This window comes from Rhodococcus sp. IEGM 1366 (genome assembly GCF_033142425.1).
Taxonomy (GTDB): Bacteria; Actinomycetota; Actinomycetes; order Mycobacteriales; family Mycobacteriaceae; genus Rhodococcus_F; species Rhodococcus_F globerula.
Genome location: NZ_JAWLRZ010000005.1, coordinates 461,372 through 575,280 on the forward strand (window position 1 = coordinate 461,372; position 113,909 = coordinate 575,280).

Sequence of the window (113,909 nt, forward strand, 5' to 3'; positions counted from 1 at the left end):
GCATGACCGAGAATCACCGGAGACACGTAATAGGGATTGATCGTGTCCCAGATAAGTTCCTGCGGAAAGAACGTCGACGCACGGTTGAAGTCGACAATGGAGACGCCAGGCTCCGAGGAAGCGGCCGTCTTCGCCACCACCAGGTACGTGCACCCGGCGCCATACGGGGTTGTCGGGCCGCCACCGAGCCCAGGAACTACCGTGACGTCGACGACCTCGGCTGAAGCAGTCGGGGCAAACCACGCGGCGACCGCTGCGCAAACAACCACGGCAAGCGAGGAAACTCGGGTAGCACGGGAAGCTCTCATACCAAAAGGTCGGTTTAATGCGCCGGAGTGTTACTGCGCACCGAAGCCGACTCGCCCGCGAAGTCGTCGTGCGATGCACCACGTCACCACAATTCAAGGCGCGCAACTGAACTGGACTTCATCACATGGTCCGTCAAACCCTCGAGGTTGAGGGTCAGGCCGGAGCGTCGCGCGCGCGCTCAACGACCCAGGCAGCAATCTGAGCTCGTGAGGTAAAGCCGAGTTTGACGAGAATATGCTCGACATGCCCCTGAGCGGTTCGCTGCGAAATCACGAGTTGGGCGGCAATCGCCTTGTTGGTCAGTCCTTGGGCCACAAGGCGGGCAACCTGCCGTTCGCGTTTTGTCAGGACGGCGTCCACGGAGGTCGTTGCAACCGGCGACTGCTCTCGGAGGGCGTAAGCGACCGCGTCGCTGAAACTCAGAGCCCTCCCCTTGCGGTGATCCGTCTCGAACGCTCGCTTCCCCAGCGCACGACGGGCAAGCTGCTCACACTGCTCATGGTGAGCAAGGAGTTGGAGGTACAGGACGGTGGAGCTACCCACTGCCCGCCGCAACGACTCGGCGGCTCCCAATAGGACGGCAGCGCGCGCTGCTTCGCGCCGCTCGCTCGCGATCCACGCCAGTGCCTCGAGGTCAGCGGCAGCTATGAGCGGGTCATCAACCAGCCACGTCAGCCGAAGGCCCTGCTCCAAGAGCCGAGCGGCACGTGCGCCGTCGCCCTGTCGCCACACGGCGACTCCGGTTGCCCACAACGAGTACGACCGATACACAGATTCCCGACGCGACTCGGTTATCGCGAGCACCTGTTCATGGCAGGCCGTGGCCCAAGTCGCGTCGCCCTGCAATTCGAAGGTCCATCCCAGCGCCTGCAGGACCGCAATGCCTACTCGCGATACCTCGGCTCGAGCGTCGTACCACTCGCGGGCGTCGCTCAGCCGTGCTCGTGCTGTGGACAGATCACCGCCGTAGAGCGCCAGCATTCCGCCTGCCGCAGCGATGAGCGCGTCCGTCGCGGGGTCTGCTAGTTGTTCAGCCAACGCCAGACCCTCGTCGACCAGCGCGTTCCCCACCGGCAAATCGCCTTGCATGCCGGCGAGCAGAGCATTGGCGTACAGGGCTCTGATTCGTTCCAGGGCCGGAACGCGCGACTGGTCAGCCAGCACGCGGTCGAGCCAGTGCCGTCCTTCACTGTGGCGACCGCGCGAAACCCAGAAAGGGAATAGGGCGACCGCAATTCGCACCTCGGCCACGATCCCGTCGTCACCAGATTCAGTCGCACTGAACTCCATTGCCTCACGCAGGTTCGGTTGCTCTCGGTCCAGTCGCTCGATCAGTTCCAACTGCCGCGGACCGATCCAGTCGGCCTCCGCATCCAGCACCATCTTCAGGTACCAGTCACGATGACGGCGCCGCAACGCCGTGTACTCATCGGCCGGCCCGATCTTCTCCCTACCGTAGGCACGTAACGTCTCGAGAATCCTGTACCTCACCACTTCCCCAACCTGCTCACGCGCAAGGATGGATTTGTCGATCAGGGAAGTCACTGTGTCGATCACTTCTGCCGAATCCCGATCGTCTGCGCAGATTTCTTGCACGGCGTCGAGTTCGAAGCTGCCCGCGAACACTGACAGGCGCGCCCACAGCCGTTGTTCCTGCGCGGTGCACAGCTCGTAACTCCAGTCGATCGACAGCCGCAACGTCTGCTGGCGTGGTGGCACACCGCGGGGACCGCGAGTCAGTAACGAGTACCGGTCGGTCAGCCGCTCCACAATCTGGTCGATCGACATTGCCCGCAGTCGCGCTGCCGCCAGCTCGATCGACAGTGGCAAGCCGTCGAGATGATGGCAGATCCTGGCCACCGCGACTCTATTGTCTTCGGTGACTTCGAATCCCGGCACTGCTGCGGCCGCCCGATCCTCGAACAAGCTCACCGCATCGAAGCGGGCCATCGCCCGCAGGGAAGGATTGCCCTCCCAGGAAGGAACCGTCAACGGTGGAACCTGGAGCACCGATTCCCCGCCGATACTGAGCGGCTCGCGACTCGTGGCCAATATTCGTAGATCCGAGCAGGTGCGCAGCAACGTGCCGACCAGCGCGGCGGCCTCGTCGACCACCTGCTCGCAATTGTCCAGTACCAGCAGGAGATTCCGCGAGGCGAGAAACTCCACCAGCACGTCTTCGAGCGGGCGCGCAGACGGATTTCGTACTCCCAACGCGGTGGCCACCACGTCCACCAGCAACGACCCGTCGCGCAACTCTCCAAGCTCGACCAGACACATTCCATCACTGAATCCGCCGCGCATTTCCGCTGCCACGTGCAACGCGAGACGTGTCTTACCCACGCCGCCTATTCCGGTCAAGGTCAACAAACGCGAGACCGACAGCCTCGCCCTGGTCTCGATCAACTCACGGCGACGCCCGACGAAACTAGTGAGCTCGAGAGGTAACTCCCCAGTCGAACTCCGCACGGCCCGCCCCGCGTGGTTATGCGGTCGAGCCGACGAAAACTCTCCGCTGATCGAAGGTGCGTGAGGCGAATCCCCTTCTTGCCGTGGATAATCCGGTGCAGACAACAAAGCCATATCGTCAACAGCAAAGCCCTTGGCAGCCTGGACCTGTCGCAGTTCGTCGCCGAAACTCGCAGCAGATGCGGGGCGTTCTTGCGAATCGCGGGACATCGCCCGCTCGATGACCGCGCTCACGTCCTCATCGATGCCTTGCTCACGCAGATTCGGGACGGGCTCTGTGGTGATCCGAAGAAACTGCGCCACCACCTGCTCGCCGCTGCGACGTTCGAAAGCGGCATGACCGGTGACGGCGCAGAACAGGGTGGCGCCGAGACCGTAGATGTCGGAGGCAGCGCTCGGTGGGTCACCTCCGAGCACTTCGGGGGCAGTGAACGCCGGAGATCCGGTGACCGTGCCGGTGGTGGTCTTGAATCCTCCCGAGATGTGGGCGATGCCGAAGTCGGTGAGCGCCGGCTCGCCGTAATCGGTGAGCAGGATGTTTGCGGGTTTGACGTCGCGGTGAATGATGCCATGGCGGTGTGCGCTCTCGAGAGCACCGGCCATCTTCACGCCGAGGCGAAGCGCCTCGGCTGGTTCGAGCGGGCCATCGCGCCGAATTCGGGTTTCCAACGAGTCACGCGGGTGGTACTGCATCACAATGTAGGGGCGATTTCTTTCGGTAACGCCCGCCTCCAGCACTCCCACGATGTTCGGGTGCCCCGTCAGGCGTCCCATCGCCCGCTGTTCACGAACGAAGCGCGCCTGCACTTCGTCATCGAGGTCGGCGGTGAGGACCTTCACGGCCACATTACGGTCGAGCGAGGACTGCACGCATCGGTAGACCACACCGAACCCGCCGCGCCCGATCTCCTGCGCCTCGTCGAATCCGGCCGCGCTCAACTCCTCGGTAATCGTCGGGACCGCGGCACGTTGAGTCGCGAGCGGATCGGAGTCGGCCATCGGGTCGTCCATCTCACCACACCGCCCTCGCGACTTCGGTCAGGGAGAAGGCGCACGACGCTTGCACTCATCTCGAAATGACTTACCTAGGATATGCCCGACGGGCGCGACGATGTCCTATTGCTCACGGGCCTCACCTAGCAATCCAGCCACGTTCAAACGACACTCTCAGCTCGAAAGTCGGTGAAACCGAGGTCTTTGTTCACACCGTGCCGGACATTGTCGCCGTCGAATTGATATGTGTGAAAACCTTGGGCGTGGAGCATCCCGGCGCCGAGCGTGGCGTCGGCCAATCGGTCCATCAAGATGAAGCTGCCCATGTCCCGGTTCGCAGAGAGCGTGCAGCAGCGGACGTTTCGATTCACCGGCACCTCTGCCGGTTCGAGGACCCCCACCCGTCGCGGGCCCTCACGATCAGCGAGCTCGCGCAGCACCTCGGAAGTCGACCCGTTACGTGTCGACAGACCAGATCCCGATGATCCGAACTTCATGCTCCGGTCCCCTCAAAAACGCTGCAGGCGAACTGATGCCGTACTTGCACCAGGCGTGGGCCACGAGCGATTCCAGCCGCGCGAGGAGAGCGTTGTAGTCAACCACGTAGGCGTGTGGTCCCATGTGGAACTCGAAGTCCGGCGCATCAGAGTGATCAATGCCAATGACGGGAAGGAAGAAGTTGCGCGGGCCACCTGCCTGACTTGGTCAGGCGCGCCACTTCTTCATGGAAGATCTCTCCGATCTTGATCCCGAACCCGCGCGGCACCTTCAACTGTGCTGTTGCGGCCATGCCCAGCTTGTGACTCAGTGTCGGTTCACATATCGGCGCCCACCGCACTCGCCCGGCCTCGATCTCGATACCGCATGCAGATAGCGGTAGGACGGTGTACGCAAGACCCGCTTCGATGAGATCCTTCGCAACTTGGAGTGAGTCGGTCGCAAATCGAGAGCTGAACTTAACGTCAAGCCGCAGAGCTGTGTTCTCGAGGGTATTGCCTATGCCAGTTCGAGAGCTTGGCAGTACAAGTGGAAAGCCCGCGAGTTCAGCGAACCTGATTGCACGATTCGGTCGTAAATCCGATCCTTGCCCACCGACGAGGACAAGATCCTCAACCAGAAGGTCGCTGTAGAACAGACGCTCGTCCGGCACCGAATTGATAATCGCACTGTCGAGAGTATCTTTGAGCAACTCTTCGACAAGTTTGTCTGTAGGCGCAACTGTCACAGAGAAATTCACGTTCGGAAATGTCGCAGACAGGCTCCCCAGCAGTGGAGCGGCCAAGATGCCCGCAGCCGTCTCCGGCAGTCCGAGACGGTAGCCTCGCTCGACTCGTGCCAAGGGAGACCCGGCGTATTGGATCGCGAGTTCTAATTGACGCAATGGTGCGGAAGTGCTCGCGCGCAACCGTTCGCCCTCTTCGGTCAACTGCATCCCGCGAGCGGTCCGGACAAAGAGCGTCACACCGAGATCATCTTCGAGACGACGCACCTGACGACTCAATGCCGGCTGAGCGATCCCGAGCACGCTCGCGGCCCGAGTCATCGAGCCTTCGTCGGCGATACACAGAAAGTACTTGAGTCGATGCGTGTCCATTGTCGATCCGATTCTGCCAGCCATAGCAGTTTGATATGACTCAATGCCCGAAATCGGTATTGGCATTGATTGTGACTGCTGTCATAGCCTCGCTACCACGGAGTCCCAACGGAATGTATTCGGCTTCCACCACCGAAGCGATGAGAGGAGACCTCAATGGAGGTACAGGAGCGGGACTGGTCTGATGTCATGGGTTTCGATCGGTTGCCCACCCATATTGTCGGGAAGCGTGTGACCGAACTAATGGACCTGACCGGCAAGAAGGCGATTGTGATCGGCGCCGGTGGCGATGGCTTGGGTCAGGCCATCGCAAATCGCCTTGCTGGACTCGGCGCAGATATCTCGTTGGTCGGCCGGACTTTCGAGAAAGTGGAGCGGCGGGCGAAGGAGATCGAACAGCGTTGGGGTGTGAACACTGTGCCGATCGCTGCTGACATGTCGGATTGGGATCAGGTTCATCGAGCGGTAAGGGATAGTCATGCCGCACTCGGCGGACTCGACATCATGGTCAACAACCCCGTCATGGTTGTTGCCGGCCCCTTCGAGCAACATACGAAGGAAGATATCGACCACACGATGCTGGGCAGCCTGACAATGATGATGTACGGCGCGCACGCAGCGCTTGAATATCTGCTGCCGCAAGGATCGGGCAAGATCATCAACATCGGGGCCGTCGGAGGGCGAATGCAGCACCGCGGTCTGGTTGTCTACAACGCCGCTAAAGCCGGCGTGATCGGGTTTACCCGTAACCTCGCGCATGAAATGGCGCCTCGCGGTGTCAACGTGTTGGGTGTAGCTCCGGGCATCATGATCAAACCAGACATGAGGGAGTACCTCCTCGATCCTCAGAACGACAGGGAACGCGCTGCACGTGGCGCCGTCGTGGAGGCGATAGACAATTACGTGCAACTCGGCAGGGTAGGTCTGCCCGAGGAGATTGCCAACATGGTTGCGTACTTGGCTACGGAAGCTGCCGATTACATGTGCGGCCAGACCATTGATGTGGCCGGCGGGCAGTTCATGAACTGAGTCGCGCTCGTGCGGCCCCAAAGCCGGCATGCAAACCCTATCTTAAATTGATTGCACACCAACACTTTCGAATGAAATCATATCGCTGCCAGCGGTCTTCGCGGTGTTGATTCAAATGTCTCGAGCGGTTGACTCGACTCCGGTCGCAGGTCCCGCATCAACCGACGACTGTCGTCGGACCGCACAACCCCATTCAACAGACAACTCAATGGAGAGGTCATTCATGTCTCATGTCAACGACGTGTTGGACACCGCCGTTACACAAACCGGGCTCGACGATTTCGGTGACGACTCGTTCCGGGAAGGCCTCGAGATCCTCCTTACCGCTCTCCGCGATGAAGCGAAGTTGAATGCCGTGGGTGAATCGTTCTTGCGCGACCGCATCATCTTGCACCTGACGCAACGACTTCAGGTCGAGGACTGGTATCGGCGCCACCCCGAGATTGACGACGGTTCCATCAAAGCTCCACTGATTGGTATCGGCCTGCCTCGCACCGGATCAACAGCACTGTCGCTGCTGTTGGCTCAAGATCCCTCGGCGCGTTACATCAAGCGGTGGGAATCGTCACAACCGTGTCCACCTCCGTCAACGGTGCATGGGGTCGACCCGCGCATCCCGCCGGACCTGGGCGAGATGGTCGGTTCGAGGCATCATGTCCCCGTCGACACTCACGGGCCGATGGAGTGTCATGATCTGATGGCGCTGGACTTCAAGTCGCATATGTTCCATTCATTCGCTCAGATACCTTCCTATTCAACGTGGTTGATCGAAAAGGCAGACCTCACTCCGACATACGAGTATCAACGTCGAGTAATGAAGCTTCTTCAATGGGGCGAGCCGACCCGACAGTGGCGGCTCAAATGTCCGTCGCACGTGATGTCACTCGAGCACCTCGATCGAGCTTTTCCCGATGCACGATACGTCATGACACATCGTGATCCGACCGATGTCATTCTCTCCGTGGCTGACCTGTTCGCCGACATCATCGCGGCGTTCACCGACGATGTCGACAAGCACTACATAGGCCAACTCAACGTCGAACATTTGTCACTGGGTATGGAACGAACATTGAAATTCCGCGCCGACGGTGCTGATGAACGGTTCTACGACATCGACTTTCGCGCCATGCAAGCCGATCCCATTGGTCAGGTCGAAGGCCTGTACGGATGGCTGAGAGAGCCGGTCAGCGCGCAGTTCGAAGATCAGATGCGTCAGTGGTGGACACGGGCCGCCGCTGAGCGTGAGCCCAGCATGCGCGCAGAACCGGCGGAATACGGGATCGATTTCGACCAGGTACGGCCACTGTTCACGCAGTACATGGACAGCGCCCACCGTTGGACCAATCGTCAAACCACTGAACAGTAAGGAAGATTGATGTCTGTAGATCTGACCGGCGGTATCGATCGCTCACGTGAGTACGTCTTTTCCGAACGCCCCGAGGATCCGGAGATGCGGGACTCGGTGAGTTTCTGGGTGCTCGACGATCGCGGCGAAGTTGGGCTGCCACGCATCGGGATCGAGGCCATCTCCAAGAACTGGGATGCGCACGACATCCAGGTCAATATTGCTTTTCCGGATGGACGAGTATTCCGGTTGCGCGAAACTGCCCCATCTGTGCCGGCCGCCGGTGTCGATGGACAGCCTACGGTGTTGGGCGCCGGTGGGTTAGAGTTCCGCTGCCTCGAGCCGTTCGATACCTGGACGATGACATACGACGGGAAAGCAGTCCAGACCTCCTCTTCGGACCTGGTAGACGGCAACACGGATGGCCCACTGGTCAATGTCAGCTTCCACGTCGAAGCGAAAATGGCCGTTCCACCGTGGGTGCAGGGAGCGCTGCTCAGCGAGGCAAGTGCTCAGCTGACATCGTCGGTAGAAGGCGGCCTCATGGGCGGCCCCCGCTACGAACAGTTGTTCCGCGCTACCGGTCGCGTGGCAGTAGATGACGGCGAGGAGCACCGTTTCACCGGAACCGGTCTGCGGATCCGCCGCCAAGGCATCCGCAAGCTCGAGGGATTTTGGGGGCACTGCTGGCAGTCGGCAGTATTTCCCAGCGGTCGCGCGTTCGGCTACATCGCGTATCCGCCACGCGACGACGGACAACCCACTTTCAACGAAGGCTACATCTTCAATGGTGAAGGCAAACTGATCCCGGCGCGAGTCGTGCAGGCTCCGTGGCTGACTCGGTTGAGGCCGGCAGGCGAGGACGTCTCGCTTGTCCTCGAGACTGCTGACGAGACATTCAGCATCGAGGGCGAAACGATGTTCGGCGCACACGACGTTCATCACAACGACAAGACGTATTCGGCGCAAGGACTCCAAACCAATTTCCCGTCGGTACACCAGGCCGGGGTGCGCTACAGGTGGGACGGCGAGCAAGCCTACGGAATGCTCGAACGCTCCAACCCTCTGAACAAAATCTCCGTGGACTGACTCCGCGCCGCTGTCGAGCTCTGGTCGCCGAGATCTCGAATTTCACTCGGCTGAGCCGCTGTCGGTGTGACCGCTGCCGGCCGTACCCGCTTCGAATAGTGCGACATCGCTGAATATATCGACGGTCAAGCGAAGGCCAAACTGCACCCTCTCACGCAAGCAACCCGGCGGTGACAGCGGCGAGGTCACTAGGCACTCGCCCCTGACCAGACGACTGAGCCACGAAAGACACTCTGTCCGTTATGTATACACGATCTCACCCATCTGTCTGGGAATACTCCACGAGAAGGCAAGCCCATATGAAACAACTGACACATCTCGAGCGCCTAGAAGCGGAAAGCATTCAGATATTCCGAGAGTCGTTGTCCGAGAGCGAAAATCCGGTGATGTTGTACTCGGTCGGCAAGGACAGCGCGGTGATGCTTCATCTGGCGATGAAAGCATTTCATCCCTCGAAACTGCCGTTTCCGTTGCTTCATGTCGATACAACCTGGAAGTTCCGGGCCATGTACAAGTTTCGCGACACGATCACAGAAAAGCTCGGCGTTGATCTGATCGTTTACAAGAACCCCGAGTGTGTCGAGAAGGGCATCAATCCGTTCGATCACGGCTCCGCCACTCACACCGACATGTGGAAAACGGAGGGGCTCAAGCAGGCGATCGACCTCCACGGCTTCGACCTGGCCTTCGGAGGTGCCCGCCGAGACGAAGAAAAGTCTCGCGCCAAGGAGCGAGTGTTCTCGATTCGCACTGCCCAACATCGGTGGGATCCGAAACAACAGCGCCCCGAGCTGTGGAGTCTCTTCAACGCGCGCAAGGCGCCGGGTGAGAGTGTCCGGGTCTTCCCCTTATCGAACTGGACCGAACTGGACATCTGGCAGTACATCCACCGGGAAGACATTCCTATTGTCCCGCTGTACTTTTCATCTCCACATCCAGTCATCGAGCGCGACGGAACACTCATCATGGTCGACGACGATCGAATGCCCCTGTCGCCGGGCGAGGTACCGGTGACCAAGAACGTCCGGTTCCGAACGCTCGGCTGTTACCCACTCACCGGTGCTGTCGAGAGCAACGCGTCGACGCTCACCGAAATCATTCAGGAAATGCTCCTTACAACGAGCTCGGAACGGCAAGGTCGTGTGATCGACCACGATGCGAGCGGATCCATGGAGCGCAAGAAGCAGGAAGGCTACTTCTGATGGCGCACTCAGTCAACGACCTTGTCGCAAACGGCATCGACACGTATCTCCAACTGCACGAGTCCAAAACGATGCTGCGGTTCATCACGTGCGGCAGCGTCGACGACGGCAAGAGCACACTCATCGGGCGGCTCCTGTACGACTCGAAACTTGTTTTCGCAGACCAACTTGCAGCCCTCGAGAACGACTCGAGGAAGGTGGGCACCCAGGGAGACGAACTCGACTTCGCGCTGCTGCTCGACGGGCTGACCGCCGAACGGGAACAAGGCATCACGATCGACGTCGCCTACCGTTATTTCTCGACCGAGCGCCGCAAATTTATCGTGGCCGACACTCCGGGTCACGAGCAGTACACCCGGAACATGGTGACCGGTGCATCGATGGCAGGCGTTGCCGTGATCCTCGTCGACGCGCGGAAAGGAATCCTGACCCAGACCCGACGGCACGGCTACCTCGTGTCGCTACTCGGCATACGAAATGTCGTTCTCGCGGTCAACAAGCTCGATCTCGTCGACTTCTCCCAAGAAGTATTCGACGATATCGAAACGCAGTACCGGGCCTTTGCGACGGAGGTCGGTCTCGACGACATCGTCTGCATTCCGATGTCCGCCCTGCGTGGTGACAACATCACGGAGGCCAGCCCGAACACCCCCTGGTACTCGGGACCGTCCCTGATGGAACATCTCGAAACAGTCGAGATCGCCGATGACATTCAGACGCGCCCTTTCCGCCTACCCGTGCAGTGGGTCAACCGGCCTAATCTCGACTTTCGCGGTTTCGCCGGTCAGATAGTGGGCGGCACAGTGAATTCGGGCGATCGTATTCGCATCCTTCCCTCGGGCGCAGAAAGCACCGTCGCCCGGATTCACACAGCCGACGGCGACCTCGATCAAGCGGTCGCAGGCCAATCCGTCACTATTGTTCTCGCCGACGAAGTCGACGTGAGCAGGGGCGACGTAATTGCTGCAGCGTCGTCTCCACCAGCCGTGTCGGATCAGTTCGAGTGTCACCTCGTCTGGATGAGCGAGGAGCCAATGCTTCCCGGCCGGCAATACCTGATGAAGATCGGGACCCGTACCGTCGGCGCGAGTGCAGCTCAGCCCAAGTACAAGGTCAATGTCAACACTCTCGAGCAGACAGCTACACGCACTCTCGAACTGAACGAGATCGGAGTGTGCAATCTCAACCTCGACCGACAGATTCCATTCGACCCGTACACCGAGAACCGGGAAATGGGTGGCTTCATCCTGATCGATCGTTTCACCAACGCGACAGTGGCAGCAGGGATGCTCCACTTCGCGCTGAGGCGAGCCGACAACGTCCACTGGCAGGCCGTCGAAGTGAATCAGCAGGCCCGTGCTCGACTGAAAGGCCAACGCGCGGCACTTGTCTGGTTCACCGGCTTGTCCGGTGTAGGAAAGTCGACCATCGCCAACCTTGTGGAACAGCGACTGTTCGACCTCGGCTTTCACACGTATCTCCTCGACGGTGACAACGTCAGGCACGGACTGAACAAAGATCTCGGTTTCACCGATGCCGACCGTGTGGAGAACATCCGCCGCATCGCGGAAGTCTCCCGGTTGATGGTCGATGCGGGAACCATCGTCCTGGCGTCGTTTATCTCTCCCTTCCACGCGGAACGTCAGTTGGCACGTGATCTGATCGGCGATGGCGATTTCGTCGAGGTCCACGTTGACGCGTCTCTCGAGGTGGTGGAGGCCCGAGACCGAAAGGGACTGTACGCGAAGGCAAGGCGGGGCGAACTGTTGCACTTCACCGGGATCGACTCACCGTACGAACCGCCTGAGGCACCGGATATTCGACTTGACGCAAGTGGCGATATCTCAGCCGAGGCATCGGCTGAGCTCGTAGTTGCCCATCTGCGCGCGGCGGGCATCCTTGCACCGGAAATGGATGTGTGAACTCATGGACGATCACACACTCGCCGCAACGCTGGCTGCAGAAGCCGGCGAACTGTTGCTCGAGATCCGCGCCGAAGGTGGCGCGGTGGGAGACAAACGAGCCAACGAACTCCTGCTTCGCAGGTTGGCGGAACTGCGTCCTGATGACGCAGTGCTGTCAGAAGAAAGCGCGGACAATCCGATTCGACTCGAACGTGATCGCGTCTGGATCATCGACCCCCTCGACGGAACACGGGAATACGGCGAGCCCCCACGAAGCGACTGGGCGGTGCATGTCGCGCTCGCCGTCAACGGGACGGCATCGGTCGGAGCCGTTGCACTGCCCGGGGCTGATCTTGTGTTGCACACAGGAGATCCGCGCGGTGTTCCGCCCGCACGGACGGGGCCACTGCGCCTTGCGGTCTCCCGGACCCGCCCGCCGGCATGTGTCGATCACCTCGCAGAGCACTTGGGCTCGACCCTGGTTCCGATGGGTTCGGCCGGAGCCAAGGCGATGGCGGTGCTGCGGGGCGAGGTGGACATCTATGCGCACTCCGGCGGTCAGTACGAGTGGGACTCCTGCGCACCGGCCGCCGTCGCCGCAGCATCGGGCTTGCACGTCTCTCGACTCGACGGCGCACCATTGCGGTACAACATGCCCGATCCTTACCTGCCGGACTTGCTTATCTGCCGTGCAGAAGTCGCCGAGATGGTACTCGAAGTGCTACGTAGCCAAACGATTTCAGACGTCCGACCATAATCTGGCGCATACCAGCTTGCCATTCGAGGGCTCCCGAGGTTCACCAACAGATGTCAGAGGCAATGATGGCTCGATCCAGATCCTTCCTGACCGCAACAGTCGCTGCGACCATTTCCGCCACGCTCATCCTGAGTGGATGTAGTGGCTCAGCCTCTGATAGCGGTGACCGGAACGCAACCACTGCTGGCGAGCCGGTGCTCGGTGGCATCGCTCGCATCTTGCAACCGGCTGAGCCTCGGTCGCTCGATCCGGCCGCACTGACCAACAGTTGGGCACACCAGCCCGTGATCGGCAATGCCCTGTACGGGACACTGATGATCAACGACACCGTCACCCTCGAGATCGAATACACGATGGCCACGGACTTCTCCACCACCGACGACGGGACCAATTTTGTCTTGACGCTGCAACCAGGCTTGACGTTCACTGACGGCAACCCGCTCGACGCCGCAGCGGTCAAGTTCAATTGGGACCGCCTACGCGACCCTGCCCTGGGATCGACCTCGATCCGCCAGGCCGCACAGGTCACCTCGACCGAGGTCATCGATGCAACCACGCTGAAGGTCACGCTTGTGTCCGCCAATCCGAACTTCGCCCAGGGGCTGATCAACACCGGCATGAACTGGATCGCCTCCCCGACCGCCTTACAGAAGGGACAAGGCGAGTTCGACAAGGCACCGATCGGTGCGGGCCCGTTCACCCTGGCCAAGTGGACCCGCCAGGACACGATCGAACTCGAGAAGAACCCGCGGTACTGGGATGCGCCGAAGCCTTATCTCGACGGCATCACGATTCGAATTCCGGCCGATAGTACTCAACGGGTCAACACGATCACGACCGACGGTGCGGACCTGTCCTCGGAAGCTAGTTGGATGACCTTGTCCAAGGCCGAGGAGGCGGGGTTCTCGACCGAGGTCGTGCCGACTGGGGGTGGACAGTTCATAGCAATGAATATTCGCCGGGCGCCTTTCAACGACGAACGGGCCCGTCAGGCAGTCGTTCTGGCTGCCGACACCGACGCTCTCAACTCGTCCGTCTATAGCGGCAAAGGCCAAATCGCACAGACACTGTTCCCTGAGTCCTCACCGTTTTACACGGACATCTCGTTGCACACTCAAAACAAGGAGAAGGCACAGAAACTGTTCGACGAGTTGGCCGCGGAAGGTAAGCCGGTCACTTTCACCTTTCTGTCCTACCCGACCACGGAGAGCAAGTCGCTCGGCGAGAGCCTGCAGGCGCAGCTGAGCGCATTCAAGAACGTTCAGGTCCAGGTCGAGGTCGCGGACTATGCCGCCGTCACAGCACGAGCAGGTTCTCGCGACTTCGACACGATGATCTCGACCGCCGTCATCGCTGACCCTGACTACGCATTGTGGACCGCATTCCACGGCCTGTCCCCCGGTAACTTCACCGGCATCAACGACCCGGAACTCAATGCCGCACTTGACGCCGGTCGCACCAGTACGACAGTAGAAGGACGCAAGACAGCGTACGAAACCGTGCAGGATCGACTCGTCGCTCTGACTCCGGTCCTGTGGACCATCCGACCCGCACCTTCGGTCATGGCGGGCAAGAACCTGCGTGGTATCGAGATGTACGCCTTGGGTTCACCACTGCCCGAGGAGCTTTGGTTGCAGAAATAGCCAACTATCGGCCACCGCATGACTGACGTTCTTGTTCCCAACGCAGCACACATGCACTCCGATTGGCACTACATCGCGATAAACGGTCTGTACACGTCGTGTTCATTGACGACATCACGAGCCTTGACGGCCTGGAACCCTACCTCGGGTTCGGCGAGTCGCAATCGACGCGGACTTGGCCAACCGACGACCGAGATGCCGAATGCGGTCGACACGCACCGGCTGCTCGGAGCCGGTGATACTGAGAGAGAGCAGAACTCGGCCGATCGGATCGAAGATCGGTGCGGCAAGGGCTTTGAATGCAATCTCATCCGAGTCCGACAGCTCATCGAACGAGATGAGAACCTCGTCGACCTTCTGGAGCATCTCGGCGAGGTTCTGCTCCGCATCGTTGTCCGTCGGCTCACTCCGCAGCCGTTGAAATGCACCAGTCACGTCCGGAGAGGGTATCGCGGGCATGACGCTGAAGCCCCGTGTGCGCACCTCCAGGAGGAAGCTGCGGTAGCGGTCGGCACGGTCGGCAGTGACGTCGCCGCGTTCGAGCCACGCAGAGACGTCGTCGTCCCAGGCCACGAACACGGCGCCGATCGGTGCGAGCAGCGGTGAGCGGTCGCCGACGTAGGCGATGCTCGAGGTGAGTGGCTCCGGGCCGCGACGGGCGAGGAAGATGACGTCTGTGCCAGCGATACCGGAGAGCCCGACCTCGACATCGAGCTCGAGCGACAAGACCTCGGCCTGTTCAATTGCCGCTTCGATCGCCGGGTGTTGTTCGAGCGCGGCGAACCCAGTTGCCGCCAGCGCAGGTCCCAGCACGTAGGTGCGATGAACGGGGTCGCGGATGAGGAACCCGGAATCACACAGCACGGCCAGCGTGGCGTGGGCCGAGGCGATATTCATTCCGAGATGCTGCGCGAGCTCGCTGATCGTGAAGCCCCGCGACGGGTGGGCAGTGAGGAACGAAACGATATTCACAGCACGGACGGACGCGGGTGCAGCTCGGGCCATGCGGTAAACATATCGGACGTCTATCTCGAAAACTACTTTTCACTGAAAATGATTTTGTTATAACAAGGTCGGCATTGAACCCAGCGCGCTTGCCGAAGCATTCCCGCAGTTTGCGTCAATATAGCGGCCTGGCGAAACCCCACTCGGCCTTCATGTCCGCTCTTCGAGGTCCGCGTCGTGAGCCGCTGCCTCACCTCGGTCCAGACTGGTCAGTTCATCGATCTCCGCGGGCTCGAGCGCGAAACCGAACACATCCAGGTTCTGCGCTTGCCGTTTCGGATCCACTGATCTCGGCACGGCGACGATATCTTGCTGCACATGCCAACGCAGAGCGATCTGAGCTGGTGTCCTGCCATACTTTTCGGCCAGAGCGACAACGATGGGTTCGCGCAGCAGCGTACCGTCACTACCGAGCGGACTCCAGGCCCCAGTCACGATTCCGTGGCGCGCGTGACACTCCCGCGTCTGCAGACGCGCCAGCGTGGTGTTGAGTTGAATCTGATTGATCGCCGGTACCTGTCCGGTCTCCGAGATGAGACGTTCGAGGTGCGCGGGTTTGAAGTTGGATACGCCTACCGTCCGTATCAATCCCTCGCCAACGAGATCGCGCATGGCCGTGAAGGTTTCGACGTAGCGGCCCAAGCGAGGCCGCGGCCAGTGAATGAGGTACAAATCGAGATACTCGAGGTCGAGCTCCGTAAGTGACCGCTCGAGCCCGCCCCGAACGTCCCTCGAATCCTCGTCTTTACCCTGGATTTTCGACGTGACGAACATTTCCGACCGCGCAACACCGCTGCGATTGACGGCCGCGCCGACTGCCTTCTCGTTGCCGTACGCGGCAGCGGTGTCGAGGTGGCGGTAGCCAACCTCGATCCCCGACGCGACGGCACGCTCGGCGTCGGCACCGGTCAGTGGCCAGGTGCCCAGTCCGATTCGAGGGAGAACGGCCCCGGAGTTCAGGGTGATAGTGCCGGGGGTCAAAGTCATGGGGCTACTTTCCGCAATCGGCGACGTAGGTGTGTGGATAGTGGCGCATTTCAATCAGACACTCTTCAGGATGTCTCGTAGCGGCGCCCTGAGTTGGCGGACACAGACGAGCGCAATACGGTGCAGGGAACGCCAAGCCCGGGCGCACCGATGGCACGGAAGATCAACACCCCACGTCGACGGCCGAGTGTGTCTACCCGGTTGGGCAGGTCGGGCGGCACTGCGGGCCCGATGCGAATGCGGATACGCCCATCGGGGTCCGTTGCGGCACTGAGGTCGTGGACTCCGGCGCCGGGCAGCGCTTCGAGCCAGTGGCTGTACGCGTGCAACGACCAATAGCCGGGCGGCCCGGAGGGCGCGAGAGCCTCCAGCCATTCACCTTCGCCGAGTTCGTAGTATCCGAAGAAATACTCGGTATCGGCATCGCCGCGAGCAGCCTCGGCAATGCTCGGGTGGGGCGGGGCGAAGTGATTGGGCGTCGTACCGATCAGTCGCGCCCATTCGATGTACTGGCGGACGGTGCGAAGCGTTCGTTGTGCGGCCTGTTCCAGAGCGCCGGCGGAAGCTCCCGCCTGGAGTCCGTGATCGGAGTGCCCTGCGCCACCCGTGAGAGTCAGGCTGACCGGCCGACCCTCAGGACTCCGATGCAGAGTGCGCACCAGCAGGACTCGGCAATCGGGTTGGATCGGCAGGCGTCCGTTGCCCTGAGCGCCCGCCGCCAGATCGAGCGCGAAGCACCCGTCCGGACCCAGTTGCGCGCGCTCGAAGCTCGCCTGTCCCGCCGCCAGGAGCGCCCCGCCCACGCCGATCGAATAGAGGCCAACCGCCACCCGCTCCGAGTCGTGCAAGCGGCCTTCCAATCGGTAGCGCCGCGCCGGATCAATAGGGGCACTGCACAGTAGATAATCCGGATTGGGCCCGCCCATAGTGGGCACCGACCGCGTCAGACCCCCGGCGGTCAGTTGGTGGCGGAGAAAGTTGTCAGTGAGACTACTGGTCACAACGCGGGCCAGGCAGCCTTCACTCTCGACACCGGTGACCGAATCGGGTGCGGCGGCAGACAACTCGGATCGAGCCGTCGCTACGGCAGCATCGAGTACCATCCACCCTGCCTGGCCGTCAGACATTCGAGCGATCCGTTCCCAGTCCGACCTGCTCACGTGGAATACCGAATCGACACATATAGTCGCCGAACTGCTCCGCCACCATGTCACCGTCTAGACCGAAATCCTCCAGGGCATAGGGATTGGAGCCACGTGAGCCCTTCGGATTTCTCGAGTACCAGTCGGCCACTGCCTCGCGTACCGCCGGTGGAGAATCGAGATCGAGTGCGCTATGCACCTCCGCCATCACTGTGATTGGGTCGTCGACCAAACGGTAGTAGTCGACATGCGTCGCCCGCGTGCCATCAGGAGAATCGCTGAACGTCATGATCCGGTCGACGTGACGCTGGATGAAGTCGAGCATTTGTCGGCCGACAAGATGTGGGTCGACCGGAGAGTTCGAACGGGACTCACGGAGTTTGAGGGTCATCTTCGAGATGGACGCCAGAATTTGTACCGGATCCCGATGGGTGATCACGAAGCGCGCGTCCGGATAGACCTCGAGGATTGCATCCGTCGCGATGACATGGTTCGGATGTTTAAGGGCCCAGCGGGGCAGCGGGGTGCGCCATTGCAGGAGCTGCAATTGCCTCTTGTGCACGCGGTATGCCGGGGTGAGATCCGTTGACATCAGGTAATCGAAGTACTCCGGCACGTTCATGAGATTGTGAAAACCGGCCGACGAGTAGCTCTGTTCGAGGAAGGCGTGACATTCCTCGGGCCCGTCGGCATCCGAGAGGTGCATTGCATCGAACCCCGCAATTCGGTGTGTCTTGCGTCGTTCGGCTTCGGCCGCCTTGCGGCGACGTACGGACCCCGGATCAGCACCGGGGGGCGGTGAGGGCTCGCTGACCTCCCATGTACGGATGAGGCGGAACCTCTCGTCCCGGTCGAACAGATACTGGAAGAACGTTGTACCCGAACGGGGCAGGCCGCACAGGAACACCGGATCCGCGATGACTTCATCGGCGATCTCGGGATGCTTGCCCAGCCATTTGAGACCCTCCAGCCGGTCGGCCGTCCTGGCCACCAGCGAGCTACCGACAGAGGCCTCGGACCCGAACGTCAGGTCGGCGGTCGCGTTGATTGCCGCCACCAGGTGATCGAGATTGGGGCTCAGCAAATCGGCCTCGGGGTCCGAAATCCCAACGCGCGTTTCCGCTTCGGTTGTGATGGCACCGGCATTCAGCATCTACATTCCCCTCGTTGGCCAATTGAGAACTCGAATTGTGAACTACACAAACGTTATTGACAGGTAGAAGCGAAGGCGGAAAATGATTGCGCAGCGCGCGGGCGAGTGACGCTCCGCATACGTAAGCCTGTCACGAGTTATGAATGCAACCATATTGACGTAATACTAGAATTGCAATAGCAAAATTCAGATACGCAGTTCGAGGCCGGATTGACCAGACATAGCACTCAAGAAGAATCGGCTGTTTGCTGAGCATCGATGACGACCTGCAGGACTCCTAGGTCACCTCCGACATCGGCGACTGTACTTTTCACGACGGCCACGTCCTTGTCGAGAAAATGGCTGACAGCGCTGGTGAACGCCGAGACCGAGCCTCTCGCAGCGATATTCCCCATGACATGACAGGCAGCGGATCCATAGGGTAACGCTTTCAGCAGTGTCGCTTCGTTGATACCGAGCTGCCGTCCGAGGTCGGCCGCTTCGGCGAGCAACCCGATCTGCGCCGCGAACAATGCATTGTTGACCAGCTTCACACGCTGCCCTGCGCCCACCGAGCCAACATGGAGCACCGGATCGCCATAGCTCCGCAAAACTGGACTGACTCGCGCTACTGCGTCATCGGCCCCTCCCACAAACAGGGTTAATCGACCGTCCGCAATATCGTGCGGTCCGCCACAGACCGCAGCATCGAGCACATCGATGCCAAGGAACTCGACCCTGGCGGCGATGGCCTCGACCGTGTGTGGACTACCCGTGGTGTGTACGACCAAGACGGATCCCCGCGGCATCCCGGTCAGAAGTGTGCCGTCGAGACAGATCTCCCGAACTTGCTCGTCGGTGTACACGCACATGACAACCACGCCGGCGCCCTCACCGATCTCGGCGATACCGGAGACAGCAATTGCAATAGATACGAGGGCATCGGGGTGAGTTACTCACTCGAGAGGCAGCGCTCGTGCTCCTCCCCCACGGATCCGCCGCAGCAGAATCTTCGTGGACGCACTTTCGTTGGGTGCGGCCGGTGAACTCATCGCGGGTTCGACGATTCAACGCCCGTCGAGAGCGCCTGGCGGTTCGCGGGCCTGGTAACGGATAGCGCGAAGCAATCAGCGGTTGTATCGCACCCCCGCGATGGCGCCGCCGTCGACGAGCAAGTCCGTGCCGCTAATGAAACTCGCGGTGGGGCCGAGCAGAAATGCGACTGCGTCAGCGATGTCGTCGGGCGTACCGACGCGTCGTGTGGCAGACCCGGCAACCATGGCACGCATCCCTGCTCCACTGTCACCGGCGAGTTCCGCCTGCCCCATCGGGGTCGAGATGACACCGGGGCTGATCGAATTGATGCGTGCACCCCGCGCACCCCAGGACGCACTTGCTGCCTGCACGCGGAAGTGGTTGCCGCGCTTGGCCAGGCTGTAACTGCGCCCGGGATCAGCATCGGCATCGACAAACGGAAGGTCGAGCAGATCACCCGATGATGTCGTCGCCAGTGCCCGCTCCTGCTCCGCATCAAGTGGCGCGGCGAAGTATCCGGCCATACTCGATATGACTACGCCCGCTCCACCCGAGGCGATGACACGCCCGAATTCCTCCAGCACCAACGCAACACCCAGTAGGTCGACGTTCAAGACGGCTGATGTCGATGCATGAACCGGCGACACACCCGCAGTGTGGACAACATCGGTGACCGCTCCGAGATCGGCTGCGGCGCCTGCGAGTGCAGCCACCGATGGACCGGACGAGACGTCGACTTGCTGAATAACCACGTTGTGACCCTCGCCGGTCAATTGCGCTGCAACAGATTTCAATACAGCCTCGTTGAAGTCAGCGAGCAGCACGGTCTTTCCGGCTCCCTGCCGGCGAGCGATTGCTTGCCCCATCCCACCAACACCGATTACTACCAACACATTCGAACCCACGACAGCCTCCTTTTGATCAGGACTATTCAGTTACTTCGTGATCCACAACTCTTCAGGCAACTGTGATCCAATTCCATACAGTTCGATGCCGTGCACGTTCTTTCCTGTGACCACCGACGTTGCCGCTCGCACGTACCAGAGTCCGGGTGTCAGAGCGACGATCCGTTTCTGCACGATCTCGTACGCCTCCTTACGCTCGTCCACCGATTCGGCTATGCGACCGGCGTAGAGTGCGTCGTTGAGTTCCGGGTCGTTGATACCTGTGAGATTGCGCTGCGAACTGCCGTGAAAGTTGGACCACAGCTCTGCGTCCGGATCCTGAATCATCGCCCCTGTGGCAATCATGTCGTAGTCGTGCGAGCCGTAAATAGCCAGGCCTGCAGCAAAGTCGACGACATCAACCTTGACATCGACATTGTCGAAGGCGCTGAGTTGGGCCTGCAATCCTTCCGCCCCAGCCTTGTTCTCCACTGTCGAAAAAGATGTGTAGGTGAAGGACACCGGCTTACCCTCCGCGGCCAGCTCGTCGAACAGTTTCTGTGCTTGTTCCTTGTCTGTCTTCTTCAGCGGGATATCCGCGTGGAACGGTGATGTCTCCGGGAACAGCGTCTCCGGAACCTGCCCTTTGCCGTCGTTGACGGCGAGATCCAAGGCATCGAGATCCGTTGCCAGTGCGACCGCTCGGCGCGCACGCTCGTCGTTGAACGGGGCTCGCCGGAAATTCATTGCCATGTATTGACCGCCGCCCGTCGGCGCCGTCGTGACGGGGAATCCGGCAGCTCTTGCCATCGCCAGGTTTCGCCAACTGATTTCCGAGGTCAAGTCGGCACCACCGGTCATTACCGTGTTGGTTCGCTGGCTGCTGTCGTTCGCTGTGCGGAGAACAATGTTGTCCAAGTATGGTTTTGGAGAATCCCAGTAGGTGGGGTTCTTCGCAAATTCCATTCTGTCCTGACGCGACCACGCTGTCAGAATGAATGGACCGGCACCGATCGGGGCCGCATCGAACGCAGTCTGCCCCCTCTGAAGTGCTGTCGGGGACGCAATCCAGTTCATCGCGTTTGTCATCAACGTCTGCGCAAAGTGCGGGTTAGGCGCATCCATCCGCACAGTCAAGGTCGTGGAATCGGCGACCTCCGTCGCATTGACCTGGGCCGCCATGGCGAGCGAACTCGATCCCAACGCAGGATCTGCCAACCGATCCCAGTTGAACTTCACGGCCGCGGCATCGAGTGGTGTTCCGTCCGAAAACTGTAAGCCCGGACGGAGTTTCAGAGTGAACGTGCTTCCACCATCGGTGGTGGTGAAGTCCTCGGCCAGCTTGTACTCGATGTCGAAAGACTCGACATCGTTGGTCATCAGGGTCCCGTACAACGCATTCCCCATGAATGCGTGATTCGCCCAGTTGTTCGTCAGCCCTGCCGGGTCGAGAGTCCGCGGCTCATTGACCTGGATAACACGTGCGTCGCCGCCCGGCACAGGCTCTCCAACGGTGGATAACTCGCCCTGGCTGTCGGCACCGGAGCTGCTACAAGCGGTCAGCACGAGTGCCGTCGAACAGGCAGCGGCGAGTGCCGCGGTCAGGAAGCGGGTGCGTCGAATCATCATCGACCTCTCTGGTGTAGTCAGAGCAAGGGAAACTTATCGGGCCGCAGTCGAGCGCGTCCAGGGCGCCACGGGCGTGGAGAGACCACGATCCGGCGACGTCATGTCGACCCGCAATCGCGTCAACTCCATACGCTTGATCTGCCATCGGCCGTCGATATCGAGCTCATACTCTTCGTGATAATGTCCCCAGCCTTTGAGCGACAGCCCGCGGTGAACATCTTCGACCCAGTCGTACATGGCCCAGATGCCCGTCGCCGTTCCGTCGCAACTCACAACAATTTCGGGAGTGTGCCCCTGGTGCACAGTGATTGCCGACGCCAGGCTGCGTGATATGTACTCGACGAACTCGTCAGCGCCGACGATTGTCGGTGTTCGGTAGCTTCCCGCGGGGCTGATGACCGACGACGGACTGTCGGCAGGTGATGTCTGCAACAATTGCCGGACGCTCTCATGCGATTGCTCGTCGACGAAAAACTGCAGGTTGTCGGCAAATAGCGAACGAAAATCGTCCCATTGCTTTGTGTCCAGGGTGCGAAAGTAGCGCGCCTTCAGGCTCATCAACTCGAGGATGTCTTCGGATGCAGTAATGGCTGTGCCTTTCCTTGTGCACTTGCTCGCGGTCGATTTCCGCAAAGCTCTAACGCAGAAGGGAACCTGGCCGCACCAAGCCGCGCGGACGAACCACGCCGAGTTCGAGATGCGTGATCACTCCCGGTGGCGCATCGCAGACATCGGGGATGGCGTTGGCGCCGATGTATCCGGTCCACGGCAGAGCGCCGTTGTCATCTTGGTCGTTGTTGATGCCACCTCGGGAAATGTTCAGTTCCAGTCCCGGATCGCCCTCGATGACCACGCGGTACCCGGTGTCGTCCCCGCAATCCCACCGAGGCTCGATGGCATCACCCATGATCCAGAAACCGTGGAAGGTGATCAGTGGCGCACCGTCGGCCCACGCGGTCCATTCGTAATGCTGCCCGGCTACTGTTCCAGCCTCGACGAGACCCCCGGGGTAGGCGATGTCCGCTGTGGCGGTGGCCAATTCCAGTGTTGTTGTGATGTCGGTGATCGTCGCGCCGAGGGTGTGGGCGATCATTTCCATCGACTGTGCGTAGATGTGATGGGTGTCTGCCGAACGACTCGGGTTGGCAAGAACATCGTCGGGTGCGCGCCCGAACCCCATGGCTGGGATGTAGTTGGATGGGTACGCGAGAAGGTTGACGGTCTCGTACACATGAATGCGGTCGATCCGGCTCATCAGACGAATCAAGGTCAGCGGCAACAGATCACTCATGTAGCCCGGATGCAGACCGGACCCGTGAAATGAGGTGCCACCTTCTTGGCCGGCTGCCTCGATCGCGTCGAGGTACTCACGGGTGCGCTCAGTCCGGAAGAATGGGCCCAGCGGGGTGACCACGTTCTTGCCGGACCGCAGCAACCGACAGACCATCTCGAGGTCCGGGAGCGTCCCCTGTGGCGCAAAATGCACACAGTCTGCGTCCAGAGCGACGATGGCATTGACGTCGTCCGTTGCGATCACACCGGTGTCGGGCAGACCTGCGAGCTCACCGGCATCCTTGCCGACTTTGTTGGGGTTGGTGACCAATACACCGACCAGCTCGAACGCCGAGTTCTCGACGAAATGGCGAATCGACTGGCGGCCGACCTTTCCTGTGGCCCATTGGATCACGCGGTAGGTAGGCGCTGCCTGCGAGGTCGTCATCGGGCTCCTATGCGTGTCGGGTCACTCAACGTAGCACGACACAAGAGCACCCCTCTTGAAAATGAGAATGACACTCCGCCGTCGATCACGTCGGGGGTCACTATCTCGAAGGTGCGCAATCCGCTGGCGAGGCCGAGCATGAGCGTGACAACGAGTCGGGACCGCACCTGGGCCCCCCGAATCGTCGCCGATGGCGGCAGCGATTCTCGGAACGAACCCAGCCGTCATCGTCTCCCGTGCCGCCGCGCGGGTCCGGAGCTTCCTGAAGGATGAATGGTGCGATCGCCCAGTACTCGAATTCTCCCGCGTCACGCCGTTCGACCAGAGCGCGCACCATGCGACATCCCAACGATCACGGAAAGATCAGTAGCGCAACCTATCCGGATGACCCGACGGTAAAGGGCCACGCCTCTGACGGATTATTGCGGCGGACGTAGTTCACCGAGCTGCCCTGTCATGGCTGCCAGACCCACTCCGAGAAGCCCGATGGCCATGAATCCGCAGATCAATGCAAGTACGCCGACGATCAGGAACTGAGCGACCAACCCGCGCGAACGCGTCGTGCCGAGCGGCCCCAACTCACCCCGACAGAATCCTTGTGCCGGAGCCGAATACTCCACTGCCCGAGCCGTTCCGGGAGGAATGATCGCAGCGCAGCGTCCGATCGTTGATTTCAGCGATCTCAGCCTGCGTTCATTGACATACACGTCGATCGACAGTGGCTCCGCATCCGAAAATGCCACTCTGTGTGCACCCCACGGCAGTGCTTCGGCCCTGCCGTTGATCGTGACAATCGGATGATACGAGGCGCCCCACAACAGCGCGAGCTTCGCCCGCTTCAGCACGATCAGAACGGTCCCCGGATCCGATCCGACGCTGGAATACGACTCGATCTCACTCACGTCGGCATTCCATCCTGTAGTCCAGCCATCTATCGGCCCAATGTACCGGTGCCATGACCGTCATCGAAATCGCGCAGCACCCGCTTGTCTGCACCATCAAGCACCACTAGGGCGCGACCGACGATCTGAGTACGACCGGCGACAATGGGGGCTGAAGAACGTCCTCCATTGCGTCGAGCGGCACAGGTTCGTCAACGAGAGTTGCCCACGGATATTTCTCACTCGTTGCGGCGAGGAACGCAACTGCCTGACCGAGATGCCGCGGTTCGTAATTGTGCACACCAGTGATGGTCAGCCACCGACGAACAACATCCTCCGGGTCCACTGCAACGGCAGGGCCTGGGCTGACTGATCCGGCGAGTACAAGACGACCTCCGAGGTCGAGGCGTTGCAGGGCGGCGTTCACTGCAGCCGGGGCACCGGAGAAGTCAATTGCGATGTCGGCAAGTAATCGGTCATCATCGTCGGAGGCACCGAACTGATGAGATTGACTTTGCCGCAATGGATTCGGCTCGACCATCTGCACTACGGCACCGGCCTCCGTTGCAGCAGCGGCAGCCGTGACACCAAGCATCCCAGCCCCGTAGATCAGTACTCGTTTGTCAGTGAGATCCCCCGCCGCTTCGAGCGCTGCCATCACGGTCGCGGTTGCACACGCTGCCGGTGCGGCCACCGCGTCGGGCAATGAATCGGGAACCAGCGAGATCGCGGTCCCGCTCGGCAGAACGATATGTGCGGCGTACGACCCACTCAATGTCCATGGCCCTAGCGCTGATTCGTGCCCAACTTTGCGCACGTTCACGCATTTGGCGGTGAAACCCTTGGCGCAGCGTGGGCAGCGATGGCACGGGACCGTCACCGACCACACGACTCGGTCACCGACAGCGAGTGGGCGCACGCACTCCCCCACCACCTCAGGGTTTGCCCGACCTCCGATGGCGACCACTCGCCCGACGGCTTCGTGCCCGAGGATCGACGGACACGGCGCGTCGCGGCGTCCGGACACAGTGTGCAGGTCGCTGCCACAGACCGTGGCGAGGCTGACACGAACGAGGACCTCCCCCGGACCCAGTTCGGGAATCTCCATTTCCCGGATGTCGACGCCATCGCGTGTCCATACGGCTGCCCGCGTCAAACGAGGAGTGATCTGATCCATCCGGAAATCCTTTCCACGATGTAGACGATGACAAAAATGACGATGACGATCGCACCGGCGATCTGGAAGTTCAGAGTGCGAATCGACTCGAACAGCAGGAATCCCACGCCGCCGGCGCCAACGATGCCCAAGACGGTCGACGTGCGGATGTTGACGTCGAGTAGATACAGACTGGATCCGACAATCGAAGGAATAGATTGTGGCAGAACAGCACTGAAGATTCGGTTCCACCAACCGCCACCCACCGAGGTCACTGCGTCGAGCGGCCCCGGGTCGATCTCCTCGACAGCGTCGGCAACAAGTTTGCCCAGAAATCCCACCGAGCCGATCGCCAGGGCGCACGTACCCGCCACCGGGCCAAGCCCGACGGCCGCAACGAACACGACGGCGAGAATAAGTTCGGGTACGGCACGCACCACGACGATCCACGCCCTCGCGAGCCAATAAAGCACAGGATGCGGCGTCGCATTGGCAGCAGCGAGGATTCCGACCGGGATCGAAAGTCCGACGCCGATAGCCGTGGATACGACGCCGATTGCGACAGTCTGGACGGTGGCGTCGAGCAGTTCGGCACCGAGCGAGGAGAAATCGGGCGGCACCATGCGCCCGAAGACCTCCACGGAAGGCCCAACCCACGTCAACAGCGCTCGGGGGTCGATCTCGAGTACGACAAACGAGGCGATGCAGGACGCGATCAGCAACGTCGAAGCACCGATACGCATCGCTCGATCACGGCGGGGTCCACCGATCGACGGGACGAGCAGCGTGCGCCGTACAGCGATCGCCACCAATTCCATCGCGGCGATGATGGCCAGAATGACGAGCACGATCCCCAGGGCGCGCGGGTAGATCAGTCCGCGCAACGCATCTTGTAGCGCAAACCCGATTCCGCCGGCACCGACAAATCCGAGAACCACCGACATGCGCAGGTTGATGTCGATGCGGTAGACGAACGCGCCGATCCAAGCGGGAACAACCTGGGGTACAACAGCATTGATCATTTCACGCAGGTATCCGGCGCCGGTGGCTCGGATCGCTTCCCGCGGTCCGCTGTCGGTTTGCTCGATGGCATCGGCAAACAACTTGCCGAGCATGCCGATCGAATGCAGCGCCAGCGCAAGAATCCCGGGGAGGACACCGATGCCCAGTGCTCGGACGAACAGCACTGCGAACAGTAGGTCGGGCATGGCCCGACAGAACGTGATGACGGCCCGCGCGACGCTGTACACCCACGGATGCGGAGTCGTATTGCGCGCAGCGAGGAAAGCCAAGGGAATGGAAGCGATCGCGGCCAGGACAGTACCAAGCACGGCCATCAGCAGCGTGTCGAAGGCGAGCGAGACGATACGCCCGGTGTCGTCCACGCGGGGCGGGAGCATGCGCGCCAGTAGACGCTGAACATCTTCGAGGCCGTCGATCAGCGTCGCGGGTGCAAAGTTGATGTACTGCGCCGACAGAAGCGTCGCAACCACTGCGGCCACACTCAACGCGGGTAGTAGCCAACGTCTATTTCGCGTAACTGTCTGCGGGGAATCAGTTTTCGGTGGTGGTTGACCGAGCGTGGTGGTCACGTCGATCCCACAACCGACAGCGCGTCACGCTCGGGTGCGAGGCGTTGATAGATCGGCATGACATCCTCGCGTAACAGCCCGCTCGCCGGACGATCGAGAACTACTTCTCCGTCGCGAAGGCCGACGAGCCGGTGTGCCCAGCCCAGCGCGAGGTCGACCTGATGGAGCGTGCACACGACGGTCAGCCGTTCCTCGGTGCACACCCGCTGCAGCAGATCCATGACAACACCGGCGTTCTCCGGGTCGAGCGAGGCCACCGGTTCGTCGGCGAGCACGATGCTCGGCCGCTGCATCAGGGTGCGCGCGATGGCCACGCGCTGTTGCTGTCCGCCGGAGAGGGTATCGGCGCGGCGCTCGGCCAGATCTGCGAGTCCAACCCGGTCGAGGCAGTTGAGAGCCTCGATGCGCATCGACTTCGGATACGTCAGCGTCCCGTAGCGCGGGATGCGCAGTCGTCCGAGACCTCCGACGAGAACATTCTCGAGACAGCTGAGGCGTCCGACGAGATTGAAATGCTGGAAGATGAATCCGATGTTCTTGCGCAGTTCCCGCACGTCACGCGCCGGAGCTGAGTCGATGCGGGTGCCCAGCGCGGTAACGCTGCCAGAGGTGATCGGATGGAGTCCGTTGATGCAGCGCAGCAGTGTGGACTTGCCGGAGCCCGAAAGACCGAGCAGCACGAGCATTTCACTGCGGTGCACGTCGAGGTTGACGTTCTGGAGTGCGGTGGTGGAACCGAAGGTCTTCGTGACGTCGCGTGCGCTGATGACTATGTCGTTCGGGGGTGTGGGCATGATCAGCCTTGGCACTTCTGCGAACCGGTGACCTCGCATACGTGGCGGACGCCGTCGTAATCGCTGTCCTGTGCCGGTACGACGCCCCAGGCGCGCTCGTCGGTGATGCGGCATTCGTCGGAGCAGATGCCGTCAGCCTGGAAGGCCTTGGCGTTCATGCCTTCACTGAATACAGCCTTCAGCTTCGCGATCGCGTCGGCACCGAGTTCGTCGTTGGCAGCGAACAATGATCCTGCGATCATCTCCGACTTCCAGACAGTCTTGAGCTCACCTGGCTTCAGCTCACCGTTGTCGATCATGGTCTTGTCGACCATCGTGTCGAATGCAAAACCGGCGTCGCAGTCACCGCTCTTGACTGCGAGCGCCGACGCGTCATGTCCGCCTGCGTAGATGGGTGTGACCGCGGCGGAGATGTCTGCCTCCGAACCGGAGGCGATCACGCCTTCTTCGATGAGTCCGGCAGTGGGATACAGAAATCCGGATGTCGAACTGGGATCGACGAAGCAGACCTTTTTGCCTGCATAGTCGGTGAGACCGTTGACGGACTGGTTGTCCGAGCGGGTGATTGCGTAGGACTGGTATCCGGGAGGAGTTCCTTCGTTCTTCACGACAGCACCGAGGGGTGTCATCTGTGCACCGTTGATACCGGCGACAACATAGGCGAAGGGACCGAAGAACGCGAGGTCGACGTTGCCGGCGATGAGACCTTCGACCACGCCCGCGTAATCGGATGCCTGGACGAATTCGACTTTCGCCCCGGTCTCGCGTTCCAGTCGTTCGATCACCGGGTCGTAACTGGATTTGAGGTCGGTGGAGTTTTCAGCCGGAATTGCGACCAGTGTCAGGGTTTTCGGGAATCCCTGTTCAGTTGTGGTTTCAGCACCTGAGCTGGAACAACCGGCAGCGACAAGTGCGGCGGTGGAAAGAAGGGCCGCAGCAATGCTGGCGCGGCGAAGAGTGCGGGTACTCATGTCGTGGTCCGTTCGGTCGAGTGAAGGCAGGGAAGATAAGGCATCAGTCGAGTTCAGGGCTGAGCGAACTCAGGGCTAGCGAATTCAGCGAAGTACGAGGCTCGGGAGATCGGTGATGCTGTCGAGGATGTGGGTCGCGCCGGCATCGATCAGAACCTCACTCCGGTGGGCGCCGGTGCGGACGCCGGCGACGACGGACGCACCTGCGCGTCGACCCGATCGGATATCGCTCGCGGTGTCACCGACCACGGCGACAGCCGCCATGTCACTGACTCTGCACTGCAGTGCAGCAGCAAGCACGAGATCCGGATGCGGACGCCCTCGGAACGAATCCCCCGGCGCCAGATAAGCATCAGCGACAGTGCGCCACTCCAAAGCGTCCAGAATTCGATGCTGCGTGGCCGGCGAAAAGCCGGTCGTCAACACCACTGCAACGCCGGCCTCCCGGAGTTGTGTGATGGCGTCTGCGGCACCCGGTACCGAGGTCACGCCGCCGTCGATGCGCGCGTCGTACGCCGCTTCGAAAGCGTGATTGGCGGCTTGGGCGCGGTCTTCTGCGCCGAAGAGTGCTCGAAAGACTTCGATTTTGGACTGACCCATCGTTTCGAGGACGTAGCGGCGAGCGTCGTCGCGGTCTGCGCCGGACTCGGCGAGACCCACCGCAGTGGCCGCGGCATCAAAGGCGTCGATGACGAGACCGTCGTCGGCGACGGTGGTGCCGGCCATGTCCATCACAACCAGTTCAATGGCAGGTCCAACTAGGGCAGTTTCGCTAAGCGCTTGTGTCGCGGTCGAATTCGTCATGACCCATACGATGCATGTTGGTATAGACCAAGGCGAATCCGTTGCGTGAACTGATAATGAACTAACAGTGACATCTTGGTCTAGACCAAGAAATGGTAGTGTCTGACGCATGGCGGTCGACGCAGAACCTCGGATGCTAAAGCACCAGATCGTGCGCAAGAATCTCGACGCGCTTCTCGACGACCTGTCACCAGGAGACTCATTTCCCTCCGAACGAGATCTCGCCGAGAGATACGACGTGTCTCGGGAAACCCTGCGTCAAGCGATGCGTGAATTGCTCGTTGCCGGCCGCATCGAGCGGCGCGGTCGAACAACCGTTGTCGCAGACCCTAAAGTCGTTCTGCCACTTGCTATCGGCTCCTACACCGAAGCCGCGCGCAACAAGGGCATGACCGCTACCCGAATTCTGGTCGGATGGTCCGTCGACGGCGCTGACGACAATCTCGCGGATCTCCTGCACATTGAAACGGGTGACGCGGTCGTACAACTCGAGCGAGTGTTCACGACCGACAACGTCCGAGTCGGACTGGAAACAACCCGCATCGCCGCCCACAGAATCCCCGGCCTCATGGAGACCTTCGACTACAGAGATTCTCTCTACGCCGAACTACGCACACGCGGAATACAATTCGATCGCGTCGTCGACAGCATTGAGACCGTACTGCCCGACGCCCGAGAAGTATCACTGCTCAACGTCGACCCGCGGACCCCGATGTTCCTCCTCAACCGAGTGTCCTACGACATCGACGGAGTGCCCATCGAACAGAGACGATCCCTCTACCGCGGTGACCGCATGACCTTCACTGCAGTCATGCACGCGTAAACACACGCGCAATCAATCGTCGCCGACTAAAGTTCTGGTCATGGAGCGAAGCAGCGACGCTGCTCAAACCCGCAGTGGCGGTAACCGCCGCTCGCGGTTTGACGTGTTCGTCGAACATGCAGAGTTGCGAGTCAGTCAGGCACCGTTCTTCTTCCTGTGTGTCGCCATCGTGGTGGCCTGGTTTATCAGCTTGCCGTGGTGGACGGATCTCAAGACCTGGCAGGTTGCCATTCATACAGTCGCGAGTGTTTTCACACTGCTGTTGGTAGTGCTACTCGAGAATGCCGGCCGCCGCGCGAGCGAAGCGTCGCAAGAAAAGCTCAACGTCATCGCCGAGGCTCTGGCAGCAATGCTGGATTCATCCGCATTCGATGATCCCGAGCTCCGAACTGCTGCCAAACGACTCAGGGAGGCTGTTGGACTCGAAGAACGCCACTGAAATGTGACTGCCCATTTCGCCCGAACCGTCGCGACGAGTCCGAATTTGCGGTTCTATGGACGTGCATGCTCGTTCGTCAGATTCTCCATCGCTGTGGCGTTGGAGAAGACGTGAAGGAAGTGCACAGTGGTTGAACACATCGGTAGCAGCGCCGAGGACATCCTGCTCCGCGGCGGGCGCTTCTTCACTCCTGGGAAATTCTCGGACGACCTTCGCACCGTGAACCGCACAGGCGGCCGAGAAGGCGATATCTTCTACCGCGATCGTTGGAGCCACGACAAAGTGGTGCGCTCTACGCACGGGGTCAATTGCACCGGGTCGTGTTCGTGGAAGATCTATGTCAAGGACGGCATCATCACCTGGGAAACCCAGGAGACCGACTATCCAACGGTGGGACCGGACCGTCCTGAGTACGAACCGCGCGGCTGCCCACGCGGTGCCGCGTTCTCCTGGTACACGTACTCACCCACGAGAGTCCGCTACCCGTACGCACGGGGTGTTCTCGTCGAAATGTACCGCGAGGCACTGGCCAGACTCGGTGATCCGGTAGATGCGTGGGCCGACATTCAAGCCGATCCGGAACGTCGGCGAAAGTACCAGCAGGCCAGGGGAAAAGGTGGCCTGGTACGGGTCACGTGGGCCGAGGCCACCGAGATGATCGCCGCGGCACACGTGCACACCATCAAGAAGTACGGGCCAGACCGCGTTGCGGGGTTCTCCCCCATTCCGGCGATGTCGATGGTGTCGTTCGCGGCGGGGTCGAGGTTCATCGAACTCATCGGCGGTGTCATGACGTCCTTCTACGATTGGTACGCGGACCTCCCGGTGGCGTCACCTCAAGTGTTCGGTGACCAGACAGACGTGCCCGAGTCCGGGGACTGGTGGGACGCGTCGTATCTGATGATGTGGGGGTCCAACGTCCCGGTCACTCGAACCCCCGACGCTCATTGGATGGCGGAGGTTCGGTACCGCGGAACCAAAGTTGTCGCTATCAGCCCCGATTACGCGGACAACACCAAGTTCGCCGACGAGTGGATGCCGTGTGCCGCCGGCACCGACGGAGCTATGGCGATGGCGATGGGCCATGTCGTCCTGTCGGAGTTCTTCGTGAAGCAGCGTGAGCCGTTCTTCGACGACTACGTGCGTCAATTCACCGACCTTCCGTTCCTCGTCACCATCGAGGAGCGCGACGGCCGACTTGTCGCCGGCAAGAACCTGACCGCCGCCGATCTGGGTGAGGCGAGCGAAAATGCTGCATTCAAGCCGGTTGTGCTCAACCGCGCCACCGATGAGATGGTTGTACCGAACGGCTCTCTCGGTTTCCGCTTCGGCGACGAAGGTGTCGGAAAGTGGAATCTCGACCTCGGCGACATCGTTCCTGCTCTGAGCGTCGACACCGATTGGGGTGAAACTGCAGAAATACATCTTCCGCGCTTCGACACACCGGATGGTCACGGCGAAACCATGGTCCGGGGTGTACCGGTGCGCCGTGTGGGTGATCGACTGGTGTGCACTGTCTTCGATCTGATGCTCGCCCAGTACGGGGTGCAGCGCGACGGAATGCCGGGGCATTGGCCGTCCGGCTTCGACGACCCGTCTGAGCCATACACCCCCGCGTGGCAGGAATCGATTACCGGCGTCAGCGCCGCGCAAGTGATTCGCATAGCGCGTGAATTTGCCACCAACGCAGTCGAATCGGGTGGCCGATCGATGATCATCATGGGTGCGGGTATTTGTCAGTGGTTCCACGGCGATGCCACCTATCGAGCAGTTCTCAGCCTCCTGCTGCTCACTGGGTCGATGGGACGCAACGGCGGCGGGTGGGCGCACTACGTCGGCCAGGAAAAATGCAGACCCGTCACAGGTTGGGCGACAGTGGCAATGGGGACGGATTGGCTCCGGCCGCCGCGACAGATGGCCGGAACTTCCTACTGGTATGTCCACACCGACCAGTGGCGCTACGACGGTTACCAAGCTGATGCACTCTCCAGCCCCGTCGGCCGAGGTAATTTCAGTGGCCGACACACGATGGACGTGATGACATCGGCCGTGTCGATGGGATGGACACCTTTCTATCCCCAGTTCGATCGATCGAGCCTCGATCTGGCTGAAGAGGCAGATGCACACGAATGTGACGTCGCTGAGCACGTTGCCAGCCAATTATCTTCGGGTGCACTCAAACTCGCTGTCACCGATCCCGATAATCCCCAGAACTGGCCGCGAGTGCTGAGCGTATGGCGTGCAAATCTACTCGGGTCGTCGAGCAAGGGAAACGAATACTTCCTTCGCCACCTACTCGGCACGGACTCGAACCTGCAGGCCGAGCCGACGCCGGAGAACCTGCGCCCCAATGACATAACGTGGACCGACGACATCCCCGAGGGGAAACTCGATCTGTTGATGTCGATCGACTTTCGGATGACGTCCACAACTTTGCTTTCCGACGTGGTGCTGCCGGCGGCAACGTGGTACGAGAAACACGACCTGTCGAGCACGGACATGCATCCGTTCCTTCATGCATTCTCCCCCGCTATCGACCCGCCGTGGGAAACCCGCTCGGATTTCGACGCTTTCGGCGCGGTTGCCAAGGCATTCAGCGTGCTGGCGGAAAAGCATCTCGGAAAACGCCGGGACGTCGTGATGGGCACACTGCAACACGACACACCCGGCGCGATGGCCTACGCCTCGGGTAGAGAACAAGATTGGCACTCGCAAGGAAAGACACCCGTCCCGGGCAAGACGATGGGTCCCCTCGTCGTCGTCGAACGCGACTATCCCGCCGTCGCGGAGCAGTGGGCTGCACTGGGCCCGCTGGTCGAGAAGGCCGGCCTCACCACCAAGGGCGTCACGACACATCCGAAGCGTGAGGTGGAAGAACTCGCCGCCAAACACGGGGTCTTCGATTCGGGTGCTGCCGCAGGTAGACCGGCGCTCGATACTGCCGAAAAGATGGCTGAGGCAATCCTCGCGCTGTCCGGAACTTCGAACGGCAGGCTCGCAGTACAAGGGTTCGCCGAACTGGAGAAACGAACCGGAAGACCACTGACACATTTGGCGTCGGGCAGTGAGGAACGCCGAATCACCTTCGCGGACACACAGGCTCGACCTGTCCCGGTGATCACCAGCCCGGAATGGTCAGGCAGCGAAACCGGTGGCCGACGCTACGCGCCGTTCACCGTCAACATCGAGGAGCTCAAACCCTTCCACACGCTCACCGGTCGAATGCACTTCTACCTCGATCACGACTGGATCGAGGAACTGGGCGAACAACTACCGATCTACCGCCCACCACTCGACATGGCAAGCCTGTTCGGCGAACCTGCTCTCGGAGATCGCAACGGCGGAATCGGTCTCAGCGTCCGCTATCTGACGCCTCATTCGAAATGGTCGATCCACTCCGAGTACCAGGACAACCTGTTCATGCTCTCCCTCTCGAGGGGCGGGCCGACGATGTGGATGAGCCCCGGCGACGCCGCCAAAATCGAGGTATCGGACAACGATTGGGTCGAAGCCGTCAACCGTAACGGTGTCGTCGTGTGCAGGGCGATCGTGTCGCATCGAATGCCGGACGGCGTGGTCTTCGTTTATCACGCCCAGGAACGCACCATCGACGTGCCGCTCACGGAGACAACGGGAAAGCGTGGCGGCATCCATAATTCGTTGACCAGACTGTTGATCAAACCTTCCCACCTTGCCGGCGGCTATGCCCAAACGTCATTTGCCTTCAACTATCTCGGGCCCACCGGAAACCAACGCGACGAAGTAACCGTGGTGCGTCGTCGCTCGCAGGAGGTGACGTACTGATGCGAGTCATGGCGCAACTGGCGATGGTGATGAATCTCGACAAGTGCATCGGCTGTCACACCTGTTCCGTGACGTGTAAGCAGGCGTGGACCAACCGATCAGGTACCGAGTACGTGTGGTTCAACAATGTGGAAACCCGTCCGGGCCAGGGTTATCCGCGCACGTACGAGGACCAGGAGAAGTGGAATGGCGGGTGGGTTCGCAACAAGAACGGCCGACTTCGCCTGCGTGACGGTGGCCGATTGAAGAAGCTCTCGCGCATCTTCGCGAATCCGAAGATGCCGTCCATTCAGGACTACTACGAACCCTGGACCTACGACTACGAGAATCTCACCCAGGCTCCCCTCGGGGAGCATATGCCGGTAGCCGCGCCGCGAAGCCTCATCAGCGGTGAACCCATGAAGGTGGAGTGGTCCGCCAACTGGGACGACGACCTGGCCGGCTCACCCGAGATCGTTCCTGACGACCCGATTCTGAAAAAGATCAGCACGGAGGTCAAGCTCCAACTCGAAGACACGTTCATGTTCTACCTGCCGCGTATCTGCGAGCACTGCCTCAATCCGTCGTGTGTTGCGTCCTGCCCGTCGGGTGCGATGTACAAGCGGTCCGAGGACGGGATCGTGCTCGTCGACCAGGACAAGTGCCGCGGCTGGCGCATGTGCGTGTCCGGATGCCCGTACAAGAAGGTGTATTTCAACCACAAGACCGGTAAAGCCGAGAAATGCACGTTCTGTTATCCCCGCGTCGAAGTGGGCTTGCCGACGGTGTGCGCGGAGACCTGCGTCGGCCGTCTGCGATACATCGGCCTCATCTTCTACGACGTGGACAAGGTTCTCGCGGCCGCGACAGTTCCGGATGACAAAGACCTGTACGAGGCGCAACTCGACGTGCTGCTTGATCCGAATGATCCCGAGGTCATCGAAGGTGCTCGCGCAGAGGGCATCTCGGACGAATGGATCGAGGCAGCGCAGAAATCTCCCATCTACGCACTGATCAAGGACTATCGCGTCGCGCTGCCGCTTCATCCGGAGTTCCGCACCATGCCGATGGTCTGGTACGTCCCGCCCCTCTCCCCAGTCGTCGACGCCGTGAGCCGCGACGGTCACGATGGGGAAGACGTCGGAAACCTCTTCGGGGCTCTCGACTCGTTGCGAATTCCGATCGAATATCTCGCCGGCCTTTTCTCCGCAGGTGACACCGATGTGATCGACGGAGTTCTGCGACGGCTGGCTGCCATGCGGTCGTACATGCGCGACATCAACCTAGGACGCGAACCGCAGCCGCATATACCCGAGGCCGTGGGAATGACCGAGGAAAGCATGTACGAGATGTATCGCCTCCTTGCCTTGGCGAAGTACGACGAGCGGTACATCATTCCCACCGCCTACGCCGTTGACGGACACAAGCTCGAAGAGAGCGCCACCGAGTGTTCTCTCGATTTCGACGGCGGACCGGGCATGCACGAGTCCGGCCCGTTCGGCGAAGCCAGTGGCGGTCCGGTCCCGGTGGCAGTCGAGACTTTTCACGCGCTACGCGAGCGTCAAACCACTGGCGAAATGTCCGCCAACTCGACCAACCCGTCCCGGGTCAACCTTCTGAACTGGGATGGCAAAGGTTCGCCGAGCGGACTCTTTCCTGATCGAGGCGAGAACCAATGATCAGCTTCGGCCGACGTCGGCGCAGCGCCGGGCAGGACCGCTTGGTGTGGCACGCTGCCGGTTTGTTGTTGGCATACCCCGACAGTGGACAAGGCGAAAGACTCGCGGTTGTCGGGGACATTCTCGGGCATCTCCCGTCAGCTCCCCGAGAGCAACTCACCCTCACTCACCGCTTTCTTTGCGACAGCGAGGAATTCGCAGCGGCGGCGCAGTACGTCGAGACATTCGATCTGAAGCGGCGCAGCACGCTGTACCTCACGTACTGGACGGCGGGTGACACCCGCAATCGCGGGCGTGAAATCCTGGCCTTCGCCGACGCCTATCGCGCGGCCGGAGTTGATCCGCCGAAAAGCGAGTCGGCAGACCACCTGACTGTCGTCCTCGAGTTCGCTTCTCTCGTCGACCCGGATGCCGGCGCGAAGCTGCTTTCGGCGCATCGCGTTCCGCTAGACATGATCCGATCGTCACTGACCGACGTGGACTCGCCGTACGCTCCCGTTCTCAGGGCAGTGTGCAACACACTGCCCCCAGCTTCCGACAACGACATGCGTCGCGCCCAGCAGCTCGCCGCCTCGGGACCGCCCGCCGAATCTGTCGGACTCCCACTCTTCACCCTGACCGTCCCACCCCGCCGCGAAGGAGTGACGTGAGATGTCTGCCGGTGAAATCTACTGGGACATAGTGCCGTACGTCGTGTTGGCGATCTTCGTGAGCGGCACGTGGTGGCGTTACCGCTACGACAAGTTCGGCTGGACGACGAGGTCGTCGCAACTGTACGAGCATCGATTGTTGAGAATTGGCAGCCCCCTGTTCCATTTCGGCATTCTGGTGGTCATCATCGGACATGTCATCGGCCTGGTGATCCCGCAATCCTGGACCGACGCAATCGGGATAAGCGACCACATCTATCACCTGCAGGCCCTCGTTCTCGGTTCGATCGCGGGCCTGGCAACCTTGGTCGGCGCGGGGATCCTGGTGTATCGCAGGCGGACCCGGGGACCGGTGTTCATGGCCACGACCTGGAACGACAAGCTGATGTACGTCGTGCTGATCGCCGCAATCGTCGCTGGTCTCGCCACGACAGTGCTGGGGTCCGGAGCGTTCGGCGAAGAATCCAACTACCGGACGACGGTCTCCCCGTGGTTCCGATCCATCTGGATCTTCCAGCCTCGTGGTGATCTCATGGCACAGGCGTCACTCGACTTCCACATTCACGTCACGATCGCGTTGGTGTTGTTTGCACTGTGGCCGTTCACGCGCCTGGTACACGTATTCAGCGCGCCGGTCGCGTACCTGTTTCGGCCGTACATCGTCTACCGCAGTCGCGACGACGCCCGGAAGGGCGAACCCGTCGGCTCACGCCCCCACCGTCGGGGTTGGTGAACTCACAGTCCACAATCGCCACACAGATGCGATCAGCAGAACTACGCACAGGGCTACCGCCGGCCACACCAGAATCTCGCCCACCGTCTTCAACCACGGGGTCGACGCCGTCGCCGCGACAGTTAACGACGCCGCCGACGTCATCCCCATCGGGAATGCCGTCGACCAACGTCTGACGTCGTATTCCAGTCGAGGCCAAATCAATTCGCAGACAAACAACATGCCGTAGCAGCCGAGAACGAGAATGATGAGCACGATGCTCAATCGTTGAAACGACAGGTGTAGCGTTTCCGGCCAAGCCACCACGGGCGCTGCCGCTGTGAGTTTTCCGGCCGCGAGCGTCGAGATGGCCAGGGCGCCGCCGAACACCCAGTGATCACCGGCCCCGACTCGGAGCTGATTGAACGAGAACCGCACGAGCACCAACACGTAAAACCCCAGGCCGAGCACAAACGCAGCCGCCGACGGTAGCGCAATCCAGTGCGCCGTAGTCGTGGCAGCGAGCGTCGCACCGAGTACGGCCAAACCCTGCGTTGCGACGCACAGCAGAAAGTGCACGCCGACGGTTGGCGAGGTCCAGTGTCGAATTACCGCCGGTATGAGCACGATCCACGCCACCAGTGCGATAGCGAGCGCGGCATAACCGACCAGATCCCAGTCGAGCAGTACAACCCGAGTACCCAACACGGTTGTCGCGGCCACTCCCGTGAGAGCCGGCGGAGTGTCGGCCTCGTCGATCCACCGGGCGCGATTGTCGACCAACCGCGATACGAACACCACAGCCAGAACAAGCCAGATTGCTGCGCCTATCCCCAGCCATACCAGCGAAAAGACCTCGAATCCCACCAGATGCAAGGCCACCGACACGATTCCCGAAGACATCGCGGCGGCTCCCGCACCGGGAGGAATTACCTCGAGCGTGCGGTTGGCTGTCGATCTCGCGCGATGATCGCCGGTCACATCCTCAATGATGAGCGATGATGCGGTGTATGTCCTGATTTCGACTCCACGTACTTCCCCGACAGCATGCACCCAGATTTCTCACGGCGAACGTCCAGAGCAGTCACAGTGAACATGCAGGTATCGCAAATACTTTTGACTCCATGATGATCCGACGCACTCCGAGTACTTTCTCAGCTAGTCCTGGTCGCCGCCGCATTGCCTTCGTGTCCGTCCTGCTGGCTGGCGGGCTACTTCTGGGCGGGTGCACCGCCGAGACAGCCGGTACCAACTCGACAACGTCGGCGTCCACGTCGACGGTGTCGTCCACTGTCGCGTCTGCGAACTCGACTGACTCGACGACCACAGCCGAAACGATCACCGACACCGCAGCAGCGACCGAAGCATTTCTGCAGACATTGTCAGCCGAGCAGCGCGAGGCGGTTCTCTACGCCTACGACGACGAAACCAAAACGACGTCGTGGTCGAACTTTCCGGTGACGTTCGTCGATCGAGCGGGACTCAATATCTCCGAGCTGACCGAGGAGCAACAAGCGGCCGCCATGAAGGTACTCGAAGCACTGCTGAGCGAGGCGGGTTACGACACCGTCACCGGCATCATGGGCGGCGACGAATATCTGCACGAGAACAGTACGTCGACGGAAGATTCTCTCGGTCAGTACTACATCGCGTTCTTCGGCGATCCGTCGAACACGGATGCGTGGGCAGTTCAGTTCGGCGGACATCACCTCGGCATCAACGCGACGCTCGACGGCTCCGCCGACTCCATCACGTTCGCACCGACTCACCTGGGCATACAGCCCGCCGTCTACACCGATGCCGACGGCAACGAGGTTCAGCCGTTCGATGGTATCTACACGAGCGCGTTCGCCTTCTACGACAGCTTGTCCGATGAGCAGAGGGTTCAGTTGTATCAGGGCGAGACCGTAGCGAATATGGTGTGCGCGCCGGGCAGTACTTGTGACTACCCCACTGGCACAGGGCTTTCCGGTTCAGACCTGTCGGACGAGCAGAAGCAGTTGCTGCTCGGCGTGATAGCGAACTGGGTTGGCCTTGCAGACGAGGAGACCACTGCGGACGCGCTCGCGACGATCGAGGCGAGCCTCGACGAGACGTACGTGAACTGGTCCGGTGCAACCGAGTACGACATGACGCAGGGCGATGGCATCTACTTCCAGATCTCCGGACCGGATGTCTACGTCGAGTTTGCCGCGCAGCAGGGATCTGCCGGCGCGGACGTCGAAGGCGTGAATACCTCAGGTTGGGGCCACGTCCACACCATCTACCGAGACCCGAGTAACGACTACGCCGGAAGTGTTGTCCAGCAGGAAGCTACGGGTATGGGCGGTGGCGCGGGCGCACCCGGCAGTGGCGGCGCACCAGGTACAGGTGGGCCCGGTAGCACGCCCCCGAACGGCAGCTAGGTCCCGGAGCCAGAAAGGTGAGCCTCCTCAGTCGGTGCCCGATTCACGGACGAGATCAGCCGATGAACCGCCATGTAACAGGAATTCTTCCGTCCGAAAGATTACCCAACCTCTTGAACGCGGCTGGTGAAAGATCAAGATCACCGGCAGCGCAGCCTGGACAGGTATCTACGATGGTGACAGTTACGGATCTCGGCCCGCTCGAGGCCAGAATTTGTTTTCCGCACAACGCTCTGGTCCAGATCCTTGCGGATATCGCAACCACGTAGTCGGTATCTGCTGACATACCGCCGCAACTACCGAGACCGGCATGAAAGTACGTCGCATCGCCACTGTGTGTTGTCGCGTCGTCGGTTGTATCGCCTGCACTACCCGCACTACCTGTGGAGGCGCCTCCCAGTAGGTCGAACAGAGTGGGCTGCGCCTCCGCGACAGACGTTCCCGCCAATACAGCAGCGGACGCCGTCACCGCAACGGCCACGGATACCGCAATTCGTCGCACCGAACATCGGGACAAAGCGACCTCCTGTTTTCAATCGAGAAATCGGATATTTCCGACGTCGGGCGACGGTATCGGCCGGCCGGTACTCCCGTTGGGTAGGCTCGCCGGACATTCCGACCGGGTTCGGTAATAGTGACGATGGTCCCGGGCGTCAATGCGCTCCTGTCACTGCCTAAGGCAGCGACAGCTCGTGAATCGACGGTCTGCACATGAGCAGATGAGCCTCACCCGGGCCACCCGTTTAGGTGGTCCCAGGTCGAGGCCATTTCGGCGAAGGCCCGGCCCGCGGCCGTGCGATAGGCACCCTTCCGTCGGAGCAGGGCCACCGTACGCGGGGGCAATGCCGGTGACAGCGGAATCGAGGACAGGCCCCGTTGTTCGAGGGTGATCGCGTCAGGCAGCACCGTCGCGAGACTGCCGCGGCGGACGATCTCCACGATCGCGCCGATCGAGCTGACCTCGATAGCCGTCCGAGGTGTGATGTCCTGCTGCTTGAAGTACCGATCGATGTGAAGCCGCGTCGCGAAATCACTGCTGAGCAACACCAGTGCCTGATCCTCCAGTGTCTTCGCAGGCAGCGGTTTCGACCGACCGGCATGCGAATGCTCTTCACCGACAACGAGACTGAGAGTTTCGACAAACAGCGACTCGCTCTCGATCTCCTCCGAGCGCACGTCCGCAAACGCAATGCCGACGTCGAGTCCGTCGCGTGCCAACTCCGCCTCGATTCGGTCCTGAGTCATCTCCTGAACGGTGACGGCAATGCCTGGGTGGCGCGTCGTGAATCGGTCCATCAACGGACCCACCAGGTAGGCCGCGAAGGTGGGCGTCGTCGCCAGCCTCAGCGAGCCGCGACTGAGGTCCTGGACATCGTGGATCGCGCGCTCGGCGGCATCCAGATCCTGCAGAGCTCGCCGCGCGTAATGCAGGAAAGCCTCGCCGGCGTCGGTGGTTCGCACCGTCCGCCCGGACCGGTCCAGCAACTGCACCCGCAGAGCGGATTCGAGCTGCTTGATCTGCTGGGACAGAGTCGGCTGCGACACATGCAGCGACTCCGCCGCCCGGGTGAAGTTTCCATGTTCGGCGACCGCAAGCAGATAACGGATATGACGTAGCTCCATAACTAGAACTATAGGCACTGTCTATCGAGGTAATGAATAACAAGTCTTGGACACTATCGACCATCGAGGTCATCCTTGAGTCATCACCATTGCAAGGAGGCAACATGCACGACATCATCAACGGCTTTATGACATTCCAGAAGGACGCCTTTCAGAAACGCTCCGGACTTTTCAAGGAACTCGCGACGACTCAGAACCCGCAGGCCCTATTCGTCAGCTGCTCTGACAGCCGAGTGGTCCCGGAACTGGTAACCCAACGCGAACCCGGCGATCTGTTCGTCATCCGCAACGCCGGCAACATCGTCCCGTCGTACGGGCCGGAACCGGGCGGCGTATCCGCCACCGTCGAGTACGCGGTCGCAGTTCTCGGTGTCACCGACATCGTGATCCTCGGCCACTCCGATTGCGGCGCGATGACGGCGATCTCCACCGGCAAGCCCCTCGACGAGATGCCGGCCGTCGCGCACTGGCTCCAGCACGCAGATTCCGCGAGGGTCGTCAACGCCGCCCGCACGCACGGCTCGGCAGCCGAGAAACTGAACGCACTGGTCCACGAGAACGTCATCGCCCAGTTGACCAACCTCGCAACCCACCCCTCGGTCGCTCTCGCACTCGAACAAGGTCGACTGAACCTGCACGGCTGGGTCTACGACATCGAAACCGGCTCGATCGAAGCCCTCGACGGCGGCACCCGCCGGTTCGTCTCGCTCGTCGAACACCCCCAGACCTGCGCCGCGGCAACAATGCCCGGCGTCCCCGCCTGATCCCCCACCCAAAATAAAGAAGGAAATCATTATGATTCAGTCACAGTTCACCCAAGGACCCCGCGAAGAACTCACCGCAGCCGTCATCGACGCCAAGGCCCGAAAAGACCTGTCCTGGCAGGAACTGACCGACGGCACGGGGCTGAGTGTGGCCTTTGTAACCGCAGCCCTCCTCGGTCAGCATGCACTTCCCGCCGACGCCGCGAAGGTCGTCGCGGACAAGCTCAGTCTGGACGAGGACGCGGTGCGATTGCTACAGACCATCCCTCTGCGCGGTTCCATCCCCGGCGGCGTGCCCACCGACCCGACCATCTACCGCTTCTACGAGATGCTTCAGGTCTACGGCACCACCCTCAAGGCATTGGTGCACGAGCAGTTCGGCGACGGCATTATCAGTGCAATCAACTTCAAGCTCGACATCAAGAAGGTTGCCGATCCGGATGGCGGCGAGCGCGCGGTCATCACGCTCGACGGCAAGTACCTGCCGACCAAGCCCTTCTAGCTTCGGCGTGACGGCGGCCTTGCTCCCGAGGCCGCCGCCCCTGAACACCTTCCTGAAACACACTGTCAGACAAGGACTGTCATGGACCCTATTCAACGAACCATCGATATCGCGAATGCCAATGTCGCCGAGGGCGGCCGGCCCTTCGCCACCGTCATCGCCCGCGACGGTGAGATCCTTGCCGAAAGCCCCAACCTGGTGGCCCAGACGAACGACCCGACAGCGCACGCGGAGATCCTCGCGATCCGTGCCGCCTGCACCACACTGGGCACCGAGCATTTGACCGGGTGCACCATCTATGTGCTCGCGCATCCCTGCCCGATGTGCCTCGGTTCGCTCTATTACTGCAGTCCGGACCGGGTCGTATTCCTCACGCAACGCACCGACTACGAACCGTATTACGTCGACGACCGCAAGTACTTCGAACTGAGCACCTTCTACGGAGAATTCGCCAAGGACCCGGTTGAGCGCAGACTACCGATGGACTACCAACCCCACGACGGCGCAATCGAGGTCTACCGCGCCTGGCAGGAGCGGAACTACTCCACTACCTAGTTCCAGTTGTCGATCTTGACGTCGCGGGGATCCGGTGCGCCAGTGCCGGTTTCGACCTTCGACTTCAGGCTCATCAGGAAGAGCGCCCACTTGGTGCTGCAATGGTGCAGAAACTCCACCGGCTCCTTCCACCCTTCATGCGCGAAGAGGACGACGGTGAAATCGCCGTCGCGTCGGAGGTCCCACACCACGCGGGTCCCGATCCATTCTTCCGGCCCTGCGGTCACCTCCCACAGCACTCGTTTGTCGGGCTGGAGTTCTACCACTTTCATATCAATCCGGCCTTCACCGAAGCGGAATTGAAGCGTGCCTCCGATATTCGGATCTCCGTCCGTATCGCTGGTCCACCAGCCGGCCAGACCGTCAACCGTCGTCAACGCTGCGTAGACATCGCCGACAGAGGACGACTTGATCCCAACCCTGTGCAGAATGTCGACCATCGCGGGTTCCTCCTTCTTCTCATTTCCGGTTGTTATGTTCGATTGCTTCCGCAATCCGTTTGATGCGCTGCAACCGGGCATCCCACGACGAACCGACTGCATTCAGCTGCGCTACGGCGCGGGCGAGTTGCGCGGCATCGACCCGGTAGAGCCTCTCCCGGCCGGCGGGCGTGACATGTACCAAACCAACGCGGTCGAGAGTGCCGAGGTGTTTCGCGACAGCTTGACGGGTTACGGGTAGCTGTTCACTCAGAGTGGTCGCCGTCCCCTCCCCATTTGCCAACAGCAAGTCGAGCATTCGTCGGCGTGTGGGGTCCCCGATCGCTGTCCAGAGGTCGTCGTCGATAAGGCTCATCCGCTCGCACCCAGTCGGGCTGCGCACTCGACAAGCCGCGGCAGGTGCCGGTTCCACCCCTCGACGTGAGAGTTGTACTGCTCCTCGAGAACTGCGACCTCCCAGCCCATTTCACGGAACCCGGTTTCCGTCATACGCAGCGTCGTGCCCTCTCCCGATGGACTGAGTTCGAATGTCACCAACAGACTGTTCATTGGGGGCACCGCGTCATCGGACAAGTGAGCCCATCGGAATGAAAACAATCGGGGTGGCGCAGCGTCGACCACCTCGATCCGGGCAACATGACTGTCAGGCGAGGTCCGCTCTCCCCACACGAGTTCGCCGACAGAGCCCGGAACCGGTTCCAGGTCGACAACCTCGTCGGACCACCACTCCTTCAAATGCTCAGGACTGCTGATGACCTCGTAAACCACGTCGGGTGCGGCGTCGACGTAGATTGACCGCTCGATTTGTCCGTACTCCATACCGGCACCTCTTCTGCAACCTTTGGTTGCATATCAGAATACCCAGCTGAAGTCGCATACGCAACCGATCATTGCGCTTCGCGAAGTCGCTACACCGGACCATCATCCGATGTAGCGACTTCGCAACGCCTATACCGAAATTCAGGACGCCGCGACTCCACAGTTTCCGCATGTCCTGCGGCGCACCGGAGTAATGTCGACACCGTCAGATCAGATTGCAACCGTGCGACGCCGCCTCATTTCAACGGCGACGGCAAGGCCGTCTGCCCCACGTCGGGAGACCGGAAGTGACACAACTCCTGAACGCGGCAAGCGTGTCTCACCGGCAAAAGATCGCACACGGCAGGCAGCGTTCACCATCGCCTGACTGATTCTTCCAGTGAAAGGGTTTTCGATGACAACAGAACATCAACAACACTCGGAACATGAACACAGCCATGGTGAAGGGTGCGGCCACGTCGCCGTTCCGCACGGTGACCATGTCGATTATGCGCACGACGGGCACCTACATCGTCCCCACGGCGATCATGTCGACGAATGTGAGACGTCGGAGCACGTCGTACACGAAGGCCATGATCACGTCCACGGCGAAGGGTGTGGCCACGTCGCCGTTCCGCACGGCGATCACACGGACTACGTCCACGATGGCCATCGACACGCCGCACATGGTGAGCACTACGACGAACACTGACCGCCACGCTGGACACGTTCGCACGGGACTGGCGCACTCACCACATTCCATAAGGTCAATCGTTTCCGATTCGGCTGACACGAAAGGCTTTTCAATCTTCATCCCAGCCCCGACTGGCATCTCCTGCGGTAACCGGTACTTTGGTCAGCCTTCTGAAAACCGTTGACAGTTGACCAATCGCGACTTCTGAGTCCCCGCTCGTCTACGACAGCACATCGACCCCAGAGGCCCCTGTCGGTACCCGATGCAAAGATCTGCCCATGACATCCGAAGCGTCCGTTTCGTCTGAGAATTGCACCAGATCGAAGGCTAGTCCCATGCGTAGGTTCATCCTGATCGTCGGACTGCTGTGGGGCGCAGCGATGCTGACCGGTTCCGCGACTTTGTCCACATCGTTCGCAGTCCGCGATGGACAGCCTTCCGAGTATTGGATAGTCACCGCTATGACGGTCATCTCGGTACTGACACTCGGTGCTGTTGTGGTGTTCTCCGAAAACAAGTGGGTTCGACGATCATCAGTGGCAGCGCTCGGACTGCTCGGAGCACTCGGCGCGATCGCCAACTTCTTGTTACTCGAGTCGCCAGCCGCTTCTTCCACTCCACCTCTCCCCGATGTCATTCGTTGGATGATCTTCGGACCAATCGCACTCGCTGGTCCGGCGACCGCCCACGCGGTGTCGATCGTCTACCGTGCCGCCAACGAATCCTCCGACCGAAACGACACCATCCTCTCCGAAGTCGCACACGCCCGGTGATCCACTGGCTTTCGTTGCACCGGTATCCCAATAGATAAGCCGCCTGCCGTGTGCTGTTCACGATGAACCAGCATTGATTAGTGAATGCCTCGACTCTTGGCCGCCCTAACCAGCGTGTTTGCGAAAGATCCTCGTATCGCACGATCACCTGAGAACGCCGACGCCGAACCGTTTGCGAGTTTCGGGTTGCGAAGGGGTCAATTTCCAGACACCGCTGACACGCACTCTGACGACGATTGACGAGGCGGATTCAACTGGTCGAAGCAACACGTTGCTGTTGAATTGATCGTAGGTGTTCGTCCCATACTTCAGCGGGGGTTCGCCATTGGAGTCGCTTACGCGGTCGGGTGTTGAGAGCGTGTGCGACTGCCGCGAGATCGTCTGGGTTCCATCGCGAGAGATCGGTTCCCTTCGGAAAGTATTGGCGCAGTAGTCCATTCGTGTTCTCGTTAGCGCCTCGTTGCCACGGACTGTGCGGGTCGGCGAAGTAGACCTTCAGCCCGGTGTCGATGGTGAACTGGGTGTGCGCGGACATTTCCTTTCCTCGGTCCCAGGTCAGCGAGCGTTTGAGTTCGGTGGGCATCGACGCCAGCGCTTGTGCCAGTGCTTTGTTCATCGAGATTGCGCCGTAGCCTGACAGTGCCGGCCCGGTCTTGGTGATCGGTTGCGCTCGCCACCCTTGTTCCCGAGGCAAGTGCACGAGGGTGGTGTACCCGGTTGTGCGCTCGACGATGGTGCCGATCGCGGACCTGTCCGTACCGATGATGAGGTCTCCTTCGTGGTGTCCGGGAATCGCACGGTCGTCGGCTTCTTCGGGACGCTTGCTGATGAGTACGTCCGGTGTCACGTGGGCCCAGGCAACGCGTTTCGCTCTCGCGCGTGGCATCCGAAGAGCACGACCAGTTCGCAGGCACAAGATGAGTTCGCGGCGCAGCGCACCGCGGCCCTCGATGAATAGGGACTGGTAGATGGCCTCGTGGCTGATCCGCATTGACTCATCGTCCGGGAAATCGATCGGCAGCCGGTTCGAAATCTGCTCGGGGCTCCACGCTTTCACCCATCGGCGGTCCTGACGATGGGGTTTGTTCAAGCCTTTCCATTGCCGTTCGACGGGTCCGGCGACGGCCTGTTCATTAGGTAGGGTGATCTTGCCCGAAAGGCGGTCCTCAACGTAGTCGCGCAACCGCTCATTCTCAGCCAGCTTGGCGGCCTTTGGGCGCCGGGCAAACAACTCGGCTTTCCAGTGCGCAACGCTGGCGCGATAGTCGAGCTTGCCGCCCCGGGTCGCGGCGTTGCGCCGTAACTCCCTGGAGATCGTCGACGGGCTCCTCCCGATGGCACTCGCGATCGCGCGCACTCCATGGCCGGTGGCGTGCAGGATCGCGATTTCCTCACGCTCTACCAGAGAGAGGTACCTGCCTGCCGGCGCGGGCCACGAATACGGCGTCATCCCGCCAGCGTGCCGGAACCACCGCTGGCCCACAGGTTGTCCCACGCCGACATCGTCAGCTGCCTCGCGAGGAAGCTTGCCTGTGGCGATCTGGTCCCAAAACTGCCGTTCCTTCGACCGAGGATGGCCCGGCGCTCCGGGTGACCTCATCGGAGCCCTGCCCGTCACCTCCCGCACCCAATCCGATGGTCTGCCCACAACACCCTCCTGACCTTGAGTGTTGCTTCCACCGGTTGAGCCCAGGCGATAACGAGTGATCATTCGGCCATTGTCGGCATCCGCGTGCTTATTCGATGTACCCGGTTTCGGGGTCGATCATGCCGAGGAAGTTTCTGATCGACCTGCGGTGATCGTCAATCGTCGACAGGTACGGCTCGGCGTCCGGAACCTCGCCATCCGGAACAACGACATCCGGAACAACGGCCACCTGCACTGGGCCACCACCGAACCCGTAGTTCTTGTTCGGTCCGGATTCCCAGGTGTAATCCTCACTGCCATTTTCGCGCACCGTGACGGTGAAAACCTCGCCCTCGACGATGAGAGTGAAGGGACTGTCTTTAGCTTGCGGGCGGTAGTCGTCTGCCCACTCGTTGGTGTTCACGCACCGACGCTCTCACGAATGAACGAGAGGAGCAGCGCGAATGGTAACGAAGGAATCGGAAAACCCGAACCACTCAAACATGGATTTCACGGATACTCGTCGAGGCGGATCACTGACGAGCATCGTCTGATTTACAAAATCTCCGACGACCAGATCCGAATCGCTGCGTGCCGCTACCACTACGGACGCTGAACACGCTCACCCGATCGTCCAGGCAAGTAGCGCGGCGCCGCACATCGACGGCCCATGAGGGACCTGCGACCGCCGCGCCAGCAGAACGGCCACCACTAATGTGATCACCGGAGCCAGAAAAGCGGATAGCAGCCAGACCTGCGCACCACCCAACCCCGTGATCGCACCCAGCGGAAGTGCCAGCTTCACGTCACCTGCGCCCAGGGATCGCGGCGAAATCAGGCGCAGCACAAGGTGGATTCCCGAGAGCATTACCGATCCCATCAGCGCTGCCCACAGCGTTCCCGCAAACAAGGCGCCGGCGATAACGACACCATAAGCGGGCACAGTGAAAGTGTTCGGCAACCGCCGCACAGACACATCGACAAGTGACACGGCCACACACCACCACACGAACGCCAGGCCCGAAACAAGCTGTAGTGCAGATGAAGTCGCTACACCGACAAGCAACCAGCCCACCGCGACGCATAATTCAGGCACACCGCAACGGACTGAAATCCCGTCATACAGGCTTCGGCGCAACCATTCGTCAGCAAGAAAACGCGCACCAAAACCGCCAACAGCACCCGCAGTTGCCAACCCCACCAACATCCACATGGCATTGAGCATGAGCCGACCGTCGACCGGCCGCAGCCTACGAAATCGTGCTGTGCACTACGGCGGCACTGTGGATAAAGCTAAGTGGTCATCGCCAGAAGTTCGTCGGGGGTCACGCGGCATCCCGGAGTGTGGCGTCGTGCTCAAGGCGCTGCAAGTGTCTATACAGGTGGCCGCAGGTGTAGCTCCATTGGAACGGCGTGGCTGTGGCGTTGTAGCGCTCCGTTTCTTGTCACCAGACCCCAAGCGTTACCGAACGATCGGTATGCGGCAATGTAGTGCGTTCGACAGTCTGGAGATTGTCGCCCGGCTACCGAGGCGGATGGTTTGTTGGCGTCGGAAACGTACGTGTCGGGGCGTGTCGGTAGGTTTGTCGGGAGGTTTCGGAAACGGGGAGTGGTTGTGGCTGATGACGTTTGGACCAGTCTGTTTGAGGACATCCAACTGGTGCTGTACCCGGACTGGGATGACAACGAGACGCTGATTTCGCCGACGGATGGCGACAGCCTTCAACTGCGAGACACGTTGACCGGGCAACGGATCCTGTTCCGAGAAGACGACAAAGGACTTGATATCAGGGTGACGGTGCCCGATGAACCAGTGACGGCTGCCCGATTACGGGCGGTGATCCAGTCGCAGCGGACCACCTTGTTTTCCCAGGTCCGTGACCGTGAGTCCGGTCGTTGGGTGCCACGCGACCAGCCGTTGTGGAAGTCCGTCGAAATCCATATCGGCCGCGATCACGACGTCGAACACGAGGGCCAGCGTGTCGAGGAGTATGCGCGGGAGTGGAGAACGGGATGGCGCCACAATGCCGACGACCAACGATACGAGATCGCCGCTGCAATCGTCGCGGTGTTGCGCGACGGACTGGGTACGACTCCTGACCGGCTCCGCGTCAGCTCTTACAACAACTTCGGCCCCACCCCCACACAGGCCGTGGGCGAGGTCGCTTCCGACCGTCCGACGTTGTCCGGCCTTCCGGCACGGTGCTCAGGGTGGGACGAGTTCGTCACGCGGTTCGAGTGGGTTCTGGCCACTTTGCCGTGGCTGGGCAATGTCATCCTGGATGCCCCTCAAAAAGGATCGAACAACCAGGTTGACGTACAGTTCTACAACTCCGGTGGTGGTGACATCGACAGCGCGTGCGGTTTCGGGGATGCTGCAAGATCGGACCTGAAGGAAATCAACCGGCTGATGAGCGTTCTCGGGTGGCAGTGGACGCCCGATCACCACGGGGCTGTCGACGCGCCGATCTGGCTGGGCCCGCCGGCCGGAAGGGACACGACGCATCCCACCATGCACGAACTGGCCGTTCGGACAATGGTGACCTTGCGCGACGTCGCTGGAGTGGCACATCCCAACGAGCTTGCTTTCACGGCATTCTCGAATGCCCAGGGCGTCGACGACATGTCGTACGTGGGTGCGGAACTCGGTATCGCCCCGGCCTGAGGACCAGGTACCCACCTTCACCGATAACCGCGGGACTGCAATCGGCACATCTACCTGACGGCCGAAGACGTAGACCAACTATCGACCGAGGCAGACCGTCACGGGCACGGGCTCCTTGTGCTGGTGCTCGCCTACTGTGGCTGCCGCTGGAGTGAGGCCATCGCACTGCGAGTCCGCGATATAAACTTCACCCGGGCGCGACTGACGGTCTCCGACACCGAGGTTCAGTTGGGCAGCAAGCACTACAGCGGGACCACCAAGGGCAAGACGGTCCGGTGAGGTCGCGGTACCGAAATTCGTCCTCGACGGACTCAAAGAGTGCTCTACCTCGCCGACCCCACCGCCTGGAAACCACCCCCGACGAACTTCTGACCAGGACCACTAAGCGATAGCGGCAGCCATCGCCTCACGTGGTGCGGGCTTACCCGTGAACTGCTCAACCTGCCCGAAGGCCTGATTGAGCAACATCGCCAGGCCACCGATCACGGTGCCACCGGCGGCCTCGACGGCCGAGGCCAGCGGCGTCGGCCAGGGGTTGTAAATCGCGTCGAGGACAAAAGGTGCCTTACCCAGTTCCGCGGCAAAGGGTGCCGCCGCATCAGCGGGAACGGTGCTGACCAGAACTGCCGAATCGGCACAGATTCCGCCGAGACGAGGATCATCGAAGGCAACAAGATCAATGTCCAAGCCAACCGCAGCGCCGCATTCGATGGCGCCCGATGCACGACCCGGATCGCGGGCGACGACAGTCACGTTGCGAACACCCATATCCGCCAAGGCAACCAGCGACGGCCGAGCCGTTCCGCCGGCCCCGACCACCACGGCGGGGGCACCGGTGAGATCACCGACACCGCCGGCGATCAACGCACCGCTGACACCGTCCACATCGGTGCAGTCAGCCCGCCATCCACCGTCGATGCGCACCAATGTGTTTGCCGACCCGATGACAACGGCGCGCGCAGTGCGCTCCGACGCGTATTCGAGGGCTGCGATCTTGCCCGGCATCGTGACCGACAGCCCAACCCATTCGGGCCCGAGCCCGTCGACAAGCGCGGGCAACTGCTCCCCCGTGCATTCGATCCGCTCGTAGGTCCAGTCGGTCAGACCCAAGGCCTCGTACGCCGCGAGATGCAGCAACGGGGACTTCGAATGCTGAATGGGGCTGCCGAGAACTGCTGCCTTGCGTGCGGTTGAGGTGCTACCGACCACTGTCGAGAATCCCGCTTTCCTGCGCTAGAACGATGTTGGCGAGGTGCTCGTCGTAACTGTGAGTGAAGAGCGTTTCGCCTTGCATGTTGATGGTGACGAAATACAGCCAGTCACCGGGGGCCGGGGATTCGACTGCCTGAAGCGCTTCGATGCTCGGTGACGCAATCGGGGTCGCGGGCAATCCCGACATTGCGTAGGTGTTCCACGGCGTCACTCGCGCGCGATCATCATCCGTCGTCGCAACTTCGGTGGTGTCGAGCGAATAGTTGACCGTGGAGTCGAACTGCAACGGCTGATCGACGGCCAAGCGGTTGACGATCACGCGAGCGACCTTCGACATGTCGTCGGGCAGAGCTTCACGCTCGACCAGTGACGCCGCGACCAACAGTTGGTACGGCGAGAGTCCGACGCCGGATCCGGCTGTCAGAATGCCGGTGCTTTCGTACTTCTCAGCGCTGCCTTGGACCAAGGTCCGCAGGATTTCCGTCGGCGTTGCGGTGGGATCGAAATCCCAACTACTGGCCGCAATGAGACCTTCGAGTTGACGGTCTTTGTCCGGCACACCCTGCACGGACGACATCGCCCACGAGGGAACTCCCAACGCCGCGAGATCGGAAGATGCTCCCGCAGTATTCAATTCGTCGGCCGTCACACAGGTCTGCGCGCTAGCTGATCCGACGCAGCTGGCTTCCTCGATGAGGTTGTAGATGCCCTTCTTCAGAGCACCGGTCTGCGCGTCGCTGCTGTCGTGGAGTTGACGCCCTGCGGCAACGACGACCAGGCCGACACGAGATTCAGGAGTGACCAACGTATCCAGAGCGTCTGCTGCACTGCTTTGTACAGGTACCTGGTAGAAACCGGGCTGAACTTTCTGGATCTCCGCCGAGTTACTCACGGCCGCGTTGTAGAACGCCGCCGAACTGGCAACCACGTCCTTCTCGGCAAGCGTGGCACCGATCTCCGAGGCAGTTTCACCCGGAAGGATCTGGATCACGACGGGCGCCCCGCCCGGCCCGGCGTAGTCGGCCGCCGCTTGAGTGCGGTTCATGTACCACGTCGCACCGTAGGCACCCACGCCCAGAACCGCGATCACCAAGACAAGGAGCGCGAGGACACCGACCTTCTTGCCCCGTTTGGCTCGCTTGGACTGCGCTTCGCGTTGTTTGCGCGCCTCAGCCCTGGACATGTGCGGCGGCTCGATGGTCTGTGGCAGCGCGCGCATGACCATGGTCTCGTCGTTGTCGAAATCGAATGAACCGGTGGGCCGGCCGGAGCCGCCCTCATCCCACCGCCCGCTCACCGATCGGACTCCGACACAGGCGTGTCCCCCGACGACTCCCCTGGTTTCACTGCTCTACTCCGCTCGTCCAGCCAGCCTTGCAGGATCTCCACTGCCGCAGCCTGATCGATCATCGGACGCTGACCGCGAGCTTTGACTCCACTTTCGCGGAGGTTGCGCGCAGCCGTGACCGTCGTCAGTCGCTCGTCGGACAGTCTCACCGGGATCGGTTCGACGGCCCGCTGCAGTCGTTTTGCGAATGCAGTGGCGATGCCGGCGGCTTTGCCTTGCTCGCCGCGCAGCGTCTGTGGCAGTCCGACGATAACCTCCACGGCCTCGTATTCGGACACGATGTCGATAATCCGCCGGATATCCGGCGCGTCGGGTCCACGTTCCTTCGAGCGAGGCACAGTCTCGACCGGTGTCGCAAGAATCCCGTCGGGGTCGCTGGACGCAACCCCGATCCGGACACTGCCGACATCGATCGCGACGCGGCGTCCGCGGCCAGGGTCGTCGACGCCGGGGCGATCGGGACCCTGCACAGCCGCTGCCACCGTTAGCTGCCGCCCGCCAGTTCTGCGACCCGGTCCCGGATCGCATCGAGCGCCGCCGGGATTCCGGAGGCGTCGGAACCCGACCCCTGAGCCATGTCGGGCTTTCCGCCGCCTCGACCACCGATCTTCGGTCCGAACGAGCCGACGAGGTCGCCTGCCTTCACGCCGAGCGCCTGCGCAGCCTTACTGGTGGCAACCACGAAGGGCACCTTGCCGTCGGTGTCGCCGAGCAATGCGACCACTGCGGGCTCCGAGCCCAGGCGACCCTTGATGTCGGTGACGAGCGTGCGCAGGTCGTTGGCTCCGACACCGGCGGGTGCAGGTTCTGCGATCACGAGCACACTGCCGATGCGCTTGGCCTTGTCGACGAACTCACCGGCTGCAGCCAGAACAGCCTTGGCCTTGGTCTGCTCCAGTTCCTTCTCGGCCACCTTGAGACGCTCGACAAGCGCTTCGACGCGAGCCGGAACCTCTTCGGACGGAACCTTGAGCGATGCGGACAGTCCGGCCAGAAGCGCGCGCTCCTTGGCCAGATAACGGTAGGAATCCAAACCGACGTACGCCTCGACACGGCGGATGCCGGAGCCGACGGACTGCTCACCGAGCAGAGTGACCTGACCGATCTGAGCGGAACTTCCGACGTGCGTGCCGCCGCAGAGTTCCATCGAGAACGGGCCGCCGATTTCGACGACGCGAACCTCGTCGCCGTAGTTCTCACCGAAGAGTGCCATGGCACCCATCGACTTGGCCTTGTCGAGGTCCGTCACAAACGTGTTGACCGCGAAGTTGGACGCGACAGCCTCGTTGGTGACAACTTCGATGTCCTGCTTCTGGGACTCGGAAAGCGCACCCTGCCAAGAGAAGTCGAAGCGGAGGTAGCCGGGCTTGTTGAGTGAGCCGGCCTGAACGGCGTTGGGGCCGAGCACCTGACGCAGCGCTGCGTGCACCATGTGGGTACCGGAGTGTCCCTGGGTTGCACCCTTACGCCATTCGGCGTCGACATGTGCGAGAACGATGTCGCCTTCGGTGATCTCGCCCTTCTGGACGGTGACCTTGTGCGTCCAGACCTTCTTGGCGATCTTCTGAACGTCGTTGACCTTGGCTTCGAGTCCCGGCGCCGTGAGCGATCCGATGTCGGCGATCTGTCCACCGGACTCTGCGTAGAGCGGGCTGCGGTCAAGGATGACCTCAACCGACTGCCCCGCCTTGGCGACCGGCACACGAACGCCGTCGACGATGAGCGCGAGGACATGAGCTTCGGAGACCAGTTCGTTGAAGCCGGTGAACTCGGTGGGACCGCGATCGAGCAGTTCCTTGTAGACCGTGAGGTCGGCATGCGCGTGCTTACGAGCCTGAGCGTCGTCCTTGGCGCGCTTGCGCTGCTCGGCCATGAGGGTGCGGAAGCCGTCTTCGTCGACGGTGAGACCGGCCTCGGACGCCATCTCGAGTGTCAGGTCGATCGGGAAGCCGTAAGTGTCGTGCAAGGCAAATGCCTGGTCGCCGGCAATGACCGACTTTCCGGACGACTTGACCGTCTCGGCAGCGTTCTCGAACAAGGCCGATCCTGATGCCAGAGTCTTGAGGAACGCTGTTTCCTCACCGACGGCAACATTCTCGATGCGCGTGAAGTCGGTTTCGAGAACCGGGTACGACGGAGCCATGGTGTCGCGGACGACGATCATGAACTCGCGCATGGTGGGCTGCTCGCTGCCGAGCAGTTTGGCCGAGCGCACGATGCGGCGAAGCAACCGGCGTAGCACGTAGCCGCGGCCGTAGTTGCCGGGATTGACGCCGTCCGCAATCAGCATCGCGGCGGTGCGGGCGTGGTCGGCGATGACGCGGAAACGAACATCGGACGTGTGATCGGTGCCGTACACGCTGCCGGTCAGCTCAGCGGCCTTCTCGATGACGGGACGGAGAAGGTCTGTCTCGTAGACGTTTTCGACGCCCTGCAAGAGGAAGGCAACACGCTCGACGCCCATGCCGGTATCGATGTTCTTCTTCGGCAGGGGTCCGAGGATCGGGTAGTCACCCTTCGTGGTGCCTTCGCCGCGCTCGTTCTGCATGAACACGAGGTTCCAGATCTCGATGTAGCGATCCTCGTCGGCTTCCGGGCCGCCCTCTACGCCATACTCGGCGCCGCGGTCGTAGAAGATTTCCGAGCAGGGCCCACACGGTCCGGGGATGCCCATCGACCAGTAGTTGTCTTTCATGCCGCGGCGCTGAATGCGCTCTTCCGGCACGCCGACCTCGTCGCGCCAGATCGCAAATGCTTCGTCGTCATCGTGAAAGACAGTGGCCCACAGGCGCGTCGGGTCGATGCCGTAGCCGCCGTCGTCAACCGAACCGGTCAGCAGCGCCCAGGCGTGCGAGATGGCTTCCTTCTTGAAGTAGTCACCGAAGGAGAAATTGCCGGCCATCTGGAAGAACGTGTTGTGGCGGGTGGTGATGCCCACCTCTTCGATGTCCAAGGTGCGAACACACTTCTGCACAGACGTCGCACGCGAGTATGGCGGCGTCTGCTGGCCGAGGAAGAACGGCACGAAGGGAACCATGCCGGCGTTGACGAACAGAAGGTTCGGATCGTCGAGAATCAGCGACGCGCTGGGCACCTCGGTGTGGCCGGCCTTGACGAAGTGGTCGAGGAATCGCCTGCGGATCTCGTGGGTTTGCACTAACCGGTCCTTACCTTCATGAGCGTCGAACTGTCGTTGTCCAGCCTAGCGTGCAGGGACCTTACAGCTTTAACCCCGCACGATTACAGCTTCAACCCCGCACGATTCGGCGCAATTTTCCCACTCGATCGGCGATCTCCCGCTCATTTCCGTGGGCAGTCGGCTTGTAATAGTCGACACCGACCAGTTCGTCCGGTGGATATTGCTGCCGTAGAACGCCGTCGCGGGTGTCGTGTGGGTACTTGTATCCGACCGCGTTTCCCAATTTCTCAGCCCCCTTGTAATGACCGTCACGTAGATGCGGCGGCACGAGACCTGACTTTCCGGCAGCCACATCGGCCATGGCCGCGCCCAATGCTTCGATGACGGCACCCGATTTCGGCGCGGTCGCGAGATGGATCGTGGCCTGGGCAAGCGCGAGACGTGCCTCCGGCATTCCGATCAACTGCACAGCTTGAGCAGCGGCCATCGCGGTCTGTAGTGCCATCGGATCGGCCATCCCGATGTCTTCGCTGGCGTGAACCACCAGTCGCCTCGCAATGAATCGCGGGTCCTCCCCCGCAGTCAGCATGCGCGCAAGGTAATGCAGCGCCGCGTCGACGTCGGAACCTCGAATGCTCTTGATGAATGCGCTGATGACGTCGTAGTGCTGGTCGCCGTCACGGTCGTACCGAACCGCGGCTTTGTCGACACTGGCCTCCACGGTCGCGAGATCGACTTCGACGGGTCCGGGTTGGCCGCCAGCGGTGTCGAGCGCAGCGCCTGCTGCTGCCTCGAGAGCAGTGAGCGCACGGCGGGCGTCCCCGGACGCCAGCCGCACCAGATGTTCCATCGCGTCGTCGGCAATGGTGACTGAGCCACCGAACCCACGCTCGTCGATCACTGCCCGCTCGAGAAGCTCCTGAACATCGGCTGCGGTGAGCGCCTGCAATTGCAGAACCAGCGAACGGGACAGCAACGCCGACACCACGGAGAACGACGGATTCTCGGTGGTAGCGCCCACCAACAGGACGATCCGATTCTCGACAGCAGCCAACAACGCATCCTGCTGGGTTTTCGAGAATCGGTGTACCTCGTCGATGAACAGGACGGTCTGCTCGCCGTTCAGGAGTCGTCGCCTAGCCAGTTCAATCACACCGCGAACCTCTTTGACACCGGCCGACAGTGCAGACAGTGCCTCGAAACGCCGACCGGTCGCGCCGGAAATCAACGACGCCAGTGTGGTCTTGCCGGTACCAGGAGGCCCGTACAGAAGTACCGATGCAGCGCCGGATCCCTCGACCATTCGCCGCAGCGGCGCACCGGGCCCGAGTAGGTGCTGCTGGCCGACAACCTCACCAAGAGTGCGCGGGCGCATGCGGACAGCCAGCGGAGCACCGGGCGGCAACGAGGACAAGGCGCGCTCGGCTACCGAGACGACATCTGGTTCATCCACGATCTCGGATTCTTCCGGAGTTGCCTCGAACAGGCCGTCATCCGCCACCACGCTGTCTTCAGCTTGCCAATCGCTCACATAACGACGCTACTAGAAGGTACCGACGCGTCGAAGTCCCAACTGGAAAGCACGGTCGTGCCGAATTGGATAGCGTGTCGCCATGAGCACTTCTGAGATCGCCACCGTTCTCGCGTGGCATGACGCACTCAACAGCCAAGACATCGACACGCTCCTGCAGTTGTCGAGCGACGATATCGAGGTGGGTGGAGCCGACGGGGCAACGCAAGGATTAGCAGCACTGAGCGAGTGGGCGTCGAACGCCGGTTTGACGCTTGTTCCCGGCAAGATGTACGTCCACCACGGAGTTGTCGTTGTCGAGCAGACTGCGACGTGGGCCGCAGAACCCGGCAAGACCGCCACCATTGCGTCGGCGTTCCGGGTGGTCGAGGACCAGGTCACGTCTACCTTCCGGCATCCCGATCTCGCGACGGCGCTGGCGGCAACGGATCTGTCCGAGGCGGACGCTCTCGCCGACAACTGAGCTTCGACATGCAAAAGCGCCCGTGCTCCGGCACGGGCGCTTTATCGGTTCGTGAGTGCGTTACTCAGCGTGTGTGCGGAGCGCAGCGACAACTTCGTTTGCATGGTCATGCACAGCGACGTTGCCTGCGAGTTCGGCTGCTCGCGCCAACCGGGCCCAACGGCGCAGCAACGCATCCGAACGCGGAATCGACAGATGGTGCTCGCGCACTGCGGCTATCCGCGAATGATCATTCGGCAGGAACATGTAGGTGCTCAGCCATACCCAAATGAGTTGAGCCTCGACCAGTCCTCGACCCAATTCGGCTTCGTCGGCAAGCGCCGGCCACAAGCCCACCACTTCCGAACGCCACGCGTCGACCATCGCCGACGCGCGTTCCTCGGTCAGGTCGACGTTGCACAGGCATCCCGGGAACGACACGAGTGCGTACGTGATGTCGAGAAGCGCGTCTCGGTATCCACCCCACTCGTAGTCGAGGAATCGAACACCTTCGCCGTTGACGATGATGTTGTCCGGACACAGATCGGACGGACTGAAGGCGCGGAATCGCCCACCGCTGAACAGATTCTGCGCGTGGTGAACCTGTTCGAGAATATTCGGATCGACAACAACACCCAGTGTGTCCGCCAACATCGACGGCACGTCGGTGATGACGCGCGCCACCTGATCAGCCACTTCGTCGGAACTGTGGACAACCTCGGCACGTCGAAGCAGGGCTGTGAAATCTTCTTCACGTCCTACGGTGGCGGCGTGCATGCGACCCATTGCCTGGGCCATTGCCATCAGGGTATTCGTGACGGTGTCTGCGTCGCTGTCCTGGAAAAGAACGCTGATCGCGGTGGCGTCACCGAGGTCGCTGAGCACGAGGAGCCTGGCGTCCAAGTCGTATGCCAGCAGTTCCGCGCCGGGACGGGCGTCCTTGGCCAATGCGTTGGCGAATTGGTACGACACGGCTTCACGCAGGAACGCGGTATCAGGATCGAACACGTGGATTGCCTCAGCGGGCGGGGTAACGCCGTTCTTGACACCCAGATAGGGATCACGGACCTGCTTGATCACCAATGTGCGAGGTAGGGAAAACGGGTTTTCGGCAACTCGAACGCGCAGCACGATGGTGCGTCCACTGCCACCCAGATCCGTGGGATCCACAAGGGTAACGGGTGCTCCGGTGCGGCGCGTGAGCAACTGCTCGGCAGCTGCCACGACTTCGGATACGGGGTCTGCCAGTAATACGGTCATCACTGATCAACTTACCCGTAAGTTACTGGAATCATGCGTCTTCGCTCTCTACTGTCAGCGCGCTTTCTCGTCGCCGATCAAACCTGAAATGCCTTTCAGCGCTGCAGCAAACTCTTCATCGGCTCGGGTCTTGAACCACAATACGAGTGTGCAAGCGGTGACAATTCCCAGCATGTTGACGGCGAGCTGAAGCGACGACAGCCCGGCGATACGCCATTCACCGTTAGCCGCAGCAACTACTGCGAAACCGGCCGCCGGGACTGTAGTCACTGATATGAACACGCCGACCAGTGCGGCGGATTTCGCCGATATCAAGGCCAACATGCCCGCAGAACCGGCCAGGAGGGCGACAACAAACGAGATCGGTCCCACTTTGTAGATGAAGTCGACTTGATGCAGTGATTCGAGGGTGGTGACGTCCATCCAGTCGAAGAACTTCACCACGAAGGTGGCGAGCAGAGTGATACCCATCGCCACCGGGAACGCGACGACCAACGCAAGAATCGAACGTCTACGTAGCTTTCGATCACGTCGAACCAGGGCAACCGAGAGCGCGGCCAGCGGGCCGAATTCCGGCCCCACAACCATCGCTCCGACGATGGTGACCGGTGAATCCGTGACTACACCGATTGCGGCCAGGAGGCAGGCGATAGTCAGGAAAGCGACAAACAATCCATTGAGAGTCGATTCCTCCCGAGTCCGGGACAACAGTTCTTCCCAGACCACAGTCTCGGCGCCGTCACCAGGTGCATCGTGTTCTGCTTTGCGTGCCGCGGCCGACAACACTGTCTCCACGGGCACCAGCGTCACCGCGCCGTGCTCGGGGATGCCGAGATCCTGCATCGCGACTATGACGTCGTTCGCAGACTCACGGGCAACATCGGCCTGCACGACATCGCCGCGCGGATCGATGGCAATGCCACGCGACACCACAATGTGGGTAGCCCCGCATTCCGCCTCGAGCGCACCGAGAACTTCCTCGGTGCGCTCGGGCGGGCAGATCACCCTCAGGTGCAGCATGGCGATCTGGGGTCGGTTCTACTTGCCGTCTGCGGTGTCGCCACCGGCAGCGTCAGCCTTCTTCTCCGGCTTCGCATCGACGCCGGATTCCTTACGCTGCTGCGCCGTGATCGGGGTAGGTGCGTCCGTCAGCGGATCGACACCGCCACCCGACTTCGGGAACGCGATGACCTCACGAATGGAATCCATGCCGGCGAGGAGCGCGGTGATGCGGTCCCAACCGAAGGCGATTCCGCCGTGCGGAGGTGCGCCGAAGGCAAAGGCGTCGAGCAGGAAGCCGAACTTGTCCTGCGCCTCTTCCTCGGAAATACCCATCACCTTGAACACTCGTTCCTGAATGTCCTTGCGGTGGATACGGATACTGCCGCCGCCGATTTCGTTGCCGTTGCAGACGATGTCGTAGGCGTAGGCGAGAGCGGTTCCGGGATCGGTGTCGAACGTGTCGAAGAACTCGGGCTTGGGCGAGGTGAACGCGTGGTGCACCGCGGTCCACGCCGAGTGGCCGAGAGCAACGTCACCGGACGCGGTGGCGTCGGCGGCCGGCTCGAACATCGGAGCGTCGACGATCCAGACGAAGGCCCAGGCCTTGGGGTCGATGAGATCCTTCTTGCGGGCGATCTCGCCGCGGGCAGCACCGAGAAGCGCGCGCATCGGCTTGGTTGCACCCGCCGCGAAGAAGATGCAGTCACCTGGCTGTGCGCCGACGTGAGCGGCCAGACCCTCGCGCTCGGCGTCGGTGAGGTTCTTGGCAACCGGTCCGCCGAGCGTTCCGTCTTCGCCGACCAGCACGTAGGCAAGTCCCTTGGCGCCGCGCTGCTTGGCCCATTCCTGCCACGCGTCGAGCTGCTTACGCGGCTGGCTTGCGCCACCCGGCATGACAACAGCGCCGACGTACTCGGCCTGGAACACGCGGAACGTGGTGTCCTTGAAGAACTTCATGCACTCGACGAGTTCGATGTCGAAACGCAGGTCGGGCTTGTCGCTGCCGTAACGACGCATCGACTCGTTGTAGGTCATGCGCGCGATCGGCGTCTTGATCTCGTGGCCGACGAGCTTCCACAACGCGGTCAGGACTTCCTCGGCCAACAGCATGACGTCGTCCTGGTTGACGAACGCCATCTCGATGTCGAGCTGAGTGAACTCCGGCTGGCGATCGGCGCGGAAATCCTCATCGCGGTAGCAGCGCGCGATCTGGTAGTAGCGCTCGATGCCACCCACCATGAGGAGCTGCTTGAAGAGCTGGGGGCTCTGCGGCAGAGCGTAGAAGCTACCGGGCTGCAAACGCGCCGGAACCAGGAAGTCGCGGGCACCTTCAGGGGTGGAACGCGTGAGTGTCGGGGTCTCGACCTCGACGAACTGGTGGTGCGCGAGGACGCCACGCGCAGCGGCATTCACCTTGGAGCGCAAGCGAATTGCGTGTCCGGGTCCTTCACGACGCAGGTCGAGGTAGCGGTACTTCAGACGCGCTTCCTCGCCGACCTGATCGTCGAGCTGGAACGGCAGCGGAGCACTCTCGTTGAGCACCTCGAGCTCGGTGGCGTTGACCTCGATTGCGCCGGTGGGGATCTCGAAGTTCTGGTTTCCCTCGGGGCGGACCTCGACGACACCGGTCACGCGAACGCAGTATTCCGCGCGCAGACGGTGCGCCTGCTCGGCGACGTCACCTGCCCGGAAAACTACCTGCGAAACACCGGATGCATCACGGAGATCGATGAAGATCACTCCGCCGTGATCACGACGCCTGGCTACCCAACCGGTGAGCGTTACGGTCTGCCCTGCCTGCTCGGGTCGCAATGAACCGGCGAGATGTGTGCGCAGCACGGGATTCCTTTCGAACAACTTCAATAACCGACGACCGACTACTTTGCCTGCGATCCTACGGAGCGAACAGCCCAGACCGGAAACGCGGACCCGCCTCGCATGCGAAGCTATCCACCAGAAGTGACGGCAAGCACTTGTTCACGACAGCAGAAAGCGGACATAGATGACCTTCAACGAGGGGGCCCGTGGTGAAGCGGGACGCGTTCAGGTTCAAGGCGGCGGGGGCGGAAGCCGGGGCAGCAAGATGGCAATCGGCGGGGGCGCCGGCGGCATCATCGTGCTCATTCTTGCCCTTCTGTTCGGCGGAGATCCCGGTTCGCTACTGGGAACGTCCACCGAAACATCGAGTTCCTCGAGCGAACTCAGTTCGGTCGACGACTGCACCGGTACCGATGCCAACAACGACGTGAACTGCCGCGTCACACTTACCGTCGGTAGCCTCGACGACGTCTGGGAAGAACAACTGATCAAACAAACGGGGACGGCGTACGTACGCCCGGCAGTGCGATTGTTCAGCGGATCGGTCAATACGGGTTGCGGTCAGGCAACCAGCGAAGTCGGTCCGTTCTACTGCCCGGCCGATCAGACCGCGTACTTCGACACAAGCTTCTTCCAATTGCTGGTCGACCGATTCGGATCAAGCGCCGGCCCCTTGGCGCAGGAGTACGTCGTTGCCCATGAATTCGGTCACCACATCCAGAATCAACTCGGGGATATCAGCCGCGCGCAGGCCGACCCACAGGGCGCAGAGTCAGGCGCGGTGCGCACCGAACTGCAGGCAGACTGCTACGCCGGCGTGTGGGCACATTACGCCGACACCATCCCCGACGAAGCGACCGGCCAACCATTCCTGAAGACGCTGTCGCAGAACGATATCCGCGATGCACTGTCGGCCGCGTCGTCGGTCGGCGATGACCGGATCCAACAGTCGACCAGCGGGCGGGTCAACCCCGAAGGCTGGACTCACGGTTCATCCCAACAGCGGCAGTTGTGGTTTGCAGCCGGATACAAGACCGGCCAGGTGTCTGCATGCGACACCTACTCGGCGCGTGATTTGAACAATCCCGCGGCGCTGAGCAAGTAGAGCTTGCCCAACAACCATCCCACCGACAAATTATTTTGTCTTGACAAGTAATTCTGTCGGTGGGATGGTTTTCTCATGTTGGAAGTCGCAGTCATCGACAAACCTGCTGCCGCGGAAGCGTCACTCGACCCGGTTCGGCAGCAAATCCTCGCCGCACTTGTGAACCCGTCGTCGGCTGCTGCGCTGGCGCCCCTCGTCGGACTGACCCGCCAAAAGGTCAACTACCACCTGCGAACCCTGGAAGAACACGGGCTCGTTCATCTCGTCGAAGAACGCAAACGCGGAAACATGACCGAACGAGTCATGCAGGCAAGTGCCGCGTCGTACGTCATCTCCCCCGCCGCGATGTCCGCACTGGCTCCGGATCCACGGAAGTTCCCAGACCAACTCTCGGCGCGATGGCTCGTCGCGGTGGCAGCGCGGGTCGTCCGAGAGGTCGGCGAGTTGATCGCCGGAGCAACCGCCGCCGGAAAGCCCCTCGCGTCGTATGCCATCGACAGTGACATCACATTCGCGACAGCCTCCGACCGAGCGGACTTCGCCCGCGAACTCGGCGAGGCAGTCAACGGACTGGTTGCCAAATACCACGACGGCAACACCGCGACCGGCCGCCCGCACCGCCTCGTCGTAGCGCTTCACCCAAGCCTGAAACCGTCCACGCACTCACCCGAATCGGAGAACTAGCCATGTCGAAGAAGTTCGAAATCCGCCGCGAAGTTGTTGTACCCGGAACCCAGGAGCAGATCTGGGCCGCCATCTCCGCCGAGACTGCCGGATGGATGTTCCCATCGCCTCTCGAGATTCCGGCCGACGGCTCGCGCCCCGACAGTCCCGTCATCGCTACCTGGGAACCGCCCACCGAACTCGGCATCCACATGGACGGCCCCGATGGCTGGTTCAATCACCTCGAATACCTCGTGGAAGCCCGCGACAACAGCACGGCCGTCGTGCGCTACGTCCATGCCGGCGTCTTTGCCGACGACTGGGACAACCAGTACGACGGGGCAAGCAAGCACACAGACTTCTACCTCCACAGCCTTGGCCAGTACGTGCGCTACTTCGCCGGGCAGAGCGCCACCTACGTGAGCGCCGAAGGTCCGGAAGCATCCGGCACACCCGCAGCGATGGCAACTCTGCGCAGCGCACTCGGAATCGGATCCGACACCGCCGTCGACGACACCGTGACTTTCGACGTTCCCGGCTTCGGCACGATCACTGCTGTGGTCGACTACCTCAACGACTGGTTTGTCGGACTGCGTACCGACGACGCGCTACTTCGGTTCTACGGCCGAAATGCCTTCGGCGGCAATGTCGATGTGGCACACCACCTGTTTGCAGCAGGCACTGACGGCGAAGCAGCCAGCGCAGGCTGGAAAGGCTGGTTGGACGGCGTCTATGCCTAAGCGCGATATGCAGAGAAGCGCCCTGTGGTCTGCTGTCGAAACCGAGCGCACCGCTCTGCTCGGTGAGCTTGTCGGTCTGAATCAGGCACAGTGGAATCAGCAGTCACTGTGCGGACGGTGGACTGTCGAGGAAGTCGTCGCGCATCTCACAGCGGCTGCGAGCGTCGGTGCACTTCGTTGGCTTGTCAGTGTCCTGGGCACACGGTTCGACTTCGACCTACACAACGACCGGCGCCTCGCCGAGTACCGAGGCGCGACCCCGGACGAGACCCTCGAACGGTTCCGACGGGTGATCACCAGCAGAACCTCGGCGCCAGGGCCCACTGTGGCGTGGCTCGGCGAGGTGGTAGTCCACGCCCAGGACATCCGGCGTCCGCTCGGTCTCTCGTACATTCCAGCCGTCGAGACGCTCACCGAAGTTGCTCGTTTCTACGCTCGACGGGACTTCACTGTGCCCAGTCGCAGCATGATCAAAGGTCTTCGCGTCGAAGCGACCGACGGGCCATTCTCGACTGGAGACGGTCCACTCGTCAGCGGCACGACCTTGGCTCTCACCATGGCCATGGCTGGTCGGCGCGTGTACTGCGACGATCTCACCGGGCCCGGTGCTGCGACGATGCGAGAGCGTTGCACAACCTGACGGCGCTCCAGCAATTCCTGGGCGGGTCAGATTCCGGTCTGTGCGGTCACCCGTCCTGTGTCGATCGCTGTCATAAGTGCGGCATGATCACGAGCATTTCGTTTGGTGTACGCCGCTGCAAACTCACTGATCGCGAGGTCGAATTCCGTTCCCTCGCCAAGATATTCGGCAATCGCAATGCGGTCGCCCGAACGAGCGTGTGCATAGGCCAGAACCCGCGCGCATAAGCGGCCGTACGCTTCCATGCCTTCGGGTTTCATGCCTTCGATCACCGCTGAGCCCTTGCCGTCGCGAAGTTGACGGATGTAGAAGTCATGCTCGAGCTCGTCCGGACCTGGCCCTCGCTCCCAACCGAGAAAGATATCGCTGCTGGCCTGCATCAGCCGCTGACCATTCACCACCCGCTCCCCCTCATTGCGGAATATCGGGCCGTTCACATAGCCGGACAACACCGACGGCAACGCCTGCTTCACCTGCAGGATCAGTGGATCATCGGCGTCGCGTCCCTTCATCAAGATCATCCAGGCTCTCGTGCCGACACTGCCGACGCCGACCACCTTGCGCGCGATGTGCATCATCTCGAAGCTCTGTAGCAGCACGCGGCGATCCCACTGAAGGGTGCTGCGGTACGAACGAATTCGTCCGTGGAGCACCTCCTCGACATCCTCGAGATCCCGCCCGTCGTATAGCTCCTCGACCGGCACGATCAACGGTGGATCACTGATGAATCGCCTTCTGCCATCGACAATCTCGGTGAATTTCGACGCGGCTTGAACGCTGTCCCGTCGGCGTGCCTTATCGAGAGTGGAACGCGCCCGTTCAAGCATTCGTTTCTTGATCTGAATACTCAGTTCTTCGAGGCCGTCCTCTGGTTCGATGTGCGAATACCACACCGCAAGGTTTCCCAATTCCGCCTGGCGAATCATCGTTTCCCGATATTCGGCGGCACAACCAACAGTTATCTTCCTTCGTTCCTTACCCGAATAGCCGTTGTCCTTACCCGCTATCGCCAAACTCGCAGCCAAGCGTTTGACGTCCCATTCGAATGGACCTGGGTAGGTCTCGTCGAAATCGTTGATATCGAACGCGAGTTTGCGCTCCGGCGTGGCGTAGACCCCGAAATTACTCAGATGCGCATCTCCGCACAGTTGGGTATTCATGTCGGAATTGCGATTGCGTGAAAGGTCGTCGCACATAACCAGGGCAGCGCCACGAAAGAACGAGAAACGCGACGCAGACATGCGGCCGTAACGAATCGGCACCAATTCAGGCACCCGCGCTTCGGCCTGAGATTCCAGGAGTGAAATCGGGTCGCGGTCGCTGTCGGCAAGTTCGGCCAGCATCGCGAGCGGCGTATCTCGGCGAGCCTGCCGACCATCTTCCCTCCGCTCGTCAACGGTGGGGTGCTGCGCAGGAACTGCCTTGTCAGCTGGCGCAACCTTGTCAACCGGTACTGCAGTCATCTGCCCGACCTTCCACTCTTCGGTGGGCCAGCTGTGTTGACGGCCCTGCTACGGCTGCGAGGCGTCGGACGTCGCGTCCCCACCTGATCCGCGTGCTGCGCGGGCCAGCAATTGGGGACTCGACACCAACGCCTTGCGCCATGGAAGTACCCCGTCGATCTCAATCTGAATCGACAGGCTCAAAACAGTTCGAATCAAGACGATCATTCCCAGCACTGCCGCATCCGTCAGGGACGGCGACGATGTCACGGTTTTGACGAGATCCGCAGCAACCAGAATCTCCAGCCCGAGAAGAATGACGGCACCGAGGGTTTCGCGGAGAGTCTTGAACGCGGCACTACCGTTGCGAGTACGAAACCACGACCGGCCGGCAATACCAAAGGCGAATACAAACCCGAAAACCATCGCGACAACACCGAGTACTTCGAACAATTCGGTGACCCACTCGAAGAACTTCACGGTGTCCATGGTGTTGATTCTCGAGGTATATCGCTCAGAAGTCGAGCAAGCGCGCCGGTTCTCTCCAACCCACCACCAGATCGTGTGCTGTAATTGGCCGGTGACGACTTTCGTACAGCTCTGGTGGCCGCATTCACTGCGGCCTTGAACTGTGCAATTTCCGGCCGCCTCGCGCGCGGCCGACGATCGTTGCCTACATCTATCCCGGTTGACGCAGTGAGGTGCCCCCTACTGTGAGGACCACGCATGACCTTTGAAAATGACAACCGCGTCGACGGGATCGGCAAGATGCTGATCAGTTCTCGTTCGCTTGCCGAATACCAGGCGATGTTCGCCCTCACCGACGATGACCTGTCCGTGCGAATCCTCGACTGCCCCAGCGGCGCCGCGGATTTCACCAGTGCGGTGAGCAACCTCGGCGGCAACGTAACTGCATGCGATGCAGCCTATTTCGGAAACAGCCCCGACAATCTCGCTACTATTGCCACATCGGAGACGGAGCGAGGCAATCGATATGTCCGCGCCCACGCAGAAGAGTACGAGTGGACTTTCTTCGCTGATCCCGATGAACACCAACATGTCAGGCAGCACGCCGCCCAACAGTTCGCAGCTCATGTTCGCCAACACCCCGGTCACTACATCCCAGGCCGGTTGCCCGCACTGCCATTCCCTGACGACAGCTTCGATCTGGTGCTCAGCTCCCATCTGTTGTTCAGCTACGCCGACAGCCTCGACCACGCCTTCCACCTCGACGCGATTACCGAATTGATGCGAGTCACCTCAGGAGAGCTGCGCATCTTTCCGTTGGTGGCGATTGGATCGGCGGAGCCGTACTCACAACTGGTCGAGCTGCTGTCCGAACTGCGAGCTCGCGGCATCGCCGGCCGTAAGGTCGGGGTCGACTACAAATTCCAAAAAGGCGCCAGCCACATGCTGGTGTGCCATCACGAATAGTGAGCCGGCACAATTAATCCCGGTACTTACATCAAATTTCTTACCTGGTGGACTGAATCATCAGCGTGCCGTCGCTCGCCGTGCGATTTCCCGGAGACCCCGTACGATTTGACGGTGAACAATTCAACGTCCGAAAAGTCGGACTTCTGGAGCCGCCCCACCCTGTGGAAGCTGCTACTGGTAGTCGTCGTCTATCTGGCTTTCTACCTCGCAGTTGGACAGGTGATCTCGCGCGTTTTCTCGGATCAGATCGATAGCGACAACGTCGTCGCAAGCGCCTCGAGCATCATTTTCGGCCTCGCATTGCCTATCGCGATCGGTGCTGTCGCGCTGCTGATATTCATAGCGAAGCTGGGCTGGCTACGCAGTATTTTCGGCCCGCAACCTATACGTGGCCGCGGCTGGATGTGGATCGGCCCGATTCTCGTAGCCGCCGCCATTGCAGCGCACCTGACCGGAACCGACTGGAGCGCGTGGTCAGCCGGCGAGATCATCTCGCTACTTGCCCTCGGGGTGTGCGTTGGCATTGCCGAGGAACTCCTCACCCGCGGTATTGCGGTGAAAATGTTGCGTGACGCCGGCCATGGCGAACGCTTCGTCGCGGTCGTGTCGTCGCTGCTGTTCGCGCTGATGCACACGGTCAACTTCATCTCCGGGATGGAAGCGTCAACCGTTCTGGCGACCGTCGTCTACACGTTCGGTTTCGGGATGTGCATGTATCTGACTATGCGCGTGACGGGCACAATCTGGGCCGCGATCGTGTTGCATGGCCTCACCGACCCCACAACGATCCTCTCGACGGGCGGACTCGACACCTCCGTGACTGGAGCCAGCGGCGCCACCGTCGTCGCCACGTTCATCACAATCCTGCTGGTCCTCTTCGCCGTCGTCGCTATCTTCTTCGTCCGAGGGCGAGTCAGCCAAGAACAGCCCGCGAACGCGACAAGCTGACAGCTCCTCGTTTCGCCGATCCTGAATGTGGTGAAGCCGCCGGACACCGTAAGGTGCCGGCGGCTTCGTCATATTCGGGAAGGAGGGCGACCATTCGGCGCCACCCGTACTCGTAGCGGTGAAACTACCTGCCTCAGCCGAAGATTCGCTCGATGTCATCGAGGCGTAACTGAACGCGCGCGGAGAGTAACCAGAACCCCAGAGGTTGTCACCTGACGCCTGGACGAATGAGGACAGCGAACCAGGACGAATTCTGTTGCGAATACAACACACGTCATCCACAACACACGTCGTCGTCGTATTCTGATTCTGTTGCAGCACGTCTTCACTGCATGATGGTTTTTGCCTTCAGCGCCCGGAACTCGTCCTCGTTGATCGCGCCGGCATCGAGAAGGCCCTTGGCGGCTGTGATCTGATCAGCCGAAGATTGTCCAGCGACCTCGCGCACGTACGCGCCCTGTGCCTGCATCTGCTTTTGCGCTGCGGCAATCGAGCGCTGAGTCATACCGTCATTCCGGACGATCACATAGATCATCGCCGACAGGAAGGGCACGACAAAGAGGAAAACGATCCAGATCGCCTTGAACCAGCCTGACATCTCATGATCTCGGAACAGATCCGTGATGATCGAGAACAACACGCTCAAGTAGGCGACAAATGCGAGACAGACAAACATGAACCAGAAAAACTCCCAGAAGCCTTCCATTTTCGCCAACTCCGTACTGTCGGTGTTTCCGGATAGGAAGTCAGGTCACGACCTATGACGTCCTACTTGTGAATCAACTGTTGCCACTGCGCCGGTAACCGCCCGTTAGCCGACCGGCACTCGACGTCTCCCGAAATGCATTATCTCCGTTGGTAATACGTACCGAGAGTTCGTACCGATAATACGTACCACAGATGAATGACAGAGGTACTACATAGCGGGTACTACATAGCGATCTCGGACGCAGCGCGGGCAATGTCACTTCGCGCCGCCTTTTCAACGAGGAGCGGGACGAATGCTCGTATCCGTCCTCTTTTGAATCGTGCGTGAATCATCCGCACGCTTCGTTCGATATCTGCGGGTGAGACGGTCGGATAGCGGGTGATCAGCCGTGCAATCACCTGTTCGACCTGGAGCAACTCTTCGTCGCCGGTCATCGGCTAATCGTCTGTCCGGTAGCCAGCTGCCGTCAAGACTCGAAATAGATTCGAAAGCATCACGATTCGGGATTCGATCAAGCCAGGAATAACTTTGCCAATCACGGGGCATACACAAGCAAAGGGTGTGTTTGATCAAGAACGTCCTGCGTGGAAGCACTGTCCGGAATATGGGTGTCGAGGAGCGAGCGTGGGAAAGAAGTCGAAGCACAAGAAACACAAGAACTCTGAGCTCGAAGCTCCCCGAGTTACCGGCGTGGAACCCTCCTCAGCCTTGACAGAAAAGCCGATGAAGTACAAGGAATACCGCCGTGATCTCAAGCCTGTTCACGCAGAACTCGTCGCATTGCAGGAGTGGGTCAAATCCTCCGGCGCCAAGGTCTGCATCGTGTTCGAGGGCCGTGACACTGCAGGAAAAGGTGGGGTGATCAAAGCGATCACCGAGCGAGTGAGCCCTCGTGTCTTCCGCGTTGTTGCCCTCCCGGCCCCGACTGAACGGGAAAAATCCCAGATGTACATCCAACGGTATGTGCCGCATCTACCCGCAGCCGGCGAGATAGTCATCTTCGATCGCAGTTGGTACAACCGTGCCGGAGTCGAACGTGTCATGGGCTACTGCACCAACGAGCAAGCACACGAATTCCTCCAGCTCATCCCGACAGTCGAACGTGCAATCGTCGAATCCGGGGTCATTCTGTTGAAGTATTGGCTAGAGGTGAGCGAGGAACAGCAAATGCTGCGCCTGCAGAGCCGGATCGACGACCCGCGGAAAATCTGGAAGTTGTCGGGCCTCGATCTGAAGTCGTACAGCCATTGGTACGACTATTCACGGGCCCGCGACGAGATGTTCCGCTATACCGACACCGGATGGGCGCCTTGGTATGTCGCGGTCAACGACGACAAGAAGCGCGGCCGGCTCAACATCATCAGCCACATCCTGAGTCAGATTCCGTACGAACCTTTGGAACATCCCGATATCAAACTGCCACACCGACAACGCCCCGACGGATACAAGACACCCCAGCAACCGCTGCACTGGATTCCTACCCCCTACTGAAAATCCTGCCCAGGGAAAGGACGTGCGGCACATGAGCCCCACGGAAGCCGCGCCGCAGAATCGAGCGCACACAGACCCGGCCGAGAACACGCCCTGGCATGCCCAGAGTGCCGAATCCGTCCTCGCAGCACTGACTTCTGATCAGGAGTCGGGACTGAGTGCCGAGGACGTGGTGGACCGTCGACGTCAGCACGGGCCCAACGAAATTGCGTCGACGCCACCACCCTCGATGTGGTCGATAGCGCTGGCGCAGTTGAGGGACCCGATGAATCTGATGCTTGTCGCGGTAGCTGTGGTCAGCATCGTCATCGGCGAAATCCCCACGGCCATCGTCGTTGCGGTACTCGTCGTACTCAACATCGTGCTCGGCACCCGGCAGGAGGTGAAGGCCCGCGCCAGCGTGGACGCACTGGCGAAGATGCAGACGCCCCAAGCACGGGTAATCCGCGATGGGACTCTGATCCAGCTCGACGCTACTGAGTTGGTGCCTGGCGATATCGTCGAACTCGAAGCGGGCGATATCGTCGCCGCCGACGGACGCCTCCTCACCTCCACCACCTTGGAAACTCAAGAAGCAGCGTTGACCGGTGAAAGCGCACCCATCCCGAAGGATCCGAAGACGCTGGGCAGCACAGACATTCCCCTGGGTGACCGAAGCAACCTGGTGTTCCAGAACACCTCGGTCACCCGCGGTACCGCCACCATGGTGGTCACCGAAACCGGGATGCACACCCAGATCGGGCAGATCGCGTCGATGTTGTCGGCAGTTGCACCCGGCAAATCGCCGTTGCAACGCGAACTCGACTCGCTCACCAAACTGCTCGGGATCATCGCGTGGGGCGCAGTGACAATCATCGTGGTTATCGGCGTGATCCGTGGCCAAGATCTGACAACGCTTCTCCTGCTGGGTATTGCCATGGGAGTTTCCGCAATCCCGACCGGCCTTCCCACTTTCGTCCAGGCCATGTTGGCGTATGGAGCTCGTCAACTGGCCGACGCGAAGGCCGTCGTGAAAAACCTCACCGACGTCGAGACACTCGGGGCGACGAGCGCCATCAACTCGGATAAGACCGGCACACTGACGATGAATCAGATGACCGTACGGTCGTTGTACGTCCACGGCCGGTGGTACATCGTCGAGGGCGAGGGTTACGCCAAGAGCGGCAGAATCACGCAGGTCGCGGGTGAGGCGCCGCCGGACTTCACGCTGCTCGCCTACGGTCTGTGCCTGGACAGCGACGCCACAGTCTCCGATGCCGGCGAAGTTGTGGGCGACCCCACCGAGGCAGCGCTTGTTGTTCTCGCGGCAAAGATCGGCGTCGACGCCCCACTCACCAGAAAGACGTACCCGCGGGTGGCGACGGTTCCCTTCGACTCGGCGTACAAGTTCATGGCGACGTTCCATCATCTCCAGGTGGACGGCGGCAACCAATTCGTGGAACTGGTCAAGGGCGGTCCGGACGTGGTCCTGGCTCGGTGCGGGGCAGCGTTCCTGCCCGGCCGACGACCTGTACCGATCGACGAGGTCCGCGAAGAACTGACTGCCGCGAACCGGGCTATGTCCGAGAAGGGTCTCCGGGTGCTGGCGTTTGCCGTTCGACGACTCGACGGGCAGGAATCAGCCGTTGGGGCTGACCCCATGTCGTTTGTCGAGGACCTCACGTTTGTCGGCATGGCCGGCATCATCGATCCCCTTCGCCCGGAAGCGATCGAGTCGGTGCGCACTGCCCACACGGCGGGCATCCATGTCCGCATGATCACCGGCGATCACGCGATCACCGCGTCGGCGATCGGAGCCGAACTCGGACTGGGACCAGGGGCGATCGGCGGCGGCGAACTTCAGGCCATGACCGACGAGGAGCTGTCGGACGCAATGCCGAACCTGCATGTCTTCGGCCGCGTCACCCCGCAGGACAAACTGCGTCTGGTCGACATCATGCAGAAAAACGGTGCGGTTGTCGCGATGACGGGTGATGCCGTCAACGACGCAGCCGCACTGAAGAAAGCCGACATCGGCGTCGCCATGGGGTCAGGCAGCGAAGTGACAAAACAGGCGGGCAAGATGGTGCTCACCGACGACAACTTCGGGACCCTCATCACCGCAATCAGCCTGGGACGCAATATCTACGGCAAGATCGTGTCCTACATCCGCTACCAGATGTCGAAATTGTTCTCGCTGGTTCTGCTCTTCCTGGCCGCGAGCATCTTCAATATCAACGAAGGTGTTGCGCTCACCCCGCTGATGGTGCTGTTCCAGCACTTCTTCATCACCCTGTTCCCCGTTGCGGTCATCATGCTCGACCCGCCGCCGCCGGACCTGATGAAGAAACCACCCCGTGACCCCAAGACGCCGATAGCCAACCGACGGGCGGTCATACAGTGGCTGGCTTACGGCATCCTGCAGTTTGCCGTCACACTTGCCGCAATGCTGCTAGCCCCAGGCGAGATGAGTACCACCGAGGCAAATATTCCCATGACCATGGCGTTTGTGGTGCTGTCGTTGGGCTCCATCTTCGCCGGCCTGACCATGCGCCGCGATCCGGAATCCGGCCTCATTCCACCGGTGCTCGGCGCGCTCAAGATCTTGGCTATCCCGACCGTCGTCACGGTCTTCGCCGTCGAGGCCGGAGTACTCCAGGATCTCCTCATGACCACCTCATTGACGGGTAGCCAGTGGCTCGCCTGCCTCGGGTGGTCGCTGATCATTCCGATCGTCGTGGAGTTGGACAAGGCATTCCGACGCCGACGCCTCCTGAAGTCGCACACCATTGTCTCCCCCACCGCTGCGGTAGCCCCACAGCGCGCTCACGCGCAATGATGCACACTCGTCGTACCCACTCCGGGCGACCGATTCAACGGATTTCTGAGCTTTGTGGCTGCGACGGGAAGGATTCGCGATATGTCGTGGACAAAGGGGCTGGGTCGGCTGCCTGGGATCGCAACGGCCCGGGGGTATCACCGCGAATGGCTGCGTACGGACATCACCGCCGGACTTGTCCTCACAGCCCTGCTGATACCCGCGGGCATGGGGTATGCCGAAGCTGCAGGCCTCCCGGCATACGCCGGCCTGTACGCCACCATCGTGCCGCTCCTCGCGTACGCACTCGTCGGGCCGTCGAAAATCCTTGTCCTGGGGCCAGACTCGTCGCTCGCGCCACTTATCGCCGCCGCGATCCTGCCACTGGCGATCGTCGGCGATGAAGACAACGCACTTGCCCTGGCCGGCGTCCTGGCCATCCTCGTCGGGCTCATCCTCCTGATCGGGGGGTTCCTGCGCCTCGGTTTTGTCACCGAACTGCTCTCGAAACCCATCCGACTCGGCTACCTCAATGCCATTGCGCTAGTCGTTGTTATCGGTCAGATTCCCAAACTGCTGGGGTTCTCCGTTGACGCGTCCGGTCTGCTCGGCGAAATAGGTGAGATCGGAAAGTCCGTGGCAGGCGGGGATATCGACCCCGTTGCTGCCGCGGTCGGAATCGGGTCGCTTGCTGTCATCGTCGCGTTCCGACTCTGGGTCCCCGTTGTCCCCGGAGTCCTGGTGGCCGTCGTCGGCGCAATCATTTTGTCCGCCGCGGCCGGCCTCACGGATGACATCGGAATGGTCGGTGCTCTCCCTGAAGGTCTCCCTCTGCCCTCCGTAGGAGGCGTCAGCTGGCAGGACGTCGGGCACCTGATCGGACCTGCGGCCGGTATCGCTCTGATCGCATTTGCCGACACCGGCGTTCTCTCCCGGACCTTTGCCGCCCGGCACGGTGAAGACGTGAACGGCAGCACCGAAATGAAGGCAATCGGCGTCGCCAATGTGGCAGGTGGACTGTTCGGCGGGTTCCCCATCTCGGCGAGCGGCTCACGAACACCTGTAGCCGAACAAAGCGGCGCCCATACACAATTGGCAGGTGTTGTCGGCGCGCTCGCCGTGCTGGTCTTTGTCCTCGTCGCCCCAGGCCTCACCGCGTACCTACCCGATGCAACACTCGCAGCCGTGGTCATCGTCGCGGCCTGCGCGCTGATCGACGTGGGTGGAATGGTCCGGATGTGGCGCATGAGCACCGTGGAGTTCGGCCTCGCTGTCGCAGCCTTCCTCGGCGTTGCACTTGTCGGAGTACTCCAGGGCATTCTCGTGGCGATCGGCCTGTCGTTTGTCGCGGTGGTAGCGCAAGTCTGGCAGCCACATCGCACCGAACTCGTGGAGATCGCACACCTACAGGGATTTCACGACGTCGAACGACATCCAGATGGACAGCGCATTCCCGGCCTGGTGCTGGTGCGCTTCGACGCTCCCCTCTTCTTCGCAAACGGTGAGATCTTCGACGAGTACGTACGCTCCGTAGTCGCCGATGCGCCGGCGCCCGTCGAATGGGTAGTCATTGCAGCAGAGCCGATTACCGGCCTCGATACCACCGCAGTCGACGAGTTGGTCGACCTCGACACCTACCTCGAAGGCAAAGGGATCCGGCTGGCGTTTGCCGAGATGAAGGGGCCGATCAAAGACAAACTCATCAGATTCGGCGTCGGCGACCGATTCGACGCGACGCATTTCTTCCCGACCATCGAAGCTGCCGTCAACGAATTCCGCAGCCGAAGTGGGAACTCCAACCACTCGACCGACCACTGATCCCGGGAGCGCGAGACATGGATTCTTTCTGGACGGTCTTCTGGCTCAGCGTCATCTCTCTCGCGCTGCTGTCTTACCTGGTACTGCTGTTCGAGATCAGCGCCGATCTGTTCCGTGACCGTCAGACATCGGGGTGGATGCGCGCACTCTGGGTGTGTTTCCTACTCCTCGTCCCCTTTGTGTCGGGACTGGTGTACGTGATCGTGAAAAGTGACGGCATGGCCGAGCGATCCCGAATCGCGAGCGGAGCACCCCGGAGTTGACGGGGTTCGTCAGACCTTCTTGACGACGCTCGACTTCAGCTGCATCGGGCCGATACCGTCGACCTTGCAGTCGATGTCGTGATCACCGATCCCCTTGACCAGACGGATGTTTCGCACCTTCGTGCCGGATTTGATTCCGGTGGGGCTGCCCTTGACCTTGAGTGTCTTGATGACCGTCACGGTGTCACCGTCGGTGAGTACGTTTCCGACGGCGTCCTTGATGACGCCATCTTCTTCGGCGGCGGAGTCTTCCGTCGACCACTCGTGTGCACATTCGGGGCACACCATGAGCGCACCCATCTCGTAGGTGAACTCACTGGAACATTCAGGGCACGGCGGCAAGGTGTCTTCCACGCGATCAGCCTATCCGCCGCCCCGTCTGTCCGACTTTTGCACTTCATAACCAGCGATTGGGAAATATTTTGCACTCGATGAAAGTTTGCACTCTGTGCAATTATTGAAGGCATGGGTAGCGAAACACTAGGCCTTCGAGAACGTAAGCGAATTGCGACACGCGAACTGATCGAACGCACCGCCGTCGAACTCGTGCTGGAACTGGGTTACGACGAGGTGACTGTGGAACGAATCTGCGAAGCCTGCGATCTGTCCACGCGCACATTCTTCAACTACTTCCCTACCAAGGACGCAGCGATCGGCGGAATCGCGATAGTCGTCCCGCCCACAGAGGTGATCTCGGAACTACTCGACGCCCACCCGAACGACCCCCTCCACGGAGCGCTGGCCGTCTTCGCCGAAGCGATGAAGATCATGGACGAACGACCCGATCTCCTCGTCCACCGACGCCAATTGTTCGAGCGACACCCGACCTTGCTCCAACAGCATCTGGCCACGTTCCACGAACTCGAGGACACGCTCACCCGGATGCTCACGGAGGAACTACTCGAACGACCAACCCATGGTCGACTACCCGCCGATATGGCGGCGGCCGATGAGGCCACCGCCACCGTGATCATCGCCGGAGCCTCGATGCGATACGTGTTTCGTGCCTGGCAGAAAAGCGAAAGAGATCGTCCGCGAGCCGAACTCGTGGATCCCGCATTGACGTTGATGGCCCACATCCTGCGGTCCGCCCACTAGCTCGTCTACCGCTCTCGTCACCAAGGAGCCCTATGTCCACTCGAGAAGCTGCACCCAGAAGCGCAGACGAACCCGACACCACGTCGGACAAAAGATCCATCATCCTGGTGTTCGTCGGCCTGATGATCACGATGCTTCTGGCATCCCTCGACCAGATGATCTTCAGCACGGCGTTGCCCACCATCGTCGGCGAACTGAACGGCGTCAACCACATGGTGTGGGTGACAACGGCATACATCCTGGCGTCGACGATCATGATGCCGGTCTACGGAAAAATGGGCGATCTGATCGGCCGCAAAGGGCTGTTCATCGGTGCGATCAGCATTTTCATCGTCGGTTCTGTAATCGGCGGTTTGTCCCACGACATGACCACGCTCATCGCCGGCCGGGCAGTTCAGGGACTCGGCGGCGGCGGTCTTATTCTGCTGTCGCAGGCCATCATCGCCGACGTTGTTCCGGCCCGGCAGCGCGGCCGCTACATGGGCGCGATGGGCGGCGTTTTTGCCCTCGCGTCGGTCGCGGGCCCACTCCTGGGCGGTTGGTTCACCGAAGGCATCGGTTGGCGGTGGGCGTTCTGGATCAACGTCCCGTTGGGTCTGCTCGCGATAGCCAGTGCGTCGGCATTCCTGCATCTACCCAAGCCCAAGCTTGGCAAGCCGTCCATCGACTACCCCGGCATGATCCTGGTTGCAACCTCGGCAACCTGCTTGATCCTGTTCACGACGTGGGGCGGCAACACTTACGACTGGGATTCGGCCGTCATCATCGGGCTGATCATCGGCAGCATCGTCAGCGCAATTGCCTTTGTCATGGTCGAGCGACGAGCAACCGAACCTGTCATTCCCATGCACCTGTTCTCGGAGCGCAACTTCGTACTGACCACCACCGCCGGACTGATCATCGGCATCGCGATGTTCGGCGCTCTCGCCTACCTTCCTACCTACATTCAGATGGTGACCGGCAAGAACGCCACCGAAGCCGGCCTGATGATGATTCCGATGATGGCGGGACTGCTGGTGTCCTCGATCGGTTCCGGGCAGATCGTCAGCAAGACCGGGCGCTACAAAGCCTTTCCGATCGTCGGCACGTCCATCGTCGCCGTCTCTTTGGTCTTACTTTCCAGGCTGACTCCGTCGACCTCACTTGTCGTGTTCGGAATCTATATCGCGATCATGGGTGTCGGTCTCGGTCTGGTCATGCAAATCCTGATCCTGATCGTTCAAAACACCTTCCCCGCAGCCGAAGTCGGCACCGCAACAGCGTCGAACAACTTCTTTCGCCAGATCGGCGCCTCATTGGGTAGCGCGATCGTCGGCAGCCTCTTCGCATCCCGGTTGTCGAATCTGCTCGCGGAGCGGTTGCCAGCCGGCGGCGGCGGTGTCGGCGGTGAAGAGAACTCGTTGACTCCGGGAATCCTCTGGAAATTGCCGGATCAAATCCGCGAAATCATCGTAGGCGCCTACAACGACGCGCTCGCCCCGATCTTCATGTACCTCGTTCCGCTGGTAGTCGCAGCGGTGATCCTCTTGCTCTTCGTCAAGGAGAAGCCGCTGGCCACCACTATCGACCGCTCGGCAGCGCCGATCGAGTAGAAACCGATTGTTCGCTATTGTGGCGTGATGTCAGCAGACAAGAATCCGACCAGATCCACGTTTGTGGTTCTGGTCGGATTCTGCGCTGTGCTGGCAATTGTCATCGCCGGCGGATTCTGGTGGGTCACGCGTAGCAACGACGCGCTTGCCGGCGAGACACTCGACGCCTTCCCCACCCTCGACCGCAGCACACTAAGTCAGTCACAGAGTGAACTACTGGCGACACTCGAGAAGGAATGGGAATCCGGTGCACCCGGCACCACGTATGCCGAAGGTGTCGAAGAATCCTGGTGCGCTGACTTCGTCAGTTGGAATATGAACAAAATCGGCATGCCGTATTCGAACCCCAATTCCGGTTCGTGGCGAATCCCCGGCGTCTACACACTGCAGGAGTACTACGAATCCGTCGGAACATTTGTGCCGCTCGGTCAGGACTATCGACTGAAGACCGGCGACACGATTCTGTACGACGATTCCAGCCCCTTCGGGCAGCACGTCAACATCGTGCTCCGCAATGACGCCGGCATTGTCACCACCGTCGGCGGCAACGAGAACAATTCGGTGATGCTTCACCGGTTCAACCCTGATGATGTCGCCGGCATCGTGGGGTTCGGGTCGTTCTGACGACCAACCCCCTTCTCGTAGATGTTGCGAGGTGAGTGAACGGTTGGTGACGTGGTCGGTTTCTGGTGTGCGTTGGGTCGATCGAACTTCGTAAATATATTCGGTAAATTAGTGTTTCCGTCGCCCACTGACTATTTGACTTTGCGAATGAAACGTTCCGCCAAAGGGAATTCGCCAATCTGATCTAGCTGAACCTGGCCGTCATGCAGCAATGCCCCACGACCGCGGCACAGCTCAACCGCGCCCATCTTGCGCTCTCCCCACAAAACGGAAGGGTTGGCAGATACTCTGCCAACCCTTCCGAAAATGTGACTGCAAGCGAGAAGACTCCCCCGACTCGGAGCTACGACGCGCTGTCTACACCTTGAGATTCACGACCGCTTGGATCACGATGCACGTGAGACTGCGGTGCTCAGCGCGTTGGTGATTCGATCCGCACCCCACGGGAGCGAGATCGGGGACGGGAAGCCCAGTGCGTTCGGCACTCCGGAGTTGCGGGCAATCGACACAACCGAACCGCGCTGGACTGCAGACAGATTGCGCCACTGCTCGTTGTCGCGCATGTAGTCGATGTCCCCCGCTGGTGAGATGACAACCGCGATGTCGGTGTCGAGTTGGGCGACATACTCGTAGCTGATCACTCCTCGCCCGTCAGCATCGGTCGGCACTGTCTGCGCCCAGTCGGTCAGTTGGAAACCCAAGTCATTCATGAGCATTCCGATACCGCGATCCTCACCGGCGAGGATGTACAGCTGCCCGTTCAGATCTCCGATCACCGCGTTGAAATTCACGCCCTCGAATTCTGGGTGCGCTGCGCGGACGGCAGCCAGGTCGGCTTCGGCCGATCCGACGGCGGCCTGCGCTTCGTCCTCCCTGCCGAGCGCCTTGCCGATCTTGCGCGTCGAGTCCTGCCAAGGTTCCACGTTTGCCTGTTCGTCGAAATGCACGACCGGGGCAATGCTCGAAAGCTGCTCATAGGCACGCTCATTGAGACTCCATTGCCCCGTGGCAACGATGACGTCAGGATCAAGGGCCACAATTTGTTCGACGTACGACTGCGGGTCACCCTCGAACAGCAGTGTCGGAATCTCCTTGTCACCGGCGGACAACAGCGCGTCGACGCCACCGCCGGGGTTCGGCGGCAACACCTGATACCCCATGTCGGCCAATGCATCGACCTGCCAAGGCCACGCCCCGACGCCGTTTGTCGAGACGAGAATGTTCGTATCGGTGGGCAGTGCAATGGGTGAGACACCCATCGAGATCACCATGTCCGCGTCCTGCGGCGACAACGGGAGCACCCGCTCGGCGCCGAGTGGTACCTGGGCTTCACCGAATTTGCCGGTGACGGTGACTGTTTCCCCCTCGGCAGTGTCGAGGGAGTTCCCGCCGCACGAGGTCAGGAGAAGTGCGAGGGCAACAAATGCGGCGGAGAGTGCGCGCTTCACAGCGGGTGTCCATTCGGTCCGCCGGGATTACCCGGGACGGTGCACGTGGCCATAGCGCGATGCGCCAGGAAACAAAGACTGTCGTTACTCAATTTCCACTGCCCGTCGATCCAATACCATTTGAGGGTCGCTTGTCCCGGCGCAGAGCCGGGCAACGAGGTCACGAGCTGGGCGCGCGCCACCTCGTCGGTCACCGTGACCGGGTCCGTGAGATCCCAGCGATAGATTCCGGCCGCGATGTTCAGGGCGCTTCCCACAGCGCGCACGGTGGGTACGCCGGCTGCGCCGCCTTCGAGCGCGGAAGCGACCTCCGCGTCACTTGTCGCCGAGTTGAGTCCGCGCTGGAGTTGACTGTTCAGTTCGGCGATGTCCGGCGTCGACGGCCCCTCGGGTGCCGATGCAACCGCCGGCGCGGCACTCGCCGCCGGAGCGCTGGCCGAGGCAGGTGCTGCGCCCGCTGCCGGGGCGCTGACCGCCGCCGACGCTGCAGGTGCGGGGGCGGCCGCCGGCGCCGGAACCTGAGGTTCGAGCACCGTGACGCCGTCGTTGGCCGCAGCGGCGGTCGAGCCCGCGGTGCCAGCCCCCGCAGGTGAAGCCATGGTCACGACCACCTGACGTTCCTGGTCACCGAGCTGCATACCGAACAGAACGAGCCCGGGGATAGCTACGCCGACAACCATTGCCGCGCACGCGGAAACCGCAACGGTCGGCCAATGAACGCCGCGGCGCGGCGCGGCGGTTTGGGGATAGCGACCGACGTCCTCGTCTCTCGACTCATCGAGGTCGTAGTCCGTCTGAATGCTCATCGCGTCGTCTCCGTTAGGCGCTCGGGTCTTCCTGATGGCCCACTTCGTTGAGGCCGTTGCGTGGTGAGTGGGTTCTCACCATCACGTCAGGATTTAGGTTAGCGTAGGCTAACATTCGCATAACGGTCGACCGTACACAGGCCCGCAACCAAGGGGTTGAGCGATCCCCTGCGAACGCTCAATTCACAGATTCAGCCGCCGTTCGGCGGGGTGCCCATCGACCCTGCCGGCGCTCCCCCGCCGCCCATGCCTGAAGCTTCCTGCTGCGTAACACTGTTGACATAGTCATTGGTGGGGTCTCGGTAGATGGTGTGGATGTGACCCCAACCCGAGGTTGTGTATCCCGCGACGTCGGCCAGGCCCACCCAGTTCGCAATCACGTCGAGCAGAAGTTGTTTCTGTTCCTCCGTCAGGTCAGAGCCCGCAATACCCGTTCCCGTGGGTAATCACAGGTACTTCTCGGAGCACACACCTTGGTGGATACGCTCTCGCCCTGATAGAGCTGAGCTTGCTGCTCTTCGGTCAAGCTGCCGTAGAACGCGAATGCGGTCTCGTAGGTGGTTGCGAATGGTTGTACCTCGGTCTTCAGCCTGCGTCGCGGCGAACGCAATGCAGTCAGCCGAGCCATCCAGCGTTGCGTTGATACCAAGGTGGTGGCTACCGAATTGAGGCTCCCATGTGCCCGAGTCCGACGGGTCACCGAAGAACCCGATGTAGTACTGGCCCAAAGATTCCTCGGTCGAACTGCTGTTCTCGTGCAGGAACTCGGCGCCGCCCATAATGCCGGTGACGGTCTCGTACCCTTCATCACTGAGGAGAGCTTCGAGCACCTTCAATGCCGCCGCCTGCTGCTCGTCGGTCAACTCGGAGATGTTGAGCCCGGCGCGGTCGACGAACGTCACCGGGAAGTTCGACCGCTCAACGCGTATGTCTGCAGCGCGTAAGGCCGCAGACTTCGCACGGTTGGCGAAGAACGGAACTTCCGTCGGCGGCTCCCATGACTGCGCAAGTTGCGCAGCGGTACTCCATCACGAATTCGGCTGTCACAGTATGGGTTTTTCGATCTGTTCACGAAGGATATCGGCGTGACCTGCGTGCCTGGCGAACTCTTGGATCATGGCAAGCAGTGTCCATCGCATGCTGACTTTTCCCTCGCGCGGGTTGTCAATGGTGTCGTCAAGGTCGAAACGGGACACGATCTCCCGCGATCGTTGGCTTGCGCGCTCGAACTCGGCGATGACATCAGCAAGCAACTCGTCGTCGGCGACAGCGAAGGTGCCCTCGTCGCGGCGCGAGTACCCATCGCATTCGAATTCATCGAGTCCTGCCCAAATCCGTTGAAACCAGATCCGTTCCGCGGCAGCGACATGCTTGATCAACGAGATCGGAGTTGTCAGCGAGGCGACGAGCCGTCGGCGGGAGTCAGCCTCAGACAGGCCTCGTACAGTCTCGATCAGTGCCTCGCGATTCTGGTCGAGCATGTTCTCGATGATCGACCGTTCCGTGCCGATCCTAATTATGTTGATGGACATAAGCTTTCACTCGATTCTGTCGTAGGTTGGTCAGGGTTGGATGCCGCTCATCGGCTAGGCCGGGTAAGGCAGGGATCCGATTCGGGATTGGCGCGACTCTCGGGAGCGGGGAAACGAGCAGAAGAAAGAGCATGCAATCCGCTTGCCGTCAGGGAGTATGTGCTCGAGAGTCCGGGCATCTGATCGGACACGTTCTGCGTACGCGCCGATATACGCTCAGAATATGGCACGCAACGTGGTGTTCGATCCGACCGATCGCGAGATGTTCGATGCCCAGCGACAGCGCTTCGACTGGAGCCTACTGCAAAACGGCAACGTATACCGATATGACACTGTGTTTCAACTCGACAGCGCTTGCACCCGCCTCACCGATCTCGGGTACCTGGTACACCGCGTCGACGCCCATTCGTGGACGAACGTCGAGGATATGCACACCGCCTTCGCGAAGACCATGTCCTTCCCCTCCTACTACGGACGGAATCTTGACGCGTTCGCCGACGTGCTCTCCGACGTCGCCAGTTTCGCCTACGGAAGCGATCCCACCAGCTTGGGCACCGTTCTCGCGATCTCCGGCTACGACACTCTCGCGCGCATAGACCGGCGGACCGCCACCGCAGTCTTAGACATCTTCTCGGCCCAAGCACGTTTAGCGGCTCTCTACGCGCATCCGATGCTGTGCCTAGTCGAATCCACCGTCACCGACTATGCCGCGGTCGGCGGTCGACCGGTATCCGTGGGCAGCGTTTGGGATGTCCAACCGGATCCGCCGGCGCCGTTCCATCACGGCGACCTTGTCGAGCAGGTGTTGCAGATCTACGCGGACGAAGCGAGTGCTTCCAAGTATTTCGCTGCGCTGAATCAGGCTCTTGCCGACACACTCGCCGCTCACGGGCGCTGGCAAATCCTCAATCCCGTGCTGGCCTCCGAGCGCGTCGCGACCCTTCACGCCGAGAACCGGCCAGAACCACCGCCTACGGGAACTCAGTTGTGGGAGATATTAATTGGCCTCCGTGGTGCCGGGGACCACACCGTCCTCGGCGACCAACTCGTGCACGCCCTCTCGAAGTCCGGACTTCACTTCGATCAGCTGATTACAAAATTTTACTCAGCCGAAACGAAGGAACTAAAGCAAGCTCTCACTTACTACCCAAGCCTACAAAACTCAGATGACTGAGAGAGGAACACGTCCTGGTGTTCGAGGGTTCGGAAGGTATGCGCGTCTTCGGTTGTCGCTGAATGGTCGATTCGGCCGCTAATGTCACCTCGTGGATCACACTCAGTCAGTGGAGAACTCGGCATCACCGCGTTGGCTGGGCAAACACATTCGTCGCAGCAGCAGCTTCGTCACTGTACGTTGCGGTGAAATGCAATTTCTCATGGCCAAAACCTGCCGACAGCGCGATCGCGATTGCCGGCGCCGTCAGCCTCTGGGTTCTCACGGCACTGATCGCCCTCGCTCTACTCGGCGTGACGATCGTTCGGGGACGTCGGTGGTCGTGGTCGATTGTCGCAATTCCGGTACTCGTGGCGTGCGCCATCATGGTCACGGCAGTCGGTCGTCCGCACTTCGACAAGTACAGAACTCAGTTCGAAGACGTTGCGCAACAACTTCTTCAGGAGCCGCGCGACCCTGACAGCGACGGATACCGTCGTGATCAACGAATCGGCCGATTCGATATCTCCTACGCCAATGTGAGTAGCCAAGGCCACGTGTACTTCCACGATGCCCGCGACGGGCTCGACTTCATGGACAACCCCGGTTGGGTGTACGCCCCAAACGGCGTTTCCGAGAAGATTGCGAGGCAACTCCGCTTGGAAAGCATCGATGGAGGCTGGTATCGCTTCCCGAACATAGTCGTCGGCGACTACTGATTTCGATCTATGAAAGTGACGCGAGTGCTGGGATCTCGCGCTGCAGAATCCGCAGCCTTCAGTGAATTGCACTGAAAGACAGTGCAAGCGGCTCTTTGCTCGCGCAGAGCGCCATCGGGATCGCTAGGTCGGCACCGTTAGGCAAACAATTCCACATCGAAGACAGCGCCTCGGTGGCGATGGCATCGGTACTGGTTCGTGCGAAGCCCTCACGTCGGAAGACCTTCAGGGCGGCGTCGGTAACGGCCTGCCTGCACATTGCATCGCATGTCGGCAACACAGCAGACTGAAGGAGTATTCAACATTCGCAAGTATAGCGACGGCGCTATGTTTCATCCAGTGATGATAAATCGCCGTTGACTGGTGGATGTGCAGAATTCGAGACTTGCGAAATTCCGGGGACGATGAAAAGCTAACTGTTACTTCAAGACCCATATCCTGGCCATGTAACCCCGCTTGACGGGCGGGTCGCGCACCGAGGTGTGGAGCGGGCACCTCGAGGGAGACGACCGCCCGCGCTTGGGAATGGACCTTGCTCCAGCATCTGAAATCGCTCGATGTCGGCGGTATTCCACCATCCAGTCATTTGTTGAGCGCTACTTGTCCGTTAGTAGCGCGACTGGTTGATAGTTTCGGTCGGCGTTTCCGTTGCCGACACGAAAGGTTATTTTTCTTGCCATTCAAAGACATTCAGTAGTAGCGGTTTGGGTCCTTGGGCGTGTACGGGGCAACGGTTACCGCGTCGATCCGAGGGTCGGCGATGAGCACTTCAATCGCTTCTGTGGGTCCACCGATCACTGCGAAGTCAGGATCGACATCGTTTGCAACACACCATGCATGATCCGCCGGCCATATGAAGGCAGGATCCGCGTCGGACGCACCCCTCGGGTCAAACTGGACATCGTGGCCCCAGTCATCCCAATCCGTCAATGCACCGCGGAACAGCCAGTAGTCACGGTTGGGAATCTTCACTATCGGAATGTCATCGCCGATGACTTCACATCCCCAGCCGTCCCACAAGCAGAAATAGCAGTTATCCGGCGTGGAGGTGTAGCCGGATAGTAATTCCAGGACGGTTGCGAACTGCCCGGGGTTCTCCACATACCAACTTTCCGCAAAACCCAGATCCGTTGCCTGCTGGCCCTCGGAAGGAATGTCGGGAAGGAATCGGAGCCTTGCATATGCCGGAAATCCAACCGGCCCCTTGGCCGACAGTTGGTACCACGGCATATCCTGCCCGACTAACCAATCGGATGCCGACACATCTGTGCATACGCTCAGGCTCATCCGCTCATTATCCCTGACAAATAGTCGGCCATTCACCCCCGAATACAAAGGCACGCACCGACGCTGAACGGCTCCCGTTCCGCAATCTTGGACGCCCGAAACCCGCGCTCAGTTCGTGCTGTGAGATTCGGTGGTGTATTCGCGACTGCCTCCGGCGCCAATTCGACGCCGCTGTGAACGTCAGAAATGGCGAGTCTTGGCATCACCTGTTCGCGACTCGGTCGGAGTAATGAGGTGCCCGGTTGCGCGTGCTGCGAGGAGGAGTCCGACCAAGGTCAGTCCTGCCGCTCGACTACCTCGGTAGCTGAGCCGATCCGAGCACATCCTCTGTAGTGAGGACTGCGATACATCCGGCCAGGACTGCTTCGCCGTTTCACTCGAGCCGGAAGTTGTCACTCTCAGCTCCTTTTCCGGCACCGGGTTGATCACGGAACCGCAGTCCACCATGCGCGACCCGACACTGTCTACCGAGGCGGAAAGGGGTGCAAGTACCGCTGCTCCGCTCGTGACTAGCGCCAAGGCGGCAAAACACGCGCACGTGAAACCGAACAGAACCGAAGACTCACTGCGCCGAACCTTTCTCCACCAGAAGTAGGTGAGCGCGACCCCGGCAACTACGAACACCAGACCAGTCCACCAGTCGAAGAATCCGAGCAGGATATACACGAACACCAGGATGAGCGTCCAAAATACTGCACTGAGCCATTTCGTCGGCGATCGGTTGTCTCGCTGTTCTTCGGTTGCCATCGTGTCATTCTCGCCGACTGGTAGCCGTTTCATCGAGAGATGCGATCTAATCTGCCGGGATCCTCGAGTCCCTCTATCGGCTTCGCAAACGAAACTCCGCCTGCCGCCGCTGGACTCAGCACCCACCGAATCCCCGAAGACGAGTTCAGGTCGCCCACTGTCGGTTTCCCTGGATGCAGTTGCTGTTGCAAAGCCCAGACACCAGCGTCGTCAAGGGCGCCGCGATCGATCTGACACACCCAGTCGAAATCTATTGTAGACCAAGCAATCTGACATCCGTGGGTCTATATCCTCCACTGCTCGTCCGAGCGCGGTCACCGGCCGAGCCAACCTGCCGTGTCACGAGATCGGCGGAGAGTGCTGTTGGGGCAAGGATTCGACGGATCACCGCAGCGGAGCTACGCCTGAGGGCGGAGAATACCGGTTCCAGATTCGGTGCCGTTCAACTGTTGGCGCACCGTGGTTGCGATGCGGGCAAGCGCGGCGCCCAGAGCACGCTGCTGCGCCGCACTGAGAGGGTCGAAGACCAACTCTCGCACGCGTTCGACGTGGCCGGGCGCGCTGTCGACAACCTTCTGGAGCCCGGCCTCGGTCAGCGTGGCAAGTGTGTAGCGCCCGTTATCCGGGTCTGGGCGGCGAGTGACCCACTGGCGCTGCTCGAAACGGACCATCAGCTTCGACATTCGGGGCTGACTACTGTCGCACTGCGCAGCCAGGTCACTGAGTCGCATCGTCAGGTCGGCGGCCATCGACAGGCGCGCGAGGACGCTGTACTCGAAGTTCGATGTCTCGGCGTCCTGCTCCAATTGCCGATCGAGCAACGTCGGCAGTGCGATGACAACGGTAAGCAGGTCCTGCCACACCGCTTGCTGGTCTTCGTCAAGCCATCGCGGCGAAGTCGTCATGGTGCCAAAGCGTACATCCTTCCCAGCCATTTGACTTGCCTAGGCAAGTCAGTCATCGTGTTCTTACTTGCCTAGGCAAGTCAGGTGGTCGCAGCTAGGTACTCGTCGAGTGCCTTTCACCGAAAGCTGGCCGCGCGGCCCAACAGCCCAGCCGGGCAGACCCTGCTGGACCCGACAACCACACACGAGGAGAGTCCATGAAAGCGATTCGTTACCACAAGTTCGGCGACACCAAGGTTCTGCAAGAAGAGGAAGTGGCACGTCCAGCACCCAGTCTCGGCCAGGTGCTGGTTAAGGTCGCCGCCACGTCGTTCAACCCGGTAGACGACCACATCCGCTTAGGGGTGCTCGCAGAAGCCATTCCCACCACATTGCCGATCACGCCTGGTCTGGACGTTGCGGGCACCGTCGTCGAGCTGGGCGCGGAGGTCAGCCGACTGCAGGTCGACGATCGCGTCGTCGGCATGTTTCCCCTGGACCAGCATGGCGGCGCGGCAGAGTACGCGGTGATCGCGGGCGATCTCCTCGCCGCGGCGCCCAGAGCCGTGACCTTGACCGATGCCGCAGCCCTTCCACTCGCCGGCCTCGCCGCCCGGCAGGCCGCCATCGAACTGGCCGACATCCAGAAGGGGCAGAGCGTGCTCGTCAACGGAGCCGGTGGCGCGGTGGGAAGCCTCGTCGTCCAGCTTGCGGTCGACGCCGGCGCTACCGTCACCGCCGTCGACGGACCACAGCACGCCGTTCGTCTACACGGTTACGGCGCCACGAAGGTTGTCGGCCCGCTGGACCTAGATGCGGGTCCTGCCGTCATAGGCGGGCCTTTCGACGTGGTCGTCAATCACGTGCGTTTGGATGCGGACGGACTTGCGAAGCTAACCCCGTTCGTTGCCGACGGCGGTATCGCGGTCAGCTCCGCCGGGGCCGTACCCGCCGACGACGAGCGCTCGGTGCGAACTGCGAGCGTATGGGTGACGCCCAACGGCTCCCACCTGGCAGACATGGTGTCCCGCCTCGACGAGGGCCGCCTCGAACTCACCGTTGTCGATCACCGGCCACTGCAGCAGCTACGAGCCGTCCACGAAGAAGCCGCGAGCGGCAAGCTCATTGGCAAAACCGTCATCACGATCGACTAGACCACGCTGACGCCCCTCGCAGAATATCGAGAGGGGCGTCATGCATCCGGTGGATCCCAGTCACGGCGGCCCAGAATTTCCGCAAGTTGAGCAACGACAGCAACTTATCAATGGCACTGTCCCGCAACATATCCTACGTACTACTGTACTTGCATATCGAAACTCGTCTTATTTCTCGGTCCTTCTGCTCAACTGCCCGACGACGCATCCCCGGATCGACCGAGGTGCGCAGCTGCGCCAGATGTTCAAATACTGAGGGCGGACATGATCTCGCCGAATGCACCCTCACGCCCAGGCAAGATTACCTTCTGAAACAGCGTCAGCACGCACTCGTCGATGTCGTCTGTTGCGGACGAATTCTTGCGTGACACCGCAATTGCGCGAAGTCCACGCGCACGCACGTACCGGGCCAGCTCGTTTCCGTCGCGCCGCGCTGCTGCCTTACGACCTGAGGAATGTTCGAACCGATAGTGACGCCCAGCGACCGCAACTTCGCAGAGTTTGTTCCTGCGCCGCATCCCATGACGCTTCTCGTCCGTAACGCTCACAGCGGTACCGTCCGGGAATCGTAAGGTCGCGGGCGTACCCTTGGTCAGCGCGGGGCCGAATCGATCGATCCGTTCGGCCAGCGTCTCCCGCTTCAACCTGCCGAAATGCGCGATGAATTCGTCGCCGGCGGCTGGAAAGAGTTCGGCGCGCACTATTCCGGCAGGATCGAATATCGCGACGGACGAGAGGTCCGCCGCGATACGCACAGACCATCCTGTCTCGGTGGGACTCTTCCAATTCATGATCCGCAGTATCCCACCGCGGCAGTGGCCAGACTGACATCACAGGCGCCACCGGCTCGCGGGTCTGATCATGGTTCAGGAGTCGACGCATGAAGATGGAATGTCGCGCCCTTCTCTAGTTCGTCCGCGGTGAAATCCGGTGACGTGAAACTCCCCGCGTAGGGCGCTGAACTGCTGACCGTGAGTGAGTAATTGCGTTGATTCGCGGGGATGGCATCGAAGCGCGCCACATACGTGCAGGTACCGGTGCCATCGGGATTCTGTTCCACGGAATCGACTTCCAGCACAGACCTTGTCGATGCGGCGCCGCTTCCTCCATCAACGAATATCGTGTCGTTCGGCGCCACCGGGATTGTTCCGACGATGCACTGTCCGGAATCCGGATCGGCTCGTTCAGCGTCCCCGATGACGGTCACCACGGCGGTAAAGGTTTTCGGATCATCTGTATTGGACACACAACCGGTCAGCGCCAACGTCCCGATTGACAGCAATACTGCAGCGTGTCTGCCCCTTCGCCCCATGGACTCACAGTAGACCGACACGAGCGGATGGAAGGTTGATGTCCGAGAAAGTCTGAAAATCAGGGCACAGGCGGAAAATTAACGACTGCCCCGTCGAGCGGCAACTGGTCGGTGCGGTCGCCCTCGTTCGGTCCCTTGACGAGAGCGCCGGTATCTGCCGATCCGACAAACGTGAAGCTGTCGATCTCGTAGGGCACATTGTCGCCGGACAGCGGCACCGCCGCCCGTGACACATGGAAGTGCAGATGCGCTTCTGAGGTGTTGCCCGAGTTGCCGAGGTTCCCGATCACCTGACCCATGGTCACCAGATCCCCTACATTCACAGTCGCCGACATCGGTTTCAGGTGGGCATAGAACGCATAGTTTCCGTTGCCGATGTCGATGATGACGTAGTTGCCACCCAATTGATCGAACGGCATGTCCTTCGGAACTTGTTGCGGCACTTGGTCCTGCTCGCCCGACACGACAGCCACGACGGTGCCGTCGGCCACCGCCAGCAGAGGCGCGCCGTAGGCGAAGTAGTCCTCATTTTTCGATCCGTCACCACGAGACCTGCTGAGCGGGACTGCATCCGGGTCGATCCTCAGCCAGTCGACGGCAAATCGCTCGGTGCCGTTGATCCTGCCACCGACCGCCATCATCCCGGCGCGATGCTGCGAGAGCCCGCAGCAACCGTCCCCGACCACCCAACTGTCGCCGGCTAGTGGCGGACCGATAACCACCGGCAAGTCTGTGCTGGTCATCACTGTTCCGCCGAACTGCGTGACGTTATCGGGATATCGTGCAGCACTGGCAGCGTCCTCCGGCGTTGCTTGGCCAAACGTCGCAGTCAGTCGATGGGTCACCACAGACGGAACATCGTCGGGGCTCTCGTATTCGTCGTCGAGCACCATCAGCACAGTGCGCCCCACCGGGATCTCGGTGAACGGCGTCCAGGAAAAGTTCCCTACCAGAATCGAACGCGCAGATACTTGGCCCTGATCGAGGGTCGATACGACGGTCCCGTCCGGTCCCCCGGCCAGCGTTTCGATCTTTGTGATGGTCGCGGGCCGCGGTGAGAAGTTCAGCACTTCGATCTCGTAGGCCACGTGCAGCATTCCGTCAGTCCCGGTGACAGGGATCGGATTCGGCCCGAGCGCCGAGATCACCAACGGCGACGTGACGTCGGTTTCGGTCGGATAGCCGCGCGGGATCCCCCCTCGACTGTCGATGGTCGACGTCGTGAGCACGGTCGGTCCGGTGGTGTCGATCGACGATGAACACCCGGCGATGACGAGCGTCATTACTGCGGCGGCGATTGCCCACCCTGCCCAAGGGCTGTGTGAAGTCGTCATGCGAACTCCAGAGCAGGCCCCTGCCCAGTGCGTCGGCCCAGTTGTTTCGAGCCTAGGCACGAAAGACCCTCTTTGTCCTGATTTTGTGGATCAGGACAAAGAGGGTCAAATCCTCGTGATCAGGCGCCTACGTACGACGCGAGATGCTGGCCGGTCAGGGTTGAGCGATCGGCGACAAGATCGCTCGGCGTGCCCTCGAACACAATCCGTCCACCGTCGTGACCGGCACCGGGACCAAGATCGATAATCCAGTCTGCATGTGCCATGACCGCTTGGTGATGCTCGATGACGATAACCGACTTCCCGGAGTCGACGAGTCGATCCAGTAGTCCGAGCAGCTGCTCGACGTCAGCCAAGTGAAGGCCTGTGGTCGGCTCGTCGAGGACATACACGCCGCCCTTTTCGGCCAGGTGCGTGGCAAGCTTGATGCGCTGACGTTCACCACCCGACAGCGTCGTGAGGGGCTGGCCGATGGTGAGGTAGCCGAGCCCCACATCCACGAGTCGCACCAGAATCTTGTGTGCGGCCAAGGTTTTAGCCTCACCGTCACCGAAGAACTCTTCAGCCTCGGCGGCCGACATCGCTAGAACCTCGCTGATGTCCTTCCCTCCGAATTTGTACTCCAGGACATCGGCCTGGAACCGCTTCCCCTCGCACTCCTCACACACCGTCGCAACGCCGGCCATCATCGCCAGATCGCTGTAGATGACGCCGTTGCCGTTGCATGTGGGGCAGGCGCCCTCGGAGTTGGCGCTGAACAGCGCCGGCTTCACACCGTTGGCCTTCGCAAACGCCTTGCGGATGGGGTCGAGCAGACCGGTGTACGTTGCAGGGTTGCTCCGACGCGAACCGCGGATCGCGCCCTGATCGATCGACACCACTCCCTCCCGCTTCGCGAGCGAGCCATGGATCAACGAACTCTTCCCGGACCCGGCGACGCCCGTCACCACAACCAGCACACCGAGTGGCACATCGACGTCGACGTTCTGCAAGTTGTGGGAGGTTGCGCCACGGATTTCCATTGCGCCCGTTGACTTTCGCACGCTCGCTTTGAGTGCAGCTCGGTCGTCGAAATGACGTCCCGTGACCGTGTCACTGGCCCGCAAGCCGTCGACGGTGCCCTCGAAGCAGACAGTTCCGCCCGCGGCACCTGCGCCGGGGCCGAGATCGACGATGTGATCGCCGATAACGATCGTCTCCGGCTTGTGCTCGACGACAAGGACCGTATTTCCCTTGTCACGCAACTGCAGCAGTAGGTCGTTCATGCGCGCGATGTCGTGGGGATGAAGGCCAGTCGTGGGTTCGTCGAACACGTACGTGATGTCGGTGAGCGAGGACCCTAGATGGCGAATCATCTTGGTGCGCTGAGCTTCACCACCGGACAGTGTCCCCGACGGCCGGTCCAGGCTCAGATAGCCCAGGCCGATCTCCACGAACGAGTCGAGCGTTTCACCGAGCGTCGTCAGCAATGGCGCCACTGACGGTTCTTTCAAACCGCCGACCCACTCCGCGAGATCGCTGATCTGCATCGCACACGCATCAGCGATGTTGATGCCTTTGATCTTCGACGATCGCGCACCCTCGCTCAGCCGAGTGCCATCGCACTCGGGGCACGTGGTGAACGTGATTGCCCGCTCAACGAACGCCCGGATGTGCGGCTGCATCGCGTCGACATCCTTGGACAGGAACGACTTCTGGATCTGCGGAATCAGTCCTGTGTACGTCAGGTTGATTCCTTCGACCTTGATCTTCGTCGGTTCCTTGTAGAGCAGGTCGTTCAGTTCCTTCTTGGTGTACTTCTTGATCGGCTTGTCGGGATCGAAGTAGCCGCATCCCCGGTAAATCCGGCCGTACCAACCGTCCATGCTGTAGCCGGGAACAGTGATCGCACTATCGTTGAGCGACTTGGTGTCGTCGTACAGCGCCGTCACGTCGAAATCGTTGACCGAGCCGCGCCCCTCACAACGCGGACACATTCCACCGGTGATGCTGAACGTCCGCCGTTCCTTCGTCTGACGGCCACCGCGCTCCACGGTGAGCGCACCCGCACCGGAGGCTGATGCGACATTGAACGAAAATGCCTGGGGCGAACCGATATGCGGCTTACCAAGACGACTGAAGAGAATGCGAAGCATCGCGTTAGCGTCGGTGGCAGTACCTACCGTCGAGCGAGGGTCGACGCCCATCCGTTGCTGATCGACGATGATCGCCGTGGTCAAACCGTCGAGCACGTCGACGTCCGGCCGCGCCAGCGTCGGCATGAAACCCTGAACGAAGGCGCTGTACGTCTCGTTGATCATCCGCTGCGACTCCGCGGCGATGGTGCTGAACACCAATGAGCTCTTGCCCGAACCCGAGACACCGGTAAAGACCGTCAGCCTGCGCTTGGGGATTTCGACGCTGATGTCCTGGAGGTTGTTCACGCGCGCGCCCTGCACGCGGATCAGGTCGTGGGTGTCCGCAACATGTAGCTCTCGCTCCGCCATTTCAGCCGTGCTCATCATGTCTCCATCTCTCAGGTGAGGGCCACCCACACAGTGTCGCCCTGTGTGGGTGGCCGCGGTTCTCTTCAGTTGACTCAGCGGAGCTCTTGGATGCGGATCAAGTTGCCTGCTGGGTCGCGGACGGCGCAGTCCCGAACACCGTACGGCTGCTCGGTCGGCTCCTGGACGACGTCGATGTCGCCGGCCTGCAGCCGCTCGAAAGTACCGTCGAGATCCTTGGTGGCCAACAGAATACCGGCATAGGTGCCCTTGGCCATCATTTCGACGATGGTGCGACGCTCCTCGTCGGTGATACCCGGATCGACGGCCGGGGGATGCAACACGATCGACGTGTTGGGCTGGTCGGGCGGGCCGACGGTTATCCAGCGCATCCCGTCGTAGCCGACGTCGAGGCGGACCTCGAAACCGAGCAAGTCGCGGTAGAAGGAAAGGGCGGCCTCCGGGTCGTCCTGCGGAAGGAAACTCGATGCAATGGTGATGTCCATGAATGTCACGCTATCTGCGGCTGGGGGCCGGCGCTTCTCGATTCCTGATCGGTCTTGTCACCTGTTTCGACACGCAGGACGGCATGCCCTCGGTCACGCCGGCAGCCTCGTCTCGATAGACGCTCGGTGGAACGCCGACCAACTCGGTGAAACGAGTGCTGAAGGTACCGAGCGATGAACAGCCAACGGCAAAACACACCTCGGTGACACTGAGATCACCGCGACGCAGCAGCGCCATGGCGCGCTCGATGCGTCGCGTCATCAGATAGGAATACGGCGGCTCGCCGTACGCCAGCCTGAACTGGCGACTGAGGTGCCCGGCCGACATGTTCACTCCGCGGGCAAGCGCCTCCACGTCAAGGGGTTGCGCGTACTCCCGATCGATCCGGTCACGAACACGCCGAAGAAGCGCGAGGTCGCGCAGTTGTTGCGAAGTCGCGGGTCTACTTGTCACAGGTTCGATCGTGCCATGTCCGAGCACGTTCTCGCCGATTTCCGCGGGGAAGCGAACAATGATTTGGTCAAGCTGACACGGCTTCCGGCACGCTGAAACGTGTGCTCACTGTTTGCAAACTGTGTTAGCTCCGAGGCACCTACGACCGCAACATGGCCACAAACGCAGCAATGTTCGTGACCACGCGATCGGCCTTCTCCTGCTCGGTGAGATTTTCCTGATACCGGTTGCCTGCCGACGGCCGCCGCTTGTTGCGCGCATACAGCGGACAGGCCAGGTCAGTGCACATATAGGTGCCGATTGTGTCGCCGCGTCGGCCGGCCTCACCGATCTTGGCGGCGGTCAGCAGTGATACTCCCCCGCTGCCGTGCGTCGTGAGGCAAATCGTGCACATTTGCGCGCGACCTGATTTGCCGGTTTGGTATCGGAGGGCGATGCCGACTAACTCGTCGCCCTGCGGGATCACCAGATATCCCCGCCCGGGCATGGTCGGATCGTTCCAACCGAAGAAATCCAGGTCTTCCCATGGGCGCTTCTCGAGATCCCGTGGTACCGGCAATCGTTTTGCGTCGCCTTTCGAACAATTCACGAACGACGCGCGAATTTCGCGTTCGGTGAGCGGCAGCACGGTGGAACTCCATTTCGACAGTTGAATCAAGCCGAACCGACGCTACTCACGATCGTTACCTCGCGCAACGTATTTTCCGGGCTACGCGATCTAATCCGTCTCGAGGTCGACCACCAAGAAATCCTCCCGGCGTGGCCCCCACTCCCGGTCTGTTAGTTGATAGGAACGCAGTCCCTGCGGCGGGTGCGCCAACTCGTAGAACTGTTCGGTCCCGGAAACGAACTGCATCGATGCCCACCCCCAGCGCGAACCGTGCGGTTGCCGCGGATCAGGCTGCATATCCGAAACGATGGACACGAGTCGAAGTCCACGAACAACTCCTGTAGCAACGGCGTCCGCGTCGAAATCCTGCCAGGCCTGCGACGCATTCGAATTCTTCCGCATCGTGCCCGCACGTAGATGCAGCGCACCGGATACCTCGATCTGCGACGGAATCGGTAGATCAGCGTTAAACGTGAACTGTAGATTGCCCGCACCGCCGATCGAAGGTTGTTGTACCACATCAATATCCGGGTCTGCAGTCAACCGCCGCACTATCGGATTCGAACTTCGGCGAACGTCCGCGACACACGACCAGGTCGGCTCCAACGCAGCCCACCTCCGCGGACTCTCAGGGTTCCACGACAATCCCCAACGGATGGTTTCTCCCAGCCTCGGCGGCACAAACCACCGAAACCGTAACCAGTCGATCACCACCGGAGTGTTCATGCCTGACCGTACCAAGCAGCGTTCTCAGAAAAGCGTCAATGCCGCTCCGGCACCGACCAATTCGCGTTCAACCCGTGGACCCTCGAGCTCACGATGCTGCGAGGGTCCCGCCAATCCATGACGCTCCACCAGCGGTTCGACGCGCTTCTTGAGCCAACTCTTGTACTCCGGCGTGACGTAGGCACCGCGCCCGTAAAGTTCGCGATACCGGCGGATCAGCGCGGGATGCTCTTGCGCCAGCCAGTTCAGGAACCATCCGCGCGTACTGCCGCGAAGGTGCATCGGAAAGACCGTCACGCCGGTGGCACCGGCGTCGGCGAGTGCGGCAAACAGTTCGTCGAGGTGCTGGCTCGAATCTGTGAGGAACGGGATGACCGGCGCGACCATCACGTTGCACGAGAATCCGGCGTCGGTGATTGCCCGGATCATCTCCAGTCGAGCGCGCGGCGATGGTGTGCCAGGTTCGATCTGCTTCTGTAAGACGGCATCGTTGATCGCCAGCGACACTCCGATCCCGACATCGACCTGGGTGGCAGCCATTTTGAGCAACGGCAGATCTCGGCGCAGCAAAGTCCCTTTCGTAAGGATCGAAAAGGGCGTACCGGATTCCGTCAACGCTCGAATGATGCCGGGCATCAATCGGTATCGGCCTTCGGCCCGCTGATACGGATCGGTGTTGGTGCCCAGCGCTACGGGTTCACGCTTCCATGACTTTCGCGCTAATTCCTTGCGCAGAACCGCCGCAACGTTGGTCTTCACGACAACTTGCGAATCAAAGTCCCGGCCGGCGTCGAGGTCGAGGTACTCATGGCTCGGCCGCGCGAAGCAGTACCGGCACGCATGGGAACAACCGCGAAACGCATTGACCGTGTAGTTGAATGGCAACGTCGATGCTTCCGGCATCTTGTTGAGCGCACTCTTACAGAGCACTTCATGGAACGTGATGCCCTCGAACTCAGGCGTCTGCACCGAGCGGACCAACCCGGCTCGCTCGAGCCCGGGCAACGCTCCGTCGTCTGCATCCAATGCCTGACCCGACCACCTCATAACCCCAAGTCGAACACTTGTTCTATGCTATGTCAAGATGAACCGTGGAAGCGACCCGTGCTTCACCACGGTCGATCAGTTGTTGGCAGAATCAACGCCATGTCCAACAGAATCAACATCTCGTCCGGTTCCGAATGGGAACCGAAGATCGGTTACTCCCGCGCCGTCCGCATCGGCAATCAGGTTGCGGTTTCAGGCACCACCGCCCCCGGCGAAACCCTGAACGACCAGACCCGTGCCGCCCTCGACACCATCAAGGCCGCACTCGAAGAAGCCGGCGCTTCGCTCGGCGATGTCATCCGCACCCGCATGTACCTGCGCGACATGTCGCAGTGGGAGCAGGCCGCACTCGCTCACGGTGAAGTATTCGGCGACATCCGTCCGGCTACGACAATCCTCGAGGTCAGCTCGTTGATCGACCCCGCTCTACTCATCGAGATCGAAGCCGACGCAGTTCTGAGCTGACTGCAGTGCTGAGCTGACTGCAGTTCTGAGCTGATTGCCAACCCGGCAATCATGAATCGGTTCAACTACTGTGAGCCGATGAAATCGAGCCGAATCGTGACCACAGCGATCGCACTGAGTTTCACATTCGCTCTACTCTTGCCCGGATCCGTAGCTGCGGATCCGGGCAAGAATCTATCCATAGCCTGCGGAACTCCACTGACTGCCGGCGAGGTCGAAAGAATTACGTACCTCAGCGACGTATCGACGCTGCACGAAGAAGGCCTCGAACGCTTGGAATCCGCAGTCGACCGGCATCACCAAATCACCACAATCCTTGTATCACATCATGATTGGCGCGGACTCTTCTCGATCGGGCTCGATGCCGTCGAGCATGAGGCAGTCATGCCCCTGCAGCGCGATCCGGCCGCATTCACCAACAGATCCTGGTCGAATTCAGTCAGTTACGAACTATTACGCCGCTATCTGACCAATATCCACGCCGAATTCACCGGCGCTCCTACCGATCCCGCATGGAGCAACTATTACTTGTTGACGCGCCAATGCGACATCAGTCCCGCGCGCGTCGCCATGGCAGGCTACAACGCACACCTCACAGTCGATCTCGCCTACACCGTGGCCACCGCTACCACCCAGCCCGTCGATATCCCCGATTTCTACAAGATCGTCGATTCCATCGCGACAAAAGGCGGTTCGATAGTTTCCGACACCAAAGCCGAATACGGCGCCGACTTGGGCCCACTGTGGCGGTTCTACTTCGTCGGTGAGGGGCTCGATCGGCTGACCGGTAACTCCGAACCGTCCCAGCTTCTACTCAGGGCCGCCGACAGTGGGTACAACACGATCACGTTGACCAACGGTTTTGCACTACAGAACCCGTATACGAAGGCCGGCACCGAACAGGAGATCGACGCACTGTGGCGCACTACCGACGTCGCGCTCGACGCGCTCGCACGCCTTGGCGGCCTGTGACGCCGCGACCGACATGACGATCAATCGGACATGCCTGCGACAATGGAGCCATGACGGGCTACACCGCGCGAATCTCGGTACCGAACCCAGCCATGCGTGCGGTACGAGATCTGTTGCGGGGACCGGCAATTGTATGTTCCGGGGAATCCTCCATCCGCGATGCCGCTGTACTGATGACCGAAGCCGGGCGTCGAGCCGTCGTAATTCCCACAGATGCAAGCACTTACGGGATCTTCACGGAGGGCGATCTGCGCAGCCGAGTTGTTGTCGGAGGAATCGACAGCGCTCGCCCGGTCTCCACGGTGATGACGCCGTCTGCCGTGACGGTGGATCCTGATCGACTCGGAGCCGACGCTGTCACGGACATGCTCGAACACGGATTGCGCCACCTTCCCGTCGTCACGGCGTCCGGCGAACTTCTGGGGGTGCTCGAACTGAGCGACCTTCTGACGTCGGCAACAAATCAGGGCTTCGAACTTCGCGCCGCCCTTGCGACTGCCAAGACCGACGTCGAACTCATTGCCACGGCCCGAGCTGTACCTGAGCTGGTCACCGGCCTGGTCGACGCACGGGTCTCACCCATCGATATCAGTGGCACGCTATCGGTCTTGATCGACGTGACGGTGCGGCGCGCAATCGAACTGGTGGTGGGCGGCGACGAACGCCCGGACTTTGCCTGGCTGTCACTCGGCAGCGCGGCCCGGCGCGAGGCTCTGCCGTCGTCGGACATCGACAGCGCGTTGGTGTGGGGCGGAGAGTCGCACCGCGAAGGTGCGGATGCGGCGCAGCGGATCCACGAGATTCTCGACCGGTGTGGATTCCCTCGCGACGCGCAGAACGCGGTCGCAACTCAGGCACGATTCGCACGTACGCTCCCGCAGTGGCGCCGCGCCTTACGCAAGTGGGTAGCCAATCCCTACCAGGACCAGGCCCTCGTCATGCTGTCGATGCTGGCAGACGCCCGCGTTGTTGCCGGAGATCCTGCCCTCGATCCGAGGCCCGAAGCCTTGGATCAGTTACGCCTCAACCCGGCCGTCATGCGACTACTACTTCGAGAAGCCGTGGGCGAGAAGGCAAAACTACATTCGTTGCGGGACGTGGTGACACGCCGTACCGGTACCGTCAACCTGAAATCCACAGCTGTGCAACCGATCGTGAATATCGCACGCTGGGCCGGCACGTCCGTAGGCGCACGTACGAGCACCACCGTCGAACGCCTGAAGGTTGCTTCCGACACCGGTTTCCTCCCCGCCGACGACACGCGGGTGCTCATCGAGTCTTTCGAGGTTCTCCAGCAGATCCGAGTCCGTCACCAGACGGATCAGTTTGCCGCCGGCATGATGCCCACCGACGAGGTCGTGGTTGCGGACCTCACTCCCCTCTCGCGCAGCCTGCTCGGCAATGCGGTGAGAGAAGTAGCCGGGGTGCAACGCCGACTCGAGTACGAGGCATCAGCGTCCGCGCTACCGGATATCGAACCGTAGATACATCCGAACTGCACAAACGCCGAATGTGTCCGGAGCGCAATCGCTCCGGACACATTCAGAAGTGTTCAACCACAAGGGTGGTTAGACGGACAGGCTCTGTCCCGGGAAGATCAGGTTGATGTTTGCGACCTGACCTGCAAGAGCGTCGAGCGAGATGCCGTGAGCTGAAGCGATCGAAGACAAGGTGTCGCCGACCTGGATCACGTAGTTGCCGCCGGTAGTGGCAACAGGAGCGGATTCGACGCTGGCCTCAGCCGTGACGGGTGCAGAAGCCTCCTGGTAGGTGGCTGCGGTGGTTCCGCCGGTCAGGTACTGGCCGCACACGGGCCATGCGCCGACGCCCTGGCCTTCGAGAACGTTCTCGGCGACGCGGACCTGCTCGGACTGGCTTGCGTTGGCAGCGTTGCCCGATCCGCCGTATGCCTCCCACGTGCTCTGCGTGAACTGCAAGCCGCCGTAGAAGCCGTTTCCGGTGTTGGCTGCCCAGTTTCCGGAGGACTCACAGTTCGCGACTCCGGACCAGTCGTGGCCGGCTGCGGAGGCGGTGCCGGTGCTCATCGCGAGCGGGATGGCTACTACTGCGCCGGCTGTTGCAACTGCGCCGAGGGCGCGCTTGAAAGTAATGCTGGTCATCAGGTAAATCCTCTCCGCTACCGCGGACGACATCGGACCTGGCACATGTGTGCCGTATCGAACGACTCGCCTGTTTCACTCCTGCCCCGCGAAGGTTTGGGGAGTACCGGACCCGCGGGGCAGAAGCACGCAGTTGCGGGCCGGTGTTTGTCCGGCTGTTTCGGACTGCCAACGACGCTAGGCGATGGTCACGGAAAGGTCACGGGGCAATTTTTTGGCACGCCCGTATCATTAGCCCGCCCGAAATCGGCAGAAAATTGCAGGTCGGAGGTTTGATTCGAGCTTCAACCATACCGATCGTTATCCATCCGTTACGTGACGACCATCACAGACTTTTTGTGACTCGCCGCACGGAAATCACGGCCTTGTTATCAAATTTGTGCATCGAGAACCGTCGCCAGGTCCTTCATCCACACCAAGAACTCTTCCGGATCACTGAACGCAACCCCGTCGACTGCGGCAACTTCCGGCGCGATGTCGACGCCGCCGACTACCAATGCGTCGCCGCCGAGCGCCAACACGGCCGCAAATGCCGGCAAGTCACCCCGGTCGTCACCCGCGTATGCCACCGCATCGACGCCAGCCGCCCGGATCGCCCGCTGCAATCCCGTCCCCTTGTCCTCGTCTACAGGAGCGCGCAACTCCTCGACGAGCTTGCCCGGCTCGCGGCGCAGCCCGGTCTTCGCTGCGACCTCACGCACCACATGCTCCACGAACGCCGCAGCGGCAACTCTCTCGCGTGCCTGCCGCCAATGCACAGCGACGGCAAGCCCCTTCCCCTCGACATGAATCCCCGGGACGTCTGCGGCATCAAACAATCGCCGTAGTTCGGCCTCGGCCTCGGCAACCGCCGGCTTCCACTGCGCTACGGCCGGCAACACTCGAATTTCCCCGTCAACCCACGTCTCGACTCCGTACGAGCCCATGAGGACAACATTCTCGCCGGGCACCCGCTCACGAAGGAAAGAGACGGGACGACCGGAAAGCAAGCCCACCATTGCGAGATGACGAGACAGCGCGTCGAGTACCTCGGCGGTGCCCGGCAAGAGAGCGCTCGCGGCCGGATCGTCGACTATCGGAGCGAGAACCCCGTCGAAGTCCATCACCAATCCGGCACGACTGGGATCGGACGCAAGTCGGGCAATAACGTCCGAGGCAGTTTTCATGGGTTCAGTCTCTCAAAGGCGTCGGGGCACACGAACATGCACTCGATCTATTCATTCCGTTAGAGTCCTGCGAAGACGCTTACCAACTACGGGGGTAATGATGAGCGAGCTTTCTGTCGTCACCGACGACATCCGCACGTATGGCACTACAGCAGCAGAATCTGCCGGTCAGGTTGCCCACGCCGCGGTAATGGATCTGAACGCCAACCTCGCAGCCGTAGCACCGGCAGTCGGGCCCGTCGGACTCGAGTTCCTCGAAGCCTTCGCACGTGCACAGGCGACGCACACCAAAGACGTTGCGGCACTTGCCGCGTACTATGCCGGAACTTCTGCGACGGCCGGTGCGGCCGCGAGCACATACGACGGCACCGACCAGGCGGGCGCCGCCGACCTCCGACGTACCGCTGCCACCAACGGGGACCTTGCATGAGCACTCCTGACGACCCTACGACGGTTCTCGAGTTTCTCCAGGGCAGTGCGCTTGCACCCGTTCTCGGCCTGGAACTGCCCGAGCCCGTCGAGAACTCGGCGATTCCTGATTTCCTCATAGCGCCGCCCACGCCGGAACTCCCGCAGGGCGCCGCCGATCTGATCATGCAAGGAATTTCACTGCCGTCCCTGCCCGGCGTGGACCAACTGTTCACACCGCTGATCCAGCTTGCGCAGAGCCTCGGTTCGGGGGTCTTCAGTGGTGTTGATCCGGTCAACGTCCTCAGTTCGGCCAGTGCACTCATCGACAAGGCAGCCGGACTGTCCACACAGGGGCTTTCCTCAGTGAGCCAAACATGGAGCGGCGCAGGTAACCAGGCCGCTACACAGATCAACGAGGTAGCTCAACGCAGCGGATCAGAGCTCAGCGATCGTGGGAATGCAATCTCCCAAACCACTGCTGCAGCGGCGGAATCCGTGCAGCGTGGCAACGCTCAATTGGCGACCATCGCACAATCATTTGCCTCGGCAGTGGTAGCGGCAGCGCCGATAGCGTTGACCCCGCCCGGGCAGGCCATGCTGCTCGCGGCAGCGGCAGAACACATGCAGGCGGCCATCGCAGCAGTAAATGCAACCCGCTCGGAAATGCTCGCACACACTGCCACGATGAACTCCCTTGCCGGTTCGATCCCGGTTCCGGCACCACCAGTCAGCGATGCACTCGCTGCAGCTGCACCGCTCGCCCAACAAGCATCAGAGCTGATGGACGGCGCTACCGGTGGAGCCACACAATTACAGTCCGCCACCGGTGGTTCAGCAGCCGGCGCCACACCATCCGGACCGGCGCAGACCAGCGCAGCGCACGCCGCAACGGCATTGAACTCGGGCGTCGACAAACTCTGGGGCACTGGAAATCCGTTCGCCGCTTCGGGCGCAGGCGTCTCACACCAACTCGGAAGTGCGGGTGGTGCAATCGGGCCCGCAGCCACCACGCGCGCGGGCAGCGGAACGTTCGGAGCCTCCTCAGGTGGCGGTGGCATCGTCGGACCTTCAGGAATTGCAGCGCTACAACCCCTTTCGTCGACCAGCCAATCCCCTACCCCCTTTGCGCCGTCGGGAACTGCTGGTGGTGCAGTGACCGGCACGAGCCCAGGAGGCGCCATGATGGGTGGTGGAGCAGGCGCGATGGGTGGTGCCCGGGGGCAACAGGACAGTTCGAGGACCACACCGGGTTACCTGATCGAGGTATCGGACAACAACGCTGTCATCGGGGATCTCCCCATGGTCACTCCCGCGGTGATCGGATCAGAAGATCCCGACCAGGCATTGTTCACCGGGCTCTGAGACAACCCACACACTCGACGGGTACGTGCACACTACGTTCGAGAGACGTTGAGCCAGCGGGTGACTGGAGTCGATTTTGTCCGATATGAGTAACACTGGCGAATGTGGGGGCGATTGAATCCGTGAATGGTCGTCCAAACGAGAGCAGGAGTGTGCATATGGGTTCCATCGACATTCTCAATTGGCTTCACGAGGGAGCAAGTGCCGGAGACCCCATCAGGGGTCCGCTTTACGTAGTGGCGTTCATCGCGATCGGACTGGTCAGCGTACTGAGCGGCGGAGCCGTGATCTAGGCGCACCTGGCAGTTGATCGTCGGTGTGAGAAATTTGGGGTCACGAGCGTCGGGGGTCGAGGTCCACACGGTCAGCCTTGGTATCAGTCAGTCTTCGACGTACTCGACTGATAGACCTCCCCCTGACGCATTCCTTCGCAGCGAAGACGGCGATCGCCAACGCCGCAATCTGATCTGGGACCAGCCGAACAGGCTGTTGAGCACAAGGCCTACCAGCAGGACAGTCGAGAGATACGTAAAGCGAAGTGTCTGCTTCGAATCCGCAACTGCCGACGCCGAGCCGAGTTCGCGGTGCGTCGACCGACACGTACGAAGCCAACGCGAAAGCGAAGATACTGCGCCATCAGCAATATCCGTCAGTATCAGTATCAACGAGACCGATCACATCCTCGAGAGCGCGCCCGATCCGTGGATCAGTAGGTTCATATCCACCTAGGCCTGGCTTGTAATTACCATAGTCAGACCTTAGGGTTCTGACTATAGAAAGCACAAGTCAGATGTCAGCCGAACTACGGGAGCCCTCGATATGACTGTCACCACCACGACATCGCACAGCGCCACTTTCGAGGCGAGCTGGAAGAGTTTCGACGGAATCCATGGTGGCCTCCTCGTCGCGAGCATGATCCGAGCAGCAGTCGACGCCACCGGCGCCTCGCCTGCCGCGGTCAGCGCGCACCTCGATCGGCCGGTCCCACCCGGCGTAGCCGCCCTGACAGTCGATGACGTGCATGGCGGCCGTACCGTCAGTTGCCGGGTCGCACTTGCCGATTCCGCTACCGCGCTCGTTCGTCTCGCGCGCGATGTCGGCCACACAGTCCGGACGACCTCATCAGTGGAACCGGCCTCTGACGACCCGTCGACTCTGCCACGCCTCGAGATACCGATCGACTTCGTACCGTTCTCACAGCATCTCGACATTCGCCCGATCAACGCCGCCCGACCGTTTGCAGGTGGCGACTCCCCCGAGTTCGATGTCTGGATTCGTTTGCTCGACAATCTCGATTTCACGACGGCAGAGCGCTCTGCAGTCCTACTCGACGCATTGCCGCCCGGGCTTTTTGCGACCCTGACGATGCCTGTTGCAATTCCCACCGTCGAGTTCAGCGCACATTTTGCTCCCACCACACCGTCGGATTCACCGTGGCACCGCCTGCGCCATCGCACCGTGTGGGCAACAGACACGCTGTGCGTCGACGAGACCGAATTATTCACCGCAACAGGCGAACTCGCGGCCCAGGCGAGACAGCTGCGTCGGATACTGAACTGAGAGCCGGACCTGACCGACTTCGGCGCAACACTGCTCTGATTGACCTGGTTTTGCTACGAGCCGTCCTCGAACTGGTACCACGGGCCGCCGACATTGATGAGCGAGAGGAAAACTCGCGTGCCACCGGGTAGCTTCACCAGCCATCCCAGCTTGGCCGCGACGATAACCAACAAATCCGGTGCGGCGACAACAACGATTCGTGCCGTACGCCAGATACGGAAAAACCACCATGCGAAGTACGGGCCGAGCAGAACAAACATTGCAACCACGGCGCCCACTGGAACGACGTATCGGTGAGGGTCTCGTCACGAAAGGTGTAGTGCTGGGTAAACAACGGAAATCACCTAACCTACGCGACACTCGGAAGCGATGGAAACCAATTCGGGAGCATGGCAGATCAGTAACCCAGCGACCCAACTTCTCCAATCCGAGAGCTCGGACTCGCCTTGCCACGACTGCAGTCCGGGTGAAGGATGGGCGCGACACCTAATTTCCCGCCTGCTGGAGGGCACCGTAATGAATCTCGTTCGCCGACTGGCCATCTGCTCGTCCGTAGTGATCGGTTCGGCTCTGGCGCCGGTAGCCGCGGCCTCCGCTGCAGTCACCGTTCCGTTCCAGATCGATCCGGCTCCGTACGGGAACCCGAATGGCAGCTTCGACGCACCCGCGGTCCGCTGTGTGGCCGTGGTCGGCGAACAAGCGGGCACGCTGAGGATCACCGGAGGTAAAGAAGGCCGGTGGGGGTGCCTGCTCTCGTCGGAAGTGCGCTGGTTGAACTTGTCGACCGGGACGTCCGGAACCGCCCGACTGTCTGACGGACTGCACGGATACCCGGCCGAGGCGACCCTGCAGACCGGCACCGGGCAAATCGCAGTCGCGGTTCTATCTGCGGCCGGAACGATTACCCCTGGTGTCGCAACCTTTTTCGTTCCGTAAGTGATCGCCACACTCTGAGCCGCCGGACCCCCGATATCCAACGGGCGCAGATTTACAGCCATGCACCTCAACGATTCCGCAGACGGGTCTCGCGGCCTGAAATAGTGATGTCCCCCGCGGGTTGCGGTCCAGCGCTTTTCGAGCGCTGGACGCTAGTCTGCTCGGCAAACTCTTCAATTCAGATCGTTATCGCAATTCACAGGACCGATGGACGGACTCGGGCGCTTTGCCGGCCCGTTGCTTGTCGTCCGAGCCGGGCGCAGACCGCGTCTATTCCACGTCGTGCGAGACCGGCCGGATCGCCAGGCCTTTCCATGAGCGTCTTGAACAGTTCCCGCTCGAAGTTCGCGTGGTTCCACAAGCCGCTGTCAGCGGTCGGGCCGGGATGCTCGACGTAGGTGACGGTAAACGGTGTGGTCATGGTGTCCACAATGCACAGGCAACAGAGAGGAACTCGTCGCCACGGGCGTAGCCGTCATCTTCGAGTAGGTCTACGAGTGCATGGTTGAGCGCCACAGCACATCTCTGAACACCTGCATCTCTGACCACCCAAAGATTGGCAGCATGGGTGTATCCGGTCTACCTGAGATAGGATCGCTCATAGTTCCTCGTCAAGCCGCGGCAACGAACTGTCTTCATCAGCCATTGCAATATTGCAACGGCCACGCCTAGACAGGTAGGACAGCCATGCCCCTTACGAAGAAATTCTCGGAAAAGTACAACGACGCACTGATCGCATTGGCCACCGCTACCCATCGCCCCGCCAACGTGGTCAATCTTGCCGGTGACTACGCCATCCGCGTCGACCTCGAATACAACCGCTACGTCCTGGCCACCAACACCGGCCGGGGCCTCTCGGACGAGCCCGATACAAGTGGATCCTGGACGGTTCGTGTCTTTCAAACCAACATCGAATCGATACCGGACACACTGCTCGGCGAGGCTGCCGACCCATGGCTCGTAGACGCGTTCGATTCCGCACTCACCCGCCTCGAAGCCGACGGTAACAAGATTGTCGCGGACGCAGACTTCGGTGACATGGCACGGCCTGATACAACCGCATCAACCGATGTCATGGCACCAGCTCAAGCCGGGTCGTCAGTCGTGTCGCTCAGCTGAGAGATCGCGGCCAGAATCGAATTCTCGGCTTCCAGCAAGAAATCGTTCGATTCCAACGAGCGTGATTCCGTCATCGATCACCTCAGCGCTGGGCCCATGTCGGTGTGGGCATCGAGTTGCCTTCATGGTTCCAAAACTTCTGTTGCGGAGGAGCATTGGGCAGGACTGAACCGATAGGCGGCACTTTGCCATTCAACGGGCACTTGCCATTCAACGGGCACTTCTCCGTGAGACTGCCGTCCGGTCGGGCGAAATCGGGAAACACACCCGCCCGGACACGCTATGGAGACCCCGACGGTCGATCCGCTCTCGAAGCCATCAAACAACGTTCGAGCGATAACCCCTCAGAGATTTGGACCTGCGAAGATTTGGACCTGCGAACCCGGCCTCGGATCAGCGAGATATGGCGTTAGCCGCAAAAACCGGCCATCGTGTTGTTTCGGCCGCCCGCTCAGCCGATATCCACGGTCAACTCTTCTGATACGGGATGCCCGAATATCTTGGCGGCGATTCCTAGCGCGGGTTCCGGCGTGTTCACGGTGGAACTGCCCCAGGCAACGTCGCCGCTATGAGCGAACGGGATGTCGATCGCCGTCATCGCGTTCGCGAGGTGAAGGGATGTACGAGCGCCCGTCTACGCATCCACGTTCTTTAAATCTACATCGGCCAACACAGATAATTCGCATGCCCGAAAGAGCAACAACTTAGGCGAGACGTTTCCCGAAAAGACTGATGCACGCCCCGAACAGCTGAAATGCAGGAAACTCCGGAGGTCAGCCAGTACCGACTGGGCCAAATCTACACCCATAGATATAGATTTTATGGTCACAGATGTTAAGGTCTCGTGACAACCCATTACGATCAGCCGATTACGATGAGGAGGTTCACCGTGACTTTCGAACGTCAACCGCCCTCACTGCGCGGCGTGTACGGGATCTCGGTGATGTCGGAGTTGTCCGGCATCGGACCGCAGACCTTAAGGCTCTACGACCGAAGAGGGTTGTTGACCCCGACGCGCACCGATGGCGGAACCCGCCGCTACAGCGAAGCGGATCTGACCACGCTACGTCGCATTAGCGAATTGATCGCCAACGGAGTGAACTTAGTCGGAATCGGATTGATCCTCTCACTCGAGGCCGAGAACGCAGCTCTTGCGACGCGGATCAATCAGATGCACTAATCGGCCGACGCTCAGCTTTGATTGTCGAGACCGGCGACATCAGCTGGGAGTGACGTCGCGGGGCTGCTGATACTCCCGAAGTCAACATCGGCAACAACTTGTTGCCGAGAGCCTCAAGGTAACGGAGGGCAGAATCGAAAGCGTCGACGAGCCTTTGGTGTGTCGCTTCGGCGAGACGTTGATCCGATACGCCGTCGATTTCGGCCTGAAAGAATCGAACCAACGGGGCCGAACTAGGCGCCCCCCTGCCTGATGGGGCGCCGGCCACGCATCCATCAGGCAGAGAGCAGCGAAACTGCTCTGCCACAACATTTCCCAGCGAAGCACTTCCCATATTCGGCGTTACTCGTTACCAACCGGAACCTCGCGGAGGACCACCCTTCTCGCCAACTCGAGCACGGACACGTTCATCTCCTGCGAGAGCGTTCGAAGCATCTGAAACGCCGCTATGCCATCGACGTCGAAACGTTCCATGAGCATGCCCTTGGCTTGGCCGATCAGATCACGTGAGGCCAGCGCACTGCGAAACTGCTCACCGCGACGTGCACTCGAAAGCGCAATGGCCGCATGGGTAGCCAGATTGATCGCCTGCTCCTCCGTTTCGGCGTCGAACCCGCCGGCATTGTCCGAGAACAGGTTCAACGCGCCGAGTTCGTCGCCATCGGTATAAAGCTGGATCGACAACACAGACCGAACCGGAGTCTGCTCCCGCACCGCAGTCATAAACGCGGGCCACCGCGGATCCGAAATCACGTCGACTATCCGCACCGTCTGACGAGACCAGATCGCATCGAAACACGGCCCCTCACCGTGCTCGTGCTGCAATTCGTCGAACCGCGTCGGCACTCTACCGGTCGCTGCAGCCGACTCGAAATGCTCAGGACGATGGCGGCGCACCAAGGTGATCCCCGCATGATCGACACCACGGAGCAGTTTCACCGCAGCCTCGGCGACCTCCTCGAGCACCTCCGACGGTGCCATAACACCACCGGTAAGCGTTCCGTGCACCGTCCGCGCCACCTGCGAAATCCGCCCATAAACATCCAGAACCGACTTCTCCGATGTCTCCACTGCCATTCTTCCTTCCACCCGCAGTGTCACCATAAAAATCATCTACGCGCAGGTCGGAGCGCCGACTCCCGACCGGGATCGAAGAATACTCGAACTCCCAGCCCACTCCATCATCCGGGCCGACGAACTGCCGGCACATAGTGAGCCCGCCACATATGGCGATCGACGAATGCCACCGGTGCCGGGCACCCGAGAACACACCGCCGCGAGTCTTACCGCACAGTCGACCGTCTTACCCAGTAGCGGCCGCGCCGGATCCCGCAGCCTTGTCGATCGCCCATATCGACTCCGAAGGACCGCACATCCGACTGCACTAACTCGCCACAGAGGAGAATCCCGGCCTCTGGCACCGCTCACCTCTCACAGTCGATGTGTCAACTACAGCGAGTGGCGTCGACATTCGGCTACCGCCGACAATCAATGCCGAACCTATGACTGCGCAAGCGATTACGCAGCGACTACGTTCCCAATTGCGAGTGTTTTTCACCAGATAACGTTCGGCTGTATCGGTGAGCCGGAAACATCTAACCCGCCGTGGAAATTGGGGTCCACCGCCAGCTCCGCAGCAGACTCTTCCTACTCAGTGAAACTGTCGGATAATCCATTGCGCAACACGTTTCTCGCCCCAATCTCGATGTGCACTGCACGACCGGCAGGGCATCAAGCAGCACCGCTCCAATGTCACTGCAGACGTTTCAGGCACAATCTGCGATCCGGAGCTCCACAATCGACAGCAATAAATCTATCCCGTCAGACACAGATTTCACGGAAGGGGAAGGGGAAGTTTTGCCCCCCAAATGCGACATAAACAAGCATTTCATCTGGCAACGGCCCAAAAACTGGTGATGCAAACCACGTTTTCGCCTCCAGTTTCACCCGTCCAGGCTTGCCAATTATCTACTTCTCCTGGTATAGATTTAGAGCGCCTGAAACTGCACATACTGCCGCTACTGCACACTTGGCTTCAGGAGGACGATGACAGCGATCGACATCCAGTCCGCTCGGCCCGGCGGGATCAAACACCGGAAGTTCAACCGTGAACACCGAGAGCTCGAGTTCCGGATCGCCCCGATGTTCGGGGACCCCGTGACGAAGGAATTGGCCGCAAGCATCGGCTGAACAGACAGAGACGATCTTTGGCGATGATGCCGCAACTGCACGCACACATTCGCGCGAACAGTTCGACATCTCAAGAGAGGAAGACGTATGTCCGATTCACGATACTGGGACTGAGCACTGACGACGGCGCGAACGTGGCTGCAGTGCTGCAGAAACGGCTGAGCGCATACAACCATCCACACCTCACCGAAGACTTACTCATCAGCCAAGAGTCAGCCGACAAAGCGCGCCAAGACTGAACCCGCCGTTGTACGGCGTTCAGCCGGATAGCTACCGGCGATAAGTGAGGAGAACTCCGGAACCGTGACGCAACGCGAACATCGCATCTTCCAACGGCAGCAACGCTTATTGCCGGGTTCGATCATGGCAGAACATCGCTCGGCGCCGCAGCGATCGCTTCCTTCTAACAGAACGACATCAATGGAGGAATTCACACAATGAGCGCAATAACCAAAGCAATGTACAAACCGCTTTCCCTCGCAACGAGCGTGATTGGTGGAATCGCCGCTGGAGCGGTGTTTCAACAGATCTGGAAGCGCGTCGGGCGTGACGAAAAAGCCCCCGACCCGCAAGATCTCAACAGATCGAGCAAAGAAGTCCTGATCGCGGCGGCGCTCCAGGGAGCAGTTTTCGCCGTCGTGAAAGCAGCAGTGGACCGAGCTGGCGCAAAAAGCTACCGGGCTCTCACTCACGAGGACCCGATGTGAACTTCAGCCACTTCGCGCATGAGACACGTCGAGCATCGTCGCATCTCGAATAACTGAATGCCAGGCGCGAAACATGGACGGCAGCAACGATAGTCGATTCCCCTCGGCCGACGAGCCGAGATGAACCCCGGAGGTACTTTGACCGACAAGCAAGCACGTACAGGCGAGGGTCCACCCGACGACATCGAGACTGTCCACACAGATCCCAGCAGCGAAAACGCAGCGGGGGACGTGCAATCGGATCCTTCCGGCGGCGAAACCTGGTCCGACGAGGGCGGCGCCACCACACAAGGACCTGCAACCGATCCACACTCGCGATAGAGCGGACCAGAGGCGATACCCGCACCGCAGGAAGGTTTTCTTGGACAAGCTACCGCACCGTACCCGACTTGCGAGATGATCAGAAATAGGCAGCGTTCGGGGATTCCAACGATATTCGCTGATCCACAAAACATCACTGGCCCGTACCACTGGGCTGAACAGCAACACGCATCGCTGACGGAGTGAAATGCGGGCGAGCCAAAATTTCCGCGATTGATCCATTCGTCGAGGTTCACCCCGTACCGACACTTCATCGGGAACGGAACAAGCCCTACCGCAAAGTGCGCTCCCGCGCTCTCTCCACGACACATATTTCTGACAAGTTTCTGACAGAGAATCGAGGAGTCATCGTGTCCAAAAAAATCTCTAAAAAGAGCCCTCCGATCTCCGGAGCGCCCGGCCAGGCGACTCCGCCGCTGGAGGAACCGGTCAAGCCACGCATTCCGTTGCCCCCGAAAGACGATCAACGCTCCCCTCAACTGCGCACGGCGACAGCCGAAGTCGTCGACGGCCCTGACTACGCGCGTGGACAGCAGGGTGAATATCTGACCACCGCACAGGGTGCCCGCCTTTACGACACAGACCACTCTCTCAAAGCCGGGGAACGCGGCCCAACTCTGCTCCAGGACCACCACTTACGGGAAAAGATCACCCACTTCGATCACGAGCGGATCCCCGAGCGCGTCGTCCACGCCCGCGGCGCCGGCGCCCACGGAGTGTTCCGCGCCTTCGGTGCCGCTGAAAAGGTCACCAAGGCAGGCTTCCTCCGCGGAGGAGTCGAAACCCCCGTATTCGTTCGCTTCTCCACAGTGCTCGGCTCACGCGGCTCGGCAGACGCAGTCCGAGACACTCGCGGCTTCGCCACCAAGTTCTACACAGCCGAAGGAACATTCGACCTGGTCGGCAACAACATCCCGGTCTTCTTCATCCAAGACGGAATCAAATTCCCCGACATCATCCATGCCGCGAAACCACATCCCGACCGCGAGATCCCGCAAGCACAGAGCGCACACGACACATTCTGGGATTTCGTCTCCCTCCACACCGAAGCCACCGCGCACACCCTCTGGAACATGTCCGA

At 60.9% G+C, this 113,909-nt stretch carries 115 protein-coding genes and 2 pseudogenes (1 of these 117 cut by a window edge); 53 read left to right on the forward strand and 64 right to left on the reverse strand.

The window, feature by feature from the left end; translation table 11 throughout:
- From R4P64_RS17695 to R4P64_RS17710, 4 genes are all read right to left on the reverse strand, one after another.
- Positions 1 to 308 carry the 5' portion of a hypothetical protein gene (locus R4P64_RS17695; RefSeq protein ID WP_317821982.1) on the reverse strand. The gene continues 136 nt to the left of window position 1, outside the view, so 308 of the gene's 444 nt are visible here — the first part of the coding sequence; its start codon is at positions 306 to 308; its stop codon lies beyond the left edge, outside the window.
- Between the two features lie 154 nt (positions 309 to 462).
- Positions 463 to 3,777, reverse strand: coding sequence for a protein kinase domain-containing protein (locus tag R4P64_RS17700; RefSeq protein ID WP_317822089.1), 3,315 nt, complete (start codon positions 3,775 to 3,777; stop codon positions 463 to 465).
- 155 nt (positions 3,778 to 3,932) lie between these two features.
- A complete protein-coding gene (locus R4P64_RS17705) occupies positions 3,933 to 4,268 on the reverse strand; it encodes an adenylyl-sulfate kinase (protein WP_317821983.1) in 336 nt (111 codons plus the stop codon).
- A gap of 155 nt (positions 4,269 to 4,423) precedes the next feature.
- Positions 4,424 to 5,365, reverse strand: coding sequence for a LysR family transcriptional regulator (locus R4P64_RS17710; RefSeq protein ID WP_317540639.1), 942 nt, complete (start codon positions 5,363 to 5,365; stop codon positions 4,424 to 4,426).
- A gap of 156 nt (positions 5,366 to 5,521) precedes the next feature.
- Between R4P64_RS17710 and R4P64_RS17715 the strand changes: the two genes are divergently transcribed.
- The 7 genes from R4P64_RS17715 to R4P64_RS17745 all read left to right on the forward strand — a co-directional run bounded on the left by R4P64_RS17715 (position 5,522) and on the right by R4P64_RS17745 (position 14,334).
- Complete coding sequence (locus R4P64_RS17715; RefSeq protein ID WP_317821985.1) at positions 5,522 to 6,394, forward strand: SDR family NAD(P)-dependent oxidoreductase; 873 nt, start codon at positions 5,522 to 5,524, stop codon at positions 6,392 to 6,394.
- A 223-nt stretch (positions 6,395 to 6,617) separates the two neighbouring features.
- Positions 6,618 to 7,760 (forward strand): sulfotransferase, encoded by a 1,143-nt coding sequence (locus tag R4P64_RS17720; protein WP_317821987.1) that lies wholly within the window; start codon positions 6,618 to 6,620, stop codon positions 7,758 to 7,760.
- A gap of 9 nt (positions 7,761 to 7,769) precedes the next feature.
- Entirely contained in the window at positions 7,770 to 8,828 is a 1,059-nt protein-coding gene (locus R4P64_RS17725; protein WP_095886233.1) for a hypothetical protein, read from the forward strand.
- A 242-nt stretch (positions 8,829 to 9,070) separates the two neighbouring features.
- Positions 9,071 to 10,030 carry a sulfate adenylyltransferase subunit CysD gene (cysD, locus tag R4P64_RS17730; protein ID WP_317821988.1) on the forward strand — a complete coding sequence of 320 codons (960 nt, stop codon included), beginning with the start codon at positions 9,071 to 9,073 and terminating at the stop codon, positions 10,028 to 10,030.
- The gene (cysN, locus tag R4P64_RS17735; protein ID WP_317821989.1) at positions 10,030 to 11,952 is read left to right on the forward strand and encodes a sulfate adenylyltransferase subunit CysN; all 1,923 of its coding nucleotides are present in this window, start codon (positions 10,030 to 10,032) and stop codon (positions 11,950 to 11,952) included. Before cysD ends, cysN begins: the two co-directional genes overlap by 1 nt.
- A 4-nt stretch (positions 11,953 to 11,956) precedes the next feature.
- Positions 11,957 to 12,691: a 3'(2'),5'-bisphosphate nucleotidase CysQ gene (locus R4P64_RS17740; RefSeq protein WP_219111737.1), complete on the forward strand. Its 735-nt coding sequence runs from the start codon at positions 11,957 to 11,959 to the stop codon at positions 12,689 to 12,691.
- Between the two features lie 50 nt (positions 12,692 to 12,741).
- Positions 12,742 to 14,334, forward strand: a complete 1,593-nt coding sequence (locus R4P64_RS17745; RefSeq protein WP_317821990.1) for an ABC transporter substrate-binding protein — start codon at positions 12,742 to 12,744, stop codon at positions 14,332 to 14,334.
- A gap of 114 nt (positions 14,335 to 14,448) precedes the next feature.
- On the opposite strand, the gene R4P64_RS17750 is transcribed toward R4P64_RS17745, so the two are convergent.
- The 15 genes and pseudogenes from R4P64_RS17750 to R4P64_RS17820 form a co-directional block, all read right to left on the reverse strand.
- On the reverse strand, positions 14,449 to 15,339 hold the full coding sequence (locus tag R4P64_RS17750; RefSeq protein WP_317821991.1) for an IclR family transcriptional regulator: 891 nt from the start codon (positions 15,337 to 15,339) through the stop codon (positions 14,449 to 14,451).
- 150 nt (positions 15,340 to 15,489) lie between these two features.
- Complete coding sequence (locus R4P64_RS17755) at positions 15,490 to 16,326, reverse strand: aldo/keto reductase (protein ID WP_317821992.1); 837 nt, start codon at positions 16,324 to 16,326, stop codon at positions 15,490 to 15,492.
- Positions 16,327 to 16,391: 65 nt separating this feature from the next.
- Positions 16,392 to 17,453 carry a hypothetical protein gene (locus R4P64_RS17760; RefSeq protein ID WP_317821993.1) on the reverse strand — a complete coding sequence of 354 codons (1,062 nt, stop codon included), beginning with the start codon at positions 17,451 to 17,453 and terminating at the stop codon, positions 16,392 to 16,394.
- Entirely contained in the window at positions 17,446 to 18,621 is a 1,176-nt protein-coding gene (locus tag R4P64_RS17765; protein ID WP_317821994.1) for a sulfotransferase, read from the reverse strand. Before R4P64_RS17765 ends, R4P64_RS17760 begins: the two co-directional genes overlap by 8 nt.
- A gap of 227 nt (positions 18,622 to 18,848) precedes the next feature.
- A pseudogene (locus R4P64_RS17770) lies at positions 18,849 to 19,526 on the reverse strand (NAD(P)-dependent oxidoreductase); the annotation flags it as partial.
- Positions 19,527 to 19,727: 201 nt separating this feature from the next.
- Positions 19,728 to 20,540, reverse strand: a complete 813-nt coding sequence (locus R4P64_RS17775; RefSeq protein ID WP_317821995.1) for an SDR family oxidoreductase — start codon at positions 20,538 to 20,540, stop codon at positions 19,728 to 19,730.
- A 30-nt stretch (positions 20,541 to 20,570) separates the two neighbouring features.
- On the reverse strand, positions 20,571 to 22,145 hold the full coding sequence (locus R4P64_RS17780) for an ABC transporter substrate-binding protein (RefSeq protein WP_092808118.1): 1,575 nt from the start codon (positions 22,143 to 22,145) through the stop codon (positions 20,571 to 20,573).
- A 36-nt stretch (positions 22,146 to 22,181) separates the two neighbouring features.
- Positions 22,182 to 22,781, reverse strand: a complete 600-nt coding sequence (locus R4P64_RS17785; RefSeq protein WP_317821997.1) for a nuclear transport factor 2 family protein — start codon at positions 22,779 to 22,781, stop codon at positions 22,182 to 22,184.
- Between the two features lie 4 nt (positions 22,782 to 22,785).
- The gene (locus R4P64_RS17790; protein WP_317821999.1) at positions 22,786 to 23,868 is read right to left on the reverse strand and encodes a hypothetical protein; all 1,083 of its coding nucleotides are present in this window, start codon (positions 23,866 to 23,868) and stop codon (positions 22,786 to 22,788) included.
- Positions 23,869 to 24,287: 419 nt separating this feature from the next.
- Positions 24,288 to 24,770, reverse strand: coding sequence for a hypothetical protein (locus tag R4P64_RS17795; protein WP_092808122.1), 483 nt, complete (start codon positions 24,768 to 24,770; stop codon positions 24,288 to 24,290).
- A gap of 106 nt (positions 24,771 to 24,876) precedes the next feature.
- The gene (locus tag R4P64_RS17800; RefSeq protein ID WP_317822001.1) at positions 24,877 to 25,926 is read right to left on the reverse strand and encodes a zinc-binding dehydrogenase; all 1,050 of its coding nucleotides are present in this window, start codon (positions 25,924 to 25,926) and stop codon (positions 24,877 to 24,879) included.
- Positions 25,902 to 27,497, reverse strand: a complete 1,596-nt coding sequence (gene phnE, locus R4P64_RS17805) for a phosphonate ABC transporter, permease protein PhnE (protein WP_411742684.1) — start codon at positions 27,495 to 27,497, stop codon at positions 25,902 to 25,904. The genes R4P64_RS17800 and phnE overlap by 25 nt, the downstream gene beginning before the upstream one ends.
- The gene (phnC, locus tag R4P64_RS17810) at positions 27,494 to 28,291 is read right to left on the reverse strand and encodes a phosphonate ABC transporter ATP-binding protein (protein ID WP_317822003.1); all 798 of its coding nucleotides are present in this window, start codon (positions 28,289 to 28,291) and stop codon (positions 27,494 to 27,496) included. The genes phnE and phnC overlap by 4 nt, the downstream gene beginning before the upstream one ends.
- A gap of 2 nt (positions 28,292 to 28,293) precedes the next feature.
- Positions 28,294 to 29,262, reverse strand: coding sequence for a phosphate/phosphite/phosphonate ABC transporter substrate-binding protein (locus tag R4P64_RS17815; RefSeq protein WP_317822005.1), 969 nt, complete (start codon positions 29,260 to 29,262; stop codon positions 28,294 to 28,296).
- Positions 29,263 to 29,346: 84 nt separating this feature from the next.
- Positions 29,347 to 30,066, reverse strand: a complete 720-nt coding sequence (locus R4P64_RS17820) for a phosphonatase-like hydrolase (protein ID WP_317822007.1) — start codon at positions 30,064 to 30,066, stop codon at positions 29,347 to 29,349.
- Between the two features lie 109 nt (positions 30,067 to 30,175).
- Between R4P64_RS17820 and R4P64_RS17825 the strand changes: the two genes are divergently transcribed.
- The 6 genes from R4P64_RS17825 to narI all read left to right on the forward strand — a co-directional run bounded on the left by R4P64_RS17825 (position 30,176) and on the right by narI (position 38,173).
- Positions 30,176 to 30,889, forward strand: coding sequence for a GntR family transcriptional regulator (locus R4P64_RS17825; RefSeq protein ID WP_179300718.1), 714 nt, complete (start codon positions 30,176 to 30,178; stop codon positions 30,887 to 30,889).
- Positions 30,890 to 30,929: 40 nt separating this feature from the next.
- Entirely contained in the window at positions 30,930 to 31,328 is a 399-nt protein-coding gene (locus R4P64_RS17830; protein ID WP_033236203.1) for a low affinity iron permease family protein, read from the forward strand.
- A gap of 126 nt (positions 31,329 to 31,454) precedes the next feature.
- Positions 31,455 to 35,132 (forward strand): nitrate reductase subunit alpha, encoded by a 3,678-nt coding sequence (locus R4P64_RS17835; protein WP_317822009.1) that lies wholly within the window; start codon positions 31,455 to 31,457, stop codon positions 35,130 to 35,132.
- A complete protein-coding gene (gene narH / locus R4P64_RS17840; protein ID WP_317822011.1) occupies positions 35,132 to 36,790 on the forward strand; it encodes a nitrate reductase subunit beta in 1,659 nt (552 codons plus the stop codon). The genes R4P64_RS17835 and narH overlap by 1 nt, the downstream gene beginning before the upstream one ends.
- Entirely contained in the window at positions 36,787 to 37,440 is a 654-nt protein-coding gene (gene narJ / locus R4P64_RS17845; protein ID WP_317540391.1) for a nitrate reductase molybdenum cofactor assembly chaperone, read from the forward strand. Before narH ends, narJ begins: the two co-directional genes overlap by 4 nt.
- A gap of 1 nt (position 37,441) precedes the next feature.
- Positions 37,442 to 38,173, forward strand: coding sequence for a respiratory nitrate reductase subunit gamma (gene narI / locus R4P64_RS17850; protein WP_317822013.1), 732 nt, complete (start codon positions 37,442 to 37,444; stop codon positions 38,171 to 38,173).
- Here narI and R4P64_RS17855 read toward each other — a convergent pair.
- Entirely contained in the window at positions 38,147 to 39,133 is a 987-nt protein-coding gene (locus R4P64_RS17855) for a tellurite resistance/C4-dicarboxylate transporter family protein (RefSeq protein ID WP_317822015.1), read from the reverse strand. The two genes, narI and R4P64_RS17855, sit on opposite strands and share 27 nt — an antisense overlap.
- Positions 39,134 to 39,276: 143 nt before the next feature.
- On the opposite strand from R4P64_RS17855, the gene R4P64_RS17860 reads away from it, so the two are divergent.
- Positions 39,277 to 40,557: a DUF3500 domain-containing protein gene (locus R4P64_RS17860; protein WP_317822017.1), complete on the forward strand. Its 1,281-nt coding sequence runs from the start codon at positions 39,277 to 39,279 to the stop codon at positions 40,555 to 40,557.
- A gap of 55 nt (positions 40,558 to 40,612) precedes the next feature.
- Here R4P64_RS17860 and R4P64_RS34015 read toward each other — a convergent pair whose 3' ends face one another.
- Together R4P64_RS34015 and cynR are read right to left on the reverse strand one after the other, a co-directional pair.
- The gene (locus R4P64_RS34015; protein ID WP_372472230.1) at positions 40,613 to 40,843 is read right to left on the reverse strand and encodes an RlpA-like double-psi beta-barrel domain-containing protein; all 231 of its coding nucleotides are present in this window, start codon (positions 40,841 to 40,843) and stop codon (positions 40,613 to 40,615) included.
- A gap of 440 nt (positions 40,844 to 41,283) precedes the next feature.
- Positions 41,284 to 42,180: a transcriptional regulator CynR gene (gene cynR / locus R4P64_RS17865; protein WP_141485831.1), complete on the reverse strand. Its 897-nt coding sequence runs from the start codon at positions 42,178 to 42,180 to the stop codon at positions 41,284 to 41,286.
- Between the two features lie 104 nt (positions 42,181 to 42,284).
- Between cynR and R4P64_RS17870 the strand changes: the two genes are divergently transcribed.
- The 3 genes from R4P64_RS17870 to R4P64_RS17880 all read left to right on the forward strand — a co-directional run bounded on the left by R4P64_RS17870 (position 42,285) and on the right by R4P64_RS17880 (position 44,001).
- Positions 42,285 to 42,944, forward strand: coding sequence for a carbonic anhydrase (locus tag R4P64_RS17870; protein ID WP_095887833.1), 660 nt, complete (start codon positions 42,285 to 42,287; stop codon positions 42,942 to 42,944).
- Between the two features lie 31 nt (positions 42,945 to 42,975).
- Positions 42,976 to 43,446 (forward strand): cyanase, encoded by a 471-nt coding sequence (cynS, locus tag R4P64_RS17875; RefSeq protein WP_092808134.1) that lies wholly within the window; start codon positions 42,976 to 42,978, stop codon positions 43,444 to 43,446.
- 81 nt (positions 43,447 to 43,527) lie between these two features.
- Entirely contained in the window at positions 43,528 to 44,001 is a 474-nt protein-coding gene (locus R4P64_RS17880; RefSeq protein WP_317822021.1) for a nucleoside deaminase, read from the forward strand.
- On the opposite strand, the gene R4P64_RS17885 is transcribed toward R4P64_RS17880, so the two are convergent.
- Genes R4P64_RS17885 through R4P64_RS17895 form a run of 3 tightly spaced genes read right to left on the reverse strand, consistent with a single transcriptional unit; the run spans position 43,998 to position 45,260 of the window.
- Positions 43,998 to 44,441: an SRPBCC family protein gene (locus R4P64_RS17885; protein WP_141485833.1), complete on the reverse strand. Its 444-nt coding sequence runs from the start codon at positions 44,439 to 44,441 to the stop codon at positions 43,998 to 44,000. The two genes, R4P64_RS17880 and R4P64_RS17885, sit on opposite strands and share 4 nt — an antisense overlap.
- Before the next feature lie 19 nt (positions 44,442 to 44,460).
- The gene (locus R4P64_RS17890) at positions 44,461 to 44,796 is read right to left on the reverse strand and encodes an ArsR/SmtB family transcription factor (protein WP_045067587.1); all 336 of its coding nucleotides are present in this window, start codon (positions 44,794 to 44,796) and stop codon (positions 44,461 to 44,463) included.
- Positions 44,793 to 45,260 carry an SRPBCC domain-containing protein gene (locus tag R4P64_RS17895; protein ID WP_045067585.1) on the reverse strand — a complete coding sequence of 156 codons (468 nt, stop codon included), beginning with the start codon at positions 45,258 to 45,260 and terminating at the stop codon, positions 44,793 to 44,795. The genes R4P64_RS17890 and R4P64_RS17895 overlap by 4 nt, the downstream gene beginning before the upstream one ends.
- A 394-nt stretch (positions 45,261 to 45,654) precedes the next feature.
- Here R4P64_RS17895 and R4P64_RS17900 point away from each other — a divergent pair, with 394 nt between their 5' ends.
- A complete protein-coding gene (locus tag R4P64_RS17900) occupies positions 45,655 to 45,951 on the forward strand; it encodes a hypothetical protein (protein WP_072782512.1) in 297 nt (98 codons plus the stop codon).
- Between the two features lie 317 nt (positions 45,952 to 46,268).
- On the forward strand, positions 46,269 to 46,706 hold the full coding sequence (locus tag R4P64_RS17905) for a hypothetical protein (protein WP_317822025.1): 438 nt from the start codon (positions 46,269 to 46,271) through the stop codon (positions 46,704 to 46,706).
- Between the two features lie 250 nt (positions 46,707 to 46,956).
- On the opposite strand, the gene R4P64_RS17910 is transcribed toward R4P64_RS17905, so the two are convergent.
- A complete protein-coding gene (locus R4P64_RS17910) occupies positions 46,957 to 48,306 on the reverse strand; it encodes an IS30 family transposase (protein WP_317822026.1) in 1,350 nt (449 codons plus the stop codon).
- A 136-nt stretch (positions 48,307 to 48,442) separates the two neighbouring features.
- Positions 48,443 to 48,757 carry a hypothetical protein gene (locus R4P64_RS17915; protein ID WP_317822028.1) on the reverse strand — a complete coding sequence of 105 codons (315 nt, stop codon included), beginning with the start codon at positions 48,755 to 48,757 and terminating at the stop codon, positions 48,443 to 48,445.
- Positions 48,758 to 48,796: 39 nt separating this feature from the next.
- Here R4P64_RS17915 and R4P64_RS17920 point away from each other — a divergent pair.
- Positions 48,797 to 48,949 (forward strand): annotated as a pseudogene (locus tag R4P64_RS17920) (Txe/YoeB family addiction module toxin); the annotation flags it as partial.
- A 6-nt stretch (positions 48,950 to 48,955) separates the two neighbouring features.
- On the opposite strand, the gene R4P64_RS17925 reads toward R4P64_RS17920, so the two are convergent.
- Positions 48,956 to 49,558: an A24 family peptidase gene (locus R4P64_RS17925; protein ID WP_317822029.1), complete on the reverse strand. Its 603-nt coding sequence runs from the start codon at positions 49,556 to 49,558 to the stop codon at positions 48,956 to 48,958.
- Between the two features lie 390 nt (positions 49,559 to 49,948).
- Here R4P64_RS17925 and R4P64_RS17930 point away from each other — a divergent pair, with 390 nt between their 5' ends.
- Positions 49,949 to 50,998, forward strand: coding sequence for a TY-Chap domain-containing protein (locus tag R4P64_RS17930; RefSeq protein WP_317822030.1), 1,050 nt, complete (start codon positions 49,949 to 49,951; stop codon positions 50,996 to 50,998).
- Between the two features lie 123 nt (positions 50,999 to 51,121).
- Positions 51,122 to 51,277 (forward strand): hypothetical protein, encoded by a 156-nt coding sequence (locus tag R4P64_RS17935; protein ID WP_342393904.1) that lies wholly within the window; start codon positions 51,122 to 51,124, stop codon positions 51,275 to 51,277.
- 102 nt (positions 51,278 to 51,379) lie between these two features.
- Here the strand turns inward: R4P64_RS17935 and R4P64_RS17940 are convergent, their stop codons facing one another.
- The 5 genes from R4P64_RS17940 to R4P64_RS17960 all read right to left on the reverse strand — a co-directional run bounded on the left by R4P64_RS17940 (position 51,380) and on the right by R4P64_RS17960 (position 58,150).
- Positions 51,380 to 52,207, reverse strand: a complete 828-nt coding sequence (locus R4P64_RS17940) for a shikimate dehydrogenase (RefSeq protein ID WP_033236186.1) — start codon at positions 52,205 to 52,207, stop codon at positions 51,380 to 51,382.
- Positions 52,197 to 53,507: an endolytic transglycosylase MltG gene (locus R4P64_RS17945; protein WP_317822033.1), complete on the reverse strand. Its 1,311-nt coding sequence runs from the start codon at positions 53,505 to 53,507 to the stop codon at positions 52,197 to 52,199. The genes R4P64_RS17940 and R4P64_RS17945 overlap by 11 nt, the downstream gene beginning before the upstream one ends.
- Positions 53,504 to 54,040, reverse strand: a complete 537-nt coding sequence (gene ruvX, locus R4P64_RS17950) for a Holliday junction resolvase RuvX (RefSeq protein WP_033236184.1) — start codon at positions 54,038 to 54,040, stop codon at positions 53,504 to 53,506. The genes R4P64_RS17945 and ruvX overlap by 4 nt, the downstream gene beginning before the upstream one ends.
- 2 nt (positions 54,041 to 54,042) lie before the next feature.
- Positions 54,043 to 56,715 carry an alanine--tRNA ligase gene (gene alaS / locus R4P64_RS17955; protein WP_033236183.1) on the reverse strand — a complete coding sequence of 891 codons (2,673 nt, stop codon included), beginning with the start codon at positions 56,713 to 56,715 and terminating at the stop codon, positions 54,043 to 54,045.
- A 91-nt stretch (positions 56,716 to 56,806) separates the two neighbouring features.
- Positions 56,807 to 58,150 (reverse strand): replication-associated recombination protein A, encoded by a 1,344-nt coding sequence (locus R4P64_RS17960; RefSeq protein WP_317822094.1) that lies wholly within the window; start codon positions 58,148 to 58,150, stop codon positions 56,807 to 56,809.
- Between the two features lie 160 nt (positions 58,151 to 58,310).
- Here R4P64_RS17960 and R4P64_RS17965 point away from each other — a divergent pair, with 160 nt between their 5' ends.
- Positions 58,311 to 58,691, forward strand: coding sequence for a nuclear transport factor 2 family protein (locus R4P64_RS17965; RefSeq protein ID WP_033236181.1), 381 nt, complete (start codon positions 58,311 to 58,313; stop codon positions 58,689 to 58,691).
- Positions 58,692 to 58,751: 60 nt separating this feature from the next.
- Here the strand turns inward: R4P64_RS17965 and R4P64_RS17970 are convergent, their stop codons facing one another.
- Genes R4P64_RS17970 through aspS form a run of 3 tightly spaced genes read right to left on the reverse strand, consistent with a single transcriptional unit; the run spans position 58,752 to position 62,771 of the window.
- Positions 58,752 to 59,930, reverse strand: a complete 1,179-nt coding sequence (locus R4P64_RS17970; RefSeq protein WP_317540402.1) for a kinase — start codon at positions 59,928 to 59,930, stop codon at positions 58,752 to 58,754.
- Between the two features lie 54 nt (positions 59,931 to 59,984).
- The gene (locus R4P64_RS17975) at positions 59,985 to 60,950 is read right to left on the reverse strand and encodes a DUF389 domain-containing protein (protein ID WP_033236179.1); all 966 of its coding nucleotides are present in this window, start codon (positions 60,948 to 60,950) and stop codon (positions 59,985 to 59,987) included.
- A gap of 18 nt (positions 60,951 to 60,968) precedes the next feature.
- Positions 60,969 to 62,771 carry an aspartate--tRNA ligase gene (gene aspS / locus R4P64_RS17980; RefSeq protein WP_033236178.1) on the reverse strand — a complete coding sequence of 601 codons (1,803 nt, stop codon included), beginning with the start codon at positions 62,769 to 62,771 and terminating at the stop codon, positions 60,969 to 60,971.
- 163 nt (positions 62,772 to 62,934) lie between these two features.
- On the opposite strand from aspS, the gene R4P64_RS17985 reads away from it, so the two are divergent.
- The 4 genes from R4P64_RS17985 to R4P64_RS18000 all read left to right on the forward strand — a co-directional run bounded on the left by R4P64_RS17985 (position 62,935) and on the right by R4P64_RS18000 (position 65,898).
- Entirely contained in the window at positions 62,935 to 63,855 is a 921-nt protein-coding gene (locus tag R4P64_RS17985) for a neutral zinc metallopeptidase (protein WP_317540403.1), read from the forward strand.
- 75 nt (positions 63,856 to 63,930) lie between these two features.
- Positions 63,931 to 64,539, forward strand: a complete 609-nt coding sequence (locus R4P64_RS17990) for a helix-turn-helix domain-containing protein (protein ID WP_317540404.1) — start codon at positions 63,931 to 63,933, stop codon at positions 64,537 to 64,539.
- Between the two features lie 2 nt (positions 64,540 to 64,541).
- Entirely contained in the window at positions 64,542 to 65,258 is a 717-nt protein-coding gene (locus R4P64_RS17995; protein WP_317822036.1) for an SRPBCC domain-containing protein, read from the forward strand.
- Positions 65,251 to 65,898: a maleylpyruvate isomerase family mycothiol-dependent enzyme gene (locus tag R4P64_RS18000; protein WP_317822038.1), complete on the forward strand. Its 648-nt coding sequence runs from the start codon at positions 65,251 to 65,253 to the stop codon at positions 65,896 to 65,898. The genes R4P64_RS17995 and R4P64_RS18000 overlap by 8 nt, the downstream gene beginning before the upstream one ends.
- Before the next feature lie 26 nt (positions 65,899 to 65,924).
- Here R4P64_RS18000 and R4P64_RS18005 read toward each other — a convergent pair whose 3' ends face one another.
- Positions 65,925 to 67,361: a DUF2252 domain-containing protein gene (locus R4P64_RS18005; RefSeq protein WP_045067570.1), complete on the reverse strand. Its 1,437-nt coding sequence runs from the start codon at positions 67,359 to 67,361 to the stop codon at positions 65,925 to 65,927.
- Positions 67,362 to 67,409: 48 nt separating this feature from the next.
- Positions 67,410 to 67,829 carry a DUF1622 domain-containing protein gene (locus tag R4P64_RS18010; RefSeq protein ID WP_033236173.1) on the reverse strand — a complete coding sequence of 140 codons (420 nt, stop codon included), beginning with the start codon at positions 67,827 to 67,829 and terminating at the stop codon, positions 67,410 to 67,412.
- Between the two features lie 237 nt (positions 67,830 to 68,066).
- Between R4P64_RS18010 and R4P64_RS18015 the strand changes: the two genes are divergently transcribed.
- Together R4P64_RS18015 and R4P64_RS18020 are read left to right on the forward strand one after the other, a co-directional pair.
- Complete coding sequence (locus tag R4P64_RS18015; RefSeq protein ID WP_317822039.1) at positions 68,067 to 68,774, forward strand: methyltransferase domain-containing protein; 708 nt, start codon at positions 68,067 to 68,069, stop codon at positions 68,772 to 68,774.
- A 114-nt stretch (positions 68,775 to 68,888) separates the two neighbouring features.
- On the forward strand, positions 68,889 to 69,725 hold the full coding sequence (locus R4P64_RS18020; RefSeq protein ID WP_317822041.1) for a CPBP family intramembrane glutamic endopeptidase: 837 nt from the start codon (positions 68,889 to 68,891) through the stop codon (positions 69,723 to 69,725).
- A 325-nt stretch (positions 69,726 to 70,050) separates the two neighbouring features.
- Here the strand turns inward: R4P64_RS18020 and R4P64_RS18025 are convergent, their stop codons facing one another.
- Both R4P64_RS18025 and R4P64_RS18030 read right to left on the reverse strand, forming a co-directional pair.
- Positions 70,051 to 70,431 carry an SHOCT domain-containing protein gene (locus tag R4P64_RS18025; RefSeq protein ID WP_033236171.1) on the reverse strand — a complete coding sequence of 127 codons (381 nt, stop codon included), beginning with the start codon at positions 70,429 to 70,431 and terminating at the stop codon, positions 70,051 to 70,053.
- Positions 70,432 to 70,655: 224 nt separating this feature from the next.
- The gene (locus R4P64_RS18030; protein WP_033236170.1) at positions 70,656 to 70,868 is read right to left on the reverse strand and encodes a three-helix bundle dimerization domain-containing protein; all 213 of its coding nucleotides are present in this window, start codon (positions 70,866 to 70,868) and stop codon (positions 70,656 to 70,658) included.
- A gap of 190 nt (positions 70,869 to 71,058) precedes the next feature.
- Here R4P64_RS18030 and ppk2 point away from each other — a divergent pair, with 190 nt between their 5' ends.
- The 4 genes from ppk2 to R4P64_RS18050 all read left to right on the forward strand — a co-directional run bounded on the left by ppk2 (position 71,059) and on the right by R4P64_RS18050 (position 76,803).
- Positions 71,059 to 71,925 carry a polyphosphate kinase 2 gene (ppk2, locus tag R4P64_RS18035; RefSeq protein ID WP_141485850.1) on the forward strand — a complete coding sequence of 289 codons (867 nt, stop codon included), beginning with the start codon at positions 71,059 to 71,061 and terminating at the stop codon, positions 71,923 to 71,925.
- Positions 71,926 to 71,956: 31 nt separating this feature from the next.
- Positions 71,957 to 74,743, forward strand: coding sequence for a cation-transporting P-type ATPase (locus R4P64_RS18040; RefSeq protein ID WP_317822042.1), 2,787 nt, complete (start codon positions 71,957 to 71,959; stop codon positions 74,741 to 74,743).
- 81 nt (positions 74,744 to 74,824) lie between these two features.
- Positions 74,825 to 76,540, forward strand: a complete 1,716-nt coding sequence (locus R4P64_RS18045) for a SulP family inorganic anion transporter (protein ID WP_045067567.1) — start codon at positions 74,825 to 74,827, stop codon at positions 76,538 to 76,540.
- Positions 76,541 to 76,557: 17 nt separating this feature from the next.
- A complete protein-coding gene (locus R4P64_RS18050) occupies positions 76,558 to 76,803 on the forward strand; it encodes a hypothetical protein (RefSeq protein ID WP_045067565.1) in 246 nt (81 codons plus the stop codon).
- Positions 76,804 to 76,812: 9 nt separating this feature from the next.
- Here the strand turns inward: R4P64_RS18050 and R4P64_RS18055 are convergent, their stop codons facing one another.
- Positions 76,813 to 77,157 carry a zinc ribbon domain-containing protein YjdM gene (locus R4P64_RS18055; protein ID WP_045067564.1) on the reverse strand — a complete coding sequence of 115 codons (345 nt, stop codon included), beginning with the start codon at positions 77,155 to 77,157 and terminating at the stop codon, positions 76,813 to 76,815.
- A gap of 111 nt (positions 77,158 to 77,268) precedes the next feature.
- On the opposite strand from R4P64_RS18055, the gene R4P64_RS18060 reads away from it, so the two are divergent.
- Genes R4P64_RS18060 through R4P64_RS18070 form a run of 3 tightly spaced genes read left to right on the forward strand, consistent with a single transcriptional unit; the run spans position 77,269 to position 80,117 of the window.
- Positions 77,269 to 77,901 (forward strand): TetR/AcrR family transcriptional regulator, encoded by a 633-nt coding sequence (locus R4P64_RS18060; protein WP_033236164.1) that lies wholly within the window; start codon positions 77,269 to 77,271, stop codon positions 77,899 to 77,901.
- A gap of 32 nt (positions 77,902 to 77,933) precedes the next feature.
- A complete protein-coding gene (locus R4P64_RS18065) occupies positions 77,934 to 79,493 on the forward strand; it encodes an MDR family MFS transporter (RefSeq protein ID WP_317822043.1) in 1,560 nt (519 codons plus the stop codon).
- A gap of 27 nt (positions 79,494 to 79,520) precedes the next feature.
- The gene (locus tag R4P64_RS18070; RefSeq protein WP_106939785.1) at positions 79,521 to 80,117 is read left to right on the forward strand and encodes a CHAP domain-containing protein; all 597 of its coding nucleotides are present in this window, start codon (positions 79,521 to 79,523) and stop codon (positions 80,115 to 80,117) included.
- Positions 80,118 to 80,503: 386 nt separating this feature from the next.
- Here the strand turns inward: R4P64_RS18070 and R4P64_RS18075 are convergent, their stop codons facing one another.
- The 5 genes from R4P64_RS18075 to R4P64_RS18095 form a co-directional block, all read right to left on the reverse strand.
- Entirely contained in the window at positions 80,504 to 81,565 is a 1,062-nt protein-coding gene (locus tag R4P64_RS18075; protein WP_317822044.1) for an ABC transporter substrate-binding protein, read from the reverse strand.
- On the reverse strand, positions 81,562 to 82,371 hold the full coding sequence (locus R4P64_RS18080; protein ID WP_317822045.1) for a hypothetical protein: 810 nt from the start codon (positions 82,369 to 82,371) through the stop codon (positions 81,562 to 81,564). Before R4P64_RS18080 ends, R4P64_RS18075 begins: the two co-directional genes overlap by 4 nt.
- 191 nt (positions 82,372 to 82,562) lie before the next feature.
- Entirely contained in the window at positions 82,563 to 82,751 is a 189-nt protein-coding gene (locus R4P64_RS18085; protein WP_317822046.1) for a hypothetical protein, read from the reverse strand.
- A 66-nt stretch (positions 82,752 to 82,817) separates the two neighbouring features.
- Positions 82,818 to 83,300 (reverse strand): DUF3500 domain-containing protein, encoded by a 483-nt coding sequence (locus R4P64_RS18090; protein ID WP_317822095.1) that lies wholly within the window; start codon positions 83,298 to 83,300, stop codon positions 82,818 to 82,820.
- A 114-nt stretch (positions 83,301 to 83,414) separates the two neighbouring features.
- Positions 83,415 to 83,903: a DinB family protein gene (locus R4P64_RS18095; protein WP_317822047.1), complete on the reverse strand. Its 489-nt coding sequence runs from the start codon at positions 83,901 to 83,903 to the stop codon at positions 83,415 to 83,417.
- 223 nt (positions 83,904 to 84,126) lie between these two features.
- On the opposite strand from R4P64_RS18095, the gene R4P64_RS18100 reads away from it, so the two are divergent.
- Together R4P64_RS18100 and R4P64_RS18105 are read left to right on the forward strand one after the other, a co-directional pair.
- Positions 84,127 to 85,077 carry a barstar family protein gene (locus R4P64_RS18100; protein ID WP_317540414.1) on the forward strand — a complete coding sequence of 317 codons (951 nt, stop codon included), beginning with the start codon at positions 84,127 to 84,129 and terminating at the stop codon, positions 85,075 to 85,077.
- 185 nt (positions 85,078 to 85,262) lie between these two features.
- Complete coding sequence (locus R4P64_RS18105) at positions 85,263 to 85,775, forward strand: hypothetical protein (RefSeq protein ID WP_317540415.1); 513 nt, start codon at positions 85,263 to 85,265, stop codon at positions 85,773 to 85,775.
- 690 nt (positions 85,776 to 86,465) lie between these two features.
- Here the strand turns inward: R4P64_RS18105 and R4P64_RS18110 are convergent.
- From R4P64_RS18110 to R4P64_RS18120, 3 genes are all read right to left on the reverse strand, one after another.
- A complete protein-coding gene (locus R4P64_RS18110; protein WP_317822049.1) occupies positions 86,466 to 87,116 on the reverse strand; it encodes a hypothetical protein in 651 nt (216 codons plus the stop codon).
- A gap of 126 nt (positions 87,117 to 87,242) precedes the next feature.
- Positions 87,243 to 87,809 carry a hypothetical protein gene (locus R4P64_RS18115; RefSeq protein WP_317540417.1) on the reverse strand — a complete coding sequence of 189 codons (567 nt, stop codon included), beginning with the start codon at positions 87,807 to 87,809 and terminating at the stop codon, positions 87,243 to 87,245.
- 398 nt (positions 87,810 to 88,207) lie between these two features.
- Entirely contained in the window at positions 88,208 to 88,714 is a 507-nt protein-coding gene (locus R4P64_RS18120) for a MarR family winged helix-turn-helix transcriptional regulator (RefSeq protein WP_317540418.1), read from the reverse strand.
- 197 nt (positions 88,715 to 88,911) lie between these two features.
- On the opposite strand from R4P64_RS18120, the gene R4P64_RS18125 reads away from it, so the two are divergent.
- Positions 88,912 to 89,847: an NADP-dependent oxidoreductase gene (locus tag R4P64_RS18125; RefSeq protein WP_317540419.1), complete on the forward strand. Its 936-nt coding sequence runs from the start codon at positions 88,912 to 88,914 to the stop codon at positions 89,845 to 89,847.
- Positions 89,848 to 90,092: 245 nt separating this feature from the next.
- Here the strand turns inward: R4P64_RS18125 and R4P64_RS18130 are convergent, their stop codons facing one another.
- The 9 genes from R4P64_RS18130 to R4P64_RS18170 all read right to left on the reverse strand — a co-directional run bounded on the left by R4P64_RS18130 (position 90,093) and on the right by R4P64_RS18170 (position 98,319).
- Positions 90,093 to 90,638: a hypothetical protein gene (locus tag R4P64_RS18130; RefSeq protein ID WP_317540420.1), complete on the reverse strand. Its 546-nt coding sequence runs from the start codon at positions 90,636 to 90,638 to the stop codon at positions 90,093 to 90,095.
- A gap of 68 nt (positions 90,639 to 90,706) precedes the next feature.
- The gene (locus tag R4P64_RS18135; protein WP_317822052.1) at positions 90,707 to 91,159 is read right to left on the reverse strand and encodes a hypothetical protein; all 453 of its coding nucleotides are present in this window, start codon (positions 91,157 to 91,159) and stop codon (positions 90,707 to 90,709) included.
- A 59-nt stretch (positions 91,160 to 91,218) separates the two neighbouring features.
- A complete protein-coding gene (locus tag R4P64_RS18140; protein WP_317540422.1) occupies positions 91,219 to 92,493 on the reverse strand; it encodes a M23 family metallopeptidase in 1,275 nt (424 codons plus the stop codon).
- 119 nt (positions 92,494 to 92,612) lie between these two features.
- Positions 92,613 to 94,994, reverse strand: coding sequence for an excinuclease ABC subunit UvrA (locus R4P64_RS18145; protein WP_317540423.1), 2,382 nt, complete (start codon positions 94,992 to 94,994; stop codon positions 92,613 to 92,615).
- 77 nt (positions 94,995 to 95,071) lie between these two features.
- Positions 95,072 to 95,482 carry a VOC family protein gene (locus R4P64_RS18150; RefSeq protein WP_033236256.1) on the reverse strand — a complete coding sequence of 137 codons (411 nt, stop codon included), beginning with the start codon at positions 95,480 to 95,482 and terminating at the stop codon, positions 95,072 to 95,074.
- Between the two features lie 10 nt (positions 95,483 to 95,492).
- On the reverse strand, positions 95,493 to 95,936 hold the full coding sequence (locus R4P64_RS18155) for a helix-turn-helix transcriptional regulator (protein ID WP_187328577.1): 444 nt from the start codon (positions 95,934 to 95,936) through the stop codon (positions 95,493 to 95,495).
- 139 nt (positions 95,937 to 96,075) lie between these two features.
- Positions 96,076 to 96,564: an FBP domain-containing protein gene (locus tag R4P64_RS18160; protein ID WP_092808172.1), complete on the reverse strand. Its 489-nt coding sequence runs from the start codon at positions 96,562 to 96,564 to the stop codon at positions 96,076 to 96,078.
- Between the two features lie 90 nt (positions 96,565 to 96,654).
- Positions 96,655 to 97,089 carry a hypothetical protein gene (locus tag R4P64_RS18165; protein WP_317540424.1) on the reverse strand — a complete coding sequence of 145 codons (435 nt, stop codon included), beginning with the start codon at positions 97,087 to 97,089 and terminating at the stop codon, positions 96,655 to 96,657.
- Between the two features lie 207 nt (positions 97,090 to 97,296).
- Positions 97,297 to 98,319 (reverse strand): Rv2578c family radical SAM protein, encoded by a 1,023-nt coding sequence (locus tag R4P64_RS18170; RefSeq protein ID WP_317540425.1) that lies wholly within the window; start codon positions 98,317 to 98,319, stop codon positions 97,297 to 97,299.
- Positions 98,320 to 98,418: 99 nt separating this feature from the next.
- Between R4P64_RS18170 and R4P64_RS18175 the strand changes: the two genes are divergently transcribed.
- The 3 genes from R4P64_RS18175 (at position 98,419) to R4P64_RS18185 (ending at position 101,240) form a co-directional block, all read left to right on the forward strand.
- Positions 98,419 to 98,784 carry a RidA family protein gene (locus R4P64_RS18175; RefSeq protein ID WP_033236255.1) on the forward strand — a complete coding sequence of 122 codons (366 nt, stop codon included), beginning with the start codon at positions 98,419 to 98,421 and terminating at the stop codon, positions 98,782 to 98,784.
- Positions 98,785 to 98,862: 78 nt separating this feature from the next.
- The gene (locus R4P64_RS18180) at positions 98,863 to 99,756 is read left to right on the forward strand and encodes a DUF5995 family protein (protein WP_317822057.1); all 894 of its coding nucleotides are present in this window, start codon (positions 98,863 to 98,865) and stop codon (positions 99,754 to 99,756) included.
- Between the two features lie 50 nt (positions 99,757 to 99,806).
- Positions 99,807 to 101,240 (forward strand): putative nucleotidyltransferase substrate binding domain-containing protein, encoded by a 1,434-nt coding sequence (locus R4P64_RS18185; protein WP_317540427.1) that lies wholly within the window; start codon positions 99,807 to 99,809, stop codon positions 101,238 to 101,240.
- A gap of 84 nt (positions 101,241 to 101,324) precedes the next feature.
- On the opposite strand, the gene R4P64_RS18190 is transcribed toward R4P64_RS18185, so the two are convergent.
- Positions 101,325 to 101,876, reverse strand: a complete 552-nt coding sequence (locus tag R4P64_RS18190) for a transglycosylase family protein (RefSeq protein ID WP_033236152.1) — start codon at positions 101,874 to 101,876, stop codon at positions 101,325 to 101,327.
- A gap of 371 nt (positions 101,877 to 102,247) precedes the next feature.
- Positions 102,248 to 103,042 (reverse strand): trehalose-phosphatase, encoded by a 795-nt coding sequence (gene otsB, locus R4P64_RS18195; protein ID WP_317540428.1) that lies wholly within the window; start codon positions 103,040 to 103,042, stop codon positions 102,248 to 102,250.
- 100 nt (positions 103,043 to 103,142) lie between these two features.
- Between otsB and R4P64_RS18200 the strand changes: the two genes are divergently transcribed.
- The 4 genes from R4P64_RS18200 (at position 103,143) to R4P64_RS18215 (ending at position 106,375) form a co-directional block, all read left to right on the forward strand.
- The gene (locus R4P64_RS18200) at positions 103,143 to 103,472 is read left to right on the forward strand and encodes a type VII secretion target (RefSeq protein WP_317540429.1); all 330 of its coding nucleotides are present in this window, start codon (positions 103,143 to 103,145) and stop codon (positions 103,470 to 103,472) included.
- A complete protein-coding gene (locus R4P64_RS18205; RefSeq protein WP_317540430.1) occupies positions 103,469 to 104,815 on the forward strand; it encodes a hypothetical protein in 1,347 nt (448 codons plus the stop codon). Before R4P64_RS18200 ends, R4P64_RS18205 begins: the two co-directional genes overlap by 4 nt.
- A 158-nt stretch (positions 104,816 to 104,973) precedes the next feature.
- The gene (locus R4P64_RS18210; protein ID WP_255285223.1) at positions 104,974 to 105,108 is read left to right on the forward strand and encodes a hypothetical protein; all 135 of its coding nucleotides are present in this window, start codon (positions 104,974 to 104,976) and stop codon (positions 105,106 to 105,108) included.
- A gap of 526 nt (positions 105,109 to 105,634) precedes the next feature.
- Positions 105,635 to 106,375, forward strand: a complete 741-nt coding sequence (locus R4P64_RS18215) for a thioesterase family protein (RefSeq protein WP_317540431.1) — start codon at positions 105,635 to 105,637, stop codon at positions 106,373 to 106,375.
- A 53-nt stretch (positions 106,376 to 106,428) separates the two neighbouring features.
- On the opposite strand, the gene R4P64_RS18220 is transcribed toward R4P64_RS18215, so the two are convergent.
- Positions 106,429 to 106,644, reverse strand: coding sequence for a hypothetical protein (locus R4P64_RS18220; RefSeq protein WP_317822060.1), 216 nt, complete (start codon positions 106,642 to 106,644; stop codon positions 106,429 to 106,431).
- A 247-nt stretch (positions 106,645 to 106,891) separates the two neighbouring features.
- Between R4P64_RS18220 and R4P64_RS18225 the strand changes: the two genes are divergently transcribed.
- A complete protein-coding gene (locus R4P64_RS18225; RefSeq protein WP_116104379.1) occupies positions 106,892 to 107,311 on the forward strand; it encodes a hypothetical protein in 420 nt (139 codons plus the stop codon).
- A gap of 196 nt (positions 107,312 to 107,507) precedes the next feature.
- Here the strand turns inward: R4P64_RS18225 and R4P64_RS18230 are convergent, their stop codons facing one another.
- Positions 107,508 to 107,732, reverse strand: coding sequence for a hypothetical protein (locus R4P64_RS18230; protein ID WP_317822062.1), 225 nt, complete (start codon positions 107,730 to 107,732; stop codon positions 107,508 to 107,510).
- A gap of 266 nt (positions 107,733 to 107,998) precedes the next feature.
- On the opposite strand from R4P64_RS18230, the gene R4P64_RS18235 reads away from it, so the two are divergent.
- The gene (locus tag R4P64_RS18235; protein ID WP_051730679.1) at positions 107,999 to 108,430 is read left to right on the forward strand and encodes a hypothetical protein; all 432 of its coding nucleotides are present in this window, start codon (positions 107,999 to 108,001) and stop codon (positions 108,428 to 108,430) included.
- Positions 108,431 to 108,881: 451 nt separating this feature from the next.
- Here R4P64_RS18235 and R4P64_RS18240 read toward each other — a convergent pair whose 3' ends face one another.
- Positions 108,882 to 109,028 (reverse strand): hypothetical protein, encoded by a 147-nt coding sequence (locus R4P64_RS18240; RefSeq protein ID WP_317822063.1) that lies wholly within the window; start codon positions 109,026 to 109,028, stop codon positions 108,882 to 108,884.
- Between the two features lie 291 nt (positions 109,029 to 109,319).
- Here R4P64_RS18240 and R4P64_RS18245 point away from each other — a divergent pair, with 291 nt between their 5' ends.
- Positions 109,320 to 109,610, forward strand: coding sequence for a MerR family transcriptional regulator (locus R4P64_RS18245; protein WP_033236145.1), 291 nt, complete (start codon positions 109,320 to 109,322; stop codon positions 109,608 to 109,610).
- Positions 109,611 to 109,952: 342 nt separating this feature from the next.
- Here the strand turns inward: R4P64_RS18245 and R4P64_RS18250 are convergent, their stop codons facing one another.
- Entirely contained in the window at positions 109,953 to 110,687 is a 735-nt protein-coding gene (locus tag R4P64_RS18250; protein ID WP_317822064.1) for a GAF and ANTAR domain-containing protein, read from the reverse strand.
- A gap of 969 nt (positions 110,688 to 111,656) precedes the next feature.
- On the opposite strand from R4P64_RS18250, the gene R4P64_RS18255 reads away from it, so the two are divergent.
- The 4 genes from R4P64_RS18255 to R4P64_RS18270 all read left to right on the forward strand — a co-directional run.
- A complete protein-coding gene (locus R4P64_RS18255) occupies positions 111,657 to 111,800 on the forward strand; it encodes a hypothetical protein (RefSeq protein ID WP_172935428.1) in 144 nt (47 codons plus the stop codon).
- Positions 111,801 to 112,237: 437 nt separating this feature from the next.
- Positions 112,238 to 112,507 (forward strand): DUF4235 domain-containing protein, encoded by a 270-nt coding sequence (locus R4P64_RS18260; protein WP_317822066.1) that lies wholly within the window; start codon positions 112,238 to 112,240, stop codon positions 112,505 to 112,507.
- Positions 112,508 to 112,645: 138 nt separating this feature from the next.
- Complete coding sequence (locus R4P64_RS18265) at positions 112,646 to 112,828, forward strand: hypothetical protein (RefSeq protein ID WP_141485870.1); 183 nt, start codon at positions 112,646 to 112,648, stop codon at positions 112,826 to 112,828.
- A 362-nt stretch (positions 112,829 to 113,190) separates the two neighbouring features.
- The coding region (locus R4P64_RS18270; protein ID WP_317822097.1) for a catalase at positions 113,191 to 113,909 on the forward strand (719 nt) is incomplete at its 3' end.

Bases quoted from the DNA above. Each gene is read 5' to 3' on its own strand.
- R4P64_RS17700 (WP_317822089.1), bottom strand. From the start codon at position 3,777: ATGGCCGACTCCGATCCGCTCGCGACTCAACGTGCCGCGGTCCCGACG.
- R4P64_RS17705 (WP_317821983.1), bottom strand. From the start codon at position 4,268: ATGAAGTTCGGATCATCGGGATCTGGTCTGTCGACACGTAACGGGTCG.
- R4P64_RS17710 (WP_317540639.1), bottom strand. From the start codon at position 5,365: ATGGACACGCATCGACTCAAGTACTTTCTGTGTATCGCCGACGAAGGC.
- R4P64_RS17715 (WP_317821985.1), top strand. From the start codon at position 5,522: ATGGAGGTACAGGAGCGGGACTGGTCTGATGTCATGGGTTTCGATCGG.
- R4P64_RS17720 (WP_317821987.1), top strand. From the start codon at position 6,618: ATGTCTCATGTCAACGACGTGTTGGACACCGCCGTTACACAAACCGGG.
- R4P64_RS17725 (WP_095886233.1), top strand. From the start codon at position 7,770: ATGTCTGTAGATCTGACCGGCGGTATCGATCGCTCACGTGAGTACGTC.
- cysD (WP_317821988.1), top strand. From the start codon at position 9,071: ATGTATACACGATCTCACCCATCTGTCTGGGAATACTCCACGAGAAGG.
- cysN (WP_317821989.1), top strand. From the start codon at position 10,030: ATGGCGCACTCAGTCAACGACCTTGTCGCAAACGGCATCGACACGTAT.
- R4P64_RS17740 (WP_219111737.1), top strand. From the start codon at position 11,957: ATGGACGATCACACACTCGCCGCAACGCTGGCTGCAGAAGCCGGCGAA.
- R4P64_RS17745 (WP_317821990.1), top strand. From the start codon at position 12,742: ATGTCAGAGGCAATGATGGCTCGATCCAGATCCTTCCTGACCGCAACA.
- R4P64_RS17750 (WP_317821991.1), bottom strand. From the start codon at position 15,339: ATGGCCCGAGCTGCACCCGCGTCCGTCCGTGCTGTGAATATCGTTTCG.
- R4P64_RS17755 (WP_317821992.1), bottom strand. From the start codon at position 16,326: ATGACTTTGACCCCCGGCACTATCACCCTGAACTCCGGGGCCGTTCTC.
- R4P64_RS17760 (WP_317821993.1), bottom strand. From the start codon at position 17,453: ATGTCTGACGGCCAGGCAGGGTGGATGGTACTCGATGCTGCCGTAGCG.
- R4P64_RS17765 (WP_317821994.1), bottom strand. From the start codon at position 18,621: ATGCTGAATGCCGGTGCCATCACAACCGAAGCGGAAACGCGCGTTGGG.
- R4P64_RS17780 (WP_092808118.1), bottom strand. From the start codon at position 22,145: ATGATTCGACGCACCCGCTTCCTGACCGCGGCACTCGCCGCTGCCTGT.
- R4P64_RS17790 (WP_317821999.1), bottom strand. From the start codon at position 23,868: ATGACGACCTCGCAGGCAGCGCCTACCTACCGCGTGATCCAATGGGCC.
- R4P64_RS17800 (WP_317822001.1), bottom strand. From the start codon at position 25,926: ATGGATCAGATCACTCCTCGTTTGACGCGGGCAGCCGTATGGACACGC.
- phnC (WP_317822003.1), bottom strand. From the start codon at position 28,291: ATGCCCACACCCCCGAACGACATAGTCATCAGCGCACGCGACGTCACG.
- R4P64_RS17815 (WP_317822005.1), bottom strand. From the start codon at position 29,262: ATGAGTACCCGCACTCTTCGCCGCGCCAGCATTGCTGCGGCCCTTCTT.
- R4P64_RS17820 (WP_317822007.1), bottom strand. From the start codon at position 30,066: ATGACGAATTCGACCGCGACACAAGCGCTTAGCGAAACTGCCCTAGTT.
- R4P64_RS17825 (WP_179300718.1), top strand. From the start codon at position 30,176: ATGGCGGTCGACGCAGAACCTCGGATGCTAAAGCACCAGATCGTGCGC.
- R4P64_RS17830 (WP_033236203.1), top strand. From the start codon at position 30,930: ATGGAGCGAAGCAGCGACGCTGCTCAAACCCGCAGTGGCGGTAACCGC.
- narH (WP_317822011.1), top strand. From the start codon at position 35,132: ATGCGAGTCATGGCGCAACTGGCGATGGTGATGAATCTCGACAAGTGC.
- narJ (WP_317540391.1), top strand. From the start codon at position 36,787: ATGATCAGCTTCGGCCGACGTCGGCGCAGCGCCGGGCAGGACCGCTTG.
- narI (WP_317822013.1), top strand. From the start codon at position 37,442: ATGTCTGCCGGTGAAATCTACTGGGACATAGTGCCGTACGTCGTGTTG.
- R4P64_RS17860 (WP_317822017.1), top strand. From the start codon at position 39,277: ATGATGATCCGACGCACTCCGAGTACTTTCTCAGCTAGTCCTGGTCGC.
- R4P64_RS34015 (WP_372472230.1), bottom strand. From the start codon at position 40,843: ATGTCAGCAGATACCGACTACGTGGTTGCGATATCCGCAAGGATCTGG.
- cynR (WP_141485831.1), bottom strand. From the start codon at position 42,180: ATGGAGCTACGTCATATCCGTTATCTGCTTGCGGTCGCCGAACATGGA.
- R4P64_RS17870 (WP_095887833.1), top strand. From the start codon at position 42,285: ATGCACGACATCATCAACGGCTTTATGACATTCCAGAAGGACGCCTTT.
- cynS (WP_092808134.1), top strand. From the start codon at position 42,976: ATGATTCAGTCACAGTTCACCCAAGGACCCCGCGAAGAACTCACCGCA.
- R4P64_RS17880 (WP_317822021.1), top strand. From the start codon at position 43,528: ATGGACCCTATTCAACGAACCATCGATATCGCGAATGCCAATGTCGCC.
- R4P64_RS17885 (WP_141485833.1), bottom strand. From the start codon at position 44,441: ATGGTCGACATTCTGCACAGGGTTGGGATCAAGTCGTCCTCTGTCGGC.
- R4P64_RS17890 (WP_045067587.1), bottom strand. From the start codon at position 44,796: ATGAGCCTTATCGACGACGACCTCTGGACAGCGATCGGGGACCCCACA.
- R4P64_RS17895 (WP_045067585.1), bottom strand. From the start codon at position 45,260: ATGGAGTACGGACAAATCGAGCGGTCAATCTACGTCGACGCCGCACCC.
- R4P64_RS17900 (WP_072782512.1), top strand. From the start codon at position 45,655: ATGACAACAGAACATCAACAACACTCGGAACATGAACACAGCCATGGT.
- R4P64_RS17905 (WP_317822025.1), top strand. From the start codon at position 46,269: ATGCGTAGGTTCATCCTGATCGTCGGACTGCTGTGGGGCGCAGCGATG.
- R4P64_RS17910 (WP_317822026.1), bottom strand. From the start codon at position 48,306: ATGAGGTCACCCGGAGCGCCGGGCCATCCTCGGTCGAAGGAACGGCAG.
- R4P64_RS17925 (WP_317822029.1), bottom strand. From the start codon at position 49,558: ATGCTCAATGCCATGTGGATGTTGGTGGGGTTGGCAACTGCGGGTGCT.
- R4P64_RS17965 (WP_033236181.1), top strand. From the start codon at position 58,311: ATGAGCACTTCTGAGATCGCCACCGTTCTCGCGTGGCATGACGCACTC.
- R4P64_RS17970 (WP_317540402.1), bottom strand. From the start codon at position 59,930: ATGACCGTATTACTGGCAGACCCCGTATCCGAAGTCGTGGCAGCTGCC.
- R4P64_RS17975 (WP_033236179.1), bottom strand. From the start codon at position 60,950: ATGCTGCACCTGAGGGTGATCTGCCCGCCCGAGCGCACCGAGGAAGTT.
- R4P64_RS17985 (WP_317540403.1), top strand. From the start codon at position 62,935: ATGACCTTCAACGAGGGGGCCCGTGGTGAAGCGGGACGCGTTCAGGTT.
- R4P64_RS17990 (WP_317540404.1), top strand. From the start codon at position 63,931: ATGTTGGAAGTCGCAGTCATCGACAAACCTGCTGCCGCGGAAGCGTCA.
- R4P64_RS17995 (WP_317822036.1), top strand. From the start codon at position 64,542: ATGTCGAAGAAGTTCGAAATCCGCCGCGAAGTTGTTGTACCCGGAACC.
- R4P64_RS18000 (WP_317822038.1), top strand. From the start codon at position 65,251: ATGCCTAAGCGCGATATGCAGAGAAGCGCCCTGTGGTCTGCTGTCGAA.
- R4P64_RS18005 (WP_045067570.1), bottom strand. From the start codon at position 67,361: ATGACTGCAGTACCGGTTGACAAGGTTGCGCCAGCTGACAAGGCAGTT.
- R4P64_RS18010 (WP_033236173.1), bottom strand. From the start codon at position 67,829: ATGGACACCGTGAAGTTCTTCGAGTGGGTCACCGAATTGTTCGAAGTA.
- R4P64_RS18015 (WP_317822039.1), top strand. From the start codon at position 68,067: ATGACCTTTGAAAATGACAACCGCGTCGACGGGATCGGCAAGATGCTG.
- R4P64_RS18025 (WP_033236171.1), bottom strand. From the start codon at position 70,431: ATGGAAGGCTTCTGGGAGTTTTTCTGGTTCATGTTTGTCTGTCTCGCA.
- R4P64_RS18030 (WP_033236170.1), bottom strand. From the start codon at position 70,868: ATGACCGGCGACGAAGAGTTGCTCCAGGTCGAACAGGTGATTGCACGG.
- R4P64_RS18040 (WP_317822042.1), top strand. From the start codon at position 71,957: ATGAGCCCCACGGAAGCCGCGCCGCAGAATCGAGCGCACACAGACCCG.
- R4P64_RS18045 (WP_045067567.1), top strand. From the start codon at position 74,825: ATGTCGTGGACAAAGGGGCTGGGTCGGCTGCCTGGGATCGCAACGGCC.
- R4P64_RS18050 (WP_045067565.1), top strand. From the start codon at position 76,558: ATGGATTCTTTCTGGACGGTCTTCTGGCTCAGCGTCATCTCTCTCGCG.
- R4P64_RS18060 (WP_033236164.1), top strand. From the start codon at position 77,269: ATGGGTAGCGAAACACTAGGCCTTCGAGAACGTAAGCGAATTGCGACA.
- R4P64_RS18065 (WP_317822043.1), top strand. From the start codon at position 77,934: ATGTCCACTCGAGAAGCTGCACCCAGAAGCGCAGACGAACCCGACACC.
- R4P64_RS18070 (WP_106939785.1), top strand. From the start codon at position 79,521: ATGTCAGCAGACAAGAATCCGACCAGATCCACGTTTGTGGTTCTGGTC.
- R4P64_RS18080 (WP_317822045.1), bottom strand. From the start codon at position 82,371: ATGAGCATTCAGACGGACTACGACCTCGATGAGTCGAGAGACGAGGAC.
- R4P64_RS18095 (WP_317822047.1), bottom strand. From the start codon at position 83,903: ATGTCCATCAACATAATTAGGATCGGCACGGAACGGTCGATCATCGAG.
- R4P64_RS18100 (WP_317540414.1), top strand. From the start codon at position 84,127: ATGGCACGCAACGTGGTGTTCGATCCGACCGATCGCGAGATGTTCGAT.
- R4P64_RS18115 (WP_317540417.1), bottom strand. From the start codon at position 87,809: ATGGCAACCGAAGAACAGCGAGACAACCGATCGCCGACGAAATGGCTC.
- R4P64_RS18120 (WP_317540418.1), bottom strand. From the start codon at position 88,714: ATGACGACTTCGCCGCGATGGCTTGACGAAGACCAGCAAGCGGTGTGG.
- R4P64_RS18125 (WP_317540419.1), top strand. From the start codon at position 88,912: ATGAAAGCGATTCGTTACCACAAGTTCGGCGACACCAAGGTTCTGCAA.
- R4P64_RS18130 (WP_317540420.1), bottom strand. From the start codon at position 90,638: ATGAATTGGAAGAGTCCCACCGAGACAGGATGGTCTGTGCGTATCGCG.
- R4P64_RS18135 (WP_317822052.1), bottom strand. From the start codon at position 91,159: ATGGGGCGAAGGGGCAGACACGCTGCAGTATTGCTGTCAATCGGGACG.
- R4P64_RS18140 (WP_317540422.1), bottom strand. From the start codon at position 92,493: ATGACGACTTCACACAGCCCTTGGGCAGGGTGGGCAATCGCCGCCGCA.
- R4P64_RS18145 (WP_317540423.1), bottom strand. From the start codon at position 94,994: ATGAGCACGGCTGAAATGGCGGAGCGAGAGCTACATGTTGCGGACACC.
- R4P64_RS18150 (WP_033236256.1), bottom strand. From the start codon at position 95,482: ATGGACATCACCATTGCATCGAGTTTCCTTCCGCAGGACGACCCGGAG.
- R4P64_RS18170 (WP_317540425.1), bottom strand. From the start codon at position 98,319: ATGAGGTGGTCGGGTCAGGCATTGGATGCAGACGACGGAGCGTTGCCC.
- R4P64_RS18175 (WP_033236255.1), top strand. From the start codon at position 98,419: ATGTCCAACAGAATCAACATCTCGTCCGGTTCCGAATGGGAACCGAAG.
- R4P64_RS18180 (WP_317822057.1), top strand. From the start codon at position 98,863: ATGAAATCGAGCCGAATCGTGACCACAGCGATCGCACTGAGTTTCACA.
- R4P64_RS18185 (WP_317540427.1), top strand. From the start codon at position 99,807: ATGACGGGCTACACCGCGCGAATCTCGGTACCGAACCCAGCCATGCGT.
- R4P64_RS18190 (WP_033236152.1), bottom strand. From the start codon at position 101,876: ATGACCAGCATTACTTTCAAGCGCGCCCTCGGCGCAGTTGCAACAGCC.
- otsB (WP_317540428.1), bottom strand. From the start codon at position 103,042: ATGAAAACTGCCTCGGACGTTATTGCCCGACTTGCGTCCGATCCCAGT.
- R4P64_RS18200 (WP_317540429.1), top strand. From the start codon at position 103,143: ATGAGCGAGCTTTCTGTCGTCACCGACGACATCCGCACGTATGGCACT.
- R4P64_RS18205 (WP_317540430.1), top strand. From the start codon at position 103,469: ATGAGCACTCCTGACGACCCTACGACGGTTCTCGAGTTTCTCCAGGGC.
- R4P64_RS18210 (WP_255285223.1), top strand. From the start codon at position 104,974: ATGGGTTCCATCGACATTCTCAATTGGCTTCACGAGGGAGCAAGTGCC.
- R4P64_RS18215 (WP_317540431.1), top strand. From the start codon at position 105,635: ATGACTGTCACCACCACGACATCGCACAGCGCCACTTTCGAGGCGAGC.
- R4P64_RS18225 (WP_116104379.1), top strand. From the start codon at position 106,892: ATGAATCTCGTTCGCCGACTGGCCATCTGCTCGTCCGTAGTGATCGGT.
- R4P64_RS18230 (WP_317822062.1), bottom strand. From the start codon at position 107,732: ATGACCACACCGTTTACCGTCACCTACGTCGAGCATCCCGGCCCGACC.
- R4P64_RS18235 (WP_051730679.1), top strand. From the start codon at position 107,999: ATGCCCCTTACGAAGAAATTCTCGGAAAAGTACAACGACGCACTGATC.
- R4P64_RS18240 (WP_317822063.1), bottom strand. From the start codon at position 109,028: ATGACGGCGATCGACATCCCGTTCGCTCATAGCGGCGACGTTGCCTGG.
- R4P64_RS18250 (WP_317822064.1), bottom strand. From the start codon at position 110,687: ATGGCAGTGGAGACATCGGAGAAGTCGGTTCTGGATGTTTATGGGCGG.
- R4P64_RS18255 (WP_172935428.1), top strand. From the start codon at position 111,657: ATGACAGCGATCGACATCCAGTCCGCTCGGCCCGGCGGGATCAAACAC.
- R4P64_RS18260 (WP_317822066.1), top strand. From the start codon at position 112,238: ATGAGCGCAATAACCAAAGCAATGTACAAACCGCTTTCCCTCGCAACG.